This window comes from Pseudomonas sp. B21-021 (genome assembly GCF_024749205.1).
In the GTDB taxonomy this organism is placed as follows: domain Bacteria; phylum Pseudomonadota; class Gammaproteobacteria; order Pseudomonadales; family Pseudomonadaceae; genus Aquipseudomonas; species Aquipseudomonas paraglycinae.
Map to the genome: position 1 here is coordinate 3334499 of NZ_CP087192.1, position 115343 is coordinate 3449841.

The window sequence follows — 115343 nt, forward strand, 5'->3', positions numbered from 1 at the left end:
TCGATGCACGACCTGCAAGGTTACGAGCGTTACGAAGCCAGCCGCCAGGCCTTGTTCTCCGGGCTCTCGAGCAACCGGCTCGCGCCGCGCTACAACGTCAACTGATCGCTATCAAAAGGATATGAATCATGAAACTCAGCGCTCACCGGCGGCACTTCCGGCATTGGCCGCGCTTTGGCCGAGGCATTTCACCAGCGCGGCAATCAGGTCATCATCGCGGGCCGTCGCCAGGCCCTGCTGGATGAGATTGCTCGGGCCAATCCGGGAATCGACACCGTCCAGCTGGACATCAATGACCCGCAGCAAATCAAGGCCGTCGCCCAGGAAGTCATAGAGGAGGACATCTGAAGGCGATGGACGACGAGCGCGCTGAGGACCAAATCAGCAGCAACGCGTCGTGCATTGCCGTCCGCCGTAACGGGCTTTTTGCCGCTCTTCGAAAAACTCTTTGTAGGTCATTACCGGCTCGCCTGGATGACTGGCGGTTCGGAGTGCCAGATCGACACCCATCTATTCTCGTTCGTGGGTAACGTCCACCAAGGGAATGGGCTCAATCGCCCAAGCGCGAACATGACGACGTTCGGGGCCGGGAACCGCGCACGCCATACGCCCCGTAAACGTGCGCGCAAGACGCTCTTCATCGATACGCCAGCCGCGCTGCTCCAGTGCCAGCACGCCTCTGCGAAAGGCAATCTGCAGTGCATCGGATTTCAATGAAACCTCTTGCTGAAACGAGTCCGGCACGCGCTCGGGCCGCACGTTTTTCAGCACAGCGTGATCTTGTTCGAAAATACGGATATTGCTGGCAATGAACCTGCGATCCAGCAGTCGGGAACGCAGGAATGTTCTGCCCATCATCCACCAGGTTCGCGTGCGATTGGCGTCAATCGGGACATGCGCCGAGACGATGTAGATCCGCCATCCATTCGGCAACTCAAGCTCCAGCGTCGTGCACGGACCAGACAAATGAAACCCCGGCACAGTGACCACACTGACAAACTCGGTGGATGATTTGCGCCGTAACAGCCCTTTGCGCGCAGGCCTGCGCATAAGCATTTGTGCCTTGCCGCTCCACATATCGCTTTCGACATCAAACGATTCAATCTCGGGATGATCCGGATCGCCAAAAGTTGAGCCATGAACAAACGGTGCATGCGCAAAATCGAGGCCGTTTTCAATAATCCGGTCCCAACTGGCCTCCCAGTCAAAATGGCCCGATACCACCCGCACGGCAGGATCGTCGATCCAGTCGAGTGCGGGTAGCGGCGGACGCTCAGGCTCAGGCAGGTCCCCTAGAAATGCCCAGATCCAGCCGTAGCGCTCCAGCGTCGGATAGGCGTCGACGCGGGCCTTGGCAGGAATTCGCAGGTCCGGCTGCGCAGGTATATGCGTGCAAACCCCATCCGCACCAAATCGCCAGCCGTGATAGGGGCATTGCACACTGTTGCCCACCCTTCTGCCGCCCGACAACGATCCGCCGCGATGCACGCAAACATCCGAAAGCACGTGAGCGACGCCAGCGTCATCACGGAACGCAACAAAAGGCTGTCCGAGCAAACGAACCGGCATCAGTCCGTCAGTCAGTTGCGACGATGGAAGAACGACGTACCAGAGGTTGGTGAGCATGAGTGCGTGCGACCTGTCAGGTTGGAAAGATAAAACAGAGACAACGTCCGCCCCTGAGAAACAGCAGATTATCCCTTGCCGACTTCAAGAACGGCATATTTCGACTGAGCCCTTTTGCTAGCTTATTCAAACCACAGGACACCGCATGTACCGGTGCCCTGGCGCCGCTCTGCCCTCCCTCCTCCTGCTGTTAACAGCCCCCATCAGTCCTCTAAGGAGCTAGTTGGATGACAACACAATCTTCTAATACCTACGCCGTGGATTCGCATACGTCTCAACAGTTTTATATCAATGGAGGCTGGTGTTCGCCGGCAACGCCTGGCAGTTTGCCCGTGGTCAATCCGGCGACTGAAAGTGTAGTTGCAGAGGTTGCCAGCGGATCGGCCGAAGACGTTGATCGGGCCGTCGCTGCGGCGCGTGCGGCGTTTCCTCGCTGGTCTGCGACTTCCGCCGAAGCGCGCGCGGGTTTTCTTGGGAAGATTTACGACCTGATCCTTGAGCGAAAAGAGTCGCTTGCGCAGGCGCTTTCTCTGGAAATGGGCGCTGCCATCGGTTTTGCCCGAGCGATGCAAGTGCCCTTGGCGGCCGAACACGTTCGGATTGCTCGTGACCTGCTGTCCACCTATCGCTTCCAGACGGTCGAAAGCGGTACCGCAATTGAACGCGAACCCATCGGTGTCTGCGGTCTCATTACCCCCTGGAACTGGCCGCTGTATCAAATCACCGCCAAAGTGGCTCCAGCTATTGCCGCTGGATGCACTGTGGTGCTGAAGCCGAGCGAACTGTCACCGCTGAGCGCCCTTCTTTTCGCCCAACTGGTGCATGACGCCGGCCTGCCACCGGGTGTCTTCAATCTGGTAAATGGCACGGGCTCCGAGGTCGGCGGCGCCATGGCTGCGCACCCGGATATCGATATGATTTCGATCACCGGATCAAACCGCGCAGGTGCGCTGGTCGCACAGGCAGCCGCCCCTACAGTGAAACGCGTCACCCAGGAACTGGGCGGCAAGTCACCCAACGTGCTGCTGCCTGATGCCGACTTCGCCAACGTCGTGCCACTGGGCGTGATGACGGCATTTCGCAATGTCGGGCAATCCTGCAGCGCCCCGACCAGAATGATCGTACCCAGGGACCGGCTCGCGGAAGTCGAGGCACTGGCCGCTGCAACCGCGAACGCGATCATTGTGGGGGATCCACAATCGGAAGAGACGGTACTCGGTCCGATAGCCAATGAGGCCCAGTTCAAGCGCGTGCAAGCCATGATCGAATCGGGCCTGAGTGAAGGGGCCAAACTCGTCTGCGGCGGACCAGGACGGATGCCTGGTCATGAAACGGGCTTCTATGCCCGACCGACTGTATTTTCCGAGGTTGATTCGAGCATGCGCATTGCCCAGGAGGAAATCTTCGGGCCCGTGCTGTGCATCATTGCCTATGAAACGCTCGATGAGGCTGTCGCGATCGCCAACGACACGGTGTATGGACTGAGCGCCCACGTTCAATCCCGCGACCTTGATCATGCACGCGCCGTTGCCTCACGCATCCGCGCAGGACAAGTGCTGCTCAACCACCCGGCCTGGAATCCCATGGCCCCGTTCGGTGGCTACAAACGATCGGGCAATGGTCGTGAATTTGGTGTCTACGGCTTTGAGGAATATCTGGAAACCAAAGCCATCGTCGGCTTTGGTGGCTAGCACACAATGGGGGACAGCGAGCTGTCCCCTATTGGTTCGCACCTGATGGATGTAGGGAGCTTCAGTGCCGCAACAACTTGCGCAACGGCACACCGTCCTTGAGCACTGGGGACTTGATAACGATGTAGCTGAAGTACTTGGAAATGCCGATGTTTTTATCCAGCAGGCTTTCAATCACTTCCTGATAGTGCTGAATACTGCGCGTCATGAAGCGCACCAGATAATCGTAGCCACCACTGATCAAATGGCACTCGAGCACCTCATCCACCAACCTAATGTTCGACTCGAACTTGGCGAAGTCTTCGCGCTTGTGGTCACTCAGGGTGATTTCGGTGAAGACCGTTACCGATTCGGTGATCTTCGCCAGGTTCAGGTGTGCCTTGTAGCTGGAAATGTACCCGGCCGATTCCAGCCGCTTGACCCGTTGCAGACAGGGGCTGGCCGACAATCCCACGGCGTCGGCCAGGCTGACATTGGTCATGCGCCCGTCCTTCTGCAACTCAACCAGGATACTGATGTCGATGCGGTCCAGTTTGACTAAACCTTCCATTGCGAACCTCTTGACTGCCATTTGTAGGACAATCTACTAGCAAAATCAGCGCCGTAAAGACAGCTGATGTTGTGCGACCAGGTCAGCCATGCTGTTGATGCAATAATCCGCAGCGCATGGGGTCGGTTGTTTGCCCCGTTCGCGACCGATCAGACACACATCGGTCAGCGCCGGGCCGCGGGCGGCGGGTCGGGTTACCCGCAGTATGTGTACCGGCTTCAGCTCGTTGGCATTCAACCATTCCTCGTCCCGCAGCGGATCGCTGGCCAGCGAAATAAAGTCATCGGCCACAATCCCCAGATGCTCGCACAACACGGCGCGATCCTCGGCATCCCGGTCGCCCACCACCAACAGGCGATAAAACTTGCGCAAGTACAGCATCGCTCCCGGTGCGTCTTCGAACAATGACCAGTTGGCAGCAGAGCGCGCGAAACTCATGCCCTCCTCCCAACTGGCTTTCAGGCTCCAGCGCTCGGCCAATTGGCGATGGGCAAAACACAGCAATCCACTGAAGCCCAGTTCGGCAAAGCGGGGATAGAGCCCCTGCACCACCTCGCGAAACTCGCCCAGCACCTGTTCCTTGTCCGGGCGCCCGCCCCGGCTGTCGAGCAACGGCTGCAGCGCTGCCCAGACACCCGAATCGCGGTCAACCAGGACTTCGTCGCAATCGATGAGCAGTGCTCGATATTCAGTCAGCCCCATGGTGTACACAGCCTCCGATGATGCGTTTCATCAATCCGTGCGCCAAAAAGGTTCAGCGACGCTGGCCAGCGACCGCGCGGCTGAACCCGGCGGACATCAGTTCAATACCCGTGCCAATGCAGCCTGCAGAATCTGCAACGCTTCATCGATCTGCGCTTCGGTCGTCACCAATGGCGCGAGGAAACGCAGGACGTTGCGATAGACGCCGCACTTGATCACCAGCAAGCCACCTTTGCGCGCTTCATCGATCACACGCTGGTTCAGATCCGCATCCGGGGAGCGCGCTTCATCATTCTTGACCAGCTCGATGGCCAGCATGAAACCGGTGCCGCGTACGTCACCGATCTGCGGGTGACGGCGCTGCAACTGCAGCAGACCTTCACGCAGGCGCTTGCCCAATGCATCGCCACGTTCGAGCAGTTTCTCTTCTTCGTAAGCGTCGATCACCGCCAGGGCCGCGGCGCAGGACAGTGCATTGCCGCCGTAGGTGCCGCCGAGGCCTCCGGGCAACGGCGAATCCATGATTTCAGCTCTGCCGACCACGCCCGACAACGGCAGCCCCCCGGCCAGACTCTTGGCGACGGTGACCAGGTCAGGCTGGATGCCGGCGTGCTGGAAACCGAACCACTTGCCGGTGCGGCCGAATCCGGTCTGGATTTCATCGAGGATCAGCACGATGCCGTGCTTGTGGGTCAACTCGCGCAATGCCTGAAGGAACTGTGCCGGCGCCGCAAGGAAGCCACCGTCGCCCTGCACCGGTTCAATGATGATCGCCGCAACCCGCTCCGGCGCAACCTGAGTGGCGAGCAACTCGTCCAGCGCCTTGAGCGCCATTTCGCTGGTAACGCCGCGATAGGCATTTGGATATGGCGTGTGAAATACCTCCGGCGCGAATGGCCCGAAGTTCTGTTTGTAGGGCTGGCTCATGCCGGTCAGCGTGGTGCCGAGCAAGGTGCGTCCATGGAAACCGCCGCGGAAGGAGATCACCGCAGAGCGGTTAGTGTGAGCGCGGGCGATTTTCACCGCGTTCTCCACGGCTTCGGCGCCGGAGGTGAACAACGCTGCTTTGTAATGTTCCTCGCCACCTATCATTTCGCACAAACGCTGGGCCAGATCCAGATACGGCTTGTAGGCCACCACCTGAAAGCAGGCGTGTGAGACTTTTTGCAATTGGGCCTGCACCGCTGCAACCACTTTGGGATGGTTATGGCCGATGTTCAGCACGCCGATGCCGCCGACGAAATCCAGGTAACGCTGGCCGTCCACGTCCCACAATTCAGCCCCTTGGGCGCGATCAATCACCAGTGGATGAGCGGTGACCAGTCCGCGTGGCACGAACTGATCACGCTGACGGAGTAAATGAGGCGTTTGGTCGACTTGGCTGTTCATGGCATTTCCCTTCGTGAATCCGGCAGCCCGGAGTGAATGCAGGAGGTGGTTACAGAGGATCTTAAGATTAAGACTTGTGCGGAACGAACAACGCCGAACTTGCCCCCTGAGAAATCCGGATCGACTGTTTTCACCCTGCCAAACGGCAGATTCCTTCAGGCCGCCGAATCTGCCGGCCGCGTGCGTATATGAGGTGACGCGCAGTGTTCGCAGCGCTGCTTTCGACAGATCCTGCTCTGGCGTTGGGCGATCATGGGAGCACCTTCAACCTCCTCAGGAATTGACCATGGCCCTGCTCTACAAAGCTGACCCCGTGCGCGGCGAACGGTGGAAAGCACTGTTCGCCGAACATGCCCCGGACATCGAATGGCGCGCCTGGCCGGACATCGGCGATCCCACAGACATCAAGTACCTGGCGGCGTGGCAGGCGCCGGAAGATCTGCAGACGGTGCTGCCGAATCTGCAGGTGTTGTTTGCATTGTCGGCCGGCGTCGATCAACTGGATCTGAGCCGCATCCCGCCGAATCTTCCAGTGGTGCGCCTGCTCGATCCCGGGATCACTCAAGGCATGTGCGAGTACGCCAGTTTTGCCGTGCTCGCTTTGCACCGGGATATGTTGCGCTATCGCCAGCAGCAGATGGCGCGGTGCTGGCAGGCGCACCTGTTGCAGCCGGCGCATCAGCGTCGGGTGGGGGTGATGGGCCTCGGAACTCAGGCGCAGCAGATTCTCGCCACCTTGCAGCCCTTGGGCTTTGCCCTTAAGGGCTGGGCGCGCAGTGCGCATCGGATTGTCGGCGTCGAGTGCTTTGCCGGTCGCGAGCAACTGCCGGCGTTTCTGAGCCAGTGCGACATTGTGATGTGCGTATTACCGCTGACCGAGCAGACCCGTGGCATTCTCAATCGTGAGTTTTTTCGCCAATTACCGCGTGGCGCGGCACTGATCAACATGGGGCGCGGTGGGCATCTGGTGGAAGAAGACTTGCTCGAAGCGCTGGACAGCGGGCAACTCAGCGGCGCGGTGCTGGATGTGGTGCAGAACGAACCGGCGCCGGCGGATCATCCTTTCTGGGGCCACCCGCAGATTCTGCTGACGCCGCATATCGCGGCAATGACCCAGCCGGATAGTGCATTTGCTGTCCTGCTGGAAAATATCCGCAGCTTCGAACGCGGCGAGTCCATGAGCGGTCAGATCGACCGCGACAAAGGTTACTGATTCAGACCCTCTGCACGAGCGAGCAGGCTCACTCATGCAGAGGATGACGATGCTTCAGAGGAACTCGGCGATGGTCCTGCCGACATCCTGGGTCGAGCCCTTCCCGCCCAGGTCCGGGGTGATCGGTCCCTCGGCGATCACCCGCTCGATTGCCTGCAGGATCCCGTCGTGTGCTGCGCGATAACGCTCGTCACCGTTGCCCAGGAAATCGAGCATCAGCGCTCCGGACCAGATCATCGCAATCGGGTTGGCGATGTTCTGCCCATAGATGTCCGGCGCCGAACCATGCACCGGCTCGAACAGCGAGGGAAAACGTCGCTGCGGATCAAGGTTGGCCGACGGCGCAATGCCGATGGTTCCGGCACACGCCGGCCCCAGGTCGGAGAGGATATCGCCGAACAGGTTGGACGCAACCACCACATCGAACCGATCCGGTTGCAGAACGAACCGCGCGCACAAGATATCGATGTGCTGCTTGTCCCACGTCACCTGTGGGTACTGCGCAGCCATCAGCGCGGTGCGCTCGTCCCAATAAGGCATGCTGATCGAAATGCCGTTGGACTTGGTCGCTGCGGTCAACCGCTTGCGTGGCCGGGTCTGGGCCAGGTCGAAGGCAAACTTGAGAATCCGGTCGACACCCCGGCGGGTGAACACCGATTCCTGCAGCACGAACTCATGCTCGGTGCCTTCGAACATCTTGCCGCCGACCGATGAATATTCACCTTCGGTGTTCTCGCGAATCACCACGAAATCGATGTCCCCTGGTTCGCGCCCGGCCAACGGGCATGGCACCCCAGGGAACAAGCGCACCGGGCGGATATTCACGTACTGGTCGAAGTCGCGACGGAATTTCAGCAGCGACCCCCACAGGGAAATATGGTCCGGCACTTTCTCCGGCCAGCCCACGGCGCCGAAGTAAATCGCGTCGAAGCCCTTGAGCTGTTCGAACCAGTCCTCGGGCATCATCTGCCCGTGTTCCAGGTAGTAATCGCAATGCGCCCAGTCGAGCACTTCAATGCTCAAGTCCAGCTGCCATTTTTTCGCGGCCTGCTCCAGAACCCGCAGCCCCTCGGGCAGCACTTCCTTGCCAATCCCGTCGCCGGCAATCGCGGCGATCTTGAAGACCTTGCTCATCAGTTATGGCTCCCCGTTGTTGTGAAGTTACAAGCCGCCGATGTGGAAGGCTTTGACTTCAAGGTATTCGTCAAGACCGTATTTGCTGCCTTCACGGCCCAGCCCCGATTGCTTGATGCCGCCGAACGGCGCGACTTCCATGGAGATGATTCCGGTGTTGAGGCCGACCATGCCGAATTCCAGCGCTTCGCCGAAACGCCATGAGCGACGCAAGTCTTGAGTGAAGTAATAAGCGCCTAGGCCAAACGGTGTGGCATTGGCCAGCGCCAAGGCTTCGGCTTCGTCGGTGAACCGCATCAGTGGCGCGACCGGTCCGAAGGTTTCTTCGTTGGCCAGGAGCATGCCGGCGTGGGCATCGCCAAGCACCGTCGGTTGCACAAATTGACTGTCGCCCTGCGGAACGCCGCCGCAAAGCAGCTGCGCACCCTGGCTCAAGGCATCATCGATGTGGCGGGCCACCTTGCTCACGGCCGCCTTGTTGATCAGCGGGCCGATGGTCACGTTGTCCTGCAGGCCATTGCCGACCTTGAGCTTGCCGACTTCCTCGACCAGACGCTGGGCAAAACGCGGGTAAATGCCGTTCTGTACCAGAATCCGATTGGCGCAGACGCAGGTCTGCCCGGCGTTGCGAAACTTGCTCAGCATGATCCCGGTAATCGCCTGCTCAAGATCAGCGTCGTCAAACACAATGAACGGTGCGTTGCCGCCGAGTTCCAGGCTCAACCGCTTGATGTGTTCGGCACTCTGGCGCATCAGCAAACGGCCCACCGCCGTGGAACCGGTGAAGGATATCTTGCGCACCGTCGGGTTGCCGGTCAGCTCTTCGCAAATCCCGGCGGGCATACCGGTCAGCACATTGAACACCCCGGCCGGGATGCCGACGCGCTCAGCCAACACCGCCAATGCGAGCGCTGACAGCGGCGTCAGATCCGACGGTTTGACGATGATCGGGCACCCCGCCGCCAGGGCCGGTGCACACTTGCGGGTAATCATTGCGTTGGGGAAGTTCCAAGGCGTGATCGCCGCGCAGACACCCACCGGTTGCTTGAGGGTCAACAGTCGGCGGTCGCCGCTGGGCGCCGGCATGGTTTCGCCGTAAATCCGCCGCGCCTCTTCGGCAAACCATTTGACGAAACCCGCGCCGTAGCGGATTTCACCTTTGGCTTCGTTCAGCGGCTTGCCTTGTTCGCAGGTCATGATCAGCGCCAGATCGTCGAGGTTGTCGATCATCGCCTGATACCAACGCTCCAGCAGCGCCGCACGTTCGGCGGCCGGTCGTGCTCGCCAGGCAGGCCAGGCCCGTTCGGCGGCATCGATGGCGCGTCGGGTTTCCACGCCTTGCATGGCGGGCACGCGGCCGATCAATTCGCCGCTGGCCGGGTCGACGACATCCAGGGTCGCGCGGTCATCTGCGCCGATCCACTGGCCGTTCACATAAGCGAGTTCTGCGAGAAGACCGGGGTCTTTCAAACGATTCTTGAGCATGGTCGAGTCCTGATCCGAGACAGATTCCAGTCTAGGGAGACTCGACGGATGAGGATGCTGAAAGCGCGTAGCGGACAGTGTCGGCTGCTGAAATTGGCGGTGGAACAGCAGAACTGCTGTTTTCTATCGTTTCAGCGAACCGAGCAAACCCTCCAGAAAGCGCTCCCCCGCCTCCATCTGACTGATCTCGATAAACTCGTCGGGCTTGTGCGCCTGCTCGATCGAACCTGGCCCGCAGACAACCACCGGCACATCCAGACGCTGCTTGAACAACCCGCCTTCCGTACCGAACGAAACCTTGGACGTCGCGGTATCCGGCGCCGCGAAATTTTTCAGGAACCGTACCGCTTCGACGCTCGGGTGGGTGTCCAGTCCGGGGTAGACGTTGACCGTTTCAATCTCGATGGCCGCCACGCTCGAGAGCTTCTGCGCCTCGCGCACGATCACCTCGGCACGCTCCTGCATCTGCGCGAGGATCTGTTCCAGATCATCGGCCGGCAAATTGCGCACTTCAAAATCCACCGTGCACAGATTCGGCACGATATTCAGCGCCCGGCCACCGCCGATCTGGCCCACGTGCACGGTGGTGTAAGGCACGTCGTAATCGGCATCCCGGGCGCCCTGCTCCTGCAGTTGACGCTGGGATTCACGCAACGCTGCAATGAAATCGCAGGCCACGTGGATTGCGTTGACCGAGCGCGGCGCCAGCGAAGAATGCGCCTCCAGCCCCCGACAATAGGTACGGTACGAGCCCTTGCCCTTGTGCCCCAGCACAAACTGCATGTTGGTCGGTTCGCCGATCAGGCACAGAAACGGCCGCACCGGCGCCAGGTGCAGCACATCGAGCAAACGCCGCACGCCAACGCAGCCGATTTCCTCGTCGTGTGACAGCGCCAGCTGCAGCGGACGGCTGAGGGAATGTTCAGCAGCCTCAAGCATCGCGTCGATGGCCAGCGCGATAAAGCCTTTCATGTCGCAACTGCCGCGCCCGTAAATCCGCCCGTTCTGCTCCGTCACCTGAAACGGTGGAACCGTCCACGCCTGCCCCGCTGCTGGCACCACGTCGGTGTGCCCGGACAGCAGAATGCCCGGTTGGTCTTTCGGACCGGTACTGGCAAACAGATTGGCCTTCTTGCCGCTTTCGTCCTTGACGATCAGCGACTCGATGCCCTTGCTCAGCAGCAACTCGCGAACGTACTCGATCAACGCCATGTTCGATTCCGACGACACGGTATCGAACGCAATCAATCGTTTGAGAATCTCCAGTACACGGGGTTTCATGAGGCTTTGCTCCGTTGTTCGGCCAAGGGGGCGAACCGGCGTATGGAAAAGGGTTCGATCAACGTGGAAGTGCTGCCGGTGCTGATCAGCTCAGCCATGACGTCACCGACGCCCGGCCCCAACTGGAAGCCATGACCACAGAAGCCGAACGCGTAATACAGGCCATCGACCGTACCGCTTGGCCCCATGATCGGCAGCGAGTCCGGCAGATAGCTTTCGATGCCGCTCCAGACCCGGATGATGTTCAGATTGCCGACACCCGGCAGCAGTCGGCGCATTTGCCGGATCTGGTTGAGGATGCTGCGCGGCTCGACATAAGCGCGGCGATTGAGCATGTCCGGTTTGCTGCGATAGCCGCCGCCAATGATGATGTTGCCGCGCGGAATCTGCCGGAAATAAATGACTTCCTCAGGGATTTTGGTGAACACCCCAATCACCGTCGGCAAGGCGTATGGCACCGGTTCCGTCACCGCCATCTGCGGGCCATGGGTGTCCAGCGGAACCGGTTCGCCGAACTGCGCGGACAGTTTCTCGCCCCAGGCGCCGGCGGTGATCAGCAGTTGTGCGGCGCGATATTGCCGGCCATCGGTGGTGGTGACGCTGAACTCGCCTGCGGTTTTCTGCACCTGGGCCACTTCGGTCTGTTCTTCGATACGCGCACCGATTCGCCGCGCCGCCCGGGCAAATGCCGGCGCCGCCAGACGCGGGTTGGCGTGACCGTCATGCGGCGCGTAGGAGCCCCCCTTCACGTCCGGCCCCAGAAACGGAAAGCGCCGATGCAGTTCAGCGCCGCGATAGACCTGCAGATCCAGTTGCGCCGCTTCCGGTGCAGCGGCATACGCTTCGAGCTCGGCAATTTCGTCTTCGCGGTAACACACGCGCATGTGGCCGCTGGCGATGAACTCCAGATCGTCGTCAATCAGCTCCGGCAAGCGCTTCCACAGCGCAAACGAACGGTTGGCCAATTCCAGTTGCCCCAGATAACGGCCCTGACGCCGTACGTTACCGAAATTGACGCCGCTGGCGTATTGGCCAATCTGGTCGCGCTCGAGCAGGGTCACGGAGTGCCCACGCTGGCGCAGAAAAAACGCTGACGCCGCACCCATGATGCCGCCGCCGATAATCAATACATCACTTTTCTGCGGGTTCATGACGGCTCCTCGATGATGACCATCGGCAACGGTTTGACGGGGGCCTGACCGCGTTGGCGGCCGACCTGCTGAACACTGACGCCGGCCGCGGCGGCAATCACTTCGGCGCCGGCCTGCGAGCAGTAGCGTCCCTGGCAACGGCCCATGCCGACCCGACTGAAGGCTTTGGCCCGATTGACTTCACACGCGCCCTTTTCACTGACCGTACGGCGCAGTTCGCCCGCGCTGATCATCTCGCAGCGACAGACGATCGCCGAATCCGGCAAGGCCCCGGCCTGTTCGGCGGGCCAGGGAAATGCCTGCGCCAGACCGAGGCGGAACTGATCCATCACCGCCAGTGCACGCCGTTGCTCTGCGCGCAAACCGGCATCCACCGGTTGTTGCTGATCCTCCAGCAGCGCCATCGCCACCAGACGTCCGGCATGTTCAGCCGCATCGGCACCGCGAATCTTTGCGCCGTCGCCGGCGGCATACACACCGCTGACCGAAGTGCGGCCCTCCTCATCAAGCGCCAGCCACCATTGGCCGGACGCTTCATCAAAACGCATGCGACACCCGGCCAGATCGGCCAGCTGGGTTTCCGGACGCAAGTGATACCCCAGGGCCACGGCATCGCAATCGATGTCCAGGGTCTCGCCCTTGGCTGAGCGCACGCGCACGCCACTGACGCCGTGGGTGGCATCTCCCGATATCTGCTCCGGCTTGATCCCCAGGTGTACGGGAATTTTCGCCTGATACAACTGCGCCAACAGCTTCATCCCGGTGAGCAACACCCCGGGCCGCGCGAGCATCTTCGGCAGCGCAACGATGCGCTTGCTCATCGGCGATGTATCAAGCACCGCGGCGACGTTGGCGCCGGCCTTCACGTACTGGCTGGCCACCAGATACAGCAGTGGACCACTGCCCATGAACACCACGCGATGGCCGATGGAAACCGCCTGCGACTTGAGCGCGATCTGCGCCCCGCCGAGGCTGTAGGTGCCCGCCAGCTGCCAGCCTTCAACGGGCATCAAACGGTCCGTGGCGCCGGTGCACAGGATCAGCGCGTCGAAGTCCACCGTCGTATGGTGACCCTGACTGACGCAGCTCAACTGCCTGGGCACCAGATTCCACACCAACGTGTCGGGACGGTAATCGATGTGTGGGCGCAAGCGCTCGAAACTCTCGTGCAGGTCGCGCGCCTTGGCCGCTTCAGTGCCGTACAGCGCGCGGTAGTCGCGGGTGAAACCTTCGGGTTGGCGACGATAGATCTGGCCGCCGTCGCGGCGATTTTCATCGATCAGGACCGGTTTGAAGCCGGCCTTCACCAACGTCTCGGCGCAGCGAATCCCCGCAGGGCCAGCGCCGACGATAACTACCCGTGCAGTGGCCATGTCGCCTCCGGTTGTGTGGTGACGAGATCCAGCCCTTCACGGACTTCACTGGAGCACGCACGCAGACGTTCGCCGCTGCGCGTCCACACCCAGCAATCCTGGCAGGCACCCATCAGGCAGAACCCGGCACGTCGACCGGAATCGAATTCCGACTGGCGCAACGCATTGCCCTGAGTGAGCAATGCGACCATCAGTGTGTCGCCCTGCAACGCCTTGATGGGCACGCCATCCACGGTCAACCCGACGGTCACCCGGCCCTGCTCGGCCAGTCTCACAAAACGAGCACTCATGCATAGGCTCCCTGATTCAAGGTGGTCACGTCCCGCTGGGTTTTCAGCAGTTCGACGCTGTCGTGGTGGCAGAGAATTTCACTGCCACCGTCGATGATTCGGCGCTCGGGTGCAGTACGGTTGCACAGGCCATCGACGCGCACCGGGCAGCGATTGAGGAAGGTGCACAGCTCGGCGACATTGGCTTTGGGCCCGATGGGCGGCAGTTCACCGCAAGTCGTCCCGCAGGTTTCCAGCCAGCCCTGGCGCAGCTCCGGCACCGAGTGAATCAACAGATCGGTGTAAGGATGGTACGGTGCCTGCGCAAATGACTGGCGGCTGCCGGCCTGAACCTTGTGGCCGCTGTACATCACCACCACGTCATCGCACAGCGCGCGTACGGTGGAGATGTCATGACTGATGAACAGGTAGGACACGCCGAGCTGCTGACGCAAATCGCGGAGCAATTCAAGAATCGCTGCACCGACCACGGTGTCCAGCGCCGAGGTCACTTCATCGCAGAGGATCAGATCGGGTTTGGCCGCCAGGGCCCGCGCCAGGTTCACCCGCTGCTTTTGCCCGCCGGACAACTCGTTCGGACGACGTTCGGCCAGGGCTCGCGGCAGGCGCACCAGATCCAGCAATTCGCCGATGCGCTCGCGCAACGCCGCGCCTTTGAGGTTGAAATACATCTTCAGCGGCCGACTCAGAATCGTGCTGATGGTATGCATCGGATTGAGCGCCGTGTCGGCGTTCTGGAACACCATCTGGATCCGCCGGAATTGCTCGTCGGTGCGTTCGGACAGACAACCGCCCAGCGGTTGCCCGTCGAAGGTCAGCCCGCCCAATGCTGGCGTGAGCAAGCCGGCCACCACGCGGGCCAGTGTTGACTTGCCCGAACCCGACTCGCCGATCACGCCAATCGCCTGGCCCCGGCGCACGGTCAGATCAATGTCTTCCAGTACACGAATGGCCGGCATGCCCTGGGTGTTCTTGTTGCCGTAACCGGCGGTCAGGCCGCGAATGGTCAGCAGCGGAGTTTCTTCGGCAATACCGCAAGGTGGGCGGATGGTCGTGTCCGGCCGCGCGGCCGCCAGCAGACTGCGCGTGTATTCATGACTCGGGCCTTTGAGCAGCGCCGCCGTGGCGCTTTGTTCGAAGATCTGGCCGCCATTGAGCACGACGATCTGATCGGCCATTTGCGCCACCACGGCCAGGTCGTGGGACACATACACCGCTGTCGCGCCACGGTCACGCACCACGCGCTTGAATGCACGCAACACGTCGATCTGGGTCGTCACATCGAGCGCCGTGGTCGGCTCGTCGAGGATGACCAGCAACGGATCACTGATCAGCGCCATTGCCGCCATCACCCGCTGCAATTGCCCCCCGGACACCTGGTGCGGGTAACGCTGACCGATGTGATCCGGGTCTGGCAGGGCCAGATCGCGGAACAGCTCAATGGCCTTGGCCTCAAGGGTGGCGCGGGTGCCGAGGCCGTGAATCAAGGCGCCCTCCACCACTTGGTCGATCAGCTTCTTTGCCGGGTTGAAAGCCGCCGCAGCGCTCTGCGCGATATACGACACCCGATTACCGCGCAGGCCCTGCAATTGCTGCTCGCTGAGCGCGAGCATGTCGTGCTCGCCGACCTGCACCACGCCGCCGGACAACCGACAGCCCCGTCGGGCATACCCCAACAGAGCGAGGGCGATGGTGGTCTTGCCCGAGCCCGATTCGCCGATCAACGCCAGTACTTCACCTTCTTCCAAGGCAAAGCTCACGCCTTTGACGATCTCCGTTTCTCCATGCTCGCCGCAAGCGACCACGCGCAGGTCTTCAACTCGAATCAATTGGGTCATTTCAATGGCCTCCCGTGCGGCGACTACGTCGCGACGACAATCTGTCGATAAACAGATTCACGCCGATGGTCAGGGTGCCGATGGCCAGCGCCGGGATGACGATGGCCGGGGCGCCCTGATTGAGGCCGCCGATGTTTTCCCGCACCAGCGAACCGAGGTCGGCATCCGGCGGTTGCACGCCCAGCCCGAGAAAACTCATGCCGCTGAGCAGCAACACGATGAAACCAAACCGCAAGCCCAGGTCAGTGAGCACCGGGTTGAGCATGTTCGGCAGGATCTCCACGCAGGCGATGTACAAACGCCGCTCGCCACGGGTTCGGGCGACCTGCACATACTCCAGCGCTTCGATGTTCACCGCCATGCTGCGGGCGATACGGAACGCGCCCGGGGCGAAGCTCAACACCGCCGTGCTGATCAGCAGGGTCACTGAAGAGCCGAACGCCGAAACCATGATCAACGCGAGCATCTTGCTCGGGATCGAGATAAAGGCGTCCATCAAGCGGCTGATCACTTCGTCCAGCCACTTCGGCGACACCACCGACAGCAGCGCACAACCGGTGCCCAGCGCACTGGCCAGCACCGCCGCAATCAACGCCAGGCCCACGGTGAAGCGCGCGCCGACGAGCACCCGGCTGAGCATGTCGCGGCCCAGATAATCAGTGCCGAACGGGTACACCGCGCTGATGTTGTCGAACACGTTGCCCGAGACCACTTCGCCGACCGGATGCGGCGCCAGCCACGGGCCGAATAACGCAACCAGCAACCAGATAACGCAGATGGCCGCGCCGATGAGTCCCAGCCATACGGGCCCGTGAGACACCTTGCCGGCTGACAGATCGGGGGCTGCGGGCGTCGATTTCACAATGAGATTGTTCATTGGTTTCTCAGCCTCGGATTGGACAGAATCGCGCACAGGTCGGCAATCAGCACCAGACCCAGATAAGCCGTACAGAACAACATGGTGCAGGCCTGCACCAGTGCCATGTCACGGTTGGTCACGGCATCGACCATCAGGCTGGCGATGCCGGGATAGTTGAAGATGGTTTCGACAATCACCACCCCGCCGAGCAGATACGACAGGCTCAGCGCAATCGCATTGGCGATCGGCCCGATGGCATTGGGCAACGCGTGACGCAGCACGATGCGCATCGGACTGACGCCTTTGAGCCGGGCCATTTCCACGTAGGGGCTGTCGAGCTGGTCGATCACTGCCGCGCGTGTCATCCGCGCCATTTGCGCAACGATCACGCAGCACAGCGTCATCACCGGCAAGGCGTAAGTGCGCATGAATTGCCAAGGTGAAGTGATGTCACTGGCATAGGACAGCGCCGACAACCAGCCCAGGTTTACCGCAAAGATCAGCACCGCGAGGGTCGCCACCAGAAACTCTGGCACCGCGACCATGGCCAGGGTGGTGAAACTCAAGACACTGTCGATCCGCCCGCCCCGGCCCATCGCCGAGCCGATGCCCAGAACCAGCGCCACCGGCACCGACACCAGCGCCGTGGCGGCCGCCAGCATCAAGGTGTTGGGCACGCGCCCGGCCATCAGCTCGACAACCGGCATCGCGTTCGATACCGACACGCCCATATCGCCACTGAGCAGGCTCATCAACCAGTGCAGGTAACGCACCACACCGGGTTGATCGAGCCCCAGTTTCAGGCGCAGCGCTGCCACCTGTTCCGGGGTGGCAAACTGGCCAAGGGATTGTTGTGCCGCGTCTCCAGGCAGTACCGCCGTGATCGCAAACACGACCATCGATACGATCAACAAAGTCACGATCGCGGCGCCCAGCCGCCGTCCGATCAACCACAGTGTGTTGCTATTCATCGCCTACCCTCCTGCAACCTGGCTTGCCGTTCATTTCGACGGCTCTGTTCAAGCGTCCAGCCAGACCTGCTCGGCGAACATGTAACCCATGAAGCCGCCGAGCGGGTTGCTGCCGTAGCCCTTGATCCGTTGATCGACGCCGTCGATGTTGCTGATGAACACCGGTATGCCGATGCCACAGTGGTCGTGCACCAGGGTCTGCATGTCCGCATACATCTTGCCGCGCTTGGCATCGTCGGTTTCGCCGCGGGCGAGCATCAGCAACTGATCGAACTGCTCGTTCTTCCAGCCGGACTCGTTCCACGGCGCCTTCGACTGGAAGAACTGCGAGAACATCACGTCGGCGTTCGGACGTGGGTTGATGTTGCCGAAGCTGATCGGGTGCTTCATCCAGTGGTTGGACCAGTAGCCGTCGCTCGGCAGGCGCTTGACGTCGAGTTTGAGCCCGGCCTGTTTGGCCGACTGCTGCAACAGCACTGCGATATCGACGGAACCCGTTGCGGCAGGCGACGCAAACAGCTCCATGCTGATGTTTTCCATGCCCGCTTTTTTCAGCAGGAACTTGGCTTTTTCGGGGTCGTAGACCGTTTGCGGCAGGTCGCTGTTGTAGTAGCGCGAGCCGGGCGCGATCGGATGATCGTTGCCGACCACGGCAAAGCCGCGAAACACCGCCGACTTGATCTGTTCGCGATCGAGCAGGTACTTCATCGCTTGGGTGAAATCGGCGTTCTGACCCGGCAACTGATCCTGACGGATGATCAAATCAGTGTAGTTGCCCGATGGCGCATCAACGACCCGGTGTTTGGCGCTGGCCTTGATCCGGTCGGTGGAGCGCGGGTTGACCTCGTTGATCATGTGCACGTCGCCGGACAGCAGCGCGTTGACCCGCGACGGCTCGTCGCCGATGGCAATGAATTCGATTTCGTCGAGGTACGGCAGGCCAGGCTTCCAGTAGCCGGTGTTGCGTGCGGCCACCGAACGTACGCCCGGTTTGAACTCCTTGACCTTGAACGGTCCGGTGCCAATGCCCTGGTTGAAGTCGGTGGTGCCTTCGGGAACGATCAGCAGATGCGAGACGGCCAGAATCGACGGCAATTCGGCGTTCGGTGCAGTCAGGCGAATCTGTACTTCGTTGGCCCCCGTGGCCTTGATTTCGGCGAACTGCTCCATCAGCGGCATGACTTTGGAGCCGGTCAGCGGATCCTTGTGTCGTGACAGCGAGAACACCACGTCGGCCGCGCTGAGGGTTTTGCCGTTGTGGAAAGTCACGTCCTTGCGCAGGGTGATCGTCCACAGGGTCGCGTCGGTGTTGTCGATGCGTTCGGCCAGCTCCAGTTGCGGCACCAGGTGCGCGTCGAAACGAGTCAGGCCGTTGTAGAACATGTAGTGCCGCACATAATCGGTGGACAGCGCGCCTTTGGCCGGATCGAGGGTGTCGGCGGTGGAGCTGGACATGCCGGCGACACGTATCCGCCCACCGGGCTTGCCTTTGCCCGGCGTCGCCGTATCGTCGGCCAACAGTTTGCCGGCAGCACCAAACAGGCTGCCGGCGCCGGCAGCCGCTACGCCGGCCACACCGAGCATTTGTAACGCGTGACGGCGTGACATGCCGCGATTGAGGCCTTCGAATACCCGCAGGCTCGCTTCGCCTGAGATCAATGGTGAGTCGTTCTTGTGATCAGTCATTTCAGTGCTACCTGTCGAAATTAAGAAGGCTCAAGTGTTCCGGTTGGCCGGAACGTCCTGGAAACGCAAACGACGGTAAAGCCACAACATCAGCTCAATGCAAATAGTCCTGAAAGCGGTAGTAGGCGCCCACGAAAGGCAGGAACCACGGCTTGCCGAAATGCCCGGGGATCGCCGGCCAGTCGAGTTCACGCCAGGGGTTGGCCTCGGCATTGCCGGCCATCACGTCGGCCATCACCTGCCCCATGTGCACCGACATCTGCACGCCGTGGCCGCTGTAACCCATCGAGTGGAACACGCCGCCGTGCTGGCCGGCTCGCGGCAAACGGTCGGAGGTCATGTCTACCAGGCCGCCCCAGCAGTAATCGATCCTGACGCCGGCCAGTTGCGGGAACATCTGGACCATCGCCGCCTGCAGCACCTTGCCGCTCTTGGCATCGTTGACACTGTCGGACATGGCAAACCGCGCGCGCCCGCCAAACAGCAAACGGTTATCCGGGGTCAGGCGGAAGTAGTTACCGATCATTCGGCTGGTGACATAAGCGCGGCGCCCCGGCAGCAACTGATCGATCAACGCCCGCGGCAGGACCTCGGTGGCAATCACGAAACTGCCCACCGGTACGATTCGCCGCCGATACCAGCCCAGACCACCGTGCTGACAGGCACCGGTCGCCAGCAGAACCTGCCCGGCGTGCAGCGAACCCTTGCTGGTGTTGACCTGATAACCGCCGGCCCGCGCTTTCCAGTCGAGCACCGAGGTACCCTCATGGATCAGCGCGCCGTGACGCACCGCCGCTTCTGCCAGACCGATGCCGAAACGCCCGACGTGCATCTGTACGCCATTGCGCTGCAACAGGCCGCCATGAAACTGCGCAGAGTTGACCTCGGTGCGGGTCTGTTCGGCCGACAGCAATTCAACATCGGCATCGACTTCGTTGCGGATCAGCTCGCAGGTGCGGGCCAGGCCTTCGTAGTGCAGCGGTTTTGCCGCCAGTTTCAGCTTGCCGTTGCGCAGCAGGTCACAGGCGATCTGCTCCTGCTCGACCAGCGACACAACGCTTTGCACGGCACTTTCGTAAGCCTGGTAATAGGCTTTCGCCCGGTCGGCACCGAGACTGGCGCTGAGGCTGGCGTAATCCTGCGCCACCCCCGTGTTGCACTGCCCGCCATTGCGTCCCGAAGCCTCGCCGATCACGCGCCCGGCTTCCAGCACCACCACACTGGCGCCCTTGAGCGCCAGGGCCCGGGCCGCCGCCAGCCCGGTGAAACCGCCACCGACGATGGCCACATCGACTTGCCCGGGCAAACCGCCGAGCTGTGCGCCGGTGAAGGCCGGTGCGCTGTCGAGCCAGTAGGATTCACTGCCCATGTTCAATCCCGCCTTTGCCAATGAGGATGTCGTTACAGGCCGACCAGTCCGGCCAGACCGCCGATGTCCGGGATCTGGTGGTAGCTGTAGAAGGCGTTGCCCGGTACTTCGTGACCACGGGCGACGAAGGCCTTGTTCTTGATCTTCATGTCGTGGGCCGGCATCAGGTCGTAACGGAAGCTGGAGGACACATGCAAGATGTCTTCCGGGCCGCAGTTGAGGTTGTCGAGCATGTACTCGAACGCCGCCAGACGAGGTTTGTAGGCTTGTGCCTGTTCGGCCGTGAAGACTTTGTGAAAAGGTGCGCCGAGTTTTTCGACGTTGGACATGATCTGGCTGTTGCTGGCGTTGGAGAAAATCACCAAGGGAATCTTGTCGGCGATTTTCGACAGGCCGGCCGGTACGTCCGGGTGCGGGCCCCAGGTCGGAACAGCGTCGTAATACAACTGGCCTTCGTCGCGGTATTCGATTCCCCAACGCTTACAGGTACGCGCCAGAGCGGTCTTGAGAATCTCGTCATACGGCATCCAGTCGCCCATGACCTGGTCCAGGCGATAGGCCGAGAAATCCTTGACGAACTGATCCATCTGCTCAGCGGGAACGCGATCGGCGAAGAGTTCGCGGGTCATTGTGCCCATGTGGAAATTGGTCAGCGTTCCGTAGCAGTCGAAGGTAATGAATTTGGGGCGAAGAAAGCTCATTGAGTGCGTTCCTGAAGTTCGTTGAGGTCAATGGCGCTACAAGCATTTGCCTGGTTTGCGCAGTAGCGATGCAACGCTGCAGCACACCGTCATTACAACACCGTGAAATCAGCAGATGGCGTTAAAAGCGACCTCCGTTCGATACAAATCACCGTTTTGGTCATTCCACTCAGCAGACTTTGCGGTGCGCTCCAGCCTTGGGCAAAGCCCCTGTTTATGCGCACTTATGGGCCTTTATCTGGCGCTTTTGATTTCCGACAGCGACGTTGCCCGCAGAAACTGCGCCCCATCGCAGCCTTGGCATCAGTTGCTGCGGCGCCTGTCAGCCCGGTTCTGAATTGAGGCGATTGAACCTACATCCTGCGCCTAGCGACGAGACTCGGTACAAGCCTTTTATAGGGTAAAAAGGCCCAAGCATTTGCTGCCGACACAAGGCCCGGATTAAGTAGTAAGTGTGGTCTTCGGGACCGTGCTTCGCGGAATCTGCCGAATATTCCCTGCCCCCTTGTCAGGCTTTCATCCAGATGGGATACAGGCTTCACCTCGCCGCAAAACCCGGCGCCAGCGCACACTCTTGATCGGAGAATCGCCATGTCCACCCCGCTCCCTTCCTACGTCTATCGGCCGATGACTGCCGACGACCTGCCCAAGGCCCATGCACTGTCCGTGCAATTGAAGTGGCCTCATCGACTTGACGACTGGGCCATGCTGCAACGGGTCAGCAAGGGCTTTGTCGTACTCGATGGAGAGCGTTTGATCGGCACTGCGTTCGCCTGTCCGCAAGGTGATTTCACGACCATTGGCCTGGTCATTGTCAGTGACGATTACCAGGGCCAGGGCATCGGGCGAAAGCTCATGGACCACGCGCTGCAGGCTTGTCAGTCGAGCACGGCGATGTTGAATGCAACCGTGGCCGGCGCACCGCTGTATGCCAGTCAGGGTTTTGTTGAGTTTGGCCGGATTCAGCAGCACCAGGGCGAGGCGCAAGCCCCCGTGCCCGGGCCATTGGCAGACGGTGAAGAATGCCGCCCATTGCGCGAGTCGGATCATGCGCGGGTGCTGGAACTGGCCAATGCCGGGAGCGGACTGGATCGGCGAGCGGTGCTCAGCGATCTGTTCTCTGTCGTCGAGCATTCGGTGGGCATTGTGCGTGACGGTCAATTGCACGCCTTCGCCCTGCTGCGCCCATTCGGTCGCGGCCGTTGCATCGGCCCGCTGATCGCCGAAAACCTTGAGCAAGCCCAACACCTGATCGCCACATTGCTGGCCGGGATACCGGATGCCTTTGTGCGCATTGATATTCCAGCGGATTGTGGCCTTTCCGACTGGCTGGAAGCCGCCGGCCTGAAAAAGGTCGACACCGTGGCCCAAATGTCCCGCGGTGCAGCACCGCAAGCAAACAATGGCGTTCGGCAGTTTGCCCTGGTCACTCAAGCCATCGGCTGACTATCGTGCTGGCGCTTGCCGCCCCTCAATAAATCCTCTCAATACCTGGAGCGTCACCCGTATGTCCGAACCTTGCATCATGCTGCTGGCTCGTGCCGATGGCAGTCGCGTCGACACCCCTTTCAAGCAGCAATCCTTGAACGCTGCAGACCCCTTCTCGAGCGGACGTCAGATCGCCTGGTCAGGGAGCGACGGCATATCCGCAGGCATCGTCGAAGCAGGCGAAAGCCTTGATATCAAGGACTTCCCGCACACCGAGGTGATCGTGGTTCATGCGGGGCACGTGACGTTGAAATCCCGGGAGCGGACACTGCAACTGGCCGTCGGCGCCAGCGCGGTCATCGGCCGGGGCACGGACGTGCGGATCGAAGCACAGCCCGGCACCCGCTGGGCGTTTTGCGCCATGGCCACCAAAGCCGCAACGCCCGGCCTGACCCCGCTCGACCCGCTGGCACACCTGTCCCCCTCCGCCGCGCCGGAGCAACAGATTCTGATCGGTCCGACACCGCAATGCCGGTCAGGTAATGCCTTCGAAGACGCCACAACCGATCTGCGTGTCGGCGTGTGGGACTCGACGCCCTATGAACGTCACGGTCGCCCGCACAAGCTCAATGAGTTGATGTACCTGATCGAAGGCAGCGTAACGTTGCAGACGCCTGAGGGTTTGAGTGTGACCGTCAATACCGGTGACAGCGTGTTTGTTGCGCGGGGTGCGCCGTGCGCCTGGAAAAGCACGCGCTATGTACGCAAAGTGTATGCGGTCAAATAGCGTCAGCCATAAAGCGCCTTGTCGAAGCGGAACGAAGCCCCATAGGCCGAGGCAGGCAGGTGGCTGGACTGATCTGCCCGCAACCGCGAACGGAAAGTGCCACTCTGCGGCTGAGTACGATACAGCCCACGCTTTTGCAGTTCGGGAATAACCAGTTCGACAAAGTCCTCAAGGCTGCCTGGGCTGATCAACGGGTTGAGCATGTAGCCGGTGGTGCCGGAAATTCGCGCGTGTTCTTCGATGCGGTCGGCGACTTGCTGCGGTGTACCGACGAGAATCAGGTCGCTGCCACGGGTGACGCTGGCGAAGCGCTTTTTCACGTCACCCGCCGTCAGCGGCTGACCACTGCCATCGGGGCGCATCACGTAAGAGGTCAGGCCTTCGGTGTGCGTCGAGAGTGCATCGCTGTCGGCGTAGCGGCTGATGTCGATGCCGGTGTCGCCGGCGTAACTGACCAGTTGTGCCTGCAAGTGATAGTTGCTTTGCAACTCGTCGTATTTGCGCTGGGCTTCGATTTCGGTTTTCGCCGTGACGATGCGCAATACCGTCAACGATTTCACGTCTTCACGTTGACGCCCCCGCGCCTCAGCCTGGGCCCAGATGTCTTCCAGGCCCTGACGGATTTCCTGCGGGTTGGATTTAGCGATGAAGATCAGCTCCGCGTGCTTGGCGGCGAACTCTCGACCGCGTCCCGACCAGCCCGCCTGAATCAGCAACGGGGTGCGCTGCGGGGACGGTGCGGTCAGGTGCGGCCCGGCCACGCGATAGTGCGCACCCTCGTGATTGATCGGTCGCACCCGGTCGCCTCTGGCATACAGCTGGCGGGCCTTGTCGGCAACCACGGCGTCGTCGGCCCAACTGCCCTCCCAAAGTTTGTACACCACATCGAGAAACTCTTCGGCGCGCTCATAGCGATCGTCATGCTTGATCATTTGCTCCAGCCCGAAATTGCGGGCGGCGCTGGACAGGTAAGAGGTGACGATATTCCAGCCCACTCGCCCATTGGTGAGGTGATCAAGCGTGCTGAAGCGCCGGGCGTGGGTAAACGGGTGCTCATAACTGGTGGTCACCGTCACACCAAACGCCAGGTTTTCCGTCACGGCCGCCAACGCCGGAATGATCATCAACGGATCGTTGGCCGGCGCTTCCACCGCCCATTTCATCGCCGCATCGGCGTTGCCACCAAACACGTCATAGAAGCCCAGCACATCACCAAAGAACAACATATCGAGGTGCGCCTGATCGGCAATCCGCGCCAGGTTGGACCAGTAGCCCAGCGAGTTGATCGCCAGGCGTTCGTCAGCCGGGTGCGTCCACAGACTCGGCGCACCGCCGCAGCCGACGCTGGCTTGTTCATAGAGTGCAAACAGCAGAGGTTTAGGATCGGACATCGTGGTTCCTGCAAGAAATCATTCAACGGAATGGCTCAGCGCTGATGCTTGAAGCCTCTGCCGTAATGGCGTTCGAGGCGATGCTGGATCAGTTCGAGACCGATGGATAACAGCCAATAGATCGCGGCTGCGGTGGTCAGCATTTCAATGTAACGGTAGGACGAACGCCCGTACGACTGCGCCAGAAACATCACTTCCCAAACCCCCATGACCGAAATCAGGGACGAGTCCTTGAGCATCGAAATGAACTGGCTGGTGGTCGGCGGAATGATCGTGCGCATGGCTTGCGGCAGGATGATATGGATAAACGTCGCGGCCGGTCTCAGACCCAGTGCGGCGGCTGCTTCGCGCTGACCCGGGGCAACCGCGAGAATGCCCGCACGAAAAATCTCACTGAGATAAGCCCCGTAGTTGAGCGACAGCGCGATGATCCCGGCGCTGATTGCACCTGGCACCACGCCCAGCTGCGGCAGCCCCAGATAGATCAACAGGATCTGGATCAACAGCGGTGTGCCGCGAAAGAACGAGGCGTAGAAGCTGGCGATACCAAACGCCACGGCGCTGCTCGACAGCCTGGCCAACGCGGTGACAAAGCCCAGCAATAACGAAAACCAGATCGAGCAGAAACACAGGAATATCGTCAGCGCGGCGCCCTGCAAGAATCCGTTCGGCCCCAGATGCAGGCCGACCAGGTTTGGCCACTTTTCCAGAATGATCGAAAACTTCAGATCGAAGCGCATGAAAAACCACACGCCCAGACCCGACAGCGCCGCCCACGTCAGATACAGGCGCGTGCGAAAACCGAATAGCTGACGTGTCAGTGGCGGCTGCTTTTGCGGGGTAACAGCCGCTTTGGCCGGATGCGGGTTGATGGCTGTCATTGGCTGATATCAGAACCGATCCACTTGCGGGATATTTTGCTCAGCGTGCCGTCAGTCTTGAGTTGTGCGATGACCTCGGTGACTTTCGCATTCCATTGCGGATCGCCTTTTTCGACCGCCACGACGTTCGGTTCGGCATACAGTGGCTCTCCGGCAATCTTGAAGCGCGGATCCTGAGCGATGCGTTCACGCGCGGTGATCAGGTTGGTGACCATGGCGTCCAGGCGCACGCCGGTACCCAATGCGAGATCCTGGAAGGCGACGGTTTCGTTGTCGTAAGGCGCGATCTGGACATTGTCGAACGGATAGCTCAACGGTTTGTCTTCGGCGCCTTCAATGACCAGATCCTTGTTCAGATAGGCCTCATAGGTCGACGCACTGATCACACCGACTTTTTTGCCGGACAAATCTTTGCCAGTGACGATGTCCTTGTCCTTCGCATTGACCACGATCACCGCCGGTGACTGGTAATACTCCACGGGAAAGTCGAACACTTCGGCCCGCGCCTTGCTCGGTGTCATCGAGCACACGCAGATGTCGTATCGACCGTTCCAGTGCCCGGCGGCAATCACGTCCCAAGAAGGCGTTTCAAGTTTCAGCTTGACCCCAAGACGTTCGGCCACAGCTTTAGCGACATCCACATCGAAGCCGTCGAGCTGGTTCTGGTCATTGAGAAAAGAGAACGGCGGGTAACTCTCCATCAGGACACCGGTGAGCTCACCTTTTTGCGTCACGCGATCAAGGGTGGGCCCCGCGAATGCAGCAGCGCAACTGACGGCGAGCGCCAGGCCAAGTATCAAATGTGTCGGGATCTTCAAGTGCGAATGCTCCAATCAGGAAAAGCCTGTTTAGATTAAAACGCACTATAAAATTAATATGAACTTCGTTTTATGCATAAAAAGCTTCGCTTAGGCTATATGGATTCCACCACCATGAAGCGAAGGCCTTCATCTCCAAGCCCGACCAGAGCTGGATAATAATTCACTTGTACGATGTCCTATCACAGGCTATTACTGCGTCTCCCAAAAAAAAATAAAACCACGGAGATCGCTACATGGACTCATCCCTGTCCGCCAAGCCTGACAACCTCGAACAGGTAAAAGGCAATACACGCCGCAGCTTCCTGAAGAAGTCCCTCGCTGTTTCCGCCACGCTTGCCACCGGCAGCGCCTTGTTGCCCAGTCTCTCTGAAGCTGCCGAACCATTGAGTCAACGCTACCCGGATCCACTGATTCATATCCTCGACGACAGCTTCCTCGAGCTACGTATTTTCAACGCCAGCGTTGAAAAACTCGCCACCGGCATGCGCTGGGCCGAAGGACCGGTCTGGGTCGGTGATGGCCGCTATTTGCTGGTCAGCGACATCCCCAATAATCGCATCATGCGTTGGGACGAAATCACCGAGACCTTCACCGTGTACCGTGAACACTCGAACTTCTCCAACGGGATGTGCCGGGATCGCCAGGGGCGTCTTATCGTCTGCGAAGGCTCTACCACCACCAGCGAAGGCCGCCGCGTCACGCGCACCGAATACAACGGCACGATCACCGTGCTGGCCGACAGCTTTGAGGGCAAGCCCTTCAACTCGCCCAACGACATCGTCTGCAAAAGTGACGGATCGATCTGGTTTACCGACCCGCCATTCCAGACCGGCAACAACTACGAAGGCCACAAAATCACCCCGAGCCAACCCCACGCCGTTTACCGCATCGACGGCGAGAGCAGAAAGGTCACTCGGGTGATCGACGACCTTAACGGCCCTAATGGCCTGTGCTTCAGTCCCGACGAAAAAACCCTGTATGTCGTCGAAGGTCGCGCCAAACCCAATCGCTTGATCTGGGCCATTGCCGTGAAGGAAGACGGCACACTGGGCGAGCGCCGCAAGCACATCGAGGGGCTGGACTACGCGGCAATCGACGGTATCAAGTGCGACGAAGCGGGCAACCTGTGGTGCGGCTGGGGCGGCAATGGAGATCCCAGGGCCGATCTGGAAAAACTCGACGGCGTGCGTGTTTTCAATCCACAGGGCAAGGCCATCGGCCATATTTCGCTGCCAGAGCGCTGCCCGAACCTGTGCTTTGGGGGGCGCGAAGGGAACAGGCTGTTCATGGCAAGTAGTCACTCGATCTACTCGCTTTTTGTGAATACTCGCGGGACTACGTTTGCTGTGTAAAAACGCCGTTCATCTCGCGATCGCTTCGTGAGTATCGGAACAAAATCTCGCCGCGCAGCCAGGGATGCGCGGCATTCAGTCCGGTGCCGTGCAACTGGCTTAAGCCACCGGCGAATGGAGTCTTCAAGGAATGTCGGGAAAATCATTCTGACAATGCACCCGGAAGATTCGCCGTAGCACACCAGCAGCGTTCAAGGATGAACATTCATTCATCGAAAACAGGCTTCGATGCGTCTAGTCTGCGGGTTACGACATAGTGACTACAGGAGTAACCCACCATGTTCTCGCACGAAAGCCTCCCGCTGATCATCCTCTTCATCATCCTGCTGATTGGCGTACTGACCGCCATCCTCCATCCCGTACATGCGTTCCATAGCTGGCTTCAGAGACGCCGGAAAAGATCATCCGCCGAAGTTGTCAGCAAGGCGGATTCACGCTGACGTGCATGACTGGCCCGGATGACTCCGGGCCTTTTTCTGCGTGCAGGCAATGGCACCAGGCAGCGCAATGATCAATATTCGCCTCTCTCCCCCTCTACTCAAGAAAAGCTTCACGCTGTGAAGTGAGTCTTCCTCTCTGCACGAAAAAATGCCGCTTCATTGTCAGCTGGCATTTTTCCGCCTATCTTGATTAAAACCTATACAAACTCATTAGCTGCGTACAATTTCTTTTACTACGGATACGCTCCCACGCGAGACTCCTTCGCGAGATACCTTAATGGAGACGCCCATAACCCTGTACGCGCCCCTCACTGCGTACAAGAAAATGCTTCGTACGTTCTCCCTCAACACCTGCAATCAGGGAGCAAGGCAATGACTCGATTACTGCTGTTACTGGCACTGATGCTCAACCTCGCAAGCTGCAGCAACGTGGAGGTCACGCGTTATGCCGATCAACAACCGGCACTGAGTCTGGAGCGCTTTTTCAGCCAGCCCGTCAAAGCCTGGGGGATATTTCAGAAGCCCGGCGGCGAAGTGACCAAGCGTTTTGAAGTCACGATCGTCAGCCGTCGCGAAGGCAACAACCTGATTCTCGACGAGCGCTTCCTGTACAGCGACGGCACCCGCCAGCACCGCGTATGGACATTGACGCCCGAAGGCCAGGGACGCTGGAGCGGTCGCGCCGGCGATGTGATCGGCGCTGCCCAGGGCCAGGTTGCCGGGAACGCCGTGCACTGGGTTTATCGCCTGAACCTGGCGGTCGACGATTCGACCTATGAAGTGAGCATGGACGACTGGATGTACCTGATGGACGAGGACACGTTGATCAACCGCACCAGCATGTCCAAGTTCGGGGTGGAAGTCGGTCAGGTGACTTTGTTCTTTCGCCGCCAGGGCACCGAAGCAAGCCAATGAACCGCACAACCCAGAGTTTGATTGAATGAACGTTACCCGCCGCTTGTGCCTGGTACTGGGCGACCAGTTGTCGTTCGACCTGGCTTCCTTACAAGCACTCGATGCCGAGCGCGACACGGTGTTGCTGGTTGAGGTCATGGAAGAAGCCAGCCACGTGCCCCACCATCCACAGAAGATTGCCCTGGTCTTCAGTGCCATGCGCCATTTCGCCCAGTCGCTGCAAGACCAGGGTGTACGCGTTGAATACGTCAGGCTGGATGATCCGGAAAACAGCGGTTCGGTGCCGGGTGAATTGCATCGCTGGCAAGCGCTGTTGCAGGCCGAGGAAGTGCACGTCACCGAGTGTGGCGACTGGCGGCTGGAGCACTCGATGAAGGAATGCGGCTTGCCGATTCACTGGCACGCCGATACGCGTTTTCTGTGCAGTCGCGAAGAGTTCGCCGCCTGGGCCGAGGGCAAGAAACAGCTGCGCATGGAGTTTTTCTACCGGGAGATGCGCCGCAAGAGCCGGTTGTTGCTCAATGGCGATGGCTCGCCGGTGGGTGGCGCGTGGAATTTCGATGCCGACAATCGCAAGGCCCTGCCCAAAAACGTCAAAGCCCCCTACCCGGCACGCTTCAGTAATGACGCCATCACCGCCGAAGTATTGGCACTGGTCAAAGCGCGCTTCAGCCAGCACTACGGCGCGCTCGATGACTTCAACTATCCCGTCACCCATGCCGATGCGCAGGCTCTTTGGGCGTACTTTCTCGATTACGGTCTGGCCGGGTTTGGCGATTACCAGGACGCCATGGCCAGTGATGAGCCGTTCCTGTTTCATGCGCGCATCAGTGCCGCGCTCAACATCGGACTGCTGGATCTGCGGCAGTTGTGCAGCGACGTGGAGTCGGCGTACTGGTCCGGCAGCGTTGCGCTCAATGCCGCCGAAGGTTTCATTCGGCAACTGATTGGCTGGCGTGAATATGTGCGGGGCGTGTACTGGCTGAAAATGCCTGATTACGCGCTGGGCAACTCGTTCGGCAACACCCGGCCTCTGCCCGAGTTCTACTGGACCGGCGATACGCAAATGAACTGCATGCGCCACGCCATCGGTCAAAGCTTGCACCACGCCTACGCGCATCACATTCAGCGGCTGATGGTCACCGGCAACTTCGCCCTGCTCGCCGGCATCGCGCCGAGCCAGATCTGCGAGTGGTATCTGGCGATCTACATGGACGCCTTTGACTGGGTCGAGCTGCCCAACACGCTGGGCATGGTCATGCACGCCGATGGCGGTTATCTCGGTTCCAAACCCTATTGCGCCAGCGGCCAGTACATCAATCGCATGTCCGATTACTGCCGCGGTTGCGCGTACAAGGTCAGCGAAAGCACGGCGGACAATGCCTGCCCGTTCAATTCACTCTACTGGCATTTCCTGATGCGCCACGGCGAGCTGCTGCGCGGCAATCAGCGCATGGCCATGATGTACAAGAACCTCGACCGCATGCCTCAGGCCAAGCAAGAGGCACTTTGGCAACGCGGCCAGATGCTGCTGGCCCGCCTGGATAACGGGGAGTCGATCTGAAATCAGCGTCCGCGCGGAGCCATCCGTGAAACTTACCGACGACGCCACCGGTCAACGAATGAACAACCATCCAGCCAGACCGCTTCGAGATGACCACTGCCCCAGTCCGGCCTGTCCGCCCCATGAATCCGGCCCCTGAAAAACCTGACAAAGCAGGTGAAATGGATACCCTCAAACACCTTGATCGCGAAGCACTTGAGTCCGAGGTAAAGCGATTACGCGCCGCGCTGCTGAGCAATGAAGTCGACACTGAGCAAAATGTGGCGGCCCAACTGCAGGCCAGCAGAGCTGCGCTCGCCCGCAGTGAGGAACGCTTCAGCACGATTCTGGAAACCATCGAATCGGCGTTTGCCATCGTCAAAGTCAAATTCGACGCCAACGACGAGCCTGTCGACTATTACTTCGTCGAGGCCAACCCGGCGTTCGAGCGCCAGTGCGGGGTCAACCTGCGCGGCAAATGGGTGACCGAATTCGCGCCCAATCTCGAACGCTTCTGGTTCGAAACCTACGGCCACGTGGCCAAGACCGGGGAACCGGCGAACTTCGAGAATTACGCCAATACCTTTGAACGCTGGTTCGATGTGCGCGCCGTGCGGGTCGGCGATCCGGCCGACCGGCAGATCGCGATCCTGTTCAACGACGTCACCGAACGGCGCGACGCCGAGGAGCGCTTGCGCGCCAGTGAGGCGATTGCCCGGGAGAACGTCGAACGTGTGCAACTGGCCCTCGCCGCCGGCGCGATTATCGGCACCTGGCACTGGGACCTGCTGACCGATCGCTTTGCCATCGATGAAGGCTTCGCCCAGGTGTTCAACCTCGACCCGAGTCTGGGGCGCGAAGGCCTCAGTCTCGAACAAGTGATCACCAGCGTGCACCCCGACGATCGGGACGGGCTGACCACGGCGATCGACGAAGCCATTGGCCGCGGTGGCGCCTATTCCCATCAGTACCGTGTGCGCCGCGCGGACGGCAGGTACCAGTGGATCGAAGCCAACGGCCGCGTTGAGTGGGCCGATGACAACAAACCACTGCGCTTCCCTGGCGTACTGATTGACGTCGAGGAACGCCGCACCGTCGAGGCAGAGCGCGACGGGGCTATCGCCGCCTTGCGTGCGCTAAACGACACACTGGAACAGCGGGTGTCAGCGCGCACCGCCGAGTTGATGCAAGCGGAGGAAAAACTGCGTCAGTCGCAGAAGATGGAAGCGGTCGGCCAACTGACGGGCGGCCTGGCTCATGACTTCAACAATTTGCTGGCCGGCGTTTCCGGTGCGCTGGAACTGATGGGGACGCGGATCAGTCAGGGCCGGTTGAGCGAAGTCGACAAATACATGGTCACCGCACAGGGCGCGGTCAAGCGTGCCGCCGCCCTCACCCACCGCCTGCTGGCATTCTCCAGACGCCAGACCCTCGATCCCCGGCCCACCGACGTCAACATGCTGATGACCGGCATGACCGAACTGATCCAGCGCACCGTGGGCCCGAGCATTCTTCTGGAAACCATTGGCTCGCCGCAGCTCTGGCCGACACTGGTGGATGCCAGTCAGCTGGAAAACGCATTGCTCAACCTGTGCATCAACGCCCGCGATGCGATGCCCGATGGCGGACGCATCACCATCGAGACCGCCAATCGCACCATGGATGCCGAAACCGCCAGCACGCTGGAGATTCCCGGCGGAGAGTATGTGTGTCTGTGCGTCAGCGATACCGGCACCGGCATGTCGGCGGATGTCATCGCCAAGGCCTTCGACCCGTTCTTTACCACCAAGCCGCTGGGCCAGGGCACGGGGCTCGGGCTGTCGATGATCTACGGATTCGCCAAGCAGTCCGGCGGCCAGGTGCGCGTGCACTCGCAAGTCGACCGGGGCACCACGATGTGCATCTACCTGCCGCGTCACTGTGGCGAACCCGTGCAAAGTCCCGATGACCAGCACATCGCACCGGCCGTAGCCCCCAAGGCCAACGAGACCATTCTGGTGGTGGACGATGAACCGACCGTGCGCGCCTTGTTGACCGAAGTGCTTGGCGATCTCGGCTACAACCTGCTCGAAGCAGGCGACAGCGTTGCCGGGCTTAAGGTGTTGCAATCGAACGTGCATATTGACTTGCTGATCACCGACGTCGGCCTGCCGGGTGGCATGAACGGCCGGCAACTGGCCGACGCCGGCCGGGAGACCCGGCCGAACCTGACGACACTTTTCATTACCGGATACGCAGAAAACGCAGTGATCGGCGCCGGCCAACTCGGCCCCGGCATGCAGGTGCTGACCAAGCCCTTCGCAGTCGACACGCTGGTGGCGCGGGTGATTGACCTGATGTCATCGAGAGCCAAATAGCAACCCAAGCAGACTGGCTGCGGCCAAGGAGTGATAAATGGTGACTTTCCTGATTTTCCTGATCGCCTGCGGTGCAGCCGCAACCACCGGCATGGTCTTCAAGCCCGGCCAATGGTACGCGCAGCTCAACAAACCGAAATTCACGCCACCCAACTGGGTGTTTCCGGTGGCCTGGACGACGATCTATCTGCTGCTGGCCTGGGTTGGCTACCGTTTGACGATGATTCCCGGCAGCGAAATGGTCCTGGCGTTGTGGGCGGCGCAGATTGCCCTGAACACGCTGTGGACGCCGGTGTTTTTCGGTGCGCAGCGGATCGTTGCGGCGATGGTCATTCTCGTGCTGCTGTGGCTGGTCGTCGCGGCGATGGTAGTCCTGGCCTTGCGCCTGGATGTGATCACCGGGTTGATCCTGTTTCCCTATCTGGCCTGGCTGTGTGTCGCTGCGGCGTTGAATTTCTCGATCATGCGCAATAACAGGGCAGGATTCGGCTCATGACCGGACGCCATCGGACCGAGAGCACGAGCCGGTGCTCAAATCCGATAATACTGGCGATACCAACTCACAAACTGCGCCACGCCCTCTTCAACTTCCACCTGGGGAGAAAACCCGATCCATTGCGCCAGTGCTGAAACATCAGCCCAGGTCTTGATGACATCGCCGGCCTGCATCGGTAACAAGTTGCGTTGGGCCTTGATGCCCAATGCCTGCTCGAGGCAGTCGACGAAATCCAGTAACGCTACCGGTTTGCCGCGCCCCAGGTTGAAAATCCGGTTGACGCCCTGCGCCTCCTTGTCCGGTTCTGGAGGCTTTGGGCACAGCCGGACGATGCTTTCGACAATGTCATCGACGTAAGTGAAGTCCCGCGCCATCTGACCCTGGTTGTAGATATCGATCGGCCGCCCTTGAAGAATGGCCTCGGTAAACTTGAACAGCGCCATATCCGGCCTGCCCCAAGGCCCGTAAACGGTGAAAAAACGCAGGCCGCTGGCCTTCAAACCGTAAAGATGGCAGTAGCTGTCGGCAAGCAGTTCATTGGCACGCTTGGTGGCGGCATACAGGGACACAGGATGCTCGACCGCATCGTCGACGCTGTATGGCAATTTGCTGTTGGCTCCGTATACCGAACTGCTGGAGGCGTAGATCAGATGCGCGGGCGGATGGTGTCGGCAGGCTTCCAGCACATTGAGAAACCCCACCAGGTTCGATTGCGCATAGGCATCCGGGTTGTCGAGTGAATAGCGAACACCTGCCTGAGCAGCCAGATGCACAACCTCGGTGAAATCATGCGTTTTGAACAACGCCATCAAGGCAGGCTTGTCGACAATATCCAGTGTTTCAAAGTTGAAACCCCGCAGACCACTCAACTGTTCAAGTCGCGCCCGTTTGAGATCCACGCTGTAGTAATCATTGAGGTTGTCGATACCGACAACTTCCTGTCCTTGGAGGCTCAGTCGTTTGACCGTGTGATACCCGATGAAGCCCGCAGCACCTGTAACAAGAACGGTCATAATCCCTGCTCCATTTAAGCCGACAGGCGATTAGTTATAGCCTCGGTCGACTTATTGAGTCCAGCCTTTATAACAACACCCAATATTGGGGATAGTTTCTGATCTAAATCACAGCCTCGACCGTGGTAAGCAAAAAAAGTTTCTACCATTCAGACAAAAGGAAATACCATTTAAAAACAACAGCTTGAATACTGGCAAATTCATTACTGGATGGATGGCGTGTTTTTTGACTGGTAACGTTTGACAGACCGCAAAGTCTGGCCGATAACTACCAAGGTTGATTTTTTACAGGGCGCGAGCAATCACTTACTCGCGCCCTGTCGCTTCAGGGGCAACTACTTAGTTACCTAACCTTAAGGCTGCGACGAACAGACCGTGCGGTAGCTTTGTCTTCTAAAAAGTTAAGCCGACAATGACCCGAAGACGCCGCATAACAGGGCACAACTTCACCGCGCGATGTACACCAATGAAACACTTGTGATTCATGATTGAAACACTTCACTCCCCCCAACAATAAGAAATGCACTTTCACAGCCTGCCATTACTTAGCCTTCGTTAGAGCTTCTGCCTGCCATAAACTTTCGATCATCAAAGAGTTTACAAGCATGCCAGTCATCAGCTCGGACCAACCTAATTGGTACCTTTTACAATGCAAGCCACGTCAGGATGAGCGTGCCCACCTCAACCTGCTTCAACAGAACTACGTGGTCTTTCACCCCCAACTCGTCAGTGAGCGCGTCATTCGCGGGAAACGACAGCGAGTCCAGGAATCCCTCTTCCCCGGGTACTTGTTCATCCAACTCAGTCGTGACGACAACTGGGCACCCTTGCGTTCCACTCGAGGGGTCAGTCGCTTTGTCGAATTCAATCATGGTCCCGCGACAGTGGCGGAGCACGTCATCGAGCATCTGCGTGCACGTTGCCTTGAATCAACGTTGTCGGAGCCGGACGAAGCGCTGAAACCCGGAGAAAACCTGCAGATCGTCAGCGGTCCGCTCGCGCCACTGGAAGGCGTGTTCCTGGGGTTGCACGGTACCGACCGCGTCATGATCCTTCTGCAGTTTCTTAACCGTGAGCAGCCTGTCTGTTTGCCACTCAGCGTGATTGAACGTCAACAAGCCGGTTTTCACACCTATAACTAACGACTTTGCCTTACATGCCTTTGCTCAGGAGCTCTAACATGGCTTTAAAGTCACGATGCCCTGTCGCACTGATGATGGCCTGCCTCTATCCGGAAATGGCCTGGAGCATCAATCCGCAAGCCATTGATGTTTACGGATTCGACTTCACGCCATCCTTCCTGTTTTCAGAAAGTTATGACGACAACTTTCGCGAGTTGGAAAACAGCAAGCAGTCCTCCATGGTCACCAAGTTGGCGCCCTCTTTCGAGCTCAAGGCCGAGGATCGCAACAGCGCCACCCGGCTCATCTGGCAACCTACTCGCTACATTTATCACGATGAGTCGGATGCCTCGAACACGGCACAACGCGTGCGAGCGGACAGCATCATGGAGTTCACCGACCGGCATCGCCTGAAGCTTGATGCCGAGTACCGGAAATGGGAGCGCACGGAATCGACGGCGGTCGAAGGCGTCAACGACAAGCTCAACAACAAACGCGTGGGGGGGCTCTACACCTTCGGGGCGAAAAGCGCTGACAATCAAATCGATCTCGGGGCCAGTTACGCCCAACTGCGCTACGACAACGCCGATGGCATCAACGACGACAAGGAACGCAATACCACGGCCCTCACCAGCACCTGGTATCACCGCATCGGCAGCAACACCCGGGGTCTGGTGGAATATAACCACACCGACTTTGATTACCAGCAGGCCAACAGCCCGCGCAGCAGTAAATCCGACGCCGTCATGGCCGGTGCTGTATGGGATTTCACGGCACGCACGACGGGCAAGGTCCGCGTCGGTTATGAGAAAAAGAACTTCGACAACAGCGAATCCAAAGACCTCGACAACCCGACCTGGCAAGTGGACTTGCAATGGAAACCGCGAACCTATTCGACATTCACCTTCGTCGCTCGCCAGGCCCTTGCCGAGGGTGACGACGGCGCTGATGCCGTGAAGTCGACCTTCACCCAGGTCGGCTGGCGTCACGGCTGGACTGAACGGATTACTACCGTGGCACAGGCCGGTTACGGCCGCTATGTCTACGAAGGCCAAAGCCGTACCGACAATCTTCAGGACTACAACCTGGCCGTGGTGTACGCCATGCGCCGTTGGCTGGATATCGAACTGGGTTATCGATATCGCGACAACGATTCCGATGCCGACGATGAAAGCTTCACCCGCAACGTGTTCCAGATCAGCTTCAACGTCAGCCTTTAAGAGGGTTTCGACATGAACGCTCGCTTGGTTTTTATTTTGTTCGCGTTGTTTCTCATACCTCATACCTACGCGGCAGATCCCGACACGCAATACAAACTGGCTGCCGGCGACGTGTTACGAATCATCGTTTTCGGTGAGCCGGAATTAAGCATGAAAAAGATCCGGCTCAGTGACGCCGGCACCTTTTCCTATCCGTTCCTGGGCGAGATTTCCGCCAAGGGACTGACTCCCGGCCAGGTCGAGAAAATCATCGTCGACGGGCTCAAGCAGGGTTATCTGATCGACCCGAAAGTCAGTCTCAGCCAGATCGAATACCGCTCGTTCTACATCAATGGCGAAGTGAAAAAGCCCGGCAGCTACCCGTTCGTGCCCGGACTGACACTGGAGAAAGCCATCGCGCTGGGCGGCGGCCTGACCGAGCGCGCCTCGATGAAACGAGTAACCATCTTGCGCGGCGATGGTGGCGCGACCGTGACCGATAACGTTACGCGAAGCACCACGATTGCCCCCGGCGATACCATTTCCATTGCACAAGGCTTTTTCTGATCATGGACAACAGCCCTAGCAACTACGTCGAACGTCCTCTTCAAGCGCATCTGCATCCGCAGCACGGCGAAGACAAGGACACCCTGGATCTGCTCAATCTGTGGAGGGTCATCTGGCGCGCCAAATGGAGCATCGGGTGGCTGGTTCTGCTGAGCTGCGCATTGGCGGCCGCTGTGGTCTCCAGCATCACGCCGCAATACATTGGCAGCACCACCCTGCTGTTCAACGACAAGACACCTCCTCTGATGTCCTTCCAGCAAGTCAAGGACTCAGGCGGTAACGCCACTGATTACTTGCAGACCCAGCAGGCGCTCTTGCAATCGCGGGACCTTGCCGAACGCGCGGTGAAAAAACTCGGCCTGACGACCCACCCGGTCACCGACCCGCGCCAGCAGCCAAAGCCCTGGTTTGCTCCGCGCCAATGGCTGGCCAATCTGGACCTTGATCAATGGATCCCGGGATTGGGTCGATTTTTACCGCCGAAGAAAGAGGAGCTCACTGAAGCAGAGGTCTTCAATCAGGTCACGCAGAACCTCATGCTGCACACCAGCGTCAAGTTCGTTGGCAAAAGCCAGTTGCTCGAAATCGAAGTCGAGTTGCCAGACCCTGTTCTCGCAGCGGCGGCGGCCAACGCACTGGCTCAGGGCTTTACCGACAGCCAGCTCGATACCAGCGAGAAATCATCGCAAACCACCACGGCGTGGATGAACACTCGCCTGATCAAGCTGCGCGATAACCTGCGTGCGGCCGAGAAAAAACTGCAGGGTTACCGCGAAGAACAAGGTCTGGTGGATGTTGGAGGCGTCGCCACCATCAGCGCCAACGAACTGGAAATGACCGGTAACCGCATGGTCGACGCCCGTCGCAACCGCGCTGAAGCCGAAAGTGAGTATCGGCAGGCGAAGGCGCTGGGCAACGGCGATCTGAGCCGACTCTCCAGCGTACCAGCGGTCTTGAGCAATCCCCTGGTGCAGAAATTCCAGGCCGATCGCGCTGTGGCTCAAGCCAAGGTCGATGAACTGGCGGGACGCTACGGTCCGAAGCACCCGAGCCTGATTTCCGCACAAACCGAGTTGCGCACCGCCACCACCAGCCTGCAATTGCAGGTCCAGCAAGTGGTGGCCGGTATCGAGCGGCAATACCAGCTCGCCACGGCGAGTGAAGCGTCGCTGCGTCAATCCTTCAATAGCAACAAGGCGCAAATCCAGGACATCGCGCGCAAAGAATTCCAGTTGCGCGAGTTCCAGCGTGAGGTCGACAGCACACGCGCGCTGTATGAAACCTTCGTCACCCGCCTGAAAGAAACCACGGCCACCGCCGACATGGACTCGACGAAAGTGCGCATCGTCGACCCGGCCATCGTTCCGGTCGACGCAAGCAAACCCCGCAAGACATTGATTGTCGCAATCGTCGGGCTGGTCGCTGCGGTCATCGGCGTCGGGCTGGCACTGCTCTTCGAAAGTCTGAGCAATACCTTCAAAACCGATGAGACGGTCGAGAGCGTGTTGAATGTTCCACTGCTCAGCGTCGTGCCGTTGGTGGTGAAAAAAAGTCGCCGGCAACTGGCGCGGCTCTTCGAGGACAACGACAACCCGCGCTTTTCCGAAACCATTCGCAACCTGCGTACCTGGCTGATGCTGCAAAGCAGCGAAAAGCCCTCACAGGTGGTACTCGTGACCTCGACGGTTGCCGGTGAGGGTAAAAGCACCATCGCCACCAATCTGGCCAGTTCGCTGACACCGCTGGAACGCGTGCTGCTGATCGATGCCGACATGCGTCAGCCAACCCTGTCGCTGAACTTTGATTTTCCGCCGGACAGCCCCGGACTGGCGAATGTCATTGCCGGCACGGCCAGGCTTGAAGACTGCATTGTTTCAGTGGGCAATCTGGACATGCTGCCGGCCGGGAAGGTCTTGCCGCCGTCGCTGGATATGTTCGTTGCGCCGCGCCTGCCGTCCCCTGGCGATCCGCTCAACCCGGTTCAGCCACCGCCACAGGATTTGCTCAGCTCGCCGCGCATGGCGCGCATGCTCGAGGCGCTCAGATCACGTTATCGCCACATCATTATCGACTCACCCCCTGCGGAGATGATCAGTGACGCGCTGTTGCTGGCCAGACATTCCGATGCGGTGATCTATGTCGTCAAGGCTGACAGCACCTCGATCAGCCAGGTTCAGCGAGGGATTGCCATGTTGCAACAAAGCCATGTGCCGGTCTTTGGCACGGTGCTCAACCAGGTCGACCTGCGCAAGGCGCGCAAGTACGGCTACCACCACTCCCGGGCGTTCTATAACTACGATTTCGCGCCCAGGTAACCATCGGGCGCATACGCCCGCCGCTACGCCCTCTTCTGCCAACGCACCACTCGCTTCACCTCCGCCGAGCTACGGAAAAGCCATCGGGAGACACGTCGTGTCTGCTCGATTCGCGCTGATGCATGAATGCTGTCTTGAGGTTAAGCCTATGACTTCGCTCTATACCGCTCACATGACACACCGCCGAGGCCTGACGTTCTGGGGCCATTGGCTGTGCGCACTGTCGCTGGTGACAGCGCTTTTGATGCTGCTCGTGCAGTGGCGCGTCGGCAGTCTGACCAGCGAATACCGCATCCTGATCATTCTGACCGTGCTCGGCTCGGTGCCGATCTACAGCGTGATGCAGGTCTACCACAAGCGCCATGGCTTGCTGGTCGGGCTTGGCAGGTTGTTGGCCGGCTGGTTGATCCTGCTGGCGGTACTGGCGGCGATTGCGTTCTTCACCCAGACCAGCGCCATTTATTCACGTCAGGTGATCATGGTCTGGGCGGTGCTGGGTTTCGTGGTTCAGGCCTTGAGCTTTCTGCCCCTGCATTACCTGGCCCGCCTGTATTCGCGCAGGGTCTGCAACGGACGCCGCTCGGTGATCATCGGTACCTGCCCGACGGCCCATGAACTGGCGAAAAAACTGTCACTGCCGAACCGCGCGCTGGTGCTGGGCTTCATCGCCGCTGCCGACAGCAGTGGCCCCGCACCCAGCATTCTGCCGTTGCTAGGCCACGTTTCCGCCATCCGCGAGATCATCACGAGCCTGGAAGTGCGTCGCGTCTATATCGTGCTGCCGATGGCCCATGCCGCAACGATCGAAGCGCTCTACATCGACCTGTTGGACATGAATGTCGACGTGGTGTGGATTCCGGATTTCGGCAGCATGGTGTTGCTCAACCATTCGATCTCGGAAATCGAGCGGATGCCGGCCATCTACCTCAACGAGAGCCTGCTCAGCTCGCACCCTGCCAGCCTGTTTTGCAAGGATCTGTTTGAACGCAGCCTCGCCGCCTTGGCCATTTTTCTGCTCAGCCCCGTGCTGCTGGTGGTGGCCGTTGCCGTCAAGCTGACCTCCGCAGGCCCGGTGCTGTTCAAGCAAAACCGTCATGGTTGCAACGGCGAAGTGATCAAGGTCTGGAAGTTTCGCTCGATGCACGTTCACGACGACCACGAGGTTCGCCAGGCCACCCGCAACGATGACCGCCTCACGCCGATCGGGGGCTTTCTGCGCCGCAGTTCCATCGACGAATTGCCACAGCTGTTCAACGTCCTGTCCGGCCGGATGGCCCTGGTCGGCCCGCGCCCGCATGCCGTCACCCACAACATTTATTACACCGGCAAGGTGCGCGCCTACATGGCACGGCATCGCCTCAAGCCGGGGATCACCGGCCTGGCCCAGATCACCGGCCACCGTGGCGAAACCGAGACCGTGGAAAAAATGCAGCTGCGCGTTGCCCAGGACCTCAACTACATCAACCAGTGGTCGCTGTGGCTCGACATCAAAATCCTTATCAAGACCCCCTTCACGCTGTTCTCGAAAAACATCTATTGAGCCGTTTCCCGCGTCTGCCGCTTCCCTGCCCGACCGTTGATAACCGTCACGACGACCTGAGGTTCGACCATGAATGTGAGCGTATTCGGTATTGGTTACGTAGGCCTTGTCCAGGGTGCTGCATTGGCCGAGGTCGGGCACAACGTGCTCTGCGTCGACGTCGACGCGGGCAGGGTCGAGGCGCTGAAAGAAGGCACGCTGCCGATCTACGAGCCCGGCCTCAAGAGTCTGGTACGCGACAATTATCAAAGCGGCCGGCTGCGGTTCGGCACAGACCTGGTGGACGCCGTTCACCATGGTGATGTGCTGTTGATCGCCGTCGGCACGCCGCCCGACGAAGACGGTTCGGCGGATCTCAAATACGTGCTGAGCGTGGCGCAGACCATCGCGCTGAACATGGATCGGCATCAGATCATCGTCGACAAATCCACCGTGCCGGTCGGTACGGGTGACCGGGTGCGAGCGTGTATCGGGCAGGTACTGGCCGACAACGGTCGCAGTGACCTGACGTTCGACGTGGTTTCAAACCCGGAATTTCTCAAGGAAGGCTGCGCGGTAGAAGACTGCATGCGCCCGGACCGGATCATCATCGGGACCGACAGCCCGCGTGCCGAAGAGGTCATGCGCGAACTGTATGAGCCGTTCAATCGCAGCCGCGAAAAAATCATCGTCATGGACGTTCGCAGCGCTGAACTGACCAAGTACGCCGCCAATTGCATGCTGGCGACCAAGATCAGCTTCATGAACGAAATGGCCTGCCTCGCTGAAAAGCTCGGCGCCGACATCGAAAAGGTGCGCCACGGCATCGGTGCCGACCCACGCATCGGTTACCAGTTTATCTACCCCGGTCTCGGCTACGGCGGCTCGTGTTTTCCCAAAGACGTGAAGGCACTGATACAGGCGGCCAACGGTGTAGACATCGACGCCCGGGTGCTCAAGGCCGTGGAGTCGCGCAATCAGGAGCAGAAGGCCAGCCTGTTCCGCAAAGTGTTCGATCACTTCGACGGTCACCTGCGCGGCAAGACGTTTGCCCTGTGGGGGTTGAGTTTCAAACCCAACACCGACGACATGCGCGAGGCCCCCAGCCGCGTACTGATGGAGGCGTTGTGGCAAGCCGGCGCCAGCGTGCAGGCGTTCGATCCCAAAGCCATGGAAGAGGCCCAGCGCTTATACGGCTCGCGCGATGACCTGACCCTGACAGGCACCAAGGAAGCGGCGCTGAAAAATGCCGACGCCCTGATCATCGTCACCGAGTGGCAATCGTTCCGGGCGCCGGACTTCGACCGGCTCAGCCAGTTGCTCAAACAGCCGTTGATTTTCGACGGACGCAATCTGTTCGATCCGCAGCGGTTGAGCAAACGCGGTTTCACCTACGTCTCCGTGGGTCGGCAGACCCCTTCAGTTCTCTGAGAGGAGCCGCGCCATGTTCAAACTGGAAATAGTCGGGCATTACTCGGCGAAATTACTGGAGGCCAACCAGGCCTATTCCTTCATCAACTTTGCCTCGATCGGCAGCTTTTTCGAGCAGACCCCGAGCAGCGTTGCCTATTTCTGCGACGGCATGCTGATGTCGACCTTCATGTCTCGCGTCACCGGCAGACCGATTGGCCGGGTCAGCTTCGACTTCACCTCGATAGCCGACGTCGTGCTGCGCAGCGCCGAGCAACAGGGCAAACGCGTCTATTTCGTCGGCGCCCGACAAGCTGAACTCGACCTGTTCATCAGCAAGATCAAAACCCTTTATCCGCAACTGAGCATCGCCGGCTATCACAACGGCTATTTCGACGCCGCCCAGGCCGAAGGCATTCGGGCTGACATCTGCCGCAGTGCAGCGGACATTCTGATCGTCGGCCTGGGCGCCGGACTGCAAGAGCAGTTCGAACAGGATGCCCTGCGCGCAGGCTTTCGCGGGGTCGCCTTCACCTGTGGCGGGTTCATCCGGCAAGAAGCCCTGGCGACGCGGCAGTACTACCCGGCACTGATCAATCGACTGCACCTGCGCGCGTTCTATCGCATGTACCGCGAGCCCCACACGATCAAGCGCTACCTCATCGATTACCCCACCAACTTCCTGCACCTGCTGAACATGATCGTTCGACACAAAGTCGCCATCAGCGTTGGGGAATGACCATGCACATCCTGTTTATCCTCAAGGATTTCAAGCCCGGCGGTGGCGTCGAGCGCGTTCAGCAACGGTTGTCCGAGCAGTTTCTCAAGGACGGCCGGCGTGTGAGTTTTTTCGTCATGAACGCAGACATGCCCGACACCCGGGACATTCAATGCTTCAGCGGTGGTGGCAGCGGCATCGCCGGCCTGTTCAAGTCCATCGTATTGCTGCGCCGGCTCATACAGCGTGAAGGCGTCACCCACCTCATTTCCGCCAAGGAACAGGCGAACCTCTGCACGTGGTTCGCCACCCTGGGCAGTGCCTGCAAGGTCATCTACAGCCGCCACGCGACACTCGATTGCAGCGAACAGAAAACCGGCCCCTCAAGCCTGCGCCTGCTCTACACCTTGTACCTGTGTGGCAGCGGCAAGGTGGTGACGGTTTCCTCGGCCCTGCGCCAGACCCTCGCCGATGCTGTGCCTTGGGGGCGGCAGCGCATCCGTTATTGCCCCAATGCCGTCGTCACCGATCAACTGTTCGAGGCCGCCCAGGCACCGCAACCCGCCGGTTTCCCCCGCAACTACTGGTTGGGCCTGGGGCGTCTGGTCGAGCCCAAAGGGTTTCACCTGCTGCTGGACGCTTATGCGTTGGCGCTACGCAGCGGAGCGCTGCCGGATCTGGTGATCGTCGGTGATGGCCCGTTGCGCGAAGCACTGGTCACTCAGGCCAATCAATTGGGTATCGCGCAACAGGTGCACTTCAGCGGCTTCCTCAGCAATCCCTATCCCGTGCTCAGACACGCCCGGCTGTTCATTTTGAGCTCCCTGCAAGAAGGCATGCCGACCGTGCTGATCGAGGCGTTGGCGCTGGGCACGCCGGTGCTGGCGTGCGATTGCGAGACCGGGCCGAGAGAGTTGCTGGACCACGGCCGGCTTGGCCAGCTGGTTATCGTCAACGATGTACAGGCGCTGGCCGACGGCATGCTGCGACACCTGACCCTGCGCAATGACATTTCCTGCAGCGACAAGACGCTCACTGCCACCCTGCGCCCGTACACCAGTCAGTACGCGGCGCAGGCGTATTACCAGGTCTGGAATCAATGAAAAAGTTACTGATCATCCTCCATGACCTCAGCGCCGGCGGCGCTGAAAAAATGATGGCGCGCCTGGCCAAGGCACTGGTGGATGCGGGCAATGACGTGACATTGCTGATGCTCACCGGCGGCGGCATTCACGCAGCCCATCTCGACCCGCGGGTGAAAAAGGTTGAATTGCACAGCCCGCGCAGCGTCCGTGCGGTGCCCGCACTCACGCGATTTCTGCGTGCCAATCGCTTTGACGCCCAACTGGCGGCTCTCACCCACGTCAACGTGGTGGCGATCGTCGCGGCGGCCCTGTCCGGCACGCTGGCCCGGCTGCACGTCAGCGAGCGCAATGCCTTTTCCCATGACCGGCACGTGAACCCCGACTTCATGGTGCGGATGGCTTATCGGGTGGCACCGCTGCTGTATCGGCTGATCCCCAACCCGGTGATCTGTGTATCGCGCGGTGTCGCCCAGGATCTGGTCGATACCACCCTCGCCCGGCGGCAGGACGTGACCATTGCCGACAATCCGGTGCTCGACAACGACTTTCGCGAGAAGACGCCGGGACTGCCCCGCCACCGCTGGCTGCTGGAAAAGTCCGGCACGGTGATTGTCGCCGTGGGGCGTCTGGCGCCGCAAAAAGGTTTCGACACGCTGATCACAGCGTTCGCGGCATTGCCGGACCCTCGTGCCCGCCTGATCATTTTTGGCGAAGGTGCCCTCAGGGCCGCACTGCTGGAACAGGCGAAACAGCTGGGGGTGGCGGAGCGCTTCGATCTGCCGGGCTATGCCGATGATCCCCTGGCAGAAGTGGCCGCAGCCGATTGTTTCGTACTGTCGTCGCGTTTCGAGGGCAGTCCCAACGCGCTGGTCGAGGCGTTATCCACCGGCACACCGGTGGTGGCGACCCGCTGCCCTCATGGTCCGCAAGACATCCTCGTCGGCGGTCTGGTGGCGCCGCTTGTCGCTGTCGATGATCCGATCGCCCTGGCGCAGGCCATCGCCGAGCAACTGTCCATACCGCGCGATCTGCAGCGTCAATCACGCCTCGATGCGGCCGCACGATTCATGAGCGCCAGTGCGGTGCAGACCTACCTCAGAGCGTTGATCGGGAGCCCGTCATCATGAGCACACTGACGATCAGGTATTCGACGTTACGCGACGCCTTCACCGTGTTCGGCATCCTGTTTTACATACAGGTGATCACTTTTGTGCTCGGTCTGGGCAGTGCCGCGAGCTTTGGCGATATCAATAAGGACCTCGAAGGCAACGTCGCCAATCAGGTCTGCGGCCTCATCACCCTGCTGGTGCCGCTGTTCTTTTTTATCCGCAACAAGGTATTCCTCAGCAAGACCTTTTATCGCAGCAACTTCTTCCTGCTGGTGTTCCTGCTCTGCGTCATTGCGTCGATCGGCTGGTCCCACGACCCGATGCTCAGTCTCAAGCGGTTCATCGCCCTGCTCGGCGTGGTGTTTTTTGCCGGTTTTCTTGCCTATAACTACTCCCTTGAAAAAATCACCTTCATGCTCGGTTGCGCCATCGGCATAGCGGCATTGATCGGGTTGTTGCTCGCCGTGGTCATGCCTGAAGTGGCGTTCCTCTCCGGGGGCATTCGCGATGGCGCATTCAAAGGCGTTTTCGCCGAAAAGAATGCCGGCGCCCGGCTCAACGCGATCGCCATCGTGCTGTTGCTGCCGATGATCCGGCAGCGTAATCGCTGGGCACTCTTCTGTTCATTCTTTTCGCTGGTCGCGATCCTGCTTGCCCAGTCAGCCACCGGCGTGGCGCTGATCATTTCCGGCACGATCAGCTACTGGTACTTCCTCACGATGATCCGCCTGGGCATCAATCGCTCACAGCTGCTGTTCCTGGGATGCACCGTCCTTTACCTGCTGGTTTGCCTGTTTCTGTACAGCAACTTTGCGGTACTGCTGGAAATGGCCGGTCGCGACCCGTCACTGACCGATCGCACGTTGATCTGGGAACTGCTCGCGCCTTTCATCGACAGCCAGTTTCTCAAGGGCTACGGCTTCGGCGCCTTCTGGTCCAGCCCTGATGCCGATGCGTTCATCACCCGCTGGGGTTACATCGGCAACGCCCACAGCGGCTACATGGAAACCCTGCTCAACGGCGGCCTCATCCAGTTGACGGCGCTGGCGCTGATGTTGGGTGAAGCACTGTTCAAGCAATACCGCGCCGTGACGGCGAATCAGGCAGCCCGGTTTCGCGCCAGTGCGCTGGTCATCATCGGCCTGTTCGCCATCACCAACTATGTGGCCTACGTGATTCCCAACTACCGCTCCGCCGAGTTTCTGGTGTTCTGCACGCTGGCCCTGACCTTCCGGCACCACCACGCGACCTATCCCGAATCCTCACCGGCAGCGCTGCGTCAGCGTTCGTCGGGCAGCGCACTACCGCGCGATTCCGCCAGCGCGTAACCCAAGGAGAATCACCGTGCCAAACCAAGCTCCCCGTTCAGCAGATTCAGTGTGCGTCATCATTCCGATGTACAACGGCGCCGACAGCATCGAGCAGACACTGACGTCCCTGGCCCGGCAAACCCGACTGCCCGATCACGTGATCGTCATCGACGATGGCTCTACCGATGACGGACCCCAACGGGTCAGAGACTTCGTCGCGCCGTTTCGCCTGACGCTGTTGCAGCAAGCCAACGAAGGCCAGGCCAGCGCCCGCAATCACGGAATGCGGCACTCCGCAGAGACGTTTGTGGCGATGCTCGATGCCGATGACCAATGGCACCCGCGCAAGCTGGAATTGCAGCTGGCACTGTATGACGAACTCACCCGCCAGGGCCGGCCGGTGGGGCTGATCGACTGCTACGCGCAAGTCAATTACAGCGACGGCAGGCGCCAATTGGACGACCGGCTCAAGCACGGCAGGCATTTCTACGATTTCATCCACGCCAACGTCGTCAATGGCGTCTCGACCGCGCTGGTCAAACGTGACGTGATCATGCAACTCGGCGGCTTCGATGCCAGCCTGCGTTATTCCGAAGACCGCTTCATGTGGACCCGGATCGCCGAGCACTGGGAGATCCACACGGTGCCGGAGGTGCTGCTGGAGCGCACGGTCAATGGCGGCAACATGACCGCGAATCCGAAAAAGTACTACCAGAACAAAATCCGCTTCATCGAGGTGTACCTCGCCCGCTACGGCACGCAACTGACCCGCCAGCAGCGGATCAATTTCGAGCTGGGCAACCACACCGATTTTCTCGAAGCGTTTTCCCGACGTGGCGAGCATGACCAGGTCCTCGGCGTGTACCGGCGAATGCTCGATTGCTCATGGCAAACGCTGATCTTCGCCAATGGCAAACCGACCTTGCGCTACCTCTATGCCCGCGCCAGAACCTTGCGCAATACAACGGCGTCAACCACGGCTCATTGAACCGGTATCCGCCATGGCCAACCACCGCCTGATGACATTGACCTGGATCTTCACCGAGAAATTCGGCCTGATCCTGCTGTCGATGATTACCTTTGTCGCTTACGCCAGGCTGCTGTCGCCAGCCGAGCTGGGGGTGGGCACGGTGATCATTGCCATCGTCGAATTGATCGGTCTGGTGTATTCGTCGGTGCTAGAAGACCCGCTGGTACGACTTGAGCGGCTGGAAGACAAACACATCAGCACAGCCTACTGGGCGGCGGTGCTCGTCAGTCTGGTAAGCATCGGCGTTATTTCGGGCGCCGTCATGCTGTACACCCCGGATCCGGTGCTGCAATGGATGACGGCGGTCGCCTCGCTGAAGATCCTGTTCACCATGATGGCGCGGGTCTATGTGGCGCAGATGCGCCGCAGCAGCAACTTCAGGATGCTGGCGTCGCGCACGCTGCTGGGCAAGGTGGCGGGTGGCGTCGGCGGCATTGCCGTTGCGCTTTGGGGACTGGGTGCGTGGGCGGTCATTGCCCAGGCGCTGATCATGGAGCTGGTGTCGATCATTGTGTTGATGTGTGCAGACCCGCGGCGCATCCCGTTTCACATCGACGGTCCGATCCTGCGCGAGTTGTTGAGGTCAGGCGCACCGGTGGCCATCAACGCGCTGAGCTCGCAAACCTTGCAACGCGGGGTCAACGTGGTTCTGGGCATCACCGCCGGCGCGAACGCCGTCGGCATGTTCAACATGGCGATGCGCATCATCGAACTGCCACGCACCGCCATCTACAACGGTTTGCTGAGCTATGCGCTGCCGGCGTTCTCCCGGCGCAGCGCAGAGCCCAAACGATTGATCGGGATCATTGGCGATTCAACCGCTGTCAGCGGTTTTCTGCTGACGCCGCTGTTCATCGGCATCGCACTCACGGCAAACGATCTGATCCTGCTGATCTTCGGCGCCAAATGGGCCGAAGCCATTCCTCTGCTGCAAGTGCTGGCCTGCACGGCAGCCATCGGCAACAGCGCCATGTACGCCACCACCGCACTGGTGGCGGTCAACCGCAGCCACCTCACAATCAAGGCCGAAGTGCTGACCACCGCGCTGGCCCTGGCGCTGGTCTACACCCTCGGCAATCTGTACGGCGGCATGGCCGCAGCCGGCGCTCTGTTTGCGCGAATGCTGGTCATCACGCCGCTGCAGATCCGTGGCCTCAACACGGCGGTCGGTTACAGCTGGCGCGGCTTTTTCGAAGCCAGTTACCGCAGCGTTATCGCTTCACTGGTCATGGCGGCAACCGTGCTGGTCGTGCTACCGCAGCTGGGACTACAGGGCTATCTGCACTTGATCGGCAGCATCGTGGTCGGCGTGCTGAGTTATGCCGTGGGTTACAGCGTCATGCACCCGCACTGGCCACAGGAATTCAAATCGGTTTTCACCTCCCGCTGAGTTCAGTCCCTCGAGACAGGAAGACCTCATCATGCGCAAAACCACGTTGATTACTGGCGGGGCCGGCTACATCGGCTCGCACACGGCTTTGGCCCTCATTAACGCCGGCCACAAGGTGTTGGTGCTCGACAACCTGTGCAACAGCTGTCGAGAGTGCATCCGGCGCCTTGAACAACTGACCCTGACCCGCGTCGACTTCATCAAGGGCGATATTCGCGATCCGGTGCTGCTCGACGATATCTTCAGCCGGTACGACATCGAGGCCGTGGTGCACTTTGCCAGTCTCAAATCCGTCGAGGAAAGCGTGCGCAAGCCGCTGGACTACTACGCCAACAATGTTGCCGGCACGCTCGACCTGTGCCAGGCGATGGCCCGCAATAACGTATTCCAACTGGTGTTCAGTTCTTCGGCCACGGTGTACGGAGAGCCAACAAATACGCCGATCGCCGAAGATGTCGGCACCGGCAAACCGGTCAATCCCTATGGCCGCACCAAGCTCATGATCGAAGAGCTGCTGACGGATCTGTGCGCCTCCGACCCGCGCTGGAGCATCGGGTTATTGCGTTACTTCAACCCGATCGGCGCCCACGAAAGCGGAATGATCGGCGAAGACCCGAGGGGCCGCCCCAACAACCTGTTGCCGTGCCTGACGCAGGTCGCCATAGGCCGGATACCCGAACTCACGGTGTACGGCAGCGACTATCCCACCGTCGACGGGACCTGCGTGCGCGACTACATCCACGTGGTCGACCTGGCCATCGGTCACCTCAAGGCACTGCAAGTGCTGCAGCACAACAACGGGATTCACTTCTGGAACCTCGGCACGGGCGTTGGCTACAGCGTGCTGCAGATCATCCACAGTTTCGAGGACATCACCGGCATCAGCATTCCCTACCGCTTCGCCCCTCGACGTCTCGGTGACATCGCCAAATGCTGGGCCGATCCAGGCAAGGCAGGACGCGAACTGGGCTGGAGCGCACAGCGCGGCCTGGAACAAATGATCACCGATACCTGGCGCTGGCAGTCGTGCAATCCGCAGGGGTATCAATCTTCATTCAAGATTCCGGCACCCGTTGCGGTGAAGTGATGCCGATGTTCAAGGAATGTCTGCTGGCCGCGCTGTTTTCGGTTTCGCTGGCAAGCAACGCCGCGCAGGCGCCTCCTGCTGTGCCGAGTACCGGGCTCGTGTTGTGGCTGGACGCCGCCGACGCGTCGACGATGAGCCTGGATGCGCAGAACCGTCTCCAGCGCTGGAGCGACAAATCAGGCAAGGCCAATGATGCGACAGTCGATGGCGCTTCTTCGCCGCCACAACGGATGGAGAACAGCCTCAATGGCCAGTCAGTGGTGCGCTTGAGCGGTAACTCGGGATTACTGGGCCGGGCCCTGCGCACGGCCAAAGGGTCTGCGACCGTACTGATCGTGTCCCGTCGGTTGCCGGAGCAGGCCGGCGTCGATCCCTGGCAACGGTTGTTCAGTTCGCGACCGCAAGCCGCCAGCAACGATAACGTGCTGCCGAATTTCGCTGTCAGCCTGTCGCAAACCGGTGCCTATGAACCGACGGTTTCTGTCCTTGAGCTGCAGGACGTGCCACTGGGACCGTATGGCGTGGGGCGCAATGCCGTCGGTAATGCCGAAAACTTTCGCGGCGACATCGCCGAAGTCCTGGTGTATGACCGCCCGCTTGCCTCGCTCGCGGAGCGCCAGCGCGTATTTCGGTACCTGGCAGACAAGTGGACCGTGGCCATACCGGTTCAGGCCGATACCTGGACACGTGTCGGCCCCCTGGACGCGCTGCCGTCCCACATCCATCCGGATCTGCCGTTGTCCGATCAGGCCAATGCCGGCCGGTGGTTGCTCAACACGACACTGTCCGACGAGTTCGATGGCACCACCCTCGATCGCACACGCTGGCACGTCAACAATGCTATCGGCAACGAGTCGCTGGGACGCAAGCCGGCGTTGTTCACCGAGCGCAATGCCAGCGTCAGCAACGGCCATCTGAAGATTGTCTTTCGCAAGGAAACCTTGCCACCGAAGTACGTCCAGCTCGGTTTCAAGGATTACACCTCAGCCATGGTTCGTACCCTCGAACGTGGCTTCTACGGCTATTACGAAGCCCGTGCCAAACCCATGAACTCTGCGGGTTCCAGCGCATTCTGGCTGGCGTGGACAGGGATGGCCGACAACGCCACCGAAATCGATATCTTTGAAATCGGCGGCAAGACCAAAGAAGCGGCTTCAGACCGCGCCTACAACATGAACGCCCACCTTTGGGCCACGCCACAGAGCACCGAACATATCGCCAACGGCAGCACCTGGACCAGCCCCTGGCGGCTGGCCAGTGACTTTCATGTCTACGGCTTCGACTGGCAGCCCGATACCCTGCGCTGGTACGTCGATGGCGTGCTGGTCAGGGAGTCGAAGAACAACCACTTTTTCTACCCCATGCAGATCGTCTTTGACAGTGAGGCCATGTGGAAATGGTTCGGCGTGGTCGACGATGCTGACCTGCCCTCCACGTTCGAAGTCGATTACATCCGCATGTGGCTACGCAGTCCTTGAGCAACCCTACACCGCTTTGGCCTTGAGTCGAATTTCACACGACACAGTCCTCAGTTATCGATCCGCGCTGACGAGTCTGGAGCGCCTGTACATGAACAACCGGCGACTGAACGAGCTGGACTTGTTGCGCTTCCTCGCAGCGATCGCCGTGGTGTTTTTTCACTATGCGTTTCGCGGGTATGCGAGGGGCGATATGTCTGTAATGCCCTACCCGCTGCTGGCTGACGTGGCCAAATACGGTTATCTGGGGGTCGAGCTGTTTTTCATGATCAGTGGATTCGTCATCCTGATGACGGCTTCGAGCAACAACCTCAAAGTGTTTTTCATTTCCCGCGTCATCCGCCTTTGCCCGGCATTCTGGGTGTGCTGCACGATCACTTTTCTGGTCACGCTGGCCATTGGGCAGCCAAGATTTTCGGCTGACCTTTATCAATACGTGATCAACATGACATTCCTCGGTGACGTGCTCGGTGTGCCGCCCATAGACGGGGTCTACTGGTCACTGTTCGTCGAAATAAAGTTCTACCTGATGATCGCCATTCTGTTGGCTTTCAAGAAGATAGAGAAAATAGAAACGTTCCTTGTACTTTGGCTGCTGGTTTCAGCCACAGCGGAAGTCTTTGCTTTCGAAAAGTTGCGCTCGGTACTGATCACCGACTACGCGGCCTATTTCATCGCTGGCGCTACGTTCTACATCATATGGGACAAGGGTTTTACCAAAGCGCGTATTTCCCTGCTGGCCGCTGCACAGGCATTGGCCAGCTACAACGCGATCACCTGGGCCGAGTCGATCGAACTGAAATATTCGACCGAATACGACGCCTTGATCATCTGCGGTGTCATTGCCCTGTTTTTCATGACGTTTCTTTTTATCGCGACGCACAAAACGTCAGCCATCGGGAAGTTCGACTGGACAGCATTGGGCGCCCTGACTTACCCGCTTTACCTGCTGCATCAAATGATCGGCTTCATGATCTTCAATATGGCTTATCCGGCCATCAATCCACATTTGCTGCTCTGGGGCACCATCGCTTTGATGATAGGTGCGTCCCATGTCATCCATAAAGAAATAGAAACCCCGATGGCCAGACTGATGAAAAGATCCCTTTCATCCTCCTTCAAGCGTCTCAGAGTTGGTTAGTCGGTAGCGCAACAGGCTTGGCAACATCGGCCTATCAATAAATGAAAAAGACGGGAGAGATTTCGGCGAATACCGAAACCTCTCCCGTCTTTTTTTGTGGTGCAGAGTGCCCGTCACATCGACGATGAGCGCTTCAAGGTCTCGCTCGGCAACTCCTTGAACATCGCCCGGTAACTGCTTGAAAAACGGCCCAAATGCCAGAACGACCAGTTCATCGCGACCTCCGCCACCGTGGTATCTGCCGGCGAGCATTTGAGCAATTCCCGCCGCGCACTGTTAAGCCGGCGCAAACGCAGCCAATGGCTCGGCGACATCCCCGTGTACGCCTTGAACGTCTGCTGCAACTGCCGCAAGGAAACCCCGGCCACCCGCGACAGTTCCAGCAGATTGAGGGTTTCTTCCGGCGAATCCGCCGCCCACTCGCCCACGCGCTTGAGGGTGATTCGCTCTTCGGCGCGACGCTGCAAACCACCGCCATCCAGGCACACGCTCGCGTTGTCGAGGATAAACAGACAGTCCTCCAGCAACTGTTGAGTCAGTGCTTCTTTGCTTGGCTGATCAAGGGTTTGCGACAACTTCGTGAGGGTCGAGCTTAACCAGCGACTGAACAATCCGTTCTGCGCGCCATTGAGCGGCGCCATGAACAGACCTTCCAGCCTGGCCACGTCCAGGCCGTTGCGCTGGACGAATTCCGGGCCGAACACCACGGCGATTTCCTGGTAGTTCTCCGGGGTGATCCAGATGTTGCGGCTCTCTTCATTGAGCAGATAGAGCGCGTTGTCGCTGCGATCGAAACAGAACGCCAGCGACCCTTCCGGCGCGCTGAAATTCTGCTCGACCCGGGTGTTCATCTGTTCTTCGTAAACCTCCACACCCTGCAAATCCAGATAGCGGATCTGCCCGGCGAAATGCCCCGGCGACATCTGCTGGTAATGCTGAACCCAACCCGGCGTGGCGCGGATCTGTTCGGTGACATCGGCGGTGTTGAAAGCTTGAACCTGTAGCGGATTACACGTTGTCATGGGAGACCTTGCGCACTCTTTTGGTGCGCTTTGGTGCTGCTGAAAGTGGATAGATGGAACGTCAAGGCCCGCCCAAGATAGTCGTCAACGCGCCTCAGGGGAAGTCTGCGAAAGATGAAATCGCCTTCCCCCGCGTCAACAAAACCAACGACGAGGTCTTTATGAATGCCCCTTTCGATCAGCTGTTCACGTGGCTGAAAGATCACAAGATTACCGAAGTGGAATGCGTGGTCAGCGACCTGACCGGCATCGCCCGCGGCAAAATTGCACCGACCAACAAGTTCCTGCATGAGCGAGGCATGCGCCTGCCGGAAAGTGTGCTGCTGCAAACGGTAACCGGGGATTTTGTCGACGACGACATCTACTACGACCTGCTCGACCCGGCCGACATCGACATGGTCTGCAAGCCGGTGAGCGATGCGGTGTACGTGATCCCGTGGGCCATCGAGCCGACCGCCATCGTTATCCACGACACCTTCGACAAGTTCGGCAACCCGATCGAACTGTCGCCGCGCAACGTGCTAAAGAAAGTCCTGCAGCTGTACACCGACAAAGGCTGGAAGCCGATCGTGGCGCCGGAAATGGAGTTCTACCTGACCCAGCGTTGCGAAGACCCGGACTTGCCGCTCAAGGCACCGCTGGGCCGTTCCGGTCGCGCCGAAAGCGGTCGTCAGTCGTTTTCCATCGACGCCGCCAACGAATTCGATCCGCTGTTCGAAGACGTCTACGACTGGTGCGAACTGCAAGGCCTGGACCTGGACACGCTGATCCACGAAGACGGTCCGGCGCAGATGGAAATCAACTTCCGCCACGGCGACGCGCTCGATCTGGCCGACCAGATCACCGTGTTCAAACGCACCCTGCGTGAAGCCGCGCTCAAGCACAACGTGACCGCGACCTTCATGGCCAAGCCGATCGGTGACGAGCCCGGCAGCGCGATGCACCTGCATCAGAGCGTGGTCGAGATCGCCAGCGGCCAACCGATTTTCGCCAATGCCGACGGCAGCATGAGCGACCTGTTCCGTCATCACATCGGCGGCCTGCAGAAGTACATCCCGAAAGTGCTGCCGATGTTCGCGCCGAACGTGAACTCGTTCCGCCGCTTCCTGCCGGACACCTCGGCCCCGGTCAACGTCGAATGGGGCGAAGAAAACCGTACCGTCGGCCTGCGGGTGCCGACCTCCGGGCCTGAGGCGATGCGGGTTGAAAACCGTCTGCCCGGCGCCGACGCCAACCCGTACCTGGCCATCGCGGCGAGCCTGCTGTGCGGCTACATCGGCATGGTCGAAGGCATCGAACCGAGCGCCGCCGTCGAAGGCCGGGCTTACGAGCGCCGCAACCTGCGCCTGCCGATCACCATCGAAGAAGCCCTGACCCAGATGGAAGAGTGCGACACCGTCGCGCAATACCTGGGCAGCAAGTTCGTGCGCGGCTACGTCGCGGTGAAACGCGCCGAGCATGAAAACTTCAAGCGCGTGATCAGTTCCTGGGAGCGGGAGTTCCTGTTGCTGAGCGTCTGATTAAAACAACAAAAACCAACCCACGATCTTTCCCACGCTCTGCGTGGGAATGCAGCCCGTGACGCTCCGCGTCACAAAGCGGACGCAGAGCGTCCATTGAGGCATTCCCACGCGGAGCGTGGGAACGATCAGCAAGAGTCGCCTGAAAAATCCAATAATTCGAAGAGGTGTCGATATGCGTCTGTTGAAATCCATGATCCCCGCCGCGCTGGCCCTGGCGTGCAGTGCCGGTGCTCTCGCCCAACCCCAGGTCAGCGTCTACAACTGGACCGATTACATTGGCGAAACCACCCTCGCCGACTTCCAGTCCTCCAGCGGGATCAAGGTGATCTACGACGTCTTCGACTCCAACGAAACCCTTGAAGGCAAACTGCTCGCCGGTCGCACCGGTTACGACGTGGTTGTACCGTCCAACCACTTTCTCGCCCGTCAGGTAAAGGCTGGCGCCTTCCTCAAACTGGACCGCTCGCAGCTGCCGAACTGGAAAAACCTCGACCCGAAACTGCTGGCCCTGCTTGAGAAAAACGACCCGGGCAACGAGCATTCGGTGCCGTACCTGTGGGGCACCAACGGCATCGGTTACAACGTCGACAAGGTCAAGCAAGTGCTGGGCATCGATCACATCGATTCCTGGGCCGTGCTGTTCGAACCGGAAAACCTGAAAAAACTCACCCAGTGCGGTGTGTCGATGATGGACTCGGCCGATGAGGTGTTCCCGGCGATCCTCAACTACATGGGCATGGACCCGCGCAGCGAGAAACCCGAGGACTACAAGAAGGCCGAAGAGAAACTCCTGAGCATCCGGCCGTACATCACCTATTTCCACTCCTCGAAATACGTGTCCGACCTGGCCAACGGCGACATCTGCGTGGCCTTCGGTTATTCCGGCGACGTGTTCCAGGCTGCCAACCGTGCCAAGGAAGCCAAGAACGGCGTGAACATCGCCTACTCGATTCCCAAGGAAGGCGCGAACCTGTGGTTCGACCTGCTGGCGATTCCCGCCGACGCCGGCAATACCAAGGAAGCCCACGCCTTCATCAATTACCTGCTCGATCCGCAAGTGATCGCCAAGGTCAGCGCCTCGGTGGGTTACGCCAACCCGAACCCGGCGGCCAAGCAATACATGGATCCGGAGCTGGTCAACAATCCCGAGGTCTATCCGTCCCAGGAAGTCCTCGACAAGCTCTACATCTCCTCTACCCCGCCCCAGTCGATCATGCGTCTGATGACCCGGTCCTGGAGCAAAGTGAAGTCGAACAAATGAATCAGTACACCCAGGAACACGCCCTCTCCTATTACGCCGCGTCGGCCCGGGCCAGCACACCTTATCCCGAACTGGCGGGCGACCTGATCGCCGATGTCTGCGTGATCGGCGGCGGGTTCACCGGCGTCAACACCGCCATTGAACTGGCACAGCGCGGGCTCTCGGTGATTCTGCTCGAAGCCCGGCGCATTGGCTGGGGCGCCAGCGGGCGCAATGGCGGGCAGTTGATTCGCGGCATCGGCCATGACGTCGAAGGCTTCGCCCGGCATGTCGGCAGTGAAGGCGTGCGCTACCTGCACCGGGCCGGGATCGATTCGGTGGAGCTGGTGCGCCAGCGCATCACCGACAACGCCATCGAGTGCGACCTGCGCTGGGGCTTCTGCGAGCTGGCCAACACCCCGGCGCAGTTCGACGCCTTCAAGACCGAGCAGGAAAGCCTGGCGCAGTTGGGTTACCGCCATGAAACGCGGCTGGTCGCCCCTGAGCTGATTCGTCAGCAAGTGGTGAACGCGGGTGTCTACAAGGGCGGCCTGATCGACATGGGCTCGGGCCACTTGCATCCGCTGGATCTGGTGCAGGGCGAAGCGCGGCTGGCAGCCTCCCTCGGGGTGCGTATTTTCGAACAGAGCCCGGTGCTGGAAATCGTCCACGGCCCGACCGTTCAGGTGCGCACCCAGAGCGGCACCGTGCGCGCCGGCAGTCTGGTGCTCGGCTGCAACGCGCACCTGGACGAACTCGAACAGCAACTCAGCGGCAAGGTCCTGCCCGCCGGCAGTTACATCATCGCCACCGAACCGCTGTCGGCGGAACGCGCCGCCGAACTGATTCCGCAAAATCTGGCGCTGTGCGACCAGAAAGTCGGCCTCGATTACTACCGGCTCTCAGCGGACCGACGCTTGCTGTTCGGCGGCGCCTGCCATTATTCGGGGCGGGATCCGGCCGACATCGCCGCCTACATGCGGCCAAAGATGCTCAAGGTGTTCCCGCAACTGGCGGATGTGCGCATCGACTATCAGTGGGGCGGCAAGATCGGCATCACCGCCAACCGCTTCCCGCAGGTCGGCCGTTTGAAGCAGCACCCGAACGTGTTCTATGCCCAGGGCTATTCCGGCCACGGTCTGAACGTCACCCACTGGTGCGCCAAGCTGCTGGGCGAAGCGATTCATGCCGGTCACAGTCAGGGCATGGACGTGTTCAGCAATGTGCCGCACATGACCTTCCCCGGCGGCCCGGCGCTGCGTTCGCCACTGCTGGCACTGGGCATGTTCTGGTATCGCCTGCGGGAGCTGCTGGGATGACGCGTCGCGGTTAATGCGTCCTGCACATTTGCTCTATCGCGAAGCACTTCTATATTGATGAAGTGCTTTTGCGTTCCTGACGCTCAGTGCCCAACACACCCTGGAGGTCATGGATGGAGTCGTCAGCCGCCGATCAACCGCGAGCGCCGGGCCAGGCGCCGGTCAAGACCCGGCGTTTCAGCATCTCGCTGGTGTGGATCGTGCCGATCATTGCGGTGCTGGTGGGCATCTCGCTGGTGGTGCACAACCTGATGCAGGAAGGCCCCAGCATCGTCGTCACCTTCAAGACCGGCAGCGGCCTGACCGCCAACAAGACCGAAGTCAAATACCGCAACGTGGTCATCGGCCAGGTCACGGACGTCGAGCTGAGCGACGACCAGAAAAGCGTCAACGCCACGATCAAACTGGCCAAGCAGGCCGAAACCTTTACCCGCGAAGACTCACAGTTCTGGGTCGTCCGTCCGCGCATCGGTGCGGGCGGAGTCTCGGGCATCGACACGTTGCTGTCCGGTGACTACATCGGCGCCGACATCGGTCAGTCCAACTCGCGCGCAAAACACTTCAAAGGCCTGGAGAACCCGCCGCCGATCACCTACGGCGAGCCGGGAAAACGCTTCAACCTGCACGCTTCGGACCTCGGTTCGCTGGACATCGGCTCGCCGGTCTATTACCGCAAGATCCCGGTGGGACAAGTGGTGGCCTACGCGCTGGACGCCGATGGCAAAGGGGTGAACATCGAGGTGTTCATCCACGCGCCAAACGACGCCTACGTCACCGAAAACACCCGGTTCTGGAACGCCAGCGGCATTGACGTCAACGTCGGTGCCAACGGTTTTGCGGTGAAAACCGAATCGTTGTCGACCTTGCTGGTCGGCGGCATCGCCTTCCGCGCGCCGGAGTACAGCCCCAACGACGTTGCCGCCGCCGAAGAAAGGACTTACGACCTGTTTGAGGACCAGCAAACCGCCCTCGCCCCGCCCAACGGCAAGGCGCAGTACCTGAGCCTGCGTTTCGATCAGGCGTTGCGCGGGCTGAAAGTCGATGCGCCGGTGGAATTCCTCGGCATGGAAATCGGCCGGGTGGTCAGCGTCAACCTGGACTTCGATGCGAAAAAACGCAGCTTCCCGCTCAACGTCGGCATCGTGATCTACCCGCAACGCCTCGGCCAGGCTCACGTCAAGATGCTCAAGGTACTCGAGCACAATCCGGAGGACGAAGCCGCCGCCGTGCGCCTGATCGGCACCTTTATCGACAACGGCCTGCGCGCCCAGGCCCGCAGCGGCAACCTGCTGACCGGCCAGTTGTACATCGCGCTGGACTTCTACCCGAAAGCCGAGAAAGTCGCGTTTGATCCAACGGCTCGCCCGATCAGTATTCCAACGATTCCCGGCAGCCTCGAACAGTTGCAGGAAAAACTCGAAGCGATGATCGACAAGCTCAACAAGCTGCCGGTGGAACGGATTGCCGGCAACCTCGACAGCAACCTCGTGGAATTGCGCAAAGGCCTGACCCAGTTCAACGCCAAGACCCTGCCCGGCGTGCAGAACACCCTCGCCGACGTGAGCAAGACCCTGCAATCGGCCAGTTCGACCCTGGCCGAAGACTCGCCGCAACGCGAACAACTGACCGAGACCCTCGACGAACTCGGGCGCATGTCCCGTTCGTTGCGTGAGCTGTCCGATTATCTGGGCCGTCATCCGGAATCGTTGATTCGCGGCCGCCCCGACAACGCCGCGCCGCTGGACCTCAAAGGGCCGCCGCGCAATTGAGCACAGGAGCTGTCCCATGGCTTTAAAGCTGAAGTTCACCGTGCTCGCGATCGGCCTGCTGCTGGGCGCCTGCAAAAGCGCCCCGATCAACTTTCACACCCTGACGCCGACGCAACCGATGGCCGGCCGCGCCGGTTCGGAAATCGCCATCGAGGGCATCAGCGTGCCGCCGCAGGTTGATCGGCCACAGATCGTCATCCGCCAGGGCAACAGCGGTCTGGCGATTCTGGAGACCGAATGGTGGGGCGCGAGCCTCAGTGATGAATTGCGCAGCGCGCTGGTGGATCAGCTCAGTAATGCCGGCGGCCAGCGTAAAACCTCGGTGCGCATCGATGTGCAACGCTTCGATTCGATTCCCGGGCAATACGGGCTGATCGACGTCAAATGGCGCCTGCGCCAGGCCAACACCGGGGACGACGCCCTGATCGCCTGCCGTTCGCTGCTGCAAACCCCGTCCGGGCCGACCATCGACGACCTGGTGGTGGCCCAGCAGAACAACGTCAAGCGCCTGGCTGCGTTGATCAGTCAGGCCTCCACCGGCTCACGCGGCTGCCCACCCTCCTCCTGATCCCTCCTCCAATCGGCATGACGTACGGCCGCCGTGCAAGCGGCCAGACGCTGCTAATCTGAATGGCAATGACATTTATTAACGATTTCTTTGACGTATTTTTCTCGTTTGCCACCCTACATTGCCGCGACTCTATTTTTGCAAAGCATTCGCATTTGAATCCCCTGCGGGTTCTCGCAAACCATAACGTCTAAAAACAGGAGCTGCCCCGCCATGAGTCCATCCGTTCCGTCCTTTCTGAAACAGGCCGCGCTGGCGACCGCGCTGCTCGCTGCCGGGCAGGCGTTTGCCGCCGATTCCGTCGGCCTGGTGGTCTACAACGCCCAGCACGAAACCCTGACCAAGGCTTGGGTCGCTGGCTTCACCGAGGAAACCGGGATACCGGTCACGGTGCGCAACGGCGATGACACGGAGATGGGCAACCAGATCGTGCAGGAAGGTGCGGCGTCGCCGGCGGATGTGTTCCTGACAGAAAACTCCCCGGCCATGGTGCTGGTGGACAACGCCAAGCTGTTCGCGCCCGTGGCTCCGGCGACACTTGAGCAAGTCGACGCTGCGTATCGCCCGGCCCACGGCCAATGGGTCGGTATCGCCGCGCGCTCCACGGTGTTCGTCTATAACCCGTCCAAGTTGCCGGAAAAAGACCTGCCCAAATCCCTGATGGATCTGGCGAGCCCGGCCTGGAAAGGTCGCTGGGCCGCGTCGCCGGCCGGTGCGGATTTCCAGGCCATCGTCGCCGCCGTGCTGGAGCAGAAAGGCGAAGCCGCCACCCTCGAATGGCTCAAGGGCATGAAAGCCAATTTCACCGCTTACCGTGGCAACAGCTCGGTGCTCAAAGCAGTGAACGCCGGGCAAGTCGACAGCGGCGTGATCTACCACTACTACGCGTTCGTCGATCAGGCCAAGACCGGTGAAAACAGCAAGAACACCGCCCTGCACTACTTCAAGCATCAGGATCCGGGTGCGTTCGTGAGCATTTCCGGCGGTGGCGTGCTGGCTTCCAGCAAACACCAGGAGGAGGCGCAGAAATTCCTCCAGTACATCACCGGCAAGCAAGGCCAGGAAGTGCTGCGCACCGGCAAATCCTTTGAATACGCGGTGGGCAAGGACGCTGCTTCCAACCCCAAACTGGTGCCGTTGAAGGATCTGGACGCGCCGAAAGTCGATGCATCGAAGCTCGACAGCAAGAAAGCCGTCGAACTGATGACCCAGGCAGGACTGCTGTAATTGATGCCTGAACCGCTGCCCGCGGAGATCGCTGCGGCGCCCTCCGCCCATTTGTCACGCCGGACCCGCGCCCTCAATGGGCGCGGGAGTCCGTGGGTGGTCGTGCTGGCCATCGCCGTGTCGCTGCTGTCGTTGGTGCCGATCGGCTTTGTGATCGGCGTTTCGTGGTACACCGGCTGGGCGACCATCGAAGCGTTGGTCTTCCGCCCTCGGGTCGCCGAGCTGCTGATCAACACCGTGCTGCTGGTGCTGATCACGCTGCCGATCTGCATCGTGCTCGGCACCACGCTGGCGTGGCTGACCGAACGCACCGATCTGCCGGGCCGACGGCTCTGGTCATTGCTGGCGGTCGCGCCCCTGGCAGTGCCGGCGTTCGTACACAGCTACGCGTGGGTCAGTCTGATTCCGTCGATCAATGGATTGCCGGCCGGGGTGCTGGTGTCGGTGATCGCCTATTTCCCGTTCCTCTATCTGCCGATTGCGGCGACATTGCGTCGTCTCGATCCGGCGATTGAAGACGTCGCCGAATCCCTCGGTCTCAAGCCGTGGGCCGTGTTTTTCCGGGTGGTGTTGCCGCAACTGCGCCTGGCGATCTGCGGCGGTGCGTTGCTGGTCGGCCTGCATTTGTTGGCCGAATATGGCCTGTACGCGATGATCCGTTTCGACACCTTCACCACGGCGATTTTCGACCAGTTCAAATCCACCTTCAACGGCCCCGCCGCCAACATGCTCGCCAGCGTTCTGGCGCTGTGTTGCCTGGCGATGCTGCTGGTGGAATCCGGCGCCCGTGGTCATGCGCGATACGCCCGCGTCGGCTCCGGCAGCGCTCGCGAACAACGCACCGTGCGCCTGCAACGGCGCACCGCCGCGCTGGGCCTGTGCCTGCAAGGCCTGACCTGCCTGCTGGCGCTCGGCGTGCCGTTGCTGACCCTCGCCAAATGGCTGATCGCCGGCGGTGCCGAGGTCTGGCAAGGCAACGAATTGCTGCCGGCGTTGCTGCAGACGCTGTCGTTCGGCGTGGCCGGCGCGCTGTTGACCAGCCTCGCGGCGATCCCGATTGCCTGGCTGTCGATCCGCGCCCCCGGCAAACTGCAACGCCTGCTCGAAGGCTGCAACTACATCACCAGCGCACTGCCGGGAATCGTCGTGGCGCTGGCTTTGGTGACCGTGACCATCCACTTCGCCCGACCGATCTACCAGACCACGATCACCGTGCTGCTGGCCTACCTGCTGATGTTTCTGCCCCGGGCACTGGTCAGCCTGCGCGCCGGGTTTGCACAGGCGCCGGTGGAGCTGGAAAACATCGCGCAAAGCCTCGGTCGCTCACCGTTGCGTGCCCTGTGGCTGATCACCTTGCGTCTGGCGGCGCCCGGTGCGGCGGCGGGCGCGGCGCTGGTGTTTCTGGCGATCACCAATGAACTGACCGCGACCCTGCTGCTCGCGCCCAACGGCACGCGCACCCTGGCCACCGGTTTCTGGGCCATGACCAGCGAAATCGACTACGCCGCCGCAGCGCCTTACGCCCTGCTGATGGTGCTGCTGTCGCTGCCGCTCACGGCCATCCTCTATCACCAATCCAGGCGCAGTGCCGGCCGATGAACGCTCTCGACATCATTTCCTTAAGCAAATCCTTTGGCGCGCAAACGGCGCTGGACTCCATCAACCTGTCCGTTCCGACCGGCAGCCGCACGGTGATCGTCGGCCCGTCGGGCTCCGGCAAGACCACCCTGTTGCGGATGATCGCCGGGTTCGAATTCCCCGACGCCGGCAGCCTGACGCTGAACGGCCAGACCCTGGTCGACAGCACCCACGCTGTGCCCGCGTATCAACGGCAGATCGGTTACGTACCGCAGGACGGCGCGCTGTTCCCGCACATGACCGTGGCCGACAACATCGGCTTCGGGCTGGCGGAAACCGGCAGCACCCGAACCGAGCGCATTCAGGCGTTGATGGACAGCGTCGCCCTGAACGCCGACATGGCCGCGCGCTGGCCCCACGAGTTGTCCGGCGGCCAACAGCAGCGGGTGTCACTCGCCCGGGCGCTGGCCCAGCGACCCCGCCTGATGCTGCTCGACGAGCCCTTTTCCGCCCTCGACACCGGCCTGCGCGGCGCCATGCGCAAAATGGTCGCGCGCCTGCTGGAGGACGCCGGCGTGACCACGATTCTGGTGACCCACGATCAGGGCGAAGCGCTGTCGTTCGCCGACCAGTTGGCCGTCATGCGTGATGGGCGGCTGGTGCAATCGGGGCATCCGATGGACCTCTATCGCTACCCCGATGACGAGCAGACCGCGCGTTTTCTCGGCGAAGCCGTGGTCATGCCCGCCCGGATCGAAGCCGGTTGGGCCCATTGCGACCTGGGCCGGGTGGCGGTCAACACCAACGGTTTTTCCGGCGCGGCGCAGATCATGTTGCGGCCCGAACAACTGCAACTGTCAGACATCCCCGCCGACCCGGACGGCTGTCACGCGGTGGTTACTGATCGGGACTTTGGCGGCAACGTCTGCACCCTGACGGTGGAACTTCGCTCCCAGGCCAGCCCCGGTCGCTCACTGCTGGTGCGCAGTTCGGGCATGCACGCGCCACCGGCCGGCAGCGCCGTGCAGTTGTCCATTCTGGGAGCGGCCCACGTCTTTGCAACACCCTGACTACAGGTCGAAGCGATCCACCGCGCGGCGCCGCTCGTTGTCGTCGCGCACGTCGTAATTGGCGGTCGTCTGGATGTTGCTGTGATGGGCCAGCTTCTGGGCGATCGACAGGTCATGCTCTTCGATCACCCGGGTGATGAACGAACGCCGGAAATCATGGGGCATGATCTTCACTCCGACCTGGGTGCCGCGCTGACGGGCGATGTAATAGATCGCGTGCTTGGTAATGCGCTCGCGGGTGATGTGGCTGCCACGGCGAATGCGGTTGAACAGAAACGCGTCGTCGCTTTCGCCTTCCTTGAGTTCCGAACGACGAAACTCCAGCCAGGCATTCAGTTTGGCGAACGCCCAGGCCGGCGCGTACTTGATCAGCTGTTTGTTGCCCTTGGCGGTGACACAGAGACTGCGCTCTGTGAAGTCGACCTGATTCAGGTCCAGATCCACCGATTCCGACTTGCGCATGCCGGTGCCGTACAACAGCGCAATCACCGCTGCATCACGCAAACCTTGTGGTCGCGGATCGGCCGCGCAGACTTCCATCAATTCATGAATCAGCGTGCGCTTCAGATTGCGCCCCTGAGACAGTCGCGTGCCGGCAATGCCTTTGACCGAGCGCATCTTCAATAGATGTTCCTGGCTGATAAGACTCATGCGCCAGGCTTCATTCATCACACCGCGAATTGCGTTTACATAAAGCGAAGACGTATTCGGCGCGTAATTGTCGGCGCGCAATGCGGCGACTAACGCAACGACATCTTCCGGTTGCAGCGCGTGCCAAGGAATTTCTTCAACGTTCATGTCTTCGAAGCCGAGACGGTCGGCGGCATCTTGTAAAACGTAACGCATGGTGAGCTGGCTGGAGGGAGCCAAACGCGCCAGATACACGGTCATCGGGTTGGTTTTCACGGTGTCGGGGGATGCAACGGGTAAGTCAATCAAACGTCGGGCCTTGAGTAAAAGCAGTTCAACACAGCAACTAACAACTGCAACATTCTTAATATAAGGGGAACACTTCCGTAGGACTTTTCTACTAAAAACCGCGATAAACGGTAGAAGTCTGAACAGTGGCTGTATGGGTTTCAGATAAACGATTCGCCGACCGGTTTTTCATGTTCCTTTCACAAAAACGGGCATAACCTTAATTCCACTGAGTCCTGTGCCGGCGCTGCCCAAGCTGCCGGGCAATGCCTGAAAAGTCAACCGAACCCGACGTTATGTCGTCTTGGCAACTTATTGATGCAAAGGATTTTTTCGCGTCTACGCTTTGATTGGATCCAATTGTTCAATGGGTCTTTTTCTTTTTTCTTTGCAATGAGGTGTGCATGAGTCAGGCGTTTCTCCCCTTCTCCCGCCCCAGTATCGGTGATGAAGAAATTGCCGCCGTGGAGCAAGTTCTGCGCTCCGGCTGGATCACCACCGGGCCGAAAAACCAGGCTCTTGAAGAACAGTTTGCCCAGTACGTCGGTTGCCGCCACTCCGTGGCACTTTCCTCGGCCACCGGTGCCATGCATGTAACGTTGCTGGCGCTGGGAGTCGGCCCCGGCGATGAAGTCATCACCCCGTCGCAGACCTGGGTGTCCACCGCCAACATGATTTCCCTGCTCGGCGCCACGCCGGTGTTCGTCGATGTCGACCGCGACACCCTGATGACCGACGCCGCGCGTATCGAAGCCGCCATCACCCCGCGTACCAAAGCGATCATTCCGGTGCATTACGCCGGCGCCGCGTTCGATCTCGATCCGCTCTACGCGCTGGCCGACAAGCACGGCATCGCCGTGATCGAAGACGCCGCCCATGCCGCCGGCACCCGCTACAAGGGCCGCCACGTGGGTTCGCAAGGCACCGCGATCTTCTCGTTCCACGCGATCAAGAACATGACCTGTGCCGAAGGGGCGATGTTCGTCACCGACGACGAAGCCCTGGCCAACCGGGTGCGCATGCTCAAGTTTCATGGCCTCGGCGTCGATGCCTACGACCGCCTGACCCACGGCCGCAAACCCCAGGCCCAGGTGATCGAGCCCGGGTTCAAGTACAACCTTGCCGATATCAACGCCGCGATTGCGCTGGTGCAACTGGAGCGTCTGGACGCAATCAACGCCCGCCGCACCGAACTGGCCACGCAATACCTGCAAAAACTCGAAGGCCTGCCGGTGCAACCGCTCGCTGTGCCGCAATACGCCCAGCAGCACGCCTGGCACCTGTTCATCCTGCGCATCGACAGCGAGCGCTGCGGCATCGACCGCGAAACCTTCATGAAGGGTTTGCAGGAGCAAGGCATCGGCACGGGCATTCACTTCATCGCCACCCACCTGCACACCTGGTATCGCCAGCGTGATCCGCACCTGTCCCTGCCCGACACCGAGTGGAACTCGGCGCGGCTGTGCTCGATTCCCTTGTTTCCCGACATGACCGACCAGGATCTGGACCGGGTCGTCGGGGCCATTGAACATTTGATGGGGAAACGCCCGTGAGACCTTATCCGATTCATTGCGTGTCGATCGTTATCCCGGTCTACAACGAAGAAGACAGCCTGCCGGAACTGCTGCGCCGCACCCAGGCCGCCTGCCAGCAATTGCGGCATGACTACGAAATCGTGCTGGTCGATGACGGCAGCCGCGACGCCTCCGCGCAATTGCTCGAAGACGCCGCGTCAGTCGAAGACAGCCCGTTCGTGGCGGTCATTCTCAACCGCAACTACGGCCAGCACGCGGCGATCATGGCCGGTTTCGAACAGTGCAAGGGCGACGTGGTGATCACCCTCGACGCCGACCTGCAGAACCCGCCGGAAGAGATCCCGCGCCTGGTGGCCGAGGCCGAAAAGGGCTTTGACGTGGTCGGCACCGTGCGCGGCAATCGTCAGGATTCGGCGCTGCGCCGCTATCCGTCGAAGCTGATCAACCTCGCCGTGCAACGCTCCACCGGCGTCGCCATGAGCGACTACGGCTGCATGCTGCGCGCCTACCGTCGCACCATCATCGACGCGATGCTCGCCTGCCGCGAACGCAGCACGTTCATTCCGATCCTCGCCAACAGCTTCGCCCGCCACACCACGGAAATCACCGTGGCCCACGCCGAGCGCGAACACGGCGATTCGAAATACAGCCCGATGCGCCTGATCAACCTGATGTTCGACTTGATCACCTGCATGACCACCACGCCCCTGCGTCTGTTGAGCATCGTCGGCTTCGCCATGGCCGGCCTCGGCGTGCTGTTCGCGGCGGCGCTGATCGTCCTGCGCCTGGCCTTTGGCGCCGGATGGGCCGGCGACGGTCTGTTCGTGCTGTTCGCCGTGCTATTCGTGTTCACCGGCGGCCAGTTCATCGGCATGGGCCTGCTGGGCGAATACCTGGGGCGCATGTACAGCGATGTGCGCGCCCGCCCGCGTTTCTTCATCGAAAAAGTCCTGCGCGGGCACCCCGCCACGCCGGCACCCGCCATCACCGTTGACGGCCTCACTTCCAACTCCACGTCCGATCAGGTTCTCTCATGAGCGCAAAAACTGTTGTCTTCGCTTACCACGATATTGGCTGCGCCGGCATTCAAGCCCTGCTCGACAGCGGCTACGACATTGCGGCGGTATTCACCCATGCCGATGACCCACAGGAAAATGCGTTCTACGCCTCCGTCGCGCAACTGTGCGCCAACAAAGGCATCGCGGTTCATGCACCGGAAGACGCCAACCACCCGTTGTGGATCGAGCGGATTGCCAAGCTCGATCCGGATTACATTTTCTCGTTCTACTATCGCAACCTGCTGAGCGAGCCATTGCTGGCCACCGCCAAAAAAGGCGCGTTCAACCTGCACGGCTCATTGCTGCCGCGCTACCGTGGCCGCGCCCCGGCCAACTGGGTGCTGGTCAATGGCGAAACCGAAACCGGCGTCACTCTGCACCGGATGGTCAAGCGCGCCGACGCCGGCGCCATCCTCGCCCAGCAACGCGTGGCCATCGAACGCAGCGACACCGCGCTGAGCCTGCACGGCAAACTGCGGATCGCCGCCAGCGACCTGCTGCGCGATGCACTGCCGGCGATGTTGCACGGCAAGCTGCGGGAAACCCCGCAGGACGAATCCCAGGCCACGGTGTTCGGCCGTCGCACCCCGGCAGACGGCAAACTGGTCTGGGCGCTACCGGCCGAGCAACTGTTCAACCTTGTGCGGGCCGTGACTCAGCCTTACCCCGGCGCCTTCTGCGCCGTGGGCGAGCACAAGCTGATCGTGTGGAGCGCCGACGTGGTCAAGGGCAACGAAGGCCAGGCGCCGGGCCGGGTCATCAGTGTCGATCCGCTGCGCATCGCCTGCGGTGAAGATTCGCTGGTGATCAACGCCGGCCAGCGCAACGACAACGGCCTGTACCTGAGCGGCCCGCAACTGGCCAATGAACTCGGTCTGGTGGACGGCTCGCTGCTGCGCGGCGCCGAGTCCGGTCGCGGGCCACGCCGCACGCGGGTGCTGATCCTCGGCGTCAACGGCTTCATCGGCAACCATTTGTCCGAGCGTCTGCTGCGTGACGAGCGCTACGAAGTCTATGGCCTGGACATCGGCTCCGACGCCATCGACCGCCTGCGCAGCCATCCGCGTTTCCACTTCGTCGAAGGTGACATCAGCATTCACTCGGAGTGGATCGAGTACCACATCAAGAAATGCGACGTGGTCCTGCCGCTGGTAGCCATCGCCACGCCGATCGAATACACGCGCAATCCGCTGCGGGTGTTCGAACTCGACTTCGAAGAAAACCTGAAACTGGTGCGCTACTGCGTCAAGTACAACAAGCGCGTGATCTTCCCGTCGACCTCGGAAGTCTATGGCATGTGCCAGGACAAACACTTCGACGAAGACAGCTCGAACCTGATCGTCGGCCCGATCAACAAGCAGCGCTGGATCTACTCGGTGTCCAAGCAGCTGCTGGACCGGGTGATCTGGGCCTACGGCGCCAAGGGCCTGAACTTCACCCTGTTCCGTCCCTTCAACTGGATGGGCCCACGGCTCGATCGCCTCGATTCGGCGCGTATCGGCAGTTCCCGCGCCATCACCCAGTTGATCCTCAATCTGGTGGAAGGCACGCCGATCCGCCTGTTCGACGGCGGCGAGCAGAAACGCTGCTTCACCGACATCGCCGACGGCGTCGAGGCGCTGGCACGAATCATCGATAACGACAACGACGTCTGCAACGGCCAGATCATCAACATCGGCAACCCGGACAACGAAGCGAGCATTCGTCAGTTGGGCGAAGAACTGTTCCGCCAGTTCGAGGCTCATCCGCTGCGTTCCAACTTTCCGCCGTTCGCCGGTTTCCGCGATGTGGAAAGCAAGGCGTTCTACGGCGCCGGTTACCAGGACGTCGAGCACCGCAAACCGAGCATCGCCAACGCCAAGCGCCTGCTGGACTGGACGCCGACCGTGGAAATGCGCGAGACCATCGGCAACACGCTGGACTTCTTCTTGCGTGAAGCGATGCTCGAAATCGAGAGCAAGCGTTGATGCAGGCCGGTTTGCGCATTGACGTCGACACCTTTCGCGGCACCCGCGAAGGCGTGCCGCGCTTGCTGGAAATCCTCGATGAAGCGCAGATCAAGGCGACGTTTTTCTTCAGTGTCGGCCCGGACAACATGGGCCGGCATCTGTGGCGCCTGATCCGTCCGCAGTTTCTCTGGAAGATGCTGCGCTCCAACGCCGCCGGCCTCTACGGCTGGGACATCCTGCTCGCCGGCACCGCCTGGCCGGGCAAACCGATCGGCCGCGACCTCGGGCACCTGATGCGTCAGGCCCGGGCCGCCGGCCACGAAGTCGGCCTGCACGCCTGGGATCACCACGGCTGGCAGGCCAATGCCGGGCACTGGAACGATGCGCAACTGGTCGAGCAGATCCGTCAGGGCGTCGACACCTTGAGCGACATCCTTGGCGAAAAGGTCACCTGTTCAGCCGCCGCCGGTTGGCGTGCGGACGAGCGTGTGATCGAAGCCAAACAAGCCTTCGGCTTTCGCTACAACAGCGATTGCCGTGGGCAGCGGCTGTTCCGCCCGTTGCTGGCCGACGGCTCGGTCGGTGCGCCGCAGATTCCGGTGGACTTGCCGACCTTCGATGAAGTGGTCGGGCCGAGCGTGGCGGCGAAGGATTTCAACGCCTTCATCCTCGACCGGTTCCGCCCGGACAACCTCAACGTCTACACCATTCACGCCGAAGTAGAAGGGATTCTGATGGCCGAAGACTTTCGTCGACTGCTGGCCGACGCACGCCAGCGACATATCAACTTCCAGCCGCTGGGCAATCTGCTGCCCGCGTTTCTCAACACCCTGCCCGTCGGCCGCGTGCAACGCGGTGCCCTCGAAGGCCGCGAAGGCTGGCTGGGAGTGCAAGGCGCATGAGCAAACGCTGGGCATTGCCGCTGTTGTTGGGGATTTTTCTGCTGGCCTATCTGCTGCCGCTGGGCAGTCATGGTCTATGGATTCCCGATGAAACCCGTTATGCGCAGATCAGCCAGGAAATGCTGCTGAGCGGCAACTGGGTGTCGCCGCATTTCATGAACCTGCGTTACTTCGAAAAACCGGCGGCCGGTTACTGGATGATCGCCATCGGGCAGGCCGTGTTCGGGCAGAACCTGTTCGGCGTGCGGTTTGCCTCGGCCCTGAGCACCGGGCTGAGCGTGCTGCTGTGCTTCCTCATCGCTCGCCGTTTGTGGAATGACCCGCGCAAAAGCTTCGTCTGCGCCCTGCTCTACATGAGCTTCGTCATCGTCGCCGGCCAGGCCGGTTACGCCAACCTCGATCCGCAATTCACCTTCTGGGTCAACCTGAGTCTGGTGGCGCTGTGGTTTGCCCTCGACAGCCGCTCCAACGGTCAGCGCCTGGCCGGTTGGGCGGTGCTGGGCCTGGCCTGCGGCATGGGCTTCATGACCAAGGGTTTTCTCGCCTGGCTGCTGCCGGTGCTGATCGCTTTGCCGTGGATGCTCTGGCAAAAACGCTGGAAGGAATTGCTGCTGTACGGCCCGCTGGCCATTGCGGTGGCGATCATCGTCAGCCTGCCGTGGGTGTTGGCGGTGCACGGTCAGGAACCGGATTACTGGCGGTTCTTCTTCTGGCACGAGCACATCCGCCGCTTTGCCGGGGACGATGCCCAGCATGACGCGCCGTGGTGGTTCTACCTGCCGCTGCTGGTGGCGTTCAGTCTGCCGTGGGTCGGGATGTTGCCGGTGGCATTCAAGCAGGCGTGGCAGACCCGCCGCGAAACCGGCATCGCGTTTCTCGGCCTGTGGCTGCTGATGCCGCTGCTGTTCTTCAGCCTGAGCAACGGCAAGCTGCCGACCTACATCCTGCCGTGCCTGCTGCCGCTGGCGTTGCTGCTGGGCCATGCGCTGGCCGATCGCTTGCGTCTGGAGCAAGGCCGGGCGCTGGGCCTCAATGGCCTGCTGAACCTGTTGCTGGGACTGGCCGTGTTGATCGGGCTGGTTTACGTGCAACTGAAGCGTCCGCTGTACGACCACGAATTGCACAGTCTGGTGCTGGTGTTCATCGCCCTGACCGGCTGGATCATCAGCAACCTGCTGCAGGCCTTCCGTCCGTTGCAATGCTGGGCGGCACCGGCGGTGGGCAGCCTGCTGCTGATCGCGTTGCTGCCGGCGGCACTGCCCAAATCGGTGGTGGCGAACAAGATGCCCGACCAGTTTGTGCTCGCCCACCAGACGGAACTGGCGGCCACCACGCACCTGTTGAGCAACGACCTGGGCGCTGCGTCGGCCCTGTCCTGGCGGGTCAAACGCCCGCAGGTGGCGATGTACAACACGATAGGCGAATTGAAATATGGCCTTGCCTATCCTGACGGCATTCACCAACGGGTCGATCCCGATCAGGTGCAACAGTGGATGCGCGAAGCCCGCAAGACCGGTTCGGTCGGCGTGGTGATGCGGGTCAAGGGGCAAGACGAACTGGACGAACTCGACAGACTGCCCAAGGACGGCGTTCGTTATGAGCAAGGCAACCTGGTGATCATGATTCTTCCGCAGGAGGCCTCATGAGCCTGTGGCTGCTGTTGCTCGCCTGCCTGCTGACCTGCCTGGGCCAGGTCGCGCAGAAATACGCCGTCGAGAGCTGGCGCGGTGCGAGCCTGTCGTGGTCGCGCAAAGTGCGATCGCCGTGGCTGTGGCTGGCGCTGTTTGCCCTCGGCACCGGTCTGCTGGTGTGGCTGCTGGTATTGCAGCGCCTGCCAGTCGGCATCGCCTACCCGATGCTCAGCCTCAACTTCGTGATCATCACCTTGATCGCCCGCTTTGTGTTCAAGGAGCCCGTCGACGTTCAACACTGGTTCGGCGTGTTTTTGGTAATCGGTGGCGTGGCGTTGTTGGGGCAGCAGTCATGAACCAGCGTCGTGGAATCTTCTTCGCCCTGGCCAGCGTGCTGCTGGTCAGCGTGGCGCAACTGAGCATGCGCTGGAGCATGACGCGCCTGCCCCAGCCGGATCAGTGGCTGGCCGTGCCCAGCGTCGATTCAGTTGCGCTGGCCGTGGTGCTCGCGGCGATCTTCGCCTATGCGCTGTCGATGCTCTGCTGGCTCGCCGCCCTGCGCGATCTGCCGCTGGGCCGGGCCTATTCGCTGCTGAGCATCAGCTACGCGCTGGTGTACCTGCTGGCGGCCAGCCTGCCGCTGTTCAACGAATCCTTCAGTTTCTCGAAATCACTGGGCGTGGCGCTGGTCATGCTCGGGGTCATCACCATCAACACTCGTCCGGCCCGTGCGCCCGAATTGAGGAGTTCGCCATGAAAATCACAGTGTTTGGTAGCGGTTATGTCGGCCTGGTGCAGGCCGCCGTGCTGGCCGAAGTCGGCCATGACGTGGTGTGCATGGACATCGACGAGAAGAAAGTCGAGCTGCTGCGCCAGGGTCACGTCAGCATTTTCGAGCCGGGGCTGGCCAGCCTGGTTCGCGAGGGTCTGGACGCCGGGCGCCTGCAATTCACCTGCGATGAAAAACTCGCAGTGCAGCACGGCAAGGTCGCGTTCATTGCCGTCGGCACCCCGTCGAAAGAAGACGGTTCGGCCGACCTGCGTTACGTGCTGTCGGTGGGCGACGCCGTGGCCCGCCACCGTGAGCAGCCGCTGATTCTGGTGGAGAAATCCACCGTGCCCGTCGGCACTGGCGACACCTTGCGCACCCACCTGGACAAGGCGCTGGTCAAGGCCGGGCGCCTGTTGCAGTTCGATATCGTCTCCAACCCGGAATTTCTCAAGGAAGGTTCGGCGGTCGCCGACTGCCGTCGGCCCGACCGGATCGTCATCGGCTGCGAGCGCGAAGAAGTGCGCGACGTGATGCGCGATCTGTATTCGCCGTTCAACCGCAATCACGACCGCATCATGTTCATGGACCTGCGCAGTGCCGAGCTGACCAAGTACGCGGCCAACTGCATGCTGGCGACCAAGATCAGCTTCATCAACCAGATCGCCGAACTGGCCGAACACCTGGGCGCGGACATCGAATCGGTGCGCCAGGGCATCGGCGCCGACAGCCGCATCGGCTACCACTTCATCTACCCCGGTTGCGGTTACGGCGGCTCGTGCTTCCCCAAAGACATGCGCGCCCTGATCCACAGCGCCGAAGAGGCGCACTGCTCCAGCGACTTGCTGCAAGCGGTGGAAGCGATCAACCAGCGGCAAAAACACAAGCTGTTTGAACGGATCAACGCGTTCTACAAGGGCGAACTGCGCGGCAAGACCTTCGCCCTGTGGGGCCTGGCCTTCAAGCCGAACACCGACGACATGCGCGATGCGCCGAGCCGGGTTTTGCTGGAGTCGTTGTGGGCCGCCGGCGCCAGCGTGCGGGCGTTTGACCCGGAAGCGATGCAGGAAACCCAGCATCTGTACCCGGAAGAATCGAAACTGATGCTGATGGGCACTCCGGAATCGGTACTCGCCGGTTCCGACGCCTTGATCATCTGCACCGAATGGCAGCAGTTCAAGGCGCCGGATTTCGACCTGATCCAGCAACGCCTCAAGGCCCCGGTGATCTTTGACGGCCGCAACCTGTACGACGCCGAACGCCTGGCCCGCAACGGCTTCCATTACTTCCCGATGGGCCGTGGCGAATCGCGCACCCTGCCGATTCCATTGCAGCAATGGCCGCACGCCTCGGACGTGGCTTGATCGGTTTAACCCCTGCCCTGCGCCGGCAGTCCCTGATCGCAGGGCTGCTGGCGTTTCTGCTGTTCATCGCCGGCGTGTACGAGCAGGCACCCATCGGTTTTGACTCGCGTTTCGTGTTGTTCGCCCAGGAAATGCTGCGCCACGGGCCCAGCGTGTTTCCCACCACTTATGGTGAGCCTTACGCCGATTATTCGTCGCTCTCGACCTTGTTCATCTGGCTGTTGTCGTTGCCGTTCGGGACGGTCAACAGCCTGACGGCGTGGCTGCCGAGCGCAGTGGCCGGCGCGGTGATCGTGACGTTGATGTATCGCTTGCTCGCGCCTTCATCCGTGCGCTGGGCGGTGGTCAGCATCGCGCTGCTGATGCTCACCAGCACCTTCATCACCGAAACCCGCGCGGTGTCGCAGGACCTGATGCTCGCCGCCGTGGCGTTTTCGGTGTTCTACCTCGGCTATGCCCATGACCATTTCACTGCCGGACGACGCTGGCCGCTAGTGTTCATTCTGTTGCTGCTGGGGTTCGGCATTCGCGGACCGATCGGGCTGGTGGTGCCGACCGGCATGCTGTGCAGTTATTACCTGCTGGATCGCCAATGGTGGCGCCTGTTGACCTTCGGTGTGCTGGCTTCGCTGCTGCTGGTGGCGTGCGTCGGGCTGTTGTTGTGGCTGGCGGAGGTCAGCGGCGGGCCGGCGTTTCGTCAGGACGTGATCCGCATGCAGTTCATGGGGCGCATGGACGGCAGCGAAGGCGTCAGCGGTTCGCTGTATTACTTCACCAGCTCACTGGGCAACTACGCGCTGGCGTATCCGCTGGCCTTGCTGGCACTGGCGGCGGCATGGTTGAGCAAGCCCCGGCAACGCGGCCCGGCTTTGCGACTGGTGCAGTATTGCGCCGTTGCGGGGTTGATCGTGATGCTCGGGCTGTCGATTCCACAGGCGAAAAAGGCCCGTTACCTGCTGCCGATGCTGCCCATGGCGGCGATCATTGCGGCGTATCCGTTTCAGGTGTTGCACGGCCGGGTGTTTGCCTGGCTGCGTGTCGCCATGCAGGGATTGTGGTTGTTGACTCCCGCATTGTTGATCGTCTTGTTGTGGGTGGCGCAGCGGCGGTTTCCCGAGTCGTTGACCGACCTGACGCCGGTAATGATCGTGCTCGGATTGCTGCAACTGGCCGCGTTGTCGCGGTTGTGGCTGCCGCGCTGGCGAACCGAAGTCCTCGCGTTCAGCTCTGTTTTGGCGGTCTGGTCGGCGTACGCGCTGGTGTTCGAGCCGGTGGAGCGCCAGCTGTATGACACGCGAACCTTCAGCCAGGCGGCCATGGTGCGGATCCACGAGCAACCCGCGCCGCTGGTGCTGCACGGCATGGGCAAGGATGCCAAAGCGATCAAGTTCATGGTCAACGTCGAGCAGGATCTGCAACCGCTGTTCACTGAAACCACGCAAGTACTCGAAGCACTCAAGGGGCCGGCATGGTTGATGATGGATCGCAGCGACTATCAAGCCCTGCAAGGCACGCCGCTCGGAACGCTGCAGCCGGTGCTGAGCGGGCGTTTCGACAAAAACGATTATGTGTTGCTGTGGCTGACGCCTTAACCTGCGCGACGTGATTTCGACAGGGACCGCAGACTGATGACCTTTACCGTGCGACAGGCCCTGGCAGCCGATGCCACCGCCCTCCCCGCCATCGAGCGCTCGGCCGCCGAACTGTTTCGCCTCGACCCGTCACTGGCCTGGCTGGCGGATGCGTCTGTGCCGCAGGCTTCGGCGCATTTACCGGCCATTGAACGGGGCGAACTGTGGGTCGCGCAAAACAACGACGGGCAACTTGCAGGTTTTTTAAGGGCGGTGACTGTCGACCAACAGTTGCACATTGAGGAACTGTCCGTCAGCCAACACTTTCAGGGTCGGGGCGTCGGTAGCAAGTTGCTGTTGGCGGCGATTGAACAGGCGCGTCTGTGGCAACTTCGGGCGGTGACGCTGACGACGTTTCGCGATCTGCCGTGGAATGCGCCGTTCTATCAACGCATGGGTTTTACGCTATTGAACGCCGACGACAGCGACGTACGTCTGAGCCATGTATTGCGCGATGAAATCGCTCACGGTTTGCCCGGCGAGCGACGTTGCGCCATGCGCCTGATACTCACGCCGTCGGCTTGAGATCAACCCCCAGCGCCTGGGCGAACGCCTTGACCAGCGGACTGCGCACGGTGTTGTGCCGCAGGATCAGATTGAACGGCGTGTCGAAGTGAATCAGCTCCGGGCACACCGCGCGAAACTGCCCGGCGGCCACCAGCGTGGCGGCGTAATGCCGGGGCAGAAAGCCCACGAAACGCCCGGTCTTGATCAGCAGCGCCACCGCTTCGACCTGGGTCGCCGAGGCGGAAAAACTGTCGTAGCGGGCAAAGTTGAGCTTGTCGCGATGGATTGCGTAGCGGTGGTTGATGCACTCGTAATCCTGCAGCACGTTGCCGCCCATCTGCTCCGCCGGCATCTCGAACAACGGGTGGCCGACGGCGCAGTAAGCCTGCGAGCGTTCTTCATAGAGCGGGTAATAATCGAACTCTTCGCGCTTCTGATAAACCGGGACTATTCCCGCAACTAGGCGCCCCTCTACTACGCCTCTTTCTACTTCATCCAACTGGGTGGCTTGAAGTTGAAACCTTACTTTCGGCGAATGTTCATTTATCTTTTTAAGCGCAGCAACTAACGGTGAATTATCGTCACTGATCGTATTATCGATCACCCCCACCCCGAGATCGCCGATAAGTTCGTTCTGCGCTGAACTAAGCCGGTCACGAAAGTTGTCGACCGAGGCAAACAGATCGATCGACGCCTGATACACCAGACGCCCTTCTTCGGTCAGGTGAAACCCTTCGCGCCCCCGGGTGCACAGCCGCATGCCGATGCGGATTTCCAGGTCGGAAATCTGCTTGCTGATCGCGGCCAGGCCCACGTTCAGCTCGTTCTGCGCCGCGCTGAAGCCGCCGGCCTCGACCACCGCCTTGAACACCTTGAGCAGTTTGAAATCCAGTCCGCTGAGGGCCAAAGGTGCCCGGTGAGCGGTTTTGACCGGTGGGTTTCCGGAATTGGAAAGTGGGGTTTCCATAATGCTGATTTACCTCTGGCGCAATGTTCAACAATCTGTGTCCAACAACAAAAACATCGCCGGCTAATAATAATGATCACAGAAAACAAGCCTTGGCAACCGCCAAAAAATCCCGAACATCAGTGCCAACTCACTGATCGCCAAACATTAAAAGCTGACACTTCGATCAGCTCTTGTCTCTTTGCAACTGCCCTCTTGAAAACTGCTTTGGCCTGATTCTGTCTGCTGCTGTTGGCTAAATAGCCAGCGCGATTTTCAGGGCCATGCACACCGATTTCAGTTCGCGTTACCGACGAGGAAAACAACAAATGTCTCAAACCACCGACCGTCTCTGGGGTGCCCGTTTCAAAAGCGGCCCGTCCGCAGCCCTGGCGGCCCTGTCCCGTTGCCCCGAGCGCTATTTCCGCCTGACGCCGTACGATCTGGCCGGCTCCAAGGCCCACGCCGGGGAACTGCAACGTGCCGGCCTGCTGGATGAGCAGGAAACCCGCACGATGATCGAAGCCCTGGACGGCATCGGTGCCGATTTCGCTGCCGGGCGCATCGCCCCGACGCTGGATGACGAAGACGTTCACACCTTCATCGAACGCCTGCTGACCGAACGCCTCGGCGCACTGGGCGGCAAGCTGCGCGCCGGCCGTTCACGCAACGACCAGACCGCCAACGACCTGCGCCTTTTCCTGCGTGATCACGTCCGCACCCTGGCCGTGGAAGTGCTGGCCCTGCAAACGGCGCTGGTGGATCAGGCCGAGCAGCACGTCAAGAGCATCTGCCCCGGTTTCACCCACTTACAGCAAGCGCAACCGATCGTGTTCGCCCATCACTTGCTGGCCCACGCCCAATCGATGCTGCGTGACGTGCAACGCTTGGTGGATTGGGACGCGCGCACCTCGCTGTCGCCTCTCGGTGCTGCGGCCATGGCCGGTTCTGCGATCGCTCGCCAGCCGCAACAGTCGGCCAAGGAAATGGGTTACGCCGGAGTCTGCGAAAACTCCATCGACGCCGTGGCCAGCCGCGATCACGTCGCCGAATTCCTGTTCATCGCCAGCATGCTCGGGATCAACATCTCGCGTCTGGCCGAAGAATTCTGCCTGTGGTCGTCGCGCCAGTTCCGCTGGGTCGATCTGGACGACGCCTACGCCACCGGCAGCTCGATCATGCCGCAGAAAAAAAACCCGGACATCGCCGAACTGGCCCGGGGCAAGGCTGGGCGTCTGATCGGCAACCTGACCGGCCTGCTGTCGACGCTCAAATCCCTGCCGCTGTCGTACAACCGCGACCTGAGCGAAGACAAGAACGGCGTGCTCGACAGCGTCGACACCCTGTTGCTGGTGCTACCGGCAATGGCCGGGATGGTCGCGACCATGACCGTCAACGTCGAGGAACTGCGGCGTCAGGCGCCACTAAGTTTCACCCTCGCCACCGAAGTCGCCGACTGGCTGGCCGTGCGCGGCGTGCCGTTCAAGGAAGCGCACGAAATCACCGGTGCGCTGGTGCAGGCCTGCGAAAAACACGACCTCGAATTGTGGGAAGCCTCGCCGGCGCTGCTGGCCGAGATCGACCCGCGCCTCACGGCAGACGTGCGTGACAGCCTGACCCTGGAAGCCGCCATCGCTGCCCGCAGCGGCTGGGGCGGCACCGCGCCGCAACAGGTGCGCGAGCAGATCGGCCGCCTGAAAACCGCCCTCGCCGCGCAACAACAGTGGACCGAAAACTACCAGGGCTTCCGCCTCTAACGGCCATGGCACATAACCTTGTGGGAGCGAGCTTGCTCCGGGCGGCGTTCCGACGAATGCGGTGTGTCATTCAACCTCGATGTCGCCTGACACGGCCTATTCGCGAGCAAGCTCGCTCCCACAGTGATCGTGTTGGATTTGAAAGTACAGTTCGGAGAAACACCATGAGCCAGACTCAGGCAGAACGACTCCAGGCGGAGCGCAAACTGGCGGAAAACCAGTTCGACATTACCCAGTACCAGCATGTGCCGCGGCGTTATTACGGGCGGATCTTTTTCGCCACCGTGATCGTCATCGCGATCATCGGCCTGGTGCGGGCCTTCGCCGAAGGCAAGATCGAATGGTCGTACATCGGCCAGTTCCTGACCTCCGAAGCGATCATGTGGGGCCTGTTCAACACGATCATCATGGCCGTGCTGGCCATGGCGCTGGGCATCGTGTTCGGGGTGATCACCGCGATCATGCGCATGTCGGCCAACCCGATCCTGCGTTACGTGGCAGTGACCTACACCTGGCTGTTTCGCGGTACGCCGCTGATTCTGCAACTGCTGTTGTGGTTCAACCTGGCGCTGATCTTCCCCACCATCGGCATTCCCGGCCTGTTCGAACTCGACACCGTGAGCCTGATGACCCCGTTCGTGGCTGCCCTGCTCGGCTTGAGCATCAACCAGGGCGCCTACACCGCTGAAGTGGTGCGCGCCGGCCTGCTGTCGGTGGACACCGGCCAATACGAAGCGGCCAAGTCGATCGGCATGCCACGCCTGCAGGCGCTGCGCCGGATCATCCTGCCCCAGGCCATGCGGATCATCATTCCGCCGGTCGGCAACGAATTCATCGGCATGGTGAAAATGACCTCCCTGGCGAGCGTCATCCAGTACTCGGAACTGCTCTACAACGCCCAGAACATCTACTACGCCAACGCCCGAGTCATGGAGCTGTTGATCGTCGCCGGTATCTGGTACCTGGCCACCGTCACCGTCCTGTCCTTTGGTCAAAGCCGTCTGGAGCGTCGTTTCGCTCGCGGCGCCGGCAAGCGTTCTTGAGGAATCCGTCATGAGAAACATCGTCAAGGCCGTGAGCCTGAACAAATATTACGACCAGTACCACGCGCTCAAGGACATCAACATCGAGGTCGAGCAAGGCGAAGTGCTGTGCATCATCGGCCCGTCCGGCTCGGGCAAGAGCACCCTGCTGCGTTGCGTCAACCAGCTGGAAAAGATCGACAAGGGCGGCCTCTGGGTCGATGGCGAACTGGTCGGCTACCGCGTGGTCGGGCACAAGCTGCACGAACTCAACGAGTCGCAGATCGCCCGCCAGCGCCTGGCCACCGGCATGGTGTTCCAGCGCTTCAACCTGTTTCCGCACATGACCGTGCTGCAAAACATCATCGAAGGCCCGTGCCAGGTGCTCAAGCGTTCGCCCAAGGAGGCGCACGAAGAAGCCCTGGAACTGCTGGCCCGGGTCGGCCTGGCCGACAAACGCAACAGCTACCCGATCGAGTTGTCGGGCGGTCAGCAGCAACGGGTGGCGATTGCCCGCGCCCTGGCCATGCGACCCAAGCTGATGCTGTTCGATGAACCCACTTCGGCACTCGACCCGGAACTGGTCGGTGAGGTGCTGTCGGTGATGCGCGATCTGGCGCAGACCGGCATGACCATGATCGTCGTCACCCATGAACTGGGCTTCGCCCGGGAGGTTTCCAACCGCATGGTGTTCATGGACGGCGGGCAGATCGTGGAGGCTGGAAGCCCCGAAGAAATACTAATAAGTCCGCAAAACCCGCGCACCCAAAGCTTCATTTCTGCCGTTCGAACCTGAGGCCCCTTTGGCCTTCACAACACTCATAAGAGAACGTCCATGAAGAACTTCGTCATTCCAGCAGTACTCACCTCCCTCATGTCTTGCGGTTTCGCCGTGGCCGCCGAGTTGCCGGCCAGCATCAAGGAAAAAGGCGAGATCGTCGTCGCGATCATGCCCAACTATCCGCCGATGGATTTCAAGGACCCGGCCACCAACAAGCTCACCGGCCTTGACTACGATCTGGGCAACGCCCTGGCCGAGCGTCTCGGGGTGAAGATCAAGTGGCAGGAAACCGGCTTCGAGCAAATGATCAACGCCCTGACCACCGACCGCGTGGACATGGTCCTGTCGGGCATGACCGACACCGCCGAGCGTCAGGCCAGCGTGACCTTCGTCGACTACTTCACCAGCGGCCCGCAGTTCTACACCTTGCAGAAAAACGCGGCGACCAACGAGATCATCGACCTGTGCGGCAAGAAAGTCGGCACCAGCCGCCGCACCACGTTCCCGGCGGAAATCGCCGCGTGGAGCAAGGAAAACTGTGAGGCCGCCGGCAAACCTGCGATCAACGTGATCGGCACCGAAGGCTCGGCCGACGCCCGTGCGCAACTGCGTCAGAGCCGCATCGATGCGGCGATGCAGGGCAGCGAAACCCTGTCGTACCTCAAGACGCAGGAAAAGGACATGTACAAGACGGTCGGCCAGCCGATCTCCGTGCAGTTCACCGGGTTGGGGGTGAGCAAGAAGAAGCCTGAGTTGAGTGAAGCGGTGAAAGTGGCGCTGCAGAGCATGGTGGATGACGGCAGTTATGGCGCGATTCTGAAGAAGTGGGATCTGGAGTTGGGTGCGATCAAGGATGTGACCATTAACGCCGGCAAGTAATTTTGCAGGCACCGCGACCCTATGTGGGAGCGAGCCTGCTCGCGATGAGGCCGGCACATTCAACATTGATGCCGCCAGTCATACCGTCATCGCGAGCAGGCTCGCTCCTACAGGTCAGGTGCCCATCTTCAGACAGTTGGAGCACCCTTGATGTCCTCCCCCCAACCCACCTGGCCCGACCAGCACAAAGCCTGCCTCGCCCTGGCCTTCGACCTCGACGGCCCGACCGGCGACGCCATGCTCAACGGCTCGATCTGGCACAAACCCGAATACTTCGGTTTCGGCGGCTACGGCCCCTACCGCGCCTTGCCACGCCTGCTCGACCTGCTCGACGCCTTCAAGATCCCGACCACTTTCTTCGTCCCCGCGTGGGTCGTGGAAAACTGGCCGAAACAATGTCAGGCCATCGTCGAGCGCGGCCATGAAGTCGCCTACCACGGCTACAAACACGAATCCTTCTACGCCCTGACGCTGGACCAGCAGCAGGCCGTGATGAACAAATCCCGCGACGTCTTCTGGCAATACCTGCACATCCGTGCCGAGGGGTTTCGCACCCCGTCCGGCGACTGGCGTGCCGAAACCCCGGCGATGCTGGCGGACAACGGCGTCATCTATTCCAGCAGCATGCGCGGCGATGATCGCCCGTATCTGGTCAACGTCCCCGGCCACGACACGCCGCTGGTGGAAATCCCCGGCCGCTGGGAAATGGACGACTACGCCTCCCTCGCCTACACCCGCGCACCGAACTTCCCGTCCGGGCTCGATCGCACCGCCAGCTACGAGCTGACCCTCGACAACTGGCAACGCGAGTACGACGGCGCGATGGACGAAGGCCTGTGCCTGACCACCCTGTTCCACCCGAAAATCACCGGCAAACCGGGGCGCATCCTGCTGCTGGAGAAACTCTTCGAACACATGCGCCAGCGCGATGACGTGTGGTTCGCCACGTGCCGCGACGTCGCCCGCTGGTGGCTGAAGGAGCATCACCATGGCTGACGCTGATAACCTCTGGCCCGCCGGCAAACGCTGCACGGTGGTGCTGACCGTCGATTACAACGACATCCACGGCATTCTCACCCAGGCCCCGGAAGTCGCCGGGCGCGACAAGACACTGTCGGTGTGGCGCTACGGCACGCAACGCGGCGTCGAGCGATTGCTCGGCCTGTTCAGGGAACTCGGGGTGCGCAGCAGTTGGTTCGTGCCCGGCATCGTTGCCGAGGAAAACCCGCAGCACATCGCCGCGATTCTGGCCGACGGCCATGAAATCGCCTGCGCCGGTTACCGCCATCAGGATTACGACACGCTGGATCTGCCGGCGCAAAGCGCGGAAGTCGCCAAGGGCTGTGCAGCGCTGGAAGCATTGACCGGCGTGCATCCAACCGGTTTCCGGATTCCGGCGGGTAACGGCGCGCCGGGCTTCATTGAAGCATTAAGAGATCACGGCATTTATTGGTCTTCGTCATGGCGTGGCGATGACCTGCCGTTCTTGCACCCGACCGCGCCTGAAGTGGTCGAGTTGCCGCTGCATTACGAACTGGAAGACGAGCCTTACTTCGCCTTCAACCTGAGCCCGGCCGTGCCGCCGGCGCAATCGCGGATCGCTTCCTACAGCCACACCCTGGGCAACCTGCAAATGGACTTCGCCGGATTCCACCGCTTCGGCCTGTGCTACGTGCTGCGCCTGCACCCGGAAATCATCGCCACACCGGGGCGCATCGGCGTGCTGCGGGAATTGCTGCAAGGCATTCAGCAGCATGACGATGTGTGGATCGCCACCGGCGCTGAGGTCGCGCAGTGGTGGGCGCAAACGGCGGCGCCGGTCGCGCAGGATCATCCGGCGTCGGTGTATGAGCGCCATTATCGGGACTACCTCGTATGACGGAACGCATGCAGCGGCTGGCGCGGTTTTGCGTCGAAACAGGGTTTGAAGACCTGCCGCCAGCGTTGGTGGAGCAGGCCAAGCGACACATTCTCGACACCTTCGGCGCAGCACTGGCCGGGGCCGACAGCGCGGTGGCGCTTCAGGCGCGGCAGGTGTTCGGCGCAGAGCCGGGCACCGCGCTGGTCTGGGGTTCGTCATTGCGGGTCGGCGCGGGACATGCGGCGTTGCTCAACGGCATCGCCGCCCATGCGCTGGAGCTGGACGACACCGGTGGTTGCGATCACTCCGGCGCGGTGGTGTTGCCGGCAGTGATGGCGGCGCTGTCGCTGGTGGACCGGCCGGTGGACGGTCACGAGTTCATCACTGCCGTGGTGATCGGCTACGAAATCGGCCGGCGGGTGCTGGAAGCCTGCGGCAGTTATTCGGCGCACAACGGCGCCGGTTGGCACTCGACCGCCACTTGCGGCGTGTTCGGCGCGGCGGCGGCCTGTGCACGGATCTTTGCGCTGAATGTCGGGCAAACCGTGTCGGCACTCGGCATCGCCGGCAGTTTCAGTGGCGGGTTGTGGGCGTTCATTCACGACGGTTCGCAAAGCAAGAAACTGCACAGTGGCCGTGCGGCCGAAGGTGGTTTGCTCGCCGCGCGTTTTGCTCGTGAAGGTGTCAGTGGGCCGTCGGTGTTGTTCGAGGATGTCTGGGGTGGATTTCTCAAGACGCTGGCGCCGGGCAGCGCGCAGCCGGATGCGCTGGATGCCGAATTGGGGCGCGTCTGGAAACTCGCGCGCTGTTCGATCAAGCCCTACGCCGCTTGCCGTGGCACCCATTCGGCCATCGATGCGCTTGGGTTGTTGCTGGAGCAATTGCAGGTCGGCGCGGATCAGGTGGAAGACATTCAGGTCAACCTGTGCGGGTTTCTGCTCGACATGTGCGGCGGTCGCGACATCAAAAGTCTGGCCGCTGCGCAGATGAGCCTGCCCTACGCCCTCGCCGCGCGACTGGTGCACGGTCATTGCCGACTCGAGGCTTACGATGAGCAGCCACGCAACGATCCGTGCATCGCTCACTGGCTGGCGCGCATTCGCCTTGAAGTGGATGAGCGACTGTCGGAGGATGGCGAACCGGTGGTCGTTGTGCGAACCCGCGACGGACGTCAGGCGAGTCTGTGTGTCGAGGCGGCGCTGGAGGAGAAGTTTTTCAGTCTGGCGTTGCGGGTGATTTCACCGGTCAAGGCCGAGCCTTTATTGGCGCAGCTGCGGCAACTGCAAACGCTGGATTCCGTGCGCGATCTCGAGCACCTGTTAACCGAATAAGGACATTTGATTTTCCGTGGCCACCTACTCGCTCGTTATCCGCCGCCTGATGATCGTCTCGCTGACCATCGTCGTCAGCCGCGCCATCACCAGTCCGTTGCTCACCCTGTTTTTGAGCAACAAGCTCGGCCTCAACCAACAGGACGTCGGGTTGTTGCTGGGCATCGCGGTGTTCATCGCCACCCTGCTTGCGCTGTATGGCGGCTACATCATCGACCGGCTGGAAAAGCGTCGGTTACTGATTCTGGCGATGCTCTCCAGCTCCATCGGTTTCGTGCTGCTGACCTTCGCCAAAGACCTGTACCTGACCACCGCGACTCTGGTCATCACCGAAACCGCCTCGGCGCTGTTCCTGATCGGCTCCAAGGCGATCCTCAGTGAAAACCTGCCCATGGGCCAGCGGGCCAAAGCGTTTTCCCTGCGCTATACCCTGACCAACATCGGCTACGCCACCGGCCCGATGCTGGGCGTGGTGATCGCCGGGGTCTACCCGATTGCGCCGTTCCTGATTGCTGCCGGCATCGCTTTCGGCAGCATCTTCCTGATGATCGGTATTCCCAGGGACGCCAGCCCCGTCGCCGCCATCGGCCAGCCGCAAAGCTTTCTGAAAACCCTGATCACCCTGAAAAACGACCGCACGCTGATCATGTTCACCTGCGGTTGCCTGCTCAGCACCGTGGTTCACGGGCGTTTCACCCTGTACCTGTCGCAATACCTGCTGGTGGTCGAAGACTCGCAGCGCGCCCTGCAAACCATGGCCGCCCTGCTGGCCTGCAACGCCATCGCAGTGATCCTGCTGCAATACCAGATCGGCCGCTTCCTCAACCGGGAAAAACTGCGCTACTGGATCGCCGCTGGCACCAGCCTGTTCATCCTCGGTTTGATCGGCTTCAGCCTGGCGGACAGCCTGGTGACGTGGTGCATCGCGATGTTCATCTTCACCCTCGGCGAGATGATCATTTACCCGTCGGAATTCCTGTTCGTCGACACTCTGGCCCCGGAAGAACTGCGCGGCAGCTATTACGGCGCGCAGAATCTGGCGGCGCTGGGTGGCGCGCTGAGTCCGGTGATCTGCGGCTTCCTGCTGATGCATACGCCGGCGCCGACCATGTTCTATGCCCTCAGCGCATTGACTGCGATGGGCGGCTTCCTGTGTTTCATGAGCGGGCGGCGCGTGGCTTTACTGCATAAATAATGCACTGAAACTGCATTTATATGAATTTGTCAGCATCGTGATTGCTTGGCACACTGTGCGCGTTCCTCCCCCAATAGTTGGAACACTTCGAAGGACTTTCCGCGTTTACGGACAAGTCCTTTTTTTTGCCCTGAATTTCGCAAAGGATCGATTCTGCATGCTCGCTCGCTGGTTGCCCGCCGCCATCAACACCCGTCCCACCGAATGGAGCCGCGCCGCGATCGGCATGGCCCTGGGCACGTTGTTCAGCGTGTGGGCGTGCAGTCAGGTGTTCGGCATTGAAGTGGCCTACCACCTGATCGGCCCGCTGGGCGCTTCGGCGGTGCTGCTGTTCGCCGTATCGTCCGGCGCCCTCGCCCAGCCATGGTCGATCATCGGCGGCTACCTGTGCGCAGGCGTCGTCGCGTTGCTGGTGGCCCACGTCCTCGGCCGAACCCTCGGCAGCGCCTGCCTCGCCGCAGGCATGGCGCTGATCCTGATGTGCTGGCTGCGCTGCCTGCACCCACCGGCCGGCGCCGTCGCATTGACGATGGTGCTGGCCGACCCGATGACCATTGCCATGGACTGGAAAGCCCTGGAACCGGTGATGCTCAGCGCCGCCTGCCTGCTGCTCGCCGCACTGGCCTACAACAACCTCACCCGCATCCGCTACCCGAAACGCCCCGCCGAACCGGCGCCGGCCGTGGCGCCGGTGGATATTCAGTCCATTACGGCCGAGGATCTGAAACGGGCACTGGCCGATATGGAGGCGTTCATCGATGTCACGCCGGAGGATCTGGAGCAGTTGATTCATGCCAGTGAACTGCATGCCAAGCGGCGCAGCATTGGCCAGGTGTTCCGCTGAGTCCAGAGCCAGTCCCTGTCAGCGTTGTCGATTGAAAAGAAGCCGCGATCCTGTGCATTTGGCCTAAGGTAAAAATGCAGACAGCCCGTGCACATATCCCCGTTGTACACGGCAAATTTGCACTGTTACGATCCGGTAACGCTCGCGCGCGAGCTTCTCGAATAAAGACAATAAAAGCAGGGAGTTAGTGATGACTGCTCAGGCTTCATCCCCGCGGACTTCGTCCATGGATGCCACGCCGCACGAAGTGCTGGCCGAGGTTCGCAATCACATCGGTCATCTGACCCTCAACCGCCCCGCCGGCCTCAATGCCCTGACCCTCGACATGGTGCGCCAGCTCCAGCAACACCTGGATGCCTGGGCCGCCGATGCCGATATCCACGCCGTCGTGCTGCGCGGTGCCGGCGAGAAAGCCTTTTGTGCCGGTGGCGACATTCGATCCCTGTACGACAGCCATAAAAGCGGCGACACGCTGCACGAAGATTTCTTCGTCGAGGAATACGCCCTCGACCTGACGATCCACCACTACCGCAAACCGGTGCTGGCGCTGATGGACGGTTTCGTTCTCGGCGGCGGCATGGGTCTGGTGCAAGGCGCCGATCTGCGGGTGGTCACCGAGAAGAGCCGTCTGGCGATGCCGGAAGTGGCGATCGGCTATTTCCCGGATGTCGGCGGCAGTTATTTCCTGCCACGGATTCCCGGCGAGCTGGGGATTTATCTGGGCGTCAGCGGCGTGCAGATTCGTGCGGCGGATGCGCTGTATTGCGGCCTCGCCGACTGGTATCTGGACAGCAGCAAACTCGGCACCCTCGACGAACAGCTCGATCACTTGGAGTGGCACGATACGCCGCTCAAAGACCTGCAAAGCCTGCTGGCCCGCCACGCCGTGCAAACCCTGCCGGATGCCCCGCTTGAAGCCTTGCGCCCGGCCATCGACCACTTCTTCGCCTTGCCTGATGTGCCGAGCATCGTCGAGCAACTGCGCGCCGTGACCGTCGCCGACAGCCACGAATGGGCGACCAGCACCGCCGACCTGCTGGAAACCCGCTCGCCGCTGGCCATGGGCGTGACCCTGGAAATGCTCCGTCGCGGCCGGCACCTGAGCCTGGAACACTGCTTCGCCCTCGAACTGCATCTGGATCGCCAGTGGTTCGAACGCGGCGACCTGATCGAAGGCGTCCGCGCCCTGCTGATCGACAAAGACAAATCACCGCGCTGGAACCCGCCGACCCTGGCTGCGCTGCACGCCGAGCACATCGCGAGTTTCTTCCACGGTTTCGCTGAGAGCGGGAGCTGAGCCATGCACGATCTCGAATTGACTGAAGACCAGGTAATGATCCGCGACATGGCCCGAGACTTCGCCCGTGGCGAAATCGCGCCCCACGCACAAGCCTGGGAAAAGGCCGGCTGGATCGATGACGGTCTGGTGGCGAAGATGGGCGAACTCGGCCTGTTGGGCATGGTGGTGCCGGAGGAATGGGGCGGCACGTACGTCGACTACGTGGCCTATGCGCTGGCGGTGGAAGAGATTTCCGCCGGTGACGGCGCCACCGGCGCGTTCATGAGCATTCACAACTCGGTGGGCTGCGGGCCGGTGCTCAACTACGGCAGCGAAGAACAGAAACAGACCTGGCTGGCGGATCTGGCCAGCGGCGCGGTGATCGGCTGCTTCTGCCTGACCGAACCCCAGGCCGGCTCCGAAGCGCACAATCTGCGCACCCGCGCCGAACTGCGCGACGGGCAATGGGTAATCAACGGCGCCAAGCAATTTGTCAGCAACGGCAAGCGGGCGAAACTGGCGATCGTGTTTGCCGTCACCGATCCGGATCTGGGCAAGCGCGGGATCTCGGCGTTTCTGGTGCCGACCGATACGCCGGGATTCATGGTTGATCGGACCGAACACAAGATGGGCATTCGCGCTTCCGATACCTGCGCGGTGACGCTGAGCAATTGCAGCATTCCTGAAGCGAATCTGTTGGGTGAGCGCGGTAAAGGTTTGGCGATTGCCCTCTCCAACCTTGAAGGCGGACGCATCGGCATCGCGGCGCAAGCATTGGGCATCGCCCGCGCGGCGTTTGAAGCGGCGCTGCGTTATGCCCGTGATCGGGTGCAGTTCGGCAAGGCGATTGTCGAGCACCAGAGCATCGCCAACCTGCTGGCGGACATGCAGATGCAGATCAACGCCGCGCGCTTGATGATCCTGCACGCGGCGCGGCTGCGTACGGCAGGTAAACCGTGTCTGTCGGAGGCTTCGCAGGCCAAGCTGTTTGCTTCGGAAATGGCCGAGAAGGTGTGTTCGTCAGCGATTCAGATTCATGGCGGGTATGGGTATCTGGAGGATTACCCGGTTGAGAAGTACTACCGGGATGCGCGGATTACCCAGATTTATGAGGGGTCGAGCGAGATACAGCGGATGGTGATTGCTCGGGAGTTGAAGAACTATCAGCTCTGACTGATCGCCCCCACGCAATGCGTGGGGGCGAACGCTATTACTTGCCCTGGAACTCGGCAGGCCGCTTGGCCACAAACGCCGCCATCCCTTCCTTCTGATCCTGCGTCGCAAACGCCGCATGGAACACCCGGCGCTCGAAGCGCACGCCTTCAGTCAGGTTCACTTCGAATGCGCGGTTGACGCTTTCCTTGACCATCATCGCAATCGGCAGCGATTTGCTGGCGATCACCGCCGCGACTTTCAGCGCCTCATCCAGCAACTCGGCACTCGGCACGATCCGCGCGACGATGCCGCAACGCTCGGCTTCCACCGCGTCGATCAAACGCCCGCTCAGGCACATTTCCATGGCCTTGGCCTTGCCCACGGCGCGGGTCAGACGCTGGGTGCCGCCCATGCCCGGCAGCACGCCGAGGTTGATTTCCGGCTGGCCGAATTTGGCGTTGTCGCCCGCCAGGATGAAGTCGCACATCAATGCCAGTTCACAGCCGCCACCCAGGGCAAAACCGTTGACCGCCGCGATGATCGGCTTGCGGCGGTTGGCCACGCGGTCGCTGTCGCTGAACAGGTCGTCCATGTAGATCTGCGGGTAGGTCAGATCGGCCATTTCCTTGATGTCGGCGCCGGCGGCGAAGGCTTTGGTCGAACCGGTGATGACGATGCAGCCAATGTTCGCGTCGGCTTCAAAACCATCAAGCGCGCGGTTCACCTCGCTGACCAGTTGCGTGTTGAGGGCATTCAGCGCCTGCGGGCGATTGAGGGTGATCAGGCCGACGCGGCCATGGGTTTCCAGCAAAATCGTTTCGTAACTCATGTGCAGATTCCTTCTCAAAGATTGCGCGAAATGACCATGCGCTGAATGTCGCTGGTGCCTTCGTAGATCTGGCAGACCCGCACGTCGCGGTAGATGCGCTCCAGCGGGAAGTCGTTGAGGTAACCGTAACCGCCGAGGGTTTGCAACGCCATCGAACAGACCTTTTCGGCCATTTCCGAGGCGAACAGCTTGGCCATCGATGCTTCGACCAGCGCCGGCTGACCGCTGTCACGCAGGGCGGCGGCGTAGTGCACCATCTGCCGCGCCACGGCGATCTGGGTGGCCATGTCCGCCAGGCGGAACGCCACGGCCTGGTGCTCGATGATCGGTTTGCCGAAGGTGTCACGTTCACGGGCGTAATCACGGGCCGCTTCGAACGCGGCGCGGGCCATACCCACCGATTGCGAGGCGATGCCGACACGGCCGCCTTCGAGGTTGGCCAGGGCAATCTTGTAGCCCTCGCCCTCCTCGCCCAACCGGTTGGCCACCGGCACTTTCACGTCTTCGAACAGGATCTGGCAGGTGTCCGAGGCGTGTTGGCCGAGTTTGTCCTCGATGCGGGCTACTTTGTAGCCCGGCGAATCGGTCGGCACGATGAAGGCGCTGATCCCGCGCTTGCCGGCACTCGGGTCGGTGACGGCAAACACGATCACGACCCCGGCGTTCTGCCCGGAGGTGATGAACTGTTTGCAGCCGTTGAGCACGTAGTGATCGCCTTCCAGCCGTGCACGGGTTTTCAGGCTGCTGGCGTCGGAACCAGCCTGCGGTTCGGTCAACGCGAAAGCACCAAGCATCTCGCCGCTGGCCAGCGGCTTGAGGAAACGCTCGCGCTGGTCGTCGTTGCCGAACTTGAGGATCGGCACGCAACCCACCGAGTTGTGCACGCTCATGATGGTCGAGCAGGCGCCGTCGCCGGCGGCGATTTCTTCCAGAGCCATGGCGTAGGCCAGGTAACCGGTGTCACAACCGCCCCACTGCTCCGGCACCAGCATGCCGAAGAAGCCCAGCCCGGCCATTTCGCCGATGGCTTCCTTCGGGAAGCGGTGTTCGCGATCCCACTCGGCGGCGAACGGTTTCAGCCGTTCCTCGGCAAACTGCCGGGCCATGTCGCGGATTTGTTGTTGGTCGTCATTGGGAATCATGGCAAATCCTTCACTCGGTTCAGACGCACTCGACAGCCATCGCCGTGGCTTCACCGCCGCCGATGCAGATTGCCGCGACGCCGCGTTTCAGGCCTTTCTGGCGCAGGGCCGAGAGCAAGGTCACCAGAATCCGAGCGCCGGACGCACCGATCGGATGACCTAGGGCGCAGGCGCCGCCGTGGATGTTGAGCTTGTTGTGAGGTATTTCCAGGTGGGTCATCGCCGCCATGCCGACCACGGCGAAGGCTTCGTTGACTTCAAACAGATCGACCTGATCCAGCGACCAGCCGGTTTTCTTCATCAGTTTCTTGATCGCGCCAATCGGTGCCACCGGGAACAGGCCCGGGGTGTCAGCGAAGGCAGCGTGACCGTGAATCACCGCCAGCGGTTTCAGACCCTGTTTCTGCGCTTGCGACTGACGCATCAGCACCAGTGCGGCGGCGCCGTCGGAGATCGAGCTGGAGTTGGCTGCGGTCACGGTACCGCCCTCGCGGAACGCCGGTTTCAGCGAAGCGATCTTGTCCAGCTTGGCTTTTGGTGGCTGCTCGTCGTTGCTGATCACAACCTGTTCTTTGCCAACGGTCACGGTCAGCGGAACGATCTCGGCCTTGAAGCTGCCGTCCTTGATCGCCTGCTGGGCGCGGGTGGTCGAGGCGATGGCAAAAGCGTCCTGAGCCTCGCGGCTGAAGTCGTTGGTTTCAGCGCAATCCTCGGCGAAGGTGCCCATCAGACGGCCCTTGTCGTAGGCGTCTTCGAGGCCATCGAGGAACATCGAATCCAGCACCCGACCGTGGCCCATGCGGTAGCCGGCGCGGGCGCGATCCAGCAGGTACGGCGAATTGGACATGCTTTCCATGCCGCCGGCGATCACCACATCGGCGCTGCCGGCCAGCAGCATGTCGTGGGCCAGAATCGTGGTTTCCATGCCCGAGCCGCACATCTTGTTGACGGTGGTGCAGCGGGTGGATTTGTCCAGCCCGGCGCCCAGCGCAGCCTGACGCGCAGGCGCCTGACCGAGACCGGCGGGCAGCACGCAGCCGAACAGCACTTCATCGACTGCATCGGCGGCAACACCGGCGCGTTCGACCGCAGCCTTGATTGCTGCTGCGCCGAGTTGTGGCGCGGTCAGGCTTTTCAGTTCGCCCTGAAAACCGCCCATCGGGGTGCGGACGGCGCTGACGATGACAATCGGATCGTTGGAGATGGTCATGGGAAATCCTCCTTACTTGGCGGCCATGCGCAAGGCACCGTCGAGACGGATCACCTCGCCGTTGAGCATGCTGTTTTCGATGATATGCCGCACCAGCGCGGCGTACTCGGCCGGTTTGCCCAGGCGCGGCGGGAACGGTACGCCGGCGGCCAGCGAGTCGCGCACTTCCGGGGTCATGCCGGCCATCATCGGGGTTTCGAAAATGCCCGGGGCGATGGTCATCACGCGGATGCCGAAGCGCGCCAGTTCGCGGGCGGCAGGCAGGGTCAGGCTGGCGATCGCGCCTTTGGATGCAGAGTACGCGGCCTGGCCGATCTGGCCGTCGAATGCCGCAACCGATGCGGTGTTGATGATCACACCGCGCTCGCCGTCGGCATTGGCTTCGCTTTCGGCAATCGCTGCCGCTGCCAGACGCAGCATGTTGAAGCTGCCGATCAGGTTGACGTTGATCACCTGAGCGAAACTGGACAAGGCGTGCGGGCCGTTTTTGCCGAGGATTTTCTCGCCGCGAACGATGCCGGCGCAGTTCACCAGACCATTCAGGCTGCCGAAGGCTTTTACCGTTGCCTGCACGGCGGCCTCGGCGGCGGCTTCGTTGCTGATGTCGGCGACCACGCTCTGCGCGCCGAGGCGTTGGGCCTGGGCGGCAACGGCATCGGCGTTCATGTCCACCAGCATCACTTTGGCGCCGGCACTCACCAGCAATTCAGCGGTAGCGGCACCCAGGCCGGATGCGCCGCCGGTGACGATAAAAACCTTGTTTTCGATCTGCATGACTGTTTCCTTGGATTCAAGCTGAAACGTTGTGCGCCGCGGCCTCTTGAGCCTTGGCGATTTCCTGGTTGCGCAAGATAAAGCGCTGCAATTTGCCGCTCGGGGTTTTCGGCAACTCGCTGACAAATTCGATTTCACGGGGGTACGAATGCGCGGCCAAACGCTTGCGCACGTGTTGGCGCAGTTCTTCGGCCAGCGCAGGTTCCGCGCGGTATTGCGGGTTGAGCACGACGAAGGCCTTCACCAGTTCGGTGCGCTCCGGATCGGGCTTGCCGACCACCGCTGCCTCGACGACGGCCGGGTGTTCGATCAGTGCGCTTTCCACGTCGAACGGGCCGACCCGGTAGCCAGACGTGGTGATCACGTCATCGCTGCGGCCGACGAAGCTGATGCTGCCGTCCGGGTTCCACTCGACGGTGTCGCCGCTCAGGTAGTAATTGCCGACGAAGGCTTTGGTTGGCGCGCCTTGGTAACCGGCGAACCAGCACATTGGCGACTGCGTGCGATCAATGGCGAGGATGCCGGGCTGGCCGACGCCGAGTTCGTTGTTCTGCTCGTCGAGCACCACGATGCGATGGCCCGGCGAGGCGAAACCGGCGGCGCCGAGGTGGATCGGGTGTTCGAGGCCGTGGTGATTGCACAGGACCATGCCCAGTTCGGTCTGACCGTAGTGGTCGTGAATGACCACGCCGAGGTTGTCGGCGAACCAGCGGATCACTTCCGGGTTCAACGGCTCGCCGGCGCTGCTGACGATGCGCAGCTTGCCCTTGATCGATTTGGCGAACTCGTCGCCGCCGGCAATCAGCAGGCGATACGCGGTGGGCGAACCCGTGAGGTTGGTGATGCCGTACTTGTTGATCACCCGGCAGGTGCTTTCGAGAGTGAACGGGCCATCGTAGAAGGTGATCGGATGACCCATCGACAACGGGCCGGTGACGCCAAAATAGATGCCGTAGGCCCAGCCCGGATCGGCGACGTTCCAGAACGCATCTTCCGGGCGCAGATCCACGGCATCACAGGTGTAACTCTGGAACGCAACGACTGCCTTGAGCGGCACCGACAGCGCTTTCGACGGCCCGGTGGTGCCCGAGGTGAACATCAGCAGGAACGGGTCTTCGCCGGTCAGCATTACCGGTTCGCAAACATTGGAATGGTTGGGCAGCTCGGCCCAGAAACTGAAATCGCCACGGACGATGCCCTGGCCTTTCGGACCGCCAACGGTGACCAGCGTCGGGCAATCGGCGACCTCGCTGAGTTTCGGCCGGTTAGCGGCGTCGGTCACCACGACTTTGGCGCCGGAGCTGTTCAGGCGATGCTCGAGGGCTTTGGGGCCGAACGCGGTGAACAGTGGTTGATACACCGCGCCGATGCGCCAGGTGGCGAACACGGTGATCAGCAATTCGATATTGCGCGGCAGCAGGCCGGCGACCTTGTCGCCCTTCTGCACGCCCTGGGCGAGAAGGAAATTGGCGAAACGCGCGGCTTTGTCCTGCAGGTCGCTGAAGGTGTACGTCGCACTGGCGCCGTCGCGGCCTTCCCAGAACAGCGCGATGCGCCCCGGCAGCGCGTGCCGGTCACAACATTCGACGCAGGCGTTGAGCGCCTCGAGCGTGCCGCTGAGCGCGGCGTCCACGGTGTGCTGATAATCAAACTGTGCGGTGGCAGACAAGTAATCGCGCATTGCCAGAATCCCTCTGTTCTTATTAGGTTGGGGAACCGTAAACAACAGAGGAATACTCGCGCCGCACGCCGGCTGCGGCAATGGTCAAAGCCCTCAAAGTGGATGACTGGTTTGGCCAAGAATCCGGTTGCAGCTGATCGTTCCCACGCTCCGCGTGGGAACGAGAGTCAGCGGTGGGCGGTGGTGGGTCAGGACGCTTCGTTGAGGATCAGGCTGCGATAGTGCCCAGGATTGGTCCCCGACCACTTGCGAAACGCCTTGTAGAACGAGCTCGCATCGGCAAACCCCAAGCGGGTGGCGATCTCGGCAAAACTGATCGAAGGTTCCGCCAGCCAGGTGATCGCCAGCTCCTTGCGCACGCTGTCCTTCAAACCCTGATAAGTCTGCCCTTCTTCAGCCAGACGCCGACGCAGGGTCGAAGCCGACATGCACAACTGCTGGGCCAGCGCGTCGGTTTCCGGCCACTTATCTGCGGATAATTGCCTCAGATCCTGCTTGATCCGGCTCGCAAGGCTTTCCGGGTCGCGGTATTTCACCAGAATGTTGGCCGGGGCATGGGCCAGAAAGCGCTTCAATTCCTCGGCGCTGCGCTTGATCGGCAGATCCAGCACGTCAGCGGCGAAGATCATCCGCGTGCGCGGCCGGTCAAAGCGCAGGTTTTCCGAGAACATCACCCGATAGTCATCGCAGAAATCCGGCGCCGGGCAGCGCAGCTCGATGGCCAGGATCGGAATCCGCCGCCCCGCCAGCCAGCACGCCACGCCGTGGACGATCATCCAATAAGTGAAATAGGTGAAGGCGCGGCGCGGTTCCGGGTCGTCTTCCAGCAGGACGATTTCCGCCAGACTCTGCTGGTGCACCAGTTGCGCCGGCATGCGTTCGAGCATCAGCGACAGGAAATTCAAACCGGCGCTCAGCCCCGCAGCCAGGTTCGGCTGGGCCATCGCGCTGCGGCAGAGGAATTCCAGGCTGCCGGATTTCAGCTTGCGCGGGTCCATGCCAAAGAACTCGTCATCGCCGCGCCGGGCCAACAGGCGCCATAACCGCGCGTACTGGCTGGCCGGCACGCGCGCGTCATCGGTGGGCAGCAGCGCCGGATCGATCCCGACCTTGCTCAAGACTTCTTCCGTGGCCACGCCCGGGGCACAACTTTGCAGCAGTGCTTCGCGCACCAGTTGAATGGCGATGGTGTCTTTTTCCGACATGGAACGCGCGCAATCCTGTTGTTGTTCGAGTGGCGGGCATCTTAGCGCAGCTGGCTGGGCGGCGTGGATGTTCAGACTCGTTCAGCTGAGGTTCAGGTAAATGTCAATGGATGCCATGTGAGAATGACTTTCATTATGTTACAACTTGTAACCTCATTTCGTTACACAGTGATCGTCGAATGCTCGTTCCCTTTTTGATCATGTTGCGCGAAGGCATCGAAGCCGCGCTGATCGTTGGCATCATCGCCAGCTACCTGCAACAGACCGGCCGTGGGCAGTGGATGCCGGCGGTGTGGATCGGGGTTTTTCTCGCCGCTGCGCTGGCCTTGCTGGTTGGCGGCGGCCTGGAACTGGTCAGCGCCGAATTCCCGCAAAAGCAGCAGGAACTGTTCGAAGGCGTGGTCGGGCTGGTGGCCGTGGGCATTCTCAGTTCGATGGTGTTCTGGATGCGCAAGGTCGCGCGTTCGATCAAGCATTCGCTGCAAGCCTCCCTCGATCATGCGCTGACGTCTTCGAAACATCAGGTCATCGCGCTGATCGCGATGGTGTTTTTCGCCGTGGCCCGGGAAGGTCTGGAAACCGTGTTCTTCCTGCTCGCCGTGTTCCAGCAGAGCGAAGGCCCGGCCGCGCCGATCGGCGCCCTGCTCGGCCTGATCCTGGCGATCATCGTCGGCTTCCTGATCTACAGCGGCAGCATGCGCCTGAATCTGTCGGCGTTTTTTCGCTGGACCGGGTTGTTCATCCTCGTGGTCGCCGCCGGGATTCTCGCCAACTCGGTGCAGGCCCTGCATGAAGCCGGGGTGTGGAACCACCTGCAAACCGTGCTCTTCGACTTCAGCGCGACGCTGCCGATGGATGGCCCGCTGGGCTCGGTGCTGGCCGGCATGTTCGGTTATCAGGATGCACCGACCGTCAGCACCCTCGGCGCGTACCTGATTTATCTGCTGGTGGCGCTGGTGATGTTTTTCATGCCGGCGCCCAAGCCTGCTGCCCAATCGTCTTCCGTTTCCAGCCAATAAGGGCCTTCATGTCAAAGCCTAATACTCCTCAGGCCTCGCCTCCCCGCGCCTTGCGCTGGGCGGTGGCCGGCTCGGTGGTCGTGATGATCGCCGCCGGTGGCCTGTTCTACTACGCCTCGAAACTGGCCGCCGCCAAACGTCAGCACAATCGTGACGAAGTGGTGGTGAACATCCATCCGCACAGTTGCGAGCCGAACGCCCTCACGGTGCCGGCCGGGCGCGCCAGTTTCCGCATCGTCAACCGCTCCGACCGGGCGGTGGAATGGGAAATCCTCGACGGCGTGCTGGTGATCGAAGAACGCGAGAACATCGCGCCGGGCCTGAGCCAGGTAATCAACGCCAACCTGCAACCCGGCGATTACGCCATCACTTGCGGCCTGCTGAGCAACCCGCGCGGCACCCTGCACGTGACGCCGACCGCCGCGTCCGATGCCGCCGCCAAGGCCAAGCCGTCGATGGTTGCCTTCGTCGGGCCGCTGTCGGAGTTTCGCGTCTACCTGGCCAGCCAGAGCAGCGCGCTGATCAAAGCCGTGACGGCGCTGAATCAGGCCATCGACAGCGGCGATCTGGCCCAGGCCCAGGCTTTGTATTTGCCGGCCCGTGCCGCGTACCAGCGTCTGGCCCCGGCCGCACAACGCTTGGCCGAGCTGGACAACAGCATCAACGCCCGCGCCGATTACTTCGAAAAACGCGAGCAGGATCCGGCCTTCGTCGGTTTCCACCGCCTCGAATACGCGCTGTTCCAGCAACGCAAACTCGATGGGCTGACACCGATTGCCCAAGGCTTGCTCGACAACGTCACCACGCTGAAACAACAGCTGCTGGCCCAGTCGCTGCCGCCGGAGCAACTGGTGGAAATCGTCGTGCGCAACCTCAACACCCTCGCCGACGTGCGCGCCGCCAGCGGCGAAGAGGAACGCTACAGCCACAGCGATCTCAACGGCTTCGCGGCCAATCAGGAAACGGCGCACAAAGTCGTCGAACTGCTGCGTCCGCTGCTGAGCAAATCCGCCGCCGACCTGCTGCCGAAAATCGACAGCGCGCTGGCTGATTTCGATACCACGCTGAACGGCTTCAAGGTCAAGGACGGCTACGCCAGTTACGACACCGTCAACGGTGAGCAACGCAAGCAGATCGCCGACAAGGCCAAGGCCCTGGCCGACGCCCTCGACGCCATTGATCCCGCCCTCGGCCTCTCCGGCCTGTAAGCAGAAGACGAATACCGATGAACGATTCCGAACACTTCAACCTGCAACGTCGCCGCGTACTGATGGGCATGGGCGCCGCCGGTGTCGCACTGGCCGGCACCGCTTTGAGCTGCCCGGCAATGGCCGCCGCCCCTGCGCAAGTCACCGAAGCGCCGAGCAGCGACAAGACCCAGGATCACCACGACTTTCACGGCGTACACCAGAGCGGCATCGTCACTCCACGCCCGGCGGCCGGCATGCTGGTGTCGTTCGATGTGCTGGCCAGCGACCGTGAAGACCTGGAGCGTCTGTTCCGCACCCTCAACGAGCGCATCGCGTTTCTGATGAAGGGCGGCCCGGTGGCGCAGATCGATCCGAAGTTGCCGCCGCCGGATTCCGGCATCCTCGGCCCGGTGGTCACCCCGGACAACTTGACCATCACTGTGTCGGTGGGCGAATCGCTGTTCGACGAGCGTTTCGGCCTCGCGTCCGCCAAACCCAAGCGCCTGATCCGCATGGTCGGTTTCCCCAACGATGCGCTGGAAGCCGATTGCTGCCACGGCGACCTGAGCCTGCAGTTCTGCTCCAACACCGCCGACACCAACATCCACGCCCTGCGCGACATCGTGAAGAATCTGCCGGACCTGCTGCTGGTGCGCTGGAAACAGGAAGGCAGCGTGCCGCCGCAAGCCCCGGCCAAACCCGGTGTGCCGGCGCAATCGGCGCGTAACTTTCTGGGTTTCCGTGACGGTTCGGCCAACCCGGATTCCAACGACGGCAAGGCCATGGACCGCATCGTCTGGGTGCAACCGGGCAGCGACGAACCGGCCTGGGCGGCCCACGGCAGTTATCAGGCGGTGCGGATCATCCGCAATTTCGTCGAACGCTGGGACCGCACGCCGTTGCAGGAACAGGAAAGCATCATCGGCCGGGTGAAAACCACCGGCGCTCCGATGGGCGCCAGCCATGAGACCGAGGTCCCGGATTACAGCAAGGACCCGGAAGGCAAGCTGACCAAGCTCGACGCGCACATCCGCCTGGCCAATCCGCGCACCGCCGCGAGCCAGGCCAACCTGATCCTGCGCCGGCCGTTCAACTACTCCAACGGCGTGAACAAGAACGGCCAGCTCGATATGGGCCTGCTGTTCATCTGTTACCAGGCCGACCTGGAAAAAGGCTTCATCACCGTGCAGACCCGCCTCAACGGCGAACCGCTGGAGGAATACCTCAAGCCGGTCGGTGGCGGTTACTTCTTCACCCTGCCGGGTGTCACGGGCGACAAGGACTTCATTGGTCGCTCGCTGCTCAACGCTACTCAACCAAAAACAACTGCATAGCATTCAACAGGAGCCGCCCCCATGAAAAAGACGCCACTCGCGTTATTGCTGACCCTTGGTTTGCTCAACACCCCGCTGTCGGCGTTCGCCGCGACCGCGCCACTGGATCTGGTGGGGCCGGTGTCGGACTACAAGATCTACGTCACCGAACAACTGGATGAACTGGCCAGCCACACGCAGCAGTTCACCGACGCGGTGAAAAAAGGCGACCTGGCGACCGCACAGAAGCTCTACGCACCGACCCGCGTCTATTACGAGTCGATCGAGCCGATTGCCGAGCTGTTCAGTGACCTCGACGCCTCCATCGACTCCCGCGTCGATGACCACGAGCAAGGCGTGAAAGCCGAAGACTTCACCGGTTTCCACCGCATCGAATACTCGCTGTTCTCGGAAAAGAGCACCAAGGATCTCGACGCCCTGGCCGATGGCCTGAACAAGGACGTGAAGGACCTGCAGACCCGCGTCGCCGGCCTGACCTTCCCGCCTGAGAAAGTCGTCGGCGGCGCCGCTGCGCTGCTCGAAGAAGTCGCCGCGACCAAGATCTCCGGTGAAGAAGACCGTTACAGCCACACCGACCTGTACGACTTCCAGGGCAACATCGACGGCGCGAAGAAAATCGTCGACCTGTTCCGTCCGCAGATCGAGAAACAGGACAAGGCCTTCGTTGCCAAAGTCGACAAGAACTTCGCCACCGTGGACAAGATCCTGGCCAAGTACAAGACCAAGGACGGTGGCTTCGAGACTTACGACAAGGTGAAGGACAACGACCGAAAGGCGCTGGTCGGCCCGGTCAATACCCTGGCTGAAGACCTTTCCACATTGCGTGGCAAACTCGGTCTGAACTGAGTCCGCGCATAAAAAAATCCCCCGGACGCGTGCTGCGTTCGGGGGATTTTTTGTGGGCCGGTTTTAGAGGATGCGATAGAGCAACCGCTCGACCCGCACCCGGCTCACGCGCTTGAGGAACTTGGCCACGCCCGCCGGGTAGTCCGGCAAGGCTTCCAGGTCCTGGAAGCGTGCGATGCGCGTGGTGTGAACGAAGATGTTCTCCAGCTCAACTCGGCGCGGTTCCAGCCACTCGCCTTTCGGGTCATCGATCAGCAAGGCGTTTTCCAGATCGAGACGGAACGCCCGCGGATTGAGGTTGTTGCCGGTCAGCAGCGTGTAGCGCTGGTCGATCCACATGCCCTTGAGGTGATAGCTGTTGTCGCCTTCACGCCACAGGTGCAGGTTCAACTGGCCGCTGTCGATGTTGCGCTGATGCCGCTTGGCGAAACGGCGCAGGCTGATCTCGTAGAGATACGGCAGCGCGGCGATCACCTTGAACGGCTCGCTCGGCGGAATGTAGAAGTCGTTGGCGGTCTTGTCGCCGACCACGATGTCGATCTTCACGCCGCGCGCAAGCGCCCGGTTGATCTCGCGGATCACGCCGAGCGGCAGATTGAAGTACGGCGTGCAGATAGTCAGTTGCTTCTGGGCGCTGGCGATCAGCTCCAGAATCACCCGGTTCAGCGGGTTGTTCTTGCCTACACCGAGCAACGGACTGACCGACAGGCCGGTATGCGCCGTGCTGCCGGCACTGGTGTCGTAGGCCGCATATTTGAGGCGGCTGCGCAGGTCGCCGATGTCGTTGCGCAGGCTGCGGGTGGTCGGCAGGTTCGGCAGGTCCAGGCGATGCACCGCTTTCGATTCGATCAGGCCGTGCTTGACCAAGTGGTGCATCGAGTCCGCCAGTTCGCGGCTTTGCAGCACGTGATAACGGTCGAAGCGGTACTTGTCGAACTTGTGCAGATAGACGTTGTTCAGGCTCGCACCGCTGTAGACCACGCAATCGTCGATCACGAAGCCTTTGAGGTGCAGCACGCCGAACAGCTCGCGGGTTTGCACCGGCACGCCGTAGACCGGCACCACGCTCTGGTGGGTGCGGGTCATTTCCTGATACCACGCCGAGTTGCCCGGCTGTTTGCCGGCGCCGATCAAGCCACGCTGGGCCCGCAGCCAGTCGACGACCACCGCGATTTCAAGCTCGGGACGCTTGAGTTTGGCGGCGTGCAAGGCATCGAGAATTTCCTGGCCGGCTTCATCGTTTTGCAGATAAAGCGCAACGAGGTAGATGCGCTGGGTCGCCTGGGCGATTTTTTCCAGCAGGCAACGGCGGAAATCGGCGGCGCCGGGCAGGATCGTCACGGCCTCGGCGGTCAGCGGAAAGCTGCGCAGTTTGGGCAGCAGAGAGCGTTTGAAAAGCAACGGCATAGGGCTCGCAATGGGTCGAATCCGAAGAACCCGAGAGCTTACACCATCAACTCCTTCGGGTCTTGTGAGTGTCTGTAATGACTGATCGTTACCGCGCTCTTGAATGATCGTTCCCATGCTCTGCGTGGGAATGCAGCCCGGGACGCTCCGCGTCCCTTCCAGAGCTGGAACGCGGAGCGTCCGTTGAGGCATTCCCACGCGGAGCCTGGGAACGATCAATAAAAAACATTTGACCAAGGAGAACGATCGTTCTACTGTTCGCCACATGAACGAAATCACAAGCAACGACACGACCCGAGACATCATTCTGGATGTCACCGAAAAGTTGATCTACAAAAGTGGCATCGCGGCCACCGGCATGGATCTTCTGGTGAAAACCGCCGGTGTTTCCAGAAAGAGTATCTACCGCTACTTCGCCAACAAGGAGGAGTTGACCGTCGCCGCCCTGCAACGCCGCGACGTGCGCTGGATGCACTGGTACAGAAGCGCCGTCGATCAGGCCGAAACCCCGGCCGATCGCCTGCTCAACCTGTTTACCGTGCTCAAGGGCTGGTTCGCCTCGGAAGGTTTCCGGGGCTGCGCCTTCATCAACACCAGTGGCGAAACCGGCGATCCCGAGGATCCGGTGCGCCTGGTCGCCAAAGACCACAAACAGAAACTGCTCGACTACCTGTGCGAGCTGTGTACCGAACATGGGGCCGAGGACCCGCAACTGTTGGCCAAACAGCTGCTGATCCTGATTGACGGCGCCATTACCGTAGCGCTTGTGATGGGTGATCACAGTGCCGCCGATAATGCGCAATGCATGGCGCGAAAGTTATTGGACCTGTAACGCCTTAATAAGCCTGACAAGTTGTTTAACTGTTAACAGATCGGGAGACAAACATGTCTACTGCAGCCGAAGTTCGTCCGCCATTGCCACCGTTCAACCGTGAATCGGCCATTGAAAAAGTTCGTCTGGCCGAGGATGGCTGGAACTCCCGCGACCCGGAGCGCGTGTCGCTGGCCTACACCCTGGACACCAAATGGCGCAACCGTGCCGAATTCGCCAACAACCGCGAAGAAGCCAAGGGTTTCCTGACCCGCAAATGGGCCAAGGAACTGGATTACCGCCTGATCAAAGAACTCTGGGCCTACTCCGACACCCGCATCGCCGTGCGCTACGCCTACGAATGGCACGACGACTCGGGCAACTGGTTCCGTTCCTACGGCAACGAAAACTGGGAATTCGACGAACACGGCCTAATGTTCCAGCGCTACGCCTGCATCAACGACATGCCGATCAAGGAAAGCGAACGCAAGTTCCACTGGCCGCTGGGCCGCCGCCCGGATGATCATCCGGGGTTGTCTGAGCTGGGTCTGTAATTAAGTAGCCGATCCCTCCTGCACAGTGTGCAGGAGGGGCTTTCAGGCGACTTCGGCAGTCCGGGCCGATTGCGCTTTGGCCTCAAGCTCCCGCACCAGCGGCAACACCCGCTGACCGAAATACTCCACCTCTTCCTGAAAATGCAGGAACCCCGCCAATACCAGATCAACCCCCACCGCTTTCAACGCGACGATGCGCTCGGCGATCTGCTGCGGCGTGCCGATCAGGTTGGTCTTGAAGCCGTCGTTGTACTGCACCAGATCTTCAAAGGTCGATTTGGCCCAGTTACCCTCACCTTCCGGCGACGCCCTGCCCGCCTGCTTCGCCGCATCACCGAACGCATTCACCGCTTCCGGGTCCGCCTGTTCGATGATCTGCGCCAGCACCGCTTTGGCTTCTTCCTCGGTATCCCGGGCGATGACAAACGCATTCACCCCGACTTTCACCGAATGCTGGTTCGCCGCCGCTTTGGCGCGAATATCGTCGACTTGGGCCTTGATGCCCTCGACGCTGTTGCCGTTGGTGAAATACCAGTCCGATACCCGCGCCGCCATGTCCCGCGCGGCACGAGAGCTGCCGCCCTGAAAGATTTCCGGGCGACCCAAAGGTTTCGGTTTGAGGCTGTAGTTGTCGAAGCGATAGAAATCGCCACGGAAGGTGAAGTTGTCCTGGCTCCAGATCCCTCGCAGCGAACGGATGAACTCTTCCGAGCGACGATAGCGCTCGTCGTGCTCCAGCCAATGCTCGCCAATCGCCTGGAACTCGCCCTTGAACCAGCCGCTGACGATGTTCACCGCAATCCGGCCGTTGGTGAGTTGATCGATGGTCGCCAACTGTTTGGCCGCCAGCGCCGGTTGCCACGGGCCGGGCAAAATGGCGGCGATGACTTTGAGCTTGCTGGTGGCAGCGAGCAGCGCGTGGCTGAAGGCAACCGATTCATGCTGGAACTCGGCGCCGTAACCGGCGGTGAAGCGGATTTGCGTCAAGGCGTATTCGAAACCCGCCGCCTCGGCCAGTTGCGCCAACTTGCGGTTGTAGTCGATGCCCCAGTCGGTGCGTTGTTCGATCTTGCTGACCACCAGCCCACCGCTGACGTTCGGCACCCAGTAGGCAAATTTCACGGCTTGCTGACTCATTGGCGTGTCCTCGGGACAGTTGATGAAGGTGAGTGAGCTAGAGCAGCAAGCGTGCCAGCCCCTGAAGCCCGGTTTTATTGGGGCTTCCGGCAATCGGCATGCATGGTGAGAGGGTGATTTGTTGTTAGCGTGTTGGGTGGGCAACAGTTGGGATTTGAAGTGGCTGGACCCAAGCTATCGCGAGCAGGCTCGCTCCCACAGTGGGAATGCATTCCAATGTGGGAGCGAGCCTGCTCGCGATAGGGCCTTATGGGTCGCCGCAACACTTGGAAATGAGTAACATGACCACCCTCCCCGCAGCCCTGTTCTGCGCCCTGCCGAAATAAGCCGATTCCATGCCTTTCGAACTCAGCGTTGACCTCACCACCCTGGCCGTTCTGGCCCTTGTCGCTTTCATTGCCGGATTCATCGACGCCATCGCCGGCGGTGGCGGTCTGTTGACCACGCCTGCGTTGCTCACCGCCGGCCTGCCGCCGCACCTGGTGCTGGGCACCAACAAGTTGAGTTCGACCTTCGGCTCGGCCACCGCCAGTTTCACCTTCTACCGGCGCAAGCTGTTTCACCCACGGCAATGGATGCACGCCATCGTCGGCACGCTGGTCGGTGCGCTGACCGGCGCCGTCGTCGCCCACTATCTGCCGGCCGAATGGCTGAACAAGATGCTGCCGGTGATTGTGTTCGCCTGCGGTCTGTACCTGTTGTTTGGCGGCACGCCGAAAGCGCCGCTGGACAGCGACGCACCGATCAAGAAGAAGTGGCAATCGACCCAAGGCTTCAGCCTCGGTTTCTACGACGGCGTGGCCGGCCCCGGCACTGGCGCGTTCTGGACGGTCAGCAGCCTGCTGCTGTACCCGATCGATCTGGTCAAGGCCAGCGGCGTGGCGCGCAGCATGAACTTCGTCAGCAACATTGCGGCGCTGTCGGTGTTCGTGTTTTCCGGGCAGGTGGACTGGATCATCGGCCTGAGCATGGGCCTGTCGGTGATGGTCGGCGCCTTCTTCGGGGCGCGCACCGCGATCAGCGGCGGCGCCAAGTTCATTCGTCCGGTGTTCATCACCGTGGTGCTGGGGTTGACCGTGCGTCTAGCCTGGCAGCACTGGTTCAGCGTGGCCTAAGCGCCGCGCCACGTAGACGTCGATCAGGTAACGGGCAATCGATTTGGATGCCGGCAACGGCGGCAGATCGTGCACGTTGAACCACTGGGCGTCTTCGATCTCGTCTTCCTGGCAGACAATCTCGCCACCGGCGTATTCGGCATGGAAGCCGAGCATCATCGAGTGCGGGAACGGCCAGCACTGGCTGCCCATGTACTGAATGTTCTTCACCTCGATCTGCACTTCTTCGCGCACTTCGCGAATCAGGCAATCCTCGGCCGACTCACCCGGTTCGGCAAACCCGGCCAGCGTGCTGTAGACCCCGGTGACGAAACGCGGTGAGCGCGCCAGCAGGACTTCATCGCCACGGGTCACCAGCACGATCATGCTCGGCGAAATCCGCGGATAACTGCGCAGGTCACAGGGCTGGCAATACATCGCCCGCTCCCGCGGCACCTGGGTCATGGCCTGACCGCAATTGCCGCAGAAACGGTGTTCGCGCGCCCAAGTACCAATCTGCGCCGCATAACCCAGCACTTTGTAGATCGTGTGATCGCCGTCGAGCATGAACGCCCGCAGGCCTTTCCAGTTGCACCCCGGCACCTCGCTGGTGCTGCGCAGTTCCAGCAGATACACCGGCTCGCCATCGAGATGACCGATACCGTGCTCGGCAAGGACCGACAAGTCCTGACGCTTGAGCCATTCCCGGGGGAACAGCGCGCCGTTGTCATCGAACAGGAAACCCTCGGGGCTGCGCGCCACGGCCCAGCCGCCGGGTTGATCGGTGTCCAGTACTGCAGTGGTCCAGCGAGATGTCATGGTTTCTCAATCCAGAAATTCGGGTTTCTGTTTGCTCATATGGGCCGCCATGGCCACGCGCAAATCGTTGGATTGCAGCATGGCGGCGTTCCAGGTGGCAACGTACTCGAGACCGTCGTCGATGCGATGGTCGCGCATGTAGCTGATCATTTCCTTGGTGCCGGTGACCGCGATCGGCGACTTGCCGGCGATGTCCCGGGCAATGTCCATCACGCCTTCGATCAGGCCGTCCTTGTCGCTGTAGACGCGATTGACCAGACCGATGCTGCGCGCTTCTTCGGCGCCAAAGGTGCGACCGGTGTAAGCCAGCTCACGCAGCATGCCGTCACCGATGATCCGTGGCAACCGTTGCAAAGTGCCTACATCAGCCGCCATGCCGATATCGATTTCTTTAATAGAAAATTGCGCGTCTTCGGCAGCGTAACGCATGTCGCAGGCGGCGATCAGGTCGATGGCGCCGCCCAGGCAGTAACCCTGGATCGCCGCGAGTACCGGCTTGCGGCAATTATCGACGGCATTGAAGGAAGCTTGCAGGGTCAGGATCTTTTTGCGCAGCAGGCGCGCATTGCGGCCAACGTCCTTGCCCAGCTCATTGGCCACGCCGGCCAGCATCATCAGGTCGATGCCCGAGGAAAAGTGTTTGCCGGCGCCGCTGAGCACCACCACCCGCACTTCGTCGGTGTCGTCGATCCACTGGAACACCTCGACGATTTCACTCCAGAACGCGGCGTTCATCGAGTTGATCTTTTCCGGACGATTGATCTGCACATGGGCGATGTTGTCGGCCAGTTCGACGCTGAAGGCGGTGTATTGAGTCATGGCAGAAATCCTTTACCGGGCTGAAAATGAGGCCCGAACTATAACAAGGCATCAGCACGGCGGTTCGGCCAAATGCGGGACTCTAGCCGTTCTTCACCGCGACGAAGGCGGCGGTCTCGTAAGGCACCGTCACCACCTCCCTGCCCCGCAGTTGCGGCTCGCTGGCAATCAGTTCAGCAATCTGTTCGTCGATCCTTGCGCGCTGCAGGTCACTCAACGCGGCAATGAAACTGGTGGAGCGCACCCGGTTGAAAATCACATCTTCCGGCGAGCCGGTGTGGCCATGCTGAAAGTGTTGAGCCTGCAACGGCCCGAACGCCGGATGGGGAAAGGCCTTGCGCCATTCGCCGGTGTAGAAGCGCGGCGTGTCGCCTTCCAGCGCATTGACGATAGCGTCCAGCTTGGGCACCCAGTCGATCCGGGTGTCGCGCAGGTTCCAGATCAGGCCCAGTTTGCCGCCCGGTTTGAGCACCCGGGCGATTTCATCCAGCGCCTCGCGACTGGCAAACCAGTGAAAGGCCTGCGCGCAGACCACGGCATCCACCGAGGCATCGGGCAGCGGCAAATCCGTTGCCGTACCGCTGACGGCCAACACCTGCGGCCAGGCCAGCGACAGTTTTTCCAGCATCTGCGCCACCGGTTCCACGGCGATTACCTGGGCGCCGGTCGCCACCAGCCGTCCGGTGAACTTGCCGGTGCCGGCGCCGAGGTCGATAACGGTCTTGTGGCCATCGAGGCCCAGCGTGCCCGTCAGCCACTCGCTGACGGCCGGCGGATAGTCGGGCCGGCCTTTGACGTAGGTATCGGCAGCGGTTTTGTAGCCGCTGGCGGCCGAGTGGTGAACCTGATCTTTCATGGCCAAACTCCCATGGTAGAACTGCAGATCGACAACGAATGCTGACGAGCATAGCGCCGGAAAAAGGGCTTTCCTTTAACAAAGCCTGACAAAGCAATGAATAAATTTTCACCCTGCGGTGTTCAAAGTGAAACATGACCCCCTGTGGAGCCTTGCCCATGACTATCCGTTCCGTTATGTTCGCCGCCCCGTTGCTGGTGGCCGCCGTTTTCGCGAGCCCCCTCGCCTTCGCCAATGGCGATGAAGAGGCGCCGGTGCAGAAACCCAACTGCCCCAAAGGCCAGGTGTTCGACACCAAGACGCAGAAGTGCGTGATGCAGACCAGCCAACTGGTGCCCGACGCCGACCGCACCGATTACGCCTACCGTCTGGCCAAGGCCGGCCGTTATGAAGAAGCCCTGGCCCTGCTCGATACACTGCAACAACCGAACACCGCCAAGGCCCTCAACTATCGCGGTTACGCGACGCGCAAACTGGGTCGCACTGACGAAGGCATCGGCTATTACCTGCAATCGGTGAAACTCGATCCGCAGTACGCGCAGGTCCGCGAGTACCTGGGCGAAGCCTATGTGATCAAGGGCCGCGTCGATCTGGCGCAGGAACAGTTGCAGCACATCCAGAAGATTTGCGGCACGACTTGCGAGGAATACCGGGACCTGGCCGAAGCCATCAACGATTCATCGAAAACCTGACACGACACGCGGAGGCGAACATTTTCAGCGATCAGGCCTTCAGAGCCGAACTCGGGCAACACCTCGCGCGCCTGTGGCGCTACGGCTTGCTGCTGTCGCGCAATCGGCACGTGGCCGAGGATCTGGTGCAAGCCACCTGCGTACGGGCGCTCGAGCGTTCGGGCCAGTACGTGGCCGGCACGCGCATGGATCGCTGGCTGCTGACCATTCTGCATTCGATCTGGCTCAACGAAGTGCGCGCCCGCCGGGTGCGCCAGGGCCAGGGCGTGACAGACGCCGACAGCCAGCTGACCTTCGATGGCGAATACGCCGCGCAGACTCATGTGATGGCAGCGCAGGTGATCCGCCGGGTCGATGCGCTGCCGGAAACCCAGCGTGAAACGGTTTATCTCGCTTACGTCGAGGGCCTGTCCTACCGCGAAGTCGCCGAGATCCTGCAAGTGCCAATCGGCACGGTCATGAGCCGGCTGGCCACCGCGCGCCTGAAGCTGGCCGAATACCCGCCGCTGCAAGCGGTACCGAACACCCCCGCAGGAGAACGGCAATGAATGCGCCTTCCGACGAGCAACTGGTGGCGTATCTGGACGATGAACTGGACCGCGAGCAGCGCAGCCAGCTCGACAGCCTCATCGCCGACGATCCGCTGCTGAGTTTGCGGGTGCAATGGCTGAGCCGCAGCAACCTGCCATTCAAGGCTGCCTACGACGAACTGGCGCAAAAGGCACCGCTTGATCGCTTGCAGGCCCGGCTCGATGCCGCGCCGTCACCGCAGAAGCCCGGTTTCAGCCGACGCTGGTTCATCGGCGCAGCGGCAGCGGGCGTGGCGCTCGCAGGTGTCGCGGCGGACCGATTGTTTCTGGCCTGGCAAGCGCAGCAATCGCACAACTGGCGCGAGCTGGTGGGCGATTACATGGCGCTGTATGTGCCGCAGACCCTCGAACATCTGCCCACTGATGAAGCCTCGCAACTGGCGCAGCTGCGAACCGTCGATGCGCGGCTCGGCGTGAGCCTGTCGCCGGCGAAACTGAAACTGCCCGGCGCGCAGTTCAAACGCGCGCAATTGCTCGAATATGACGGCGTGCCCATCGCCCAGATGACCTGGCTCGACGCCACCCACGGCCCGCTGGCACTGTGCGTCACGCGCACCAACAGCGGCAGCCAGCCGCTGGCCCATGAGCGCCGTCACGGGATGAACGTGGTGTACTGGACCGAGCGTGAACACGCCTGGATGCTGATCGGCCATCACCCGGCTTCCGAGCTGGAAGACATGGCGAAAATGTTTAAAACCCGGCTGAACGTTTAAAGAATTTTGTCACTATGCTGCTCGCGTGATTTTCCAAGAAGGATGGATTTATGCCGATTTCGCCACGCACAGCCCTGCTGGTCATCGACGTGCAGAACGACTTCATTCCCGGTGGCCAGTTGGCCGTGCCCGAAGGTGACCTGATCGTTCCGCTGATCAACCGGCTCGCCGGGCAGTTCAAGCAAGTGGTCATCGCCCAGGACTGGCATCCGGCGGGGCATGCTTCGTTTGCTTCCAGCCATCCCGGGCGTCAGCCCTACGACCTGATTCAACTGCCGTACGGCGAGCAGACGCTGTGGCCGGATCATTGCATTCAGGGCTCACGCGGTGCCGAGTTTCACTCGGGGCTTGATCTGCCCCAGGCGCAGTTGGTCATCCGCAAGGGCTGCAACCCGGACATCGACAGCTATTCGGCGTTTCTGGAAGCGGATCGCGTCACGACCACGGGTCTTGCGGGGTATCTGAAGGAACGCGGGATCGACACGGTGTACATGGTCGGCCTGGCGCTGGATTTCTGCGTGATGTTCTCCGCGCTGGATGCACGGGCGGCGGGGTTCAATGCGTTTGTGGTGCTGGATGCGTGCCGGGCGATCGATTTGAATGGCTCGCTGGCGACGGCGATCGAGCGGATGCAGGTGGCCGGGGTCGAATTGATCCAGTCCACTGAACTGCTCTGATGATGCTGACTCCCACGCTGAGCGCTCAGCGTGGGAACGATCATCAGGTCGGGGTTGGCAGCCAGAGCCTGAACCGCGCCCCACCCAACGGCGAACTTTCCACCGTCAACGTCCCGCCCTGCGCTTCCAGTGCCCGGCGGCTGATTGCCAGCCCCAAACCAAACCCGCCGGTCGCCCGATCACGGCTGCGATCCAGTCGATAGAACGGCTCGAAAATCCGCTCCCGCTCGTCTTCCGGAATGCCGATGCCGTCGTCATCGACCCAGATCTCGCAACCTTTCGGGCAGACCTGCACACCAATCTGAATGCGCTTTTCGCAATAGCGCATGGCGTTGCGCAGCAGGTTCTGAATCGCGCGTGCCGTCAGGCGCGGGTCGAGGGAGAAGCGTTCCAGCTGATTGTGCAGCAGCACATCGATAACGATTTCCGGGGATTCCAGTTCTTCATCGACACTGCCCAGAATGCTGTCGATGAATTCGTCCAGCGACACTTCGACCTGCTCCGGCAACTTCGCCGGGTTCTGCAGGCGACTGTAGGACAGCAACTCCAGCACCAACTCATCCAGTTCGCGAATGTGCGCAACCAGCCCTTGCAGGCGTTCGCGGCTGGCTTGCGGCAAGTCATCGGACAGCGCCAGCGCGAGGCCGAAGTCCAGGCGAGTCAGCGGCGTGCGCAGTTCGTGGGACACGGCGTTGAGCAGGTCACGCTGCTGGTTGAGCAGGTTTTCGATGTCGCCGGCCATGGTGTCGAACACGTTGGCCAGGCTGCCGATGTTCGAGCTCGGGCCAATCTGCGTGCGTTCGCTCAAATGGCCCTTGCCGAAACGTTCGGCCGTGCCCTTGAGGCGTTCCAGATCGCGCCAGTGCGGACGAAACCAGAGCAACAGGCACGCCAGCAGACTCGCGCCGATCAGCACGTTGATGCTCCAGTACAACAGGTTCACGTCCATCGGATCCGGCGGCACCACCATCTGCACCGCCATTTCGTCGTTCAGCGGCGTGACCGCCAGCGTGCGCCAGCCCCAGTCGCCCACCCGCACCATGTTTTCGCCGCGCCGCAGACGCTCTTGCTCGATGGCGGTGAAGTCGGGGTCATCAATACGGGCGAGCACGATGTGCAGCGGCTGGAAATCCTTGTCCATCGACGCCGCGAGCGCTGGCCACTGATCCTGCGGCACCGCGCGAAACTGCTTGGTGATCAGCGATTGCAGGCCTCGGGAATAGTCGAGGTTGTAGGTGACGAATCGCTGCTTGAACGCCATCACCACCAGATCCGGCACCAGATAGATCGCCGCGCTGTAGGAAACGATCGTCACCAGGTAGAGGCGAAACAGGATTCTGAACATCGAATCAGCATTCCCACTCGGAACGGCTGAACAGATACCCCTTGCCCCACACGGTCTTGATCTTGCGCGCCTCGCCGGCGTGGTCGTCGAACTTGCGCCGCAGCTTGGAAATCGCCACGTCCACCGAGCGGTCGGTGCCGTTGAACTCGATGCCGCGCAGGCGTTGCAGGATCTGGTCGCGGCTCAGCACTTCACCGGCATGACGGGCCAGCACCACCAGCAGGTTGTATTCGCCGCTGGACAGCTCGACTGGCTGTTCGCGCCAGGTCACCGTGCGTTCCGACAGATCGATGCACAGGTTGCCCATCAGGATCCGGTCGTTGGCGGTCATCGGTTCGCCGAGGCTGCTGCGGCGCAGCAAGGTGCGAACTCGCGCCAGCAGGACGCGCGGCTCACAGGGTTTGGTGACGTAATCGTCGGCGCCCATTTCCAGGCCCAGCACCTGATCGTGGCTGTCATCGCGGGCGGTGAGCATCAGGATCGGCAGCGTTGCCGAATCGGCGCGCAACAGGCGACAGACCTGCAAGCCATCGAGGCCCGGCAGCATCAGGTCGAGAATCACCAGATCCGGCGGATTGAGCCGCGCCCGTTCGCGCACATGGTCGCCACGGCCGATCACGCTGACGGAGTAACCGTTGCGTTCGAGGTAACTGGAGATCAGTTCGGCGAGGGCGGTGTCGTCTTCGACCAAGAGGATGTTGGGCATTTAGGTGATCCAGAAATACAGTGGCGACCCATCGTCCGCTATCGCGAGCAGGCTCGCTCCCACATTTGGAATGCAATCCCTTGTGGGAGCGAGCCTGCTCGCGATGCTTTATCTGTCGCAATAAATATCAAGGCGTAAAGGATATACGCCCTCACTCGTCCCTGAGCAAAACCCTTACACAATTTCACACAGCGCCTACAAAGCTTCACCGCTACCCTCGGCGACTGTCCGTAGGATGCGCAGATCAATATTGGGGGTTGTACATGTCGAAGAATCTGCTGGCCGGGCTCGGCCTGATCGCATTGGCGCTGACGCTGAGTGCCTGTGATAAATCCTCGAACGCCGAGGAACAGGCGCCGCCGGCCACCGTGCGGATCGAAACCCTTGAGGCGCGCCCCCTGTCGATCAGCAGCGAACTCAGCGGGCGAATTGCCGCACCGCGCATTGCCGAAGTCCGCGCCCGAGTGGCTGGCGTCGTGCTGCAACGCACCTATCGCGAAGGCAGCGACGTGAAAAAGGGCGACGTACTGTTCCGCATCGATCCGGCGCCGTTCAAGGCTGACCTCGACAGCGCCGAAGCGGCCCTGCGCAAGGCCGAGGCCAACGCGTTCCAGGCAAAACTGCAGGAGCAGCGCTACGCCCAGTTGATCGATGACAAGGCCATCAGCGCTCAGGACTACGACAACGCCCGCGCCAACGCCCGGCAGACTGCCGCCGACGTTGCCGCCAACAAGGCTGCCGTCGAGCGCGCGAAGTTGAACCTCGGTTACGCCACCGTCACCGCGCCGATCTCCGGGCGTGTCGGTCGCGCTCTGGTGACCGAAGGCGCACTGGTCGGCCAGAACGAAACCACGCCCATGGCGCTGATCCAGCAACTGAACCCGATCCACGCCGACCTCACCCAGTCGACCCGCGAACTCAACGAACTGCGCCGGGCCTTCCGTTCCGGCCAGTTGCAGCAGGTCGGCCAGGATCAGGTCAAGGCCACGCTGATCCAGGACGACGGCAGCCTCTATCCGTTGCCGGGCAAACTGCTGTTCAGCGACATCACGGTCGATCCGGGCACCGGTCAGATCATCCTGCGTAGCGAGTTTCCCAACCCGGATCTCGATCTGCTGCCCGGCAGCTACGTTCGCGTGCGTCTGGAACAAGGCGTGATCCAGCACGGCCTCACCGTGCCGCAACGCGCGGTGCAGCGAGACAGCGCCGGTGTGGCGCAAGTCCTGACCGTAGACGATCAGATGCGCGTCGCCCAGCAGCCGGTGCAGCTCGGCGCGGTGCAGAACGACCGCTGGATCGTCACCGGCGGCCTCAAGCCCGGCGACCGCATTGTCATCGAAGGCCTGCAACACGCCCGTCCGGGCGAAGTGGTGCAGATCGACGACACCCCTCTTCCACTTGCCCAGACCTCTGGTCAGTAAGCAGGACGCTCTTCTATGCCGCAGTTCTTTATCGACCGCCCGGTGTTTGCCTGGGTCGTCGCGTTGTTCATCCTGTTGGCCGGCGCGCTGGCCATCCCGCAATTGCCGGTGGCGCAATACCCCGACGTCGCGCCGCCGCAGATCGAAATCTATGCCGTGTACCCGGGCGCCTCGGCGCAGACCGTTGACGAAAGCGTGGTCAGCCTGATCGAGGAAGAGCTCAACGGCGCCGATCACCTGCTGTATTTCGAATCGCAAAGCAGCCTCGGCAGCGCCACGATCAAGGCCACTTTCCAGCCGGGCACCAACCCGGAACTGGCGCAGGTCGATGTACAGAACCGCCTCAAGGTGGTCGAGTCGCGTCTGCCGCAAGCGGTCAACCAGCAAGGCTTGCAGGTGGAGAAAGTCTCCGCCGGTTTCCTGCTGCTGATAACCCTGACTTCCAGCGACGGCAAACTCGACGACGTGGCGCTCAGCGATTACCTGGCGCGCAATGTGATGAACGAGATCAAACGCATCGACGGCGTCGGCAAGGCCCAGTTGTATGGCGCCGAACGGGCGATGCGGATCTGGGTCGATCCGCAGAAGCTGATCGGTTTCAACCTGACGCCGGCCGACGTCAACGCCGCC

The 115343-nt window shown here is 61.1% G+C and carries 105 protein-coding genes and 1 pseudogene (2 of these 106 running past the window's edge); 69 read left to right on the top strand and 37 right to left on the bottom strand.

Going from position 1 to position 115343, the window contains the following annotated elements:
* Positions 1–105, top strand: the final stretch of a protein-coding gene (locus LOY31_RS14800) for an SDR family oxidoreductase (protein WP_221533251.1). It extends 693 nt beyond the left edge of the window; the window shows 105 of its 798 coding nt (coding positions 694–798); the start codon falls outside the window, past its left edge; it ends in the stop codon at positions 103–105.
* A 36-nt stretch (positions 106–141) separates the two neighbouring features.
* A pseudogene (locus LOY31_RS14805) lies at positions 142–333 on the top strand (SDR family NAD(P)-dependent oxidoreductase); the annotation flags it as partial.
* Positions 334–381: 48 nt separating this feature from the next.
* Here LOY31_RS14805 and LOY31_RS14810 read toward each other — a convergent pair.
* Both LOY31_RS14810 and LOY31_RS14815 read right to left on the bottom strand, forming a co-directional pair.
* The gene (locus LOY31_RS14810; RefSeq protein ID WP_221533250.1) at positions 382–510 is read right to left on the bottom strand and encodes a YbdD/YjiX family protein; all 129 of its coding nucleotides are present in this window, start codon (positions 508–510) and stop codon (positions 382–384) included.
* Positions 511–1626, bottom strand: a complete 1116-nt coding sequence (locus LOY31_RS14815) for an aromatic ring-hydroxylating dioxygenase subunit alpha (protein WP_258711736.1) — start codon at positions 1624–1626, stop codon at positions 511–513. It abuts the gene before it with no gap.
* A 227-nt stretch (positions 1627–1853) separates the two neighbouring features.
* On the opposite strand from LOY31_RS14815, the gene LOY31_RS14820 reads away from it, so the two are divergent.
* A complete protein-coding gene (locus tag LOY31_RS14820) occupies positions 1854–3317 on the top strand; it encodes an aldehyde dehydrogenase family protein (protein ID WP_258711737.1) in 1464 nt (487 codons plus the stop codon).
* A gap of 61 nt (positions 3318–3378) precedes the next feature.
* On the opposite strand, the gene LOY31_RS14825 is transcribed toward LOY31_RS14820, so the two are convergent.
* From LOY31_RS14825 to gabT, 3 genes are all read right to left on the bottom strand, one after another.
* Positions 3379–3867: an Lrp/AsnC family transcriptional regulator gene (locus LOY31_RS14825; RefSeq protein WP_027616181.1), complete on the bottom strand. Its 489-nt coding sequence runs from the start codon at positions 3865–3867 to the stop codon at positions 3379–3381.
* Between the two features lie 45 nt (positions 3868–3912).
* Positions 3913–4569, bottom strand: coding sequence for a 2-haloalkanoic acid dehalogenase (locus LOY31_RS14830; RefSeq protein ID WP_085603625.1), 657 nt, complete (start codon positions 4567–4569; stop codon positions 3913–3915).
* Positions 4570–4665: 96 nt separating this feature from the next.
* The gene (gene gabT, locus LOY31_RS14835) at positions 4666–5958 is read right to left on the bottom strand and encodes a 4-aminobutyrate--2-oxoglutarate transaminase (RefSeq protein ID WP_258711738.1); all 1293 of its coding nucleotides are present in this window, start codon (positions 5956–5958) and stop codon (positions 4666–4668) included.
* Positions 5959–6244: 286 nt separating this feature from the next.
* Here gabT and LOY31_RS14840 point away from each other — a divergent pair, with 286 nt between their 5' ends.
* Positions 6245–7171 carry a glyoxylate/hydroxypyruvate reductase A gene (locus tag LOY31_RS14840; protein WP_258711739.1) on the top strand — a complete coding sequence of 309 codons (927 nt, stop codon included), beginning with the start codon at positions 6245–6247 and terminating at the stop codon, positions 7169–7171.
* A 54-nt stretch (positions 7172–7225) separates the two neighbouring features.
* On the opposite strand, the gene LOY31_RS14845 is transcribed toward LOY31_RS14840, so the two are convergent.
* The 12 genes from LOY31_RS14845 to LOY31_RS14900 all read right to left on the bottom strand — a co-directional run bounded on the left by LOY31_RS14845 (position 7226) and on the right by LOY31_RS14900 (position 21309).
* Entirely contained in the window at positions 7226–8305 is a 1080-nt protein-coding gene (locus LOY31_RS14845; protein ID WP_258711740.1) for a tartrate dehydrogenase, read from the bottom strand.
* 27 nt (positions 8306–8332) lie between these two features.
* On the bottom strand, positions 8333–9790 hold the full coding sequence (locus tag LOY31_RS14850) for an NAD-dependent succinate-semialdehyde dehydrogenase (protein WP_258711741.1): 1458 nt from the start codon (positions 9788–9790) through the stop codon (positions 8333–8335).
* A gap of 123 nt (positions 9791–9913) precedes the next feature.
* A complete protein-coding gene (gene argE / locus LOY31_RS14855) occupies positions 9914–11071 on the bottom strand; it encodes an acetylornithine deacetylase (RefSeq protein WP_221533245.1) in 1158 nt (385 codons plus the stop codon).
* Positions 11068–12222 (bottom strand): FAD-binding oxidoreductase, encoded by a 1155-nt coding sequence (locus tag LOY31_RS14860; RefSeq protein WP_127798195.1) that lies wholly within the window; start codon positions 12220–12222, stop codon positions 11068–11070. Before LOY31_RS14860 ends, argE begins: the two co-directional genes overlap by 4 nt.
* Positions 12219–13595, bottom strand: a complete 1377-nt coding sequence (locus LOY31_RS14865) for an NAD(P)/FAD-dependent oxidoreductase (RefSeq protein WP_258711742.1) — start codon at positions 13593–13595, stop codon at positions 12219–12221. Before LOY31_RS14865 ends, LOY31_RS14860 begins: the two co-directional genes overlap by 4 nt.
* Positions 13577–13885, bottom strand: a complete 309-nt coding sequence (locus tag LOY31_RS14870; protein ID WP_085603604.1) for a (2Fe-2S)-binding protein — start codon at positions 13883–13885, stop codon at positions 13577–13579. The genes LOY31_RS14865 and LOY31_RS14870 overlap by 19 nt, the downstream gene beginning before the upstream one ends.
* Positions 13882–15723 carry an ABC transporter ATP-binding protein gene (locus tag LOY31_RS14875; RefSeq protein WP_258711743.1) on the bottom strand — a complete coding sequence of 614 codons (1842 nt, stop codon included), beginning with the start codon at positions 15721–15723 and terminating at the stop codon, positions 13882–13884. Before LOY31_RS14875 ends, LOY31_RS14870 begins: the two co-directional genes overlap by 4 nt.
* Position 15724: 1 nt before the next feature.
* A complete protein-coding gene (locus tag LOY31_RS14880; RefSeq protein ID WP_085603597.1) occupies positions 15725–16600 on the bottom strand; it encodes an ABC transporter permease in 876 nt (291 codons plus the stop codon).
* Positions 16597–17553: an ABC transporter permease gene (locus LOY31_RS14885; RefSeq protein ID WP_085603594.1), complete on the bottom strand. Its 957-nt coding sequence runs from the start codon at positions 17551–17553 to the stop codon at positions 16597–16599. The genes LOY31_RS14880 and LOY31_RS14885 overlap by 4 nt, the downstream gene beginning before the upstream one ends.
* A gap of 48 nt (positions 17554–17601) precedes the next feature.
* Positions 17602–19239, bottom strand: coding sequence for an ABC transporter substrate-binding protein (locus LOY31_RS14890; RefSeq protein WP_085745637.1), 1638 nt, complete (start codon positions 19237–19239; stop codon positions 17602–17604).
* A gap of 94 nt (positions 19240–19333) precedes the next feature.
* Positions 19334–20608: an FAD-binding oxidoreductase gene (locus LOY31_RS14895; RefSeq protein WP_085603587.1), complete on the bottom strand. Its 1275-nt coding sequence runs from the start codon at positions 20606–20608 to the stop codon at positions 19334–19336.
* 32 nt (positions 20609–20640) lie between these two features.
* The gene (locus LOY31_RS14900; protein ID WP_085603584.1) at positions 20641–21309 is read right to left on the bottom strand and encodes a haloacid dehalogenase type II; all 669 of its coding nucleotides are present in this window, start codon (positions 21307–21309) and stop codon (positions 20641–20643) included.
* Positions 21310–21900: 591 nt separating this feature from the next.
* Here LOY31_RS14900 and LOY31_RS14905 point away from each other — a divergent pair.
* Both LOY31_RS14905 and LOY31_RS14910 read left to right on the top strand, forming a co-directional pair.
* Positions 21901–22755 (top strand): GNAT family N-acetyltransferase, encoded by an 855-nt coding sequence (locus LOY31_RS14905; RefSeq protein WP_258711744.1) that lies wholly within the window; start codon positions 21901–21903, stop codon positions 22753–22755.
* Positions 22756–22816: 61 nt separating this feature from the next.
* Positions 22817–23524: a cupin domain-containing protein gene (locus LOY31_RS14910; RefSeq protein ID WP_258711745.1), complete on the top strand. Its 708-nt coding sequence runs from the start codon at positions 22817–22819 to the stop codon at positions 23522–23524.
* 2 nt (positions 23525–23526) lie between these two features.
* On the opposite strand, the gene LOY31_RS14915 is transcribed toward LOY31_RS14910, so the two are convergent.
* The 3 genes from LOY31_RS14915 to LOY31_RS14925 are packed head-to-tail and all read right to left on the bottom strand — an operon-like array spanning position 23527 to position 26614.
* The gene (locus tag LOY31_RS14915) at positions 23527–24915 is read right to left on the bottom strand and encodes an LLM class flavin-dependent oxidoreductase (RefSeq protein WP_258711746.1); all 1389 of its coding nucleotides are present in this window, start codon (positions 24913–24915) and stop codon (positions 23527–23529) included.
* Between the two features lie 35 nt (positions 24916–24950).
* Entirely contained in the window at positions 24951–25796 is an 846-nt protein-coding gene (locus LOY31_RS14920) for an amino acid ABC transporter permease (RefSeq protein ID WP_011334213.1), read from the bottom strand.
* On the bottom strand, positions 25793–26614 hold the full coding sequence (locus tag LOY31_RS14925; RefSeq protein ID WP_258711747.1) for an ABC transporter substrate-binding protein: 822 nt from the start codon (positions 26612–26614) through the stop codon (positions 25793–25795). Before LOY31_RS14925 ends, LOY31_RS14920 begins: the two co-directional genes overlap by 4 nt.
* A gap of 236 nt (positions 26615–26850) precedes the next feature.
* Between LOY31_RS14925 and LOY31_RS14930 the strand changes: the two genes are divergently transcribed.
* From LOY31_RS14930 to tspO, 6 genes are all read left to right on the top strand, one after another.
* Entirely contained in the window at positions 26851–27969 is a 1119-nt protein-coding gene (locus LOY31_RS14930; RefSeq protein ID WP_085603566.1) for an SMP-30/gluconolactonase/LRE family protein, read from the top strand.
* Between the two features lie 278 nt (positions 27970–28247).
* Positions 28248–28409, top strand: a complete 162-nt coding sequence (locus tag LOY31_RS14935) for a hypothetical protein (protein WP_164872148.1) — start codon at positions 28248–28250, stop codon at positions 28407–28409.
* A gap of 372 nt (positions 28410–28781) precedes the next feature.
* Positions 28782–29324: a DUF3833 domain-containing protein gene (locus LOY31_RS14940; RefSeq protein WP_258711748.1), complete on the top strand. Its 543-nt coding sequence runs from the start codon at positions 28782–28784 to the stop codon at positions 29322–29324.
* 25 nt (positions 29325–29349) lie between these two features.
* Entirely contained in the window at positions 29350–30888 is a 1539-nt protein-coding gene (locus LOY31_RS14945; RefSeq protein WP_258711749.1) for a cryptochrome/photolyase family protein, read from the top strand.
* A gap of 161 nt (positions 30889–31049) precedes the next feature.
* Positions 31050–33224 carry a hybrid sensor histidine kinase/response regulator gene (locus tag LOY31_RS14950; protein ID WP_258711750.1) on the top strand — a complete coding sequence of 725 codons (2175 nt, stop codon included), beginning with the start codon at positions 31050–31052 and terminating at the stop codon, positions 33222–33224.
* Positions 33225–33261: 37 nt separating this feature from the next.
* On the top strand, positions 33262–33720 hold the full coding sequence (gene tspO / locus LOY31_RS14955) for a tryptophan-rich sensory protein TspO (protein ID WP_221534949.1): 459 nt from the start codon (positions 33262–33264) through the stop codon (positions 33718–33720).
* 35 nt (positions 33721–33755) lie between these two features.
* On the opposite strand, the gene LOY31_RS14960 is transcribed toward tspO, so the two are convergent.
* Entirely contained in the window at positions 33756–34733 is a 978-nt protein-coding gene (locus tag LOY31_RS14960; protein WP_258711751.1) for an NAD-dependent epimerase, read from the bottom strand.
* Positions 34734–35338: 605 nt separating this feature from the next.
* Between LOY31_RS14960 and rfaH the strand changes: the two genes are divergently transcribed.
* The 15 genes from rfaH (at position 35339) to LOY31_RS15035 (ending at position 53212) form a co-directional block, all read left to right on the top strand.
* Positions 35339–35875, top strand: a complete 537-nt coding sequence (gene rfaH / locus LOY31_RS14965; protein WP_007951327.1) for a transcription/translation regulatory transformer protein RfaH — start codon at positions 35339–35341, stop codon at positions 35873–35875.
* 38 nt (positions 35876–35913) lie between these two features.
* Positions 35914–37074, top strand: a complete 1161-nt coding sequence (locus LOY31_RS14970; RefSeq protein WP_258711752.1) for an outer membrane beta-barrel protein — start codon at positions 35914–35916, stop codon at positions 37072–37074.
* Between the two features lie 12 nt (positions 37075–37086).
* The gene (locus LOY31_RS14975; RefSeq protein WP_221534946.1) at positions 37087–37620 is read left to right on the top strand and encodes a polysaccharide biosynthesis/export family protein; all 534 of its coding nucleotides are present in this window, start codon (positions 37087–37089) and stop codon (positions 37618–37620) included.
* 2 nt (positions 37621–37622) lie between these two features.
* Entirely contained in the window at positions 37623–39935 is a 2313-nt protein-coding gene (locus LOY31_RS14980) for a GNVR domain-containing protein (RefSeq protein WP_258711753.1), read from the top strand.
* A 148-nt stretch (positions 39936–40083) separates the two neighbouring features.
* The gene (locus LOY31_RS14985; RefSeq protein WP_258711754.1) at positions 40084–41475 is read left to right on the top strand and encodes an undecaprenyl-phosphate glucose phosphotransferase; all 1392 of its coding nucleotides are present in this window, start codon (positions 40084–40086) and stop codon (positions 41473–41475) included.
* A gap of 69 nt (positions 41476–41544) precedes the next feature.
* The gene (locus LOY31_RS14990) at positions 41545–42885 is read left to right on the top strand and encodes a UDP-glucose/GDP-mannose dehydrogenase family protein (protein ID WP_085603536.1); all 1341 of its coding nucleotides are present in this window, start codon (positions 41545–41547) and stop codon (positions 42883–42885) included.
* Between the two features lie 13 nt (positions 42886–42898).
* Complete coding sequence (locus LOY31_RS14995) at positions 42899–43603, top strand: WecB/TagA/CpsF family glycosyltransferase (protein ID WP_258711755.1); 705 nt, start codon at positions 42899–42901, stop codon at positions 43601–43603.
* A 2-nt stretch (positions 43604–43605) separates the two neighbouring features.
* Positions 43606–44685, top strand: coding sequence for a glycosyltransferase (locus tag LOY31_RS15000; RefSeq protein ID WP_221534943.1), 1080 nt, complete (start codon positions 43606–43608; stop codon positions 44683–44685).
* Complete coding sequence (locus LOY31_RS15005) at positions 44682–45794, top strand: glycosyltransferase (RefSeq protein WP_221534942.1); 1113 nt, start codon at positions 44682–44684, stop codon at positions 45792–45794. Before LOY31_RS15000 ends, LOY31_RS15005 begins: the two co-directional genes overlap by 4 nt.
* Positions 45791–47104, top strand: a complete 1314-nt coding sequence (locus LOY31_RS15010) for an O-antigen ligase (RefSeq protein ID WP_258711756.1) — start codon at positions 45791–45793, stop codon at positions 47102–47104. The genes LOY31_RS15005 and LOY31_RS15010 overlap by 4 nt, the downstream gene beginning before the upstream one ends.
* Positions 47105–47120: 16 nt before the next feature.
* Positions 47121–48074, top strand: a complete 954-nt coding sequence (locus LOY31_RS15015; protein WP_258711757.1) for a glycosyltransferase family A protein — start codon at positions 47121–47123, stop codon at positions 48072–48074.
* A gap of 13 nt (positions 48075–48087) precedes the next feature.
* The gene (locus LOY31_RS15020; protein WP_258711758.1) at positions 48088–49506 is read left to right on the top strand and encodes an oligosaccharide flippase family protein; all 1419 of its coding nucleotides are present in this window, start codon (positions 48088–48090) and stop codon (positions 49504–49506) included.
* A 31-nt stretch (positions 49507–49537) separates the two neighbouring features.
* On the top strand, positions 49538–50593 hold the full coding sequence (galE, locus tag LOY31_RS15025) for a UDP-glucose 4-epimerase GalE (protein WP_258711759.1): 1056 nt from the start codon (positions 49538–49540) through the stop codon (positions 50591–50593).
* The gene (locus LOY31_RS15030; RefSeq protein ID WP_085603516.1) at positions 50593–52071 is read left to right on the top strand and encodes a family 16 glycosylhydrolase; all 1479 of its coding nucleotides are present in this window, start codon (positions 50593–50595) and stop codon (positions 52069–52071) included. Before galE ends, LOY31_RS15030 begins: the two co-directional genes overlap by 1 nt.
* Before the next feature lie 91 nt (positions 52072–52162).
* The gene (locus LOY31_RS15035; RefSeq protein WP_221534936.1) at positions 52163–53212 is read left to right on the top strand and encodes an acyltransferase; all 1050 of its coding nucleotides are present in this window, start codon (positions 52163–52165) and stop codon (positions 53210–53212) included.
* 113 nt (positions 53213–53325) lie between these two features.
* On the opposite strand, the gene LOY31_RS15040 is transcribed toward LOY31_RS15035, so the two are convergent.
* Positions 53326–54234 carry a helix-turn-helix domain-containing protein gene (locus tag LOY31_RS15040; protein WP_221534935.1) on the bottom strand — a complete coding sequence of 303 codons (909 nt, stop codon included), beginning with the start codon at positions 54232–54234 and terminating at the stop codon, positions 53326–53328.
* Between the two features lie 161 nt (positions 54235–54395).
* Here LOY31_RS15040 and LOY31_RS15045 point away from each other — a divergent pair, with 161 nt between their 5' ends.
* The 8 genes from LOY31_RS15045 (at position 54396) to LOY31_RS15080 (ending at position 64528) form a co-directional block, all read left to right on the top strand.
* A complete protein-coding gene (locus tag LOY31_RS15045) occupies positions 54396–55754 on the top strand; it encodes a glutamine synthetase family protein (RefSeq protein ID WP_007951306.1) in 1359 nt (452 codons plus the stop codon).
* 175 nt (positions 55755–55929) lie between these two features.
* Positions 55930–57018 (top strand): polyamine ABC transporter substrate-binding protein, encoded by a 1089-nt coding sequence (locus LOY31_RS15050; RefSeq protein ID WP_007951305.1) that lies wholly within the window; start codon positions 55930–55932, stop codon positions 57016–57018.
* Positions 57015–58316 carry an FAD-binding oxidoreductase gene (locus LOY31_RS15055; protein WP_085603507.1) on the top strand — a complete coding sequence of 434 codons (1302 nt, stop codon included), beginning with the start codon at positions 57015–57017 and terminating at the stop codon, positions 58314–58316. Before LOY31_RS15050 ends, LOY31_RS15055 begins: the two co-directional genes overlap by 4 nt.
* Before the next feature lie 113 nt (positions 58317–58429).
* Positions 58430–60085, top strand: coding sequence for an intermembrane transport protein PqiB (locus tag LOY31_RS15060; RefSeq protein ID WP_258711760.1), 1656 nt, complete (start codon positions 58430–58432; stop codon positions 60083–60085).
* A gap of 16 nt (positions 60086–60101) precedes the next feature.
* Positions 60102–60653: a membrane integrity-associated transporter subunit PqiC gene (locus LOY31_RS15065; protein WP_258711761.1), complete on the top strand. Its 552-nt coding sequence runs from the start codon at positions 60102–60104 to the stop codon at positions 60651–60653.
* 213 nt (positions 60654–60866) lie between these two features.
* Positions 60867–61880 carry an iron ABC transporter substrate-binding protein gene (locus LOY31_RS15070; RefSeq protein WP_258711762.1) on the top strand — a complete coding sequence of 338 codons (1014 nt, stop codon included), beginning with the start codon at positions 60867–60869 and terminating at the stop codon, positions 61878–61880.
* 3 nt (positions 61881–61883) lie between these two features.
* Positions 61884–63479 (top strand): iron ABC transporter permease, encoded by a 1596-nt coding sequence (locus LOY31_RS15075; protein ID WP_258711763.1) that lies wholly within the window; start codon positions 61884–61886, stop codon positions 63477–63479.
* Positions 63476–64528, top strand: a complete 1053-nt coding sequence (locus LOY31_RS15080) for an ABC transporter ATP-binding protein (protein ID WP_258711764.1) — start codon at positions 63476–63478, stop codon at positions 64526–64528. Before LOY31_RS15075 ends, LOY31_RS15080 begins: the two co-directional genes overlap by 4 nt.
* On the opposite strand, the gene xerC is transcribed toward LOY31_RS15080, so the two are convergent.
* Complete coding sequence (gene xerC, locus LOY31_RS15085) at positions 64529–65419, bottom strand: tyrosine recombinase XerC (protein ID WP_139834466.1); 891 nt, start codon at positions 65417–65419, stop codon at positions 64529–64531.
* A gap of 431 nt (positions 65420–65850) precedes the next feature.
* On the opposite strand from xerC, the gene arnB reads away from it, so the two are divergent.
* From arnB to LOY31_RS15135, 10 genes are read left to right on the top strand one after another with little or no spacing between them, the layout of a single operon-like run.
* Positions 65851–66999 carry a UDP-4-amino-4-deoxy-L-arabinose aminotransferase gene (arnB, locus tag LOY31_RS15090; protein WP_085603486.1) on the top strand — a complete coding sequence of 383 codons (1149 nt, stop codon included), beginning with the start codon at positions 65851–65853 and terminating at the stop codon, positions 66997–66999.
* Complete coding sequence (gene arnC / locus LOY31_RS15095; protein WP_258711765.1) at positions 66996–68018, top strand: undecaprenyl-phosphate 4-deoxy-4-formamido-L-arabinose transferase; 1023 nt, start codon at positions 66996–66998, stop codon at positions 68016–68018. The genes arnB and arnC overlap by 4 nt, the downstream gene beginning before the upstream one ends.
* A complete protein-coding gene (gene arnA / locus LOY31_RS15100; RefSeq protein WP_258711766.1) occupies positions 68015–70006 on the top strand; it encodes a bifunctional UDP-4-amino-4-deoxy-L-arabinose formyltransferase/UDP-glucuronic acid oxidase ArnA in 1992 nt (663 codons plus the stop codon). Before arnC ends, arnA begins: the two co-directional genes overlap by 4 nt.
* Positions 70006–70890 carry a 4-deoxy-4-formamido-L-arabinose-phosphoundecaprenol deformylase gene (arnD, locus tag LOY31_RS15105; protein WP_258711767.1) on the top strand — a complete coding sequence of 295 codons (885 nt, stop codon included), beginning with the start codon at positions 70006–70008 and terminating at the stop codon, positions 70888–70890. The genes arnA and arnD overlap by 1 nt, the downstream gene beginning before the upstream one ends.
* Positions 70887–72536, top strand: coding sequence for a lipid IV(A) 4-amino-4-deoxy-L-arabinosyltransferase (gene arnT / locus LOY31_RS15110; RefSeq protein ID WP_258711768.1), 1650 nt, complete (start codon positions 70887–70889; stop codon positions 72534–72536). The genes arnD and arnT overlap by 4 nt, the downstream gene beginning before the upstream one ends.
* A complete protein-coding gene (gene arnE / locus LOY31_RS15115) occupies positions 72533–72877 on the top strand; it encodes a 4-amino-4-deoxy-L-arabinose-phosphoundecaprenol flippase subunit ArnE (RefSeq protein ID WP_258711769.1) in 345 nt (114 codons plus the stop codon). Before arnT ends, arnE begins: the two co-directional genes overlap by 4 nt.
* Positions 72874–73278, top strand: coding sequence for a 4-amino-4-deoxy-L-arabinose-phosphoundecaprenol flippase subunit ArnF (gene arnF / locus LOY31_RS15120; RefSeq protein WP_258711770.1), 405 nt, complete (start codon positions 72874–72876; stop codon positions 73276–73278). The genes arnE and arnF overlap by 4 nt, the downstream gene beginning before the upstream one ends.
* A complete protein-coding gene (locus LOY31_RS15125) occupies positions 73275–74654 on the top strand; it encodes a UDP-glucose/GDP-mannose dehydrogenase family protein (RefSeq protein ID WP_258711771.1) in 1380 nt (459 codons plus the stop codon). The genes arnF and LOY31_RS15125 overlap by 4 nt, the downstream gene beginning before the upstream one ends.
* Positions 74627–76246 (top strand): glycosyltransferase family 39 protein, encoded by a 1620-nt coding sequence (locus LOY31_RS15130; RefSeq protein ID WP_258711772.1) that lies wholly within the window; start codon positions 74627–74629, stop codon positions 76244–76246. The genes LOY31_RS15125 and LOY31_RS15130 overlap by 28 nt, the downstream gene beginning before the upstream one ends.
* Before the next feature lie 36 nt (positions 76247–76282).
* On the top strand, positions 76283–76810 hold the full coding sequence (locus LOY31_RS15135; protein ID WP_258711773.1) for a GNAT family N-acetyltransferase: 528 nt from the start codon (positions 76283–76285) through the stop codon (positions 76808–76810).
* On the opposite strand, the gene LOY31_RS15140 is transcribed toward LOY31_RS15135, so the two are convergent.
* Entirely contained in the window at positions 76794–77759 is a 966-nt protein-coding gene (locus LOY31_RS15140; RefSeq protein ID WP_258711774.1) for a LysR family transcriptional regulator, read from the bottom strand. The genes LOY31_RS15135 and LOY31_RS15140 overlap by 17 nt on opposite strands.
* 308 nt (positions 77760–78067) lie before the next feature.
* Here LOY31_RS15140 and argH point away from each other — a divergent pair, with 308 nt between their 5' ends.
* From argH to LOY31_RS15195, 11 genes are all read left to right on the top strand, one after another.
* A complete protein-coding gene (gene argH / locus LOY31_RS15145) occupies positions 78068–79495 on the top strand; it encodes an argininosuccinate lyase (RefSeq protein ID WP_258711775.1) in 1428 nt (475 codons plus the stop codon).
* 164 nt (positions 79496–79659) lie between these two features.
* Positions 79660–80538 (top strand): amino acid ABC transporter permease, encoded by an 879-nt coding sequence (locus LOY31_RS15150; RefSeq protein ID WP_011334265.1) that lies wholly within the window; start codon positions 79660–79662, stop codon positions 80536–80538.
* A 10-nt stretch (positions 80539–80548) separates the two neighbouring features.
* On the top strand, positions 80549–81313 hold the full coding sequence (locus LOY31_RS15155) for an amino acid ABC transporter ATP-binding protein (protein WP_039768627.1): 765 nt from the start codon (positions 80549–80551) through the stop codon (positions 81311–81313).
* A 39-nt stretch (positions 81314–81352) separates the two neighbouring features.
* Positions 81353–82177, top strand: coding sequence for an ABC transporter substrate-binding protein (locus tag LOY31_RS15160; RefSeq protein WP_102686101.1), 825 nt, complete (start codon positions 81353–81355; stop codon positions 82175–82177).
* A gap of 147 nt (positions 82178–82324) precedes the next feature.
* The gene (locus tag LOY31_RS15165; RefSeq protein ID WP_258711776.1) at positions 82325–83173 is read left to right on the top strand and encodes a polysaccharide deacetylase; all 849 of its coding nucleotides are present in this window, start codon (positions 82325–82327) and stop codon (positions 83171–83173) included.
* Positions 83166–84056, top strand: a complete 891-nt coding sequence (locus LOY31_RS15170; protein ID WP_258711777.1) for a polysaccharide deacetylase — start codon at positions 83166–83168, stop codon at positions 84054–84056. The genes LOY31_RS15165 and LOY31_RS15170 overlap by 8 nt, the downstream gene beginning before the upstream one ends.
* Positions 84053–85369, top strand: coding sequence for an MmgE/PrpD family protein (locus LOY31_RS15175; protein ID WP_258711778.1), 1317 nt, complete (start codon positions 84053–84055; stop codon positions 85367–85369). Before LOY31_RS15170 ends, LOY31_RS15175 begins: the two co-directional genes overlap by 4 nt.
* A gap of 16 nt (positions 85370–85385) precedes the next feature.
* On the top strand, positions 85386–86564 hold the full coding sequence (locus tag LOY31_RS15180) for an MFS transporter (protein ID WP_258711779.1): 1179 nt from the start codon (positions 85386–85388) through the stop codon (positions 86562–86564).
* Positions 86565–86721: 157 nt separating this feature from the next.
* Positions 86722–87408, top strand: a complete 687-nt coding sequence (locus tag LOY31_RS15185) for an HPP family protein (RefSeq protein ID WP_236188453.1) — start codon at positions 86722–86724, stop codon at positions 87406–87408.
* A 190-nt stretch (positions 87409–87598) separates the two neighbouring features.
* Complete coding sequence (locus tag LOY31_RS15190) at positions 87599–88705, top strand: enoyl-CoA hydratase/isomerase family protein (RefSeq protein ID WP_258711780.1); 1107 nt, start codon at positions 87599–87601, stop codon at positions 88703–88705.
* Positions 88706–88708: 3 nt separating this feature from the next.
* Positions 88709–89860 carry an acyl-CoA dehydrogenase family protein gene (locus tag LOY31_RS15195; protein ID WP_258711781.1) on the top strand — a complete coding sequence of 384 codons (1152 nt, stop codon included), beginning with the start codon at positions 88709–88711 and terminating at the stop codon, positions 89858–89860.
* 37 nt (positions 89861–89897) lie between these two features.
* On the opposite strand, the gene LOY31_RS15200 is transcribed toward LOY31_RS15195, so the two are convergent.
* From LOY31_RS15200 to LOY31_RS15225, 6 genes are all read right to left on the bottom strand, one after another.
* Entirely contained in the window at positions 89898–90671 is a 774-nt protein-coding gene (locus LOY31_RS15200; protein ID WP_258711782.1) for an enoyl-CoA hydratase, read from the bottom strand.
* A 14-nt stretch (positions 90672–90685) separates the two neighbouring features.
* Complete coding sequence (locus tag LOY31_RS15205) at positions 90686–91813, bottom strand: acyl-CoA dehydrogenase (RefSeq protein ID WP_210710641.1); 1128 nt, start codon at positions 91811–91813, stop codon at positions 90686–90688.
* Positions 91814–91832: 19 nt separating this feature from the next.
* Positions 91833–93023 carry an acetyl-CoA C-acyltransferase gene (locus LOY31_RS15210; protein ID WP_258711783.1) on the bottom strand — a complete coding sequence of 397 codons (1191 nt, stop codon included), beginning with the start codon at positions 93021–93023 and terminating at the stop codon, positions 91833–91835.
* A gap of 12 nt (positions 93024–93035) precedes the next feature.
* On the bottom strand, positions 93036–93797 hold the full coding sequence (locus LOY31_RS15215; RefSeq protein WP_085603435.1) for an SDR family NAD(P)-dependent oxidoreductase: 762 nt from the start codon (positions 93795–93797) through the stop codon (positions 93036–93038).
* Between the two features lie 16 nt (positions 93798–93813).
* Positions 93814–95478 carry an AMP-binding protein gene (locus tag LOY31_RS15220; protein WP_258711784.1) on the bottom strand — a complete coding sequence of 555 codons (1665 nt, stop codon included), beginning with the start codon at positions 95476–95478 and terminating at the stop codon, positions 93814–93816.
* Positions 95479–95666: 188 nt separating this feature from the next.
* Entirely contained in the window at positions 95667–96683 is a 1017-nt protein-coding gene (locus LOY31_RS15225; RefSeq protein ID WP_258711785.1) for an AraC family transcriptional regulator, read from the bottom strand.
* Positions 96684–96862: 179 nt separating this feature from the next.
* On the opposite strand from LOY31_RS15225, the gene efeU reads away from it, so the two are divergent.
* The 4 genes from efeU to efeO (LOY31_RS15245) are packed head-to-tail and all read left to right on the top strand — an operon-like array spanning position 96863 to position 101072.
* Complete coding sequence (gene efeU, locus LOY31_RS15230) at positions 96863–97702, top strand: iron uptake transporter permease EfeU (protein WP_102688071.1); 840 nt, start codon at positions 96863–96865, stop codon at positions 97700–97702.
* A gap of 8 nt (positions 97703–97710) precedes the next feature.
* Complete coding sequence (gene efeO, locus LOY31_RS15235; protein WP_258711786.1) at positions 97711–98910, top strand: iron uptake system protein EfeO; 1200 nt, start codon at positions 97711–97713, stop codon at positions 98908–98910.
* A 17-nt stretch (positions 98911–98927) separates the two neighbouring features.
* Complete coding sequence (gene efeB / locus LOY31_RS15240) at positions 98928–100226, top strand: iron uptake transporter deferrochelatase/peroxidase subunit (RefSeq protein WP_258711787.1); 1299 nt, start codon at positions 98928–98930, stop codon at positions 100224–100226.
* Between the two features lie 21 nt (positions 100227–100247).
* Positions 100248–101072, top strand: a complete 825-nt coding sequence (gene efeO, locus LOY31_RS15245; RefSeq protein WP_085687128.1) for an iron uptake system protein EfeO — start codon at positions 100248–100250, stop codon at positions 101070–101072.
* A gap of 63 nt (positions 101073–101135) precedes the next feature.
* Here the strand turns inward: efeO (LOY31_RS15245) and pssA are convergent, their stop codons facing one another.
* A complete protein-coding gene (pssA, locus tag LOY31_RS15250) occupies positions 101136–102479 on the bottom strand; it encodes a CDP-diacylglycerol--serine O-phosphatidyltransferase (protein WP_115078039.1) in 1344 nt (447 codons plus the stop codon).
* A 265-nt stretch (positions 102480–102744) separates the two neighbouring features.
* On the opposite strand from pssA, the gene LOY31_RS15255 reads away from it, so the two are divergent.
* Positions 102745–103311 (top strand): TetR/AcrR family transcriptional regulator, encoded by a 567-nt coding sequence (locus tag LOY31_RS15255; RefSeq protein WP_007951264.1) that lies wholly within the window; start codon positions 102745–102747, stop codon positions 103309–103311.
* Positions 103312–103364: 53 nt separating this feature from the next.
* Complete coding sequence (locus LOY31_RS15260; protein ID WP_007951263.1) at positions 103365–103844, top strand: nuclear transport factor 2 family protein; 480 nt, start codon at positions 103365–103367, stop codon at positions 103842–103844.
* Between the two features lie 42 nt (positions 103845–103886).
* Here the strand turns inward: LOY31_RS15260 and sfnG are convergent, their stop codons facing one another.
* A complete protein-coding gene (gene sfnG, locus LOY31_RS15265) occupies positions 103887–104981 on the bottom strand; it encodes a dimethylsulfone monooxygenase SfnG (RefSeq protein ID WP_258711788.1) in 1095 nt (364 codons plus the stop codon).
* Positions 104982–105316: 335 nt separating this feature from the next.
* Between sfnG and LOY31_RS15270 the strand changes: the two genes are divergently transcribed.
* Positions 105317–106096 (top strand): TSUP family transporter, encoded by a 780-nt coding sequence (locus LOY31_RS15270; protein WP_007951261.1) that lies wholly within the window; start codon positions 105317–105319, stop codon positions 106094–106096.
* Here the strand turns inward: LOY31_RS15270 and nudC are convergent.
* The 3 genes from nudC to LOY31_RS15285 form a co-directional block, all read right to left on the bottom strand.
* Positions 106064–106894, bottom strand: coding sequence for an NAD(+) diphosphatase (gene nudC, locus LOY31_RS15275; RefSeq protein WP_007951259.1), 831 nt, complete (start codon positions 106892–106894; stop codon positions 106064–106066). The two genes, LOY31_RS15270 and nudC, sit on opposite strands and share 33 nt — an antisense overlap.
* A 6-nt stretch (positions 106895–106900) precedes the next feature.
* Positions 106901–107713: a crotonase/enoyl-CoA hydratase family protein gene (locus tag LOY31_RS15280; protein ID WP_011334292.1), complete on the bottom strand. Its 813-nt coding sequence runs from the start codon at positions 107711–107713 to the stop codon at positions 106901–106903.
* Positions 107714–107795: 82 nt separating this feature from the next.
* The gene (locus LOY31_RS15285) at positions 107796–108569 is read right to left on the bottom strand and encodes a class I SAM-dependent methyltransferase (protein WP_085603417.1); all 774 of its coding nucleotides are present in this window, start codon (positions 108567–108569) and stop codon (positions 107796–107798) included.
* Between the two features lie 158 nt (positions 108570–108727).
* On the opposite strand from LOY31_RS15285, the gene LOY31_RS15290 reads away from it, so the two are divergent.
* From LOY31_RS15290 to pncA, 4 genes are all read left to right on the top strand, one after another.
* Positions 108728–109261 carry a tetratricopeptide repeat protein gene (locus tag LOY31_RS15290; RefSeq protein ID WP_258711789.1) on the top strand — a complete coding sequence of 178 codons (534 nt, stop codon included), beginning with the start codon at positions 108728–108730 and terminating at the stop codon, positions 109259–109261.
* A 71-nt stretch (positions 109262–109332) separates the two neighbouring features.
* Entirely contained in the window at positions 109333–109809 is a 477-nt protein-coding gene (locus tag LOY31_RS15295) for an RNA polymerase sigma factor (protein WP_408980478.1), read from the top strand.
* Positions 109806–110564, top strand: coding sequence for an anti-sigma factor (locus LOY31_RS15300; protein ID WP_258711790.1), 759 nt, complete (start codon positions 109806–109808; stop codon positions 110562–110564). Before LOY31_RS15295 ends, LOY31_RS15300 begins: the two co-directional genes overlap by 4 nt.
* Positions 110565–110614: 50 nt before the next feature.
* The gene (gene pncA, locus LOY31_RS15305) at positions 110615–111241 is read left to right on the top strand and encodes a bifunctional nicotinamidase/pyrazinamidase (RefSeq protein WP_258711791.1); all 627 of its coding nucleotides are present in this window, start codon (positions 110615–110617) and stop codon (positions 111239–111241) included.
* Positions 111242–111284: 43 nt separating this feature from the next.
* Here the strand turns inward: pncA and LOY31_RS15310 are convergent, their stop codons facing one another.
* Entirely contained in the window at positions 111285–112586 is a 1302-nt protein-coding gene (locus LOY31_RS15310) for an ATP-binding protein (RefSeq protein ID WP_085603407.1), read from the bottom strand.
* A 4-nt stretch (positions 112587–112590) separates the two neighbouring features.
* Positions 112591–113292 carry a response regulator transcription factor gene (locus tag LOY31_RS15315; protein WP_007960391.1) on the bottom strand — a complete coding sequence of 234 codons (702 nt, stop codon included), beginning with the start codon at positions 113290–113292 and terminating at the stop codon, positions 112591–112593.
* A gap of 263 nt (positions 113293–113555) precedes the next feature.
* Here LOY31_RS15315 and LOY31_RS15320 point away from each other — a divergent pair, with 263 nt between their 5' ends.
* Positions 113556–114713, top strand: a complete 1158-nt coding sequence (locus tag LOY31_RS15320) for an efflux RND transporter periplasmic adaptor subunit (protein WP_102718708.1) — start codon at positions 113556–113558, stop codon at positions 114711–114713.
* A gap of 15 nt (positions 114714–114728) precedes the next feature.
* Positions 114729–115343: the beginning of an efflux RND transporter permease subunit gene (locus LOY31_RS15325; RefSeq protein ID WP_085603405.1), read on the top strand. It continues 2484 nt past the right edge of the window; only the first 615 of its 3099 coding nucleotides appear in the window; the start codon lies at positions 114729–114731; its stop codon lies beyond the right edge, outside the window.

Bases quoted from the DNA above. Each gene is read 5' to 3' on its own strand.
- LOY31_RS14875 (WP_258711743.1), bottom strand. From the start codon at position 15,723: ATGACCCAATTGATTCGAGTTGAAGACCTGCGCGTGGTCGCTTGCGGC.
- LOY31_RS14885 (WP_085603594.1), bottom strand. From the start codon at position 17,553: ATGAATAGCAACACACTGTGGTTGATCGGACGGCGGCTGGGCGCCGCG.
- LOY31_RS14975 (WP_221534946.1), top strand. From the start codon at position 37,087: ATGAACGCTCGCTTGGTTTTTATTTTGTTCGCGTTGTTTCTCATACCT.
- LOY31_RS15160 (WP_102686101.1), top strand. From the start codon at position 81,353: ATGAAGAACTTCGTCATTCCAGCAGTACTCACCTCCCTCATGTCTTGC.
- LOY31_RS14810 (WP_221533250.1), bottom strand. From the start codon at position 510: ATGGGTGTCGATCTGGCACTCCGAACCGCCAGTCATCCAGGCGAGCCG.
- LOY31_RS15315 (WP_007960391.1), bottom strand. From the start codon at position 113,292: ATGCCCAACATCCTCTTGGTCGAAGACGACACCGCCCTCGCCGAACTG.
- LOY31_RS14860 (WP_127798195.1), bottom strand. From the start codon at position 12,222: ATGAACCCGCAGAAAAGTGATGTATTGATTATCGGCGGCGGCATCATG.
- LOY31_RS15280 (WP_011334292.1), bottom strand. From the start codon at position 107,713: ATGACTCAATACACCGCCTTCAGCGTCGAACTGGCCGACAACATCGCC.
- LOY31_RS14825 (WP_027616181.1), bottom strand. From the start codon at position 3,867: ATGGAAGGTTTAGTCAAACTGGACCGCATCGACATCAGTATCCTGGTT.
- LOY31_RS15300 (WP_258711790.1), top strand. From the start codon at position 109,806: ATGAATGCGCCTTCCGACGAGCAACTGGTGGCGTATCTGGACGATGAA.
- LOY31_RS14940 (WP_258711748.1), top strand. From the start codon at position 28,782: ATGACTCGATTACTGCTGTTACTGGCACTGATGCTCAACCTCGCAAGC.
- LOY31_RS15310 (WP_085603407.1), bottom strand. From the start codon at position 112,586: ATGTTCAGAATCCTGTTTCGCCTCTACCTGGTGACGATCGTTTCCTAC.
- LOY31_RS14945 (WP_258711749.1), top strand. From the start codon at position 29,350: ATGAACGTTACCCGCCGCTTGTGCCTGGTACTGGGCGACCAGTTGTCG.
- LOY31_RS15200 (WP_258711782.1), bottom strand. From the start codon at position 90,671: ATGAGTTACGAAACGATTTTGCTGGAAACCCATGGCCGCGTCGGCCTG.
- LOY31_RS15045 (WP_007951306.1), top strand. From the start codon at position 54,396: ATGAATGCCCCTTTCGATCAGCTGTTCACGTGGCTGAAAGATCACAAG.
- LOY31_RS15190 (WP_258711780.1), top strand. From the start codon at position 87,599: ATGACTGCTCAGGCTTCATCCCCGCGGACTTCGTCCATGGATGCCACG.
- sfnG (WP_258711788.1), bottom strand. From the start codon at position 104,981: ATGAGTCAGCAAGCCGTGAAATTTGCCTACTGGGTGCCGAACGTCAGC.
- LOY31_RS15130 (WP_258711772.1), top strand. From the start codon at position 74,627: ATGGCCGCACGCCTCGGACGTGGCTTGATCGGTTTAACCCCTGCCCTG.
- arnA (WP_258711766.1), top strand. From the start codon at position 68,015: ATGAGCGCAAAAACTGTTGTCTTCGCTTACCACGATATTGGCTGCGCC.
- LOY31_RS14915 (WP_258711746.1), bottom strand. From the start codon at position 24,915: ATGTCCGATCCTAAACCTCTGCTGTTTGCACTCTATGAACAAGCCAGC.
- LOY31_RS14995 (WP_258711755.1), top strand. From the start codon at position 42,899: ATGTTCAAACTGGAAATAGTCGGGCATTACTCGGCGAAATTACTGGAG.
- LOY31_RS14895 (WP_085603587.1), bottom strand. From the start codon at position 20,608: ATGGGCAGTGAATCCTACTGGCTCGACAGCGCACCGGCCTTCACCGGC.
- LOY31_RS15135 (WP_258711773.1), top strand. From the start codon at position 76,283: ATGACCTTTACCGTGCGACAGGCCCTGGCAGCCGATGCCACCGCCCTC.
- arnE (WP_258711769.1), top strand. From the start codon at position 72,533: ATGAGCCTGTGGCTGCTGTTGCTCGCCTGCCTGCTGACCTGCCTGGGC.
- LOY31_RS14905 (WP_258711744.1), top strand. From the start codon at position 21,901: ATGTCCACCCCGCTCCCTTCCTACGTCTATCGGCCGATGACTGCCGAC.
- LOY31_RS15070 (WP_258711762.1), top strand. From the start codon at position 60,867: ATGAGTCCATCCGTTCCGTCCTTTCTGAAACAGGCCGCGCTGGCGACC.
- LOY31_RS14920 (WP_011334213.1), bottom strand. From the start codon at position 25,796: ATGACAGCCATCAACCCGCATCCGGCCAAAGCGGCTGTTACCCCGCAA.
- pncA (WP_258711791.1), top strand. From the start codon at position 110,615: ATGCCGATTTCGCCACGCACAGCCCTGCTGGTCATCGACGTGCAGAAC.
- LOY31_RS14845 (WP_258711740.1), bottom strand. From the start codon at position 8,305: ATGAGCAAGGTCTTCAAGATCGCCGCGATTGCCGGCGACGGGATTGGC.
- LOY31_RS15170 (WP_258711777.1), top strand. From the start codon at position 83,166: ATGGCTGACGCTGATAACCTCTGGCCCGCCGGCAAACGCTGCACGGTG.
- argH (WP_258711775.1), top strand. From the start codon at position 78,068: ATGTCTCAAACCACCGACCGTCTCTGGGGTGCCCGTTTCAAAAGCGGC.
- LOY31_RS14900 (WP_085603584.1), bottom strand. From the start codon at position 21,309: ATGAGCTTTCTTCGCCCCAAATTCATTACCTTCGACTGCTACGGAACG.
- LOY31_RS15150 (WP_011334265.1), top strand. From the start codon at position 79,660: ATGAGCCAGACTCAGGCAGAACGACTCCAGGCGGAGCGCAAACTGGCG.
- LOY31_RS15320 (WP_102718708.1), top strand. From the start codon at position 113,556: ATGTCGAAGAATCTGCTGGCCGGGCTCGGCCTGATCGCATTGGCGCTG.
- xerC (WP_139834466.1), bottom strand. From the start codon at position 65,419: ATGACCGTGTATCTGGCGCGTTTGGCTCCCTCCAGCCAGCTCACCATG.
- LOY31_RS15175 (WP_258711778.1), top strand. From the start codon at position 84,053: ATGACGGAACGCATGCAGCGGCTGGCGCGGTTTTGCGTCGAAACAGGG.
- LOY31_RS15065 (WP_258711761.1), top strand. From the start codon at position 60,102: ATGGCTTTAAAGCTGAAGTTCACCGTGCTCGCGATCGGCCTGCTGCTG.
- LOY31_RS15260 (WP_007951263.1), top strand. From the start codon at position 103,365: ATGTCTACTGCAGCCGAAGTTCGTCCGCCATTGCCACCGTTCAACCGT.
- tspO (WP_221534949.1), top strand. From the start codon at position 33,262: ATGGTGACTTTCCTGATTTTCCTGATCGCCTGCGGTGCAGCCGCAACC.
- gabT (WP_258711738.1), bottom strand. From the start codon at position 5,958: ATGAACAGCCAAGTCGACCAAACGCCTCATTTACTCCGTCAGCGTGAT.
- LOY31_RS15000 (WP_221534943.1), top strand. From the start codon at position 43,606: ATGCACATCCTGTTTATCCTCAAGGATTTCAAGCCCGGCGGTGGCGTC.
- LOY31_RS14910 (WP_258711745.1), top strand. From the start codon at position 22,817: ATGTCCGAACCTTGCATCATGCTGCTGGCTCGTGCCGATGGCAGTCGC.
- LOY31_RS15055 (WP_085603507.1), top strand. From the start codon at position 57,015: ATGAATCAGTACACCCAGGAACACGCCCTCTCCTATTACGCCGCGTCG.
- LOY31_RS15255 (WP_007951264.1), top strand. From the start codon at position 102,745: ATGAACGAAATCACAAGCAACGACACGACCCGAGACATCATTCTGGAT.
- LOY31_RS15270 (WP_007951261.1), top strand. From the start codon at position 105,317: ATGCCTTTCGAACTCAGCGTTGACCTCACCACCCTGGCCGTTCTGGCC.
- LOY31_RS15035 (WP_221534936.1), top strand. From the start codon at position 52,163: ATGAACAACCGGCGACTGAACGAGCTGGACTTGTTGCGCTTCCTCGCA.
- LOY31_RS15210 (WP_258711783.1), bottom strand. From the start codon at position 93,023: ATGACCATCTCCAACGATCCGATTGTCATCGTCAGCGCCGTCCGCACC.
- LOY31_RS14820 (WP_258711737.1), top strand. From the start codon at position 1,854: ATGACAACACAATCTTCTAATACCTACGCCGTGGATTCGCATACGTCT.
- efeB (WP_258711787.1), top strand. From the start codon at position 98,928: ATGAACGATTCCGAACACTTCAACCTGCAACGTCGCCGCGTACTGATG.
- efeO (WP_258711786.1), top strand. From the start codon at position 97,711: ATGTCAAAGCCTAATACTCCTCAGGCCTCGCCTCCCCGCGCCTTGCGC.
- LOY31_RS14870 (WP_085603604.1), bottom strand. From the start codon at position 13,885: ATGAGTGCTCGTTTTGTGAGACTGGCCGAGCAGGGCCGGGTGACCGTC.
- LOY31_RS15285 (WP_085603417.1), bottom strand. From the start codon at position 108,569: ATGAAAGATCAGGTTCACCACTCGGCCGCCAGCGGCTACAAAACCGCT.
- LOY31_RS15030 (WP_085603516.1), top strand. From the start codon at position 50,593: ATGCCGATGTTCAAGGAATGTCTGCTGGCCGCGCTGTTTTCGGTTTCG.
- LOY31_RS14985 (WP_258711754.1), top strand. From the start codon at position 40,084: ATGACTTCGCTCTATACCGCTCACATGACACACCGCCGAGGCCTGACG.
- LOY31_RS15125 (WP_258711771.1), top strand. From the start codon at position 73,275: ATGAAAATCACAGTGTTTGGTAGCGGTTATGTCGGCCTGGTGCAGGCC.
- arnF (WP_258711770.1), top strand. From the start codon at position 72,874: ATGAACCAGCGTCGTGGAATCTTCTTCGCCCTGGCCAGCGTGCTGCTG.
- LOY31_RS14980 (WP_258711753.1), top strand. From the start codon at position 37,623: ATGGACAACAGCCCTAGCAACTACGTCGAACGTCCTCTTCAAGCGCAT.
- efeU (WP_102688071.1), top strand. From the start codon at position 96,863: ATGCTCGTTCCCTTTTTGATCATGTTGCGCGAAGGCATCGAAGCCGCG.
- LOY31_RS15020 (WP_258711758.1), top strand. From the start codon at position 48,088: ATGGCCAACCACCGCCTGATGACATTGACCTGGATCTTCACCGAGAAA.
- LOY31_RS14960 (WP_258711751.1), bottom strand. From the start codon at position 34,733: ATGACCGTTCTTGTTACAGGTGCTGCGGGCTTCATCGGGTATCACACG.
- galE (WP_258711759.1), top strand. From the start codon at position 49,538: ATGCGCAAAACCACGTTGATTACTGGCGGGGCCGGCTACATCGGCTCG.
- LOY31_RS15290 (WP_258711789.1), top strand. From the start codon at position 108,728: ATGACTATCCGTTCCGTTATGTTCGCCGCCCCGTTGCTGGTGGCCGCC.
- LOY31_RS15185 (WP_236188453.1), top strand. From the start codon at position 86,722: ATGCTCGCTCGCTGGTTGCCCGCCGCCATCAACACCCGTCCCACCGAA.
- efeO (WP_085687128.1), top strand. From the start codon at position 100,248: ATGAAAAAGACGCCACTCGCGTTATTGCTGACCCTTGGTTTGCTCAAC.
- arnD (WP_258711767.1), top strand. From the start codon at position 70,006: ATGCAGGCCGGTTTGCGCATTGACGTCGACACCTTTCGCGGCACCCGC.
- LOY31_RS15205 (WP_210710641.1), bottom strand. From the start codon at position 91,813: ATGATTCCCAATGACGACCAACAACAAATCCGCGACATGGCCCGGCAG.
- LOY31_RS15155 (WP_039768627.1), top strand. From the start codon at position 80,549: ATGAGAAACATCGTCAAGGCCGTGAGCCTGAACAAATATTACGACCAG.
- LOY31_RS14990 (WP_085603536.1), top strand. From the start codon at position 41,545: ATGAATGTGAGCGTATTCGGTATTGGTTACGTAGGCCTTGTCCAGGGT.
- LOY31_RS15195 (WP_258711781.1), top strand. From the start codon at position 88,709: ATGCACGATCTCGAATTGACTGAAGACCAGGTAATGATCCGCGACATG.
- LOY31_RS14950 (WP_258711750.1), top strand. From the start codon at position 31,050: ATGGATACCCTCAAACACCTTGATCGCGAAGCACTTGAGTCCGAGGTA.
- LOY31_RS14930 (WP_085603566.1), top strand. From the start codon at position 26,851: ATGGACTCATCCCTGTCCGCCAAGCCTGACAACCTCGAACAGGTAAAA.
- LOY31_RS15005 (WP_221534942.1), top strand. From the start codon at position 44,682: ATGAAAAAGTTACTGATCATCCTCCATGACCTCAGCGCCGGCGGCGCT.
- pssA (WP_115078039.1), bottom strand. From the start codon at position 102,479: ATGCCGTTGCTTTTCAAACGCTCTCTGCTGCCCAAACTGCGCAGCTTT.
- LOY31_RS14865 (WP_258711742.1), bottom strand. From the start codon at position 13,595: ATGGCCACTGCACGGGTAGTTATCGTCGGCGCTGGCCCTGCGGGGATT.
- LOY31_RS15140 (WP_258711774.1), bottom strand. From the start codon at position 77,759: ATGGAAACCCCACTTTCCAATTCCGGAAACCCACCGGTCAAAACCGCT.
- LOY31_RS15050 (WP_007951305.1), top strand. From the start codon at position 55,930: ATGCGTCTGTTGAAATCCATGATCCCCGCCGCGCTGGCCCTGGCGTGC.
- LOY31_RS15220 (WP_258711784.1), bottom strand. From the start codon at position 95,478: ATGCGCGATTACTTGTCTGCCACCGCACAGTTTGATTATCAGCACACC.
- LOY31_RS14830 (WP_085603625.1), bottom strand. From the start codon at position 4,569: ATGGGGCTGACTGAATATCGAGCACTGCTCATCGATTGCGACGAAGTC.
- LOY31_RS15080 (WP_258711764.1), top strand. From the start codon at position 63,476: ATGAACGCTCTCGACATCATTTCCTTAAGCAAATCCTTTGGCGCGCAA.
- LOY31_RS14840 (WP_258711739.1), top strand. From the start codon at position 6,245: ATGGCCCTGCTCTACAAAGCTGACCCCGTGCGCGGCGAACGGTGGAAA.
- LOY31_RS15040 (WP_221534935.1), bottom strand. From the start codon at position 54,234: ATGACAACGTGTAATCCGCTACAGGTTCAAGCTTTCAACACCGCCGAT.
- nudC (WP_007951259.1), bottom strand. From the start codon at position 106,894: ATGACATCTCGCTGGACCACTGCAGTACTGGACACCGATCAACCCGGC.
- LOY31_RS15075 (WP_258711763.1), top strand. From the start codon at position 61,884: ATGCCTGAACCGCTGCCCGCGGAGATCGCTGCGGCGCCCTCCGCCCAT.
- LOY31_RS15215 (WP_085603435.1), bottom strand. From the start codon at position 93,797: ATGCAGATCGAAAACAAGGTTTTTATCGTCACCGGCGGCGCATCCGGC.
- LOY31_RS14935 (WP_164872148.1), top strand. From the start codon at position 28,248: ATGTTCTCGCACGAAAGCCTCCCGCTGATCATCCTCTTCATCATCCTG.
- LOY31_RS14815 (WP_258711736.1), bottom strand. From the start codon at position 1,626: ATGCTCACCAACCTCTGGTACGTCGTTCTTCCATCGTCGCAACTGACT.
- rfaH (WP_007951327.1), top strand. From the start codon at position 35,339: ATGCCAGTCATCAGCTCGGACCAACCTAATTGGTACCTTTTACAATGC.
- arnB (WP_085603486.1), top strand. From the start codon at position 65,851: ATGAGTCAGGCGTTTCTCCCCTTCTCCCGCCCCAGTATCGGTGATGAA.
- LOY31_RS15060 (WP_258711760.1), top strand. From the start codon at position 58,430: ATGGAGTCGTCAGCCGCCGATCAACCGCGAGCGCCGGGCCAGGCGCCG.
- LOY31_RS14970 (WP_258711752.1), top strand. From the start codon at position 35,914: ATGGCTTTAAAGTCACGATGCCCTGTCGCACTGATGATGGCCTGCCTC.
- LOY31_RS14890 (WP_085745637.1), bottom strand. From the start codon at position 19,239: ATGACTGATCACAAGAACGACTCACCATTGATCTCAGGCGAAGCGAGC.
- LOY31_RS15225 (WP_258711785.1), bottom strand. From the start codon at position 96,683: ATGTCGGAAAAAGACACCATCGCCATTCAACTGGTGCGCGAAGCACTG.
- argE (WP_221533245.1), bottom strand. From the start codon at position 11,071: ATGAAACCCCGTGTACTGGAGATTCTCAAACGATTGATTGCGTTCGAT.
- LOY31_RS15010 (WP_258711756.1), top strand. From the start codon at position 45,791: ATGAGCACACTGACGATCAGGTATTCGACGTTACGCGACGCCTTCACC.
- LOY31_RS14880 (WP_085603597.1), bottom strand. From the start codon at position 16,600: ATGAACAATCTCATTGTGAAATCGACGCCCGCAGCCCCCGATCTGTCA.
- LOY31_RS14850 (WP_258711741.1), bottom strand. From the start codon at position 9,790: ATGCTCAAGAATCGTTTGAAAGACCCCGGTCTTCTCGCAGAACTCGCT.
- arnT (WP_258711768.1), top strand. From the start codon at position 70,887: ATGAGCAAACGCTGGGCATTGCCGCTGTTGTTGGGGATTTTTCTGCTG.